114 protein-coding genes and 5 pseudogenes (2 of these 119 running past the window's edge) are annotated in these 112,281 nt (G+C 64.4%); 51 read left to right on the plus strand and 68 right to left on the minus strand.

The genetic code is table 11. The annotated features are described in order from the left end of the window. The 3 genes in view from C3K08_RS14655 to C3K08_RS14665 are tightly spaced (at most 47 nt apart) and all read left to right on the plus strand, a layout consistent with a single transcriptional unit that may run on beyond the window. Window positions 1-623: the 3' end of an MBL fold metallo-hydrolase RNA specificity domain-containing protein gene (locus tag C3K08_RS14655; protein WP_104992213.1), read on the plus strand. Its footprint begins 1,483 nt before the window's first position; 623 of the gene's 2,106 nt are visible here — the last part of the coding sequence; the start codon falls outside the window, past its left edge; it ends in the stop codon at window positions 621-623. A gap of 17 nt (window positions 624-640) precedes the next feature. Further along, a complete protein-coding gene (locus C3K08_RS14660; protein ID WP_104992214.1) occupies window positions 641-1,000 on the plus strand; it encodes a helix-turn-helix domain-containing protein in 360 nt (119 codons plus the stop codon). A gap of 47 nt (window positions 1,001-1,047) precedes the next feature. Then, window positions 1,048-1,821: an IS982 family transposase gene (locus tag C3K08_RS14665; protein ID WP_104992215.1), complete on the plus strand. Its 774-nt coding sequence runs from the start codon at window positions 1,048-1,050 to the stop codon at window positions 1,819-1,821. A gap of 316 nt (window positions 1,822-2,137) precedes the next feature. Here the strand turns inward: C3K08_RS14665 and C3K08_RS14670 are convergent, their stop codons facing one another. Next, entirely contained in the window at window positions 2,138-2,923 is a 786-nt protein-coding gene (locus C3K08_RS14670; protein WP_104992216.1) for an IS630 family transposase, read from the minus strand. After that, window positions 2,863-3,258 (minus strand): annotated as a pseudogene (locus tag C3K08_RS18615) (helix-turn-helix domain-containing protein); the annotation flags it as partial. The gene C3K08_RS14670 and the pseudogene C3K08_RS18615, both read right to left, overlap by 61 nt. Before the next feature lie 8 nt (window positions 3,259-3,266). On the opposite strand from C3K08_RS18615, the gene C3K08_RS14680 reads away from it, so the two are divergent. From C3K08_RS14680 to C3K08_RS14685, 3 genes are all read left to right on the plus strand, one after another. Then, a complete protein-coding gene (locus C3K08_RS14680) occupies window positions 3,267-3,776 on the plus strand; it encodes an IS630 family transposase (RefSeq protein WP_104992218.1) in 510 nt (169 codons plus the stop codon). Then, a complete protein-coding gene (locus tag C3K08_RS18015) occupies window positions 3,773-4,267 on the plus strand; it encodes a hypothetical protein (protein ID WP_158679964.1) in 495 nt (164 codons plus the stop codon). The genes C3K08_RS14680 and C3K08_RS18015 overlap by 4 nt, the downstream gene beginning before the upstream one ends. Window positions 4,268-4,511: 244 nt before the next feature. Further along, complete coding sequence (locus tag C3K08_RS14685; RefSeq protein WP_158679965.1) at window positions 4,512-5,957, plus strand: S8 family serine peptidase; 1,446 nt, start codon at window positions 4,512-4,514, stop codon at window positions 5,955-5,957. A 149-nt stretch (window positions 5,958-6,106) separates the two neighbouring features. Here C3K08_RS14685 and C3K08_RS14690 read toward each other — a convergent pair whose 3' ends face one another. The 3 genes from C3K08_RS14690 to C3K08_RS18940 form a co-directional block, all read right to left on the minus strand. Further along, window positions 6,107-7,198: a transposase gene (locus C3K08_RS14690; RefSeq protein ID WP_102128614.1), complete on the minus strand. Its 1,092-nt coding sequence runs from the start codon at window positions 7,196-7,198 to the stop codon at window positions 6,107-6,109. 278 nt (window positions 7,199-7,476) lie between these two features. Further along, window positions 7,477-7,851 (minus strand): transposase, encoded by a 375-nt coding sequence (locus C3K08_RS18935; protein ID WP_369848620.1) that lies wholly within the window; start codon window positions 7,849-7,851, stop codon window positions 7,477-7,479. Further along, complete coding sequence (locus C3K08_RS18940; RefSeq protein WP_158679968.1) at window positions 7,737-8,048, minus strand: transposase; 312 nt, start codon at window positions 8,046-8,048, stop codon at window positions 7,737-7,739. The genes C3K08_RS18935 and C3K08_RS18940 overlap by 115 nt, the downstream gene beginning before the upstream one ends. Window positions 8,049-8,579: 531 nt before the next feature. On the opposite strand from C3K08_RS18940, the pseudogene C3K08_RS14700 reads away from it, so the two are divergent. Beyond that, a pseudogene (locus C3K08_RS14700) lies at window positions 8,580-8,729 on the plus strand (IS4 family transposase); the annotation flags it as partial. Between the two features lie 126 nt (window positions 8,730-8,855). Beyond that, a complete protein-coding gene (locus C3K08_RS18025) occupies window positions 8,856-9,326 on the plus strand; it encodes a hypothetical protein (RefSeq protein WP_158679970.1) in 471 nt (156 codons plus the stop codon). Here the strand turns inward: C3K08_RS18025 and C3K08_RS18945 are convergent. The 4 genes from C3K08_RS18945 to C3K08_RS14720 all read right to left on the minus strand — a co-directional run bounded on the left by C3K08_RS18945 (window position 9,259) and on the right by C3K08_RS14720 (window position 11,632). Beyond that, complete coding sequence (locus tag C3K08_RS18945; RefSeq protein WP_369848621.1) at window positions 9,259-9,513, minus strand: transposase; 255 nt, start codon at window positions 9,511-9,513, stop codon at window positions 9,259-9,261. The genes C3K08_RS18025 and C3K08_RS18945 overlap by 68 nt on opposite strands. Then, a complete protein-coding gene (locus C3K08_RS18950; protein WP_104992222.1) occupies window positions 9,399-10,007 on the minus strand; it encodes an IS3 family transposase in 609 nt (202 codons plus the stop codon). The genes C3K08_RS18945 and C3K08_RS18950 overlap by 115 nt, the downstream gene beginning before the upstream one ends. Before the next feature lie 77 nt (window positions 10,008-10,084). Further along, a protein-coding gene (locus C3K08_RS14715) for an IS3 family transposase (protein WP_104992223.1) occupies window positions 10,085-11,250 on the minus strand; the annotation gives its coding sequence in 2 pieces (ribosomal slippage) (window positions 10,085-10,980 and window positions 10,980-11,250; 1,167 coding nt in all). 115 nt (window positions 11,251-11,365) lie between these two features. After that, on the minus strand, window positions 11,366-11,632 hold the full coding sequence (locus tag C3K08_RS14720) for a transposase (protein WP_104992224.1): 267 nt from the start codon (window positions 11,630-11,632) through the stop codon (window positions 11,366-11,368). On the opposite strand from C3K08_RS14720, the gene C3K08_RS18955 reads away from it, so the two are divergent. The 3 genes from C3K08_RS18955 (at window position 11,631) to C3K08_RS14735 (ending at window position 14,482) form a co-directional block, all read left to right on the plus strand. After that, window positions 11,631-12,188 carry a transposase gene (locus C3K08_RS18955; protein ID WP_158679972.1) on the plus strand — a complete coding sequence of 186 codons (558 nt, stop codon included), beginning with the start codon at window positions 11,631-11,633 and terminating at the stop codon, window positions 12,186-12,188. The genes C3K08_RS14720 and C3K08_RS18955 overlap by 2 nt on opposite strands. Window positions 12,189-12,303: 115 nt before the next feature. Then, window positions 12,304-13,602, plus strand: coding sequence for an IS701 family transposase (locus tag C3K08_RS14730; protein ID WP_104989851.1), 1,299 nt, complete (start codon window positions 12,304-12,306; stop codon window positions 13,600-13,602). An 82-nt stretch (window positions 13,603-13,684) separates the two neighbouring features. Then, window positions 13,685-14,482 carry an IS5 family transposase gene (locus C3K08_RS14735; RefSeq protein WP_104989958.1) on the plus strand — a complete coding sequence of 266 codons (798 nt, stop codon included), beginning with the start codon at window positions 13,685-13,687 and terminating at the stop codon, window positions 14,480-14,482. Between the two features lie 310 nt (window positions 14,483-14,792). Here the strand turns inward: C3K08_RS14735 and C3K08_RS14745 are convergent, their stop codons facing one another. The 8 genes from C3K08_RS14745 to C3K08_RS14780 all read right to left on the minus strand — a co-directional run bounded on the left by C3K08_RS14745 (window position 14,793) and on the right by C3K08_RS14780 (window position 22,888). Beyond that, window positions 14,793-15,566 (minus strand): hypothetical protein, encoded by a 774-nt coding sequence (locus tag C3K08_RS14745; protein WP_158679974.1) that lies wholly within the window; start codon window positions 15,564-15,566, stop codon window positions 14,793-14,795. A 105-nt stretch (window positions 15,567-15,671) separates the two neighbouring features. Continuing rightward, a complete protein-coding gene (locus C3K08_RS14750) occupies window positions 15,672-16,277 on the minus strand; it encodes a hypothetical protein (RefSeq protein ID WP_104992228.1) in 606 nt (201 codons plus the stop codon). Further along, the gene (locus C3K08_RS14755; RefSeq protein WP_104992229.1) at window positions 16,274-16,774 is read right to left on the minus strand and encodes a hypothetical protein; all 501 of its coding nucleotides are present in this window, start codon (window positions 16,772-16,774) and stop codon (window positions 16,274-16,276) included. Before C3K08_RS14755 ends, C3K08_RS14750 begins: the two co-directional genes overlap by 4 nt. A 3-nt stretch (window positions 16,775-16,777) precedes the next feature. Further along, window positions 16,778-17,806 carry a hypothetical protein gene (locus tag C3K08_RS14760; protein ID WP_158679976.1) on the minus strand — a complete coding sequence of 343 codons (1,029 nt, stop codon included), beginning with the start codon at window positions 17,804-17,806 and terminating at the stop codon, window positions 16,778-16,780. Window positions 17,807-18,741: 935 nt separating this feature from the next. After that, entirely contained in the window at window positions 18,742-19,980 is a 1,239-nt protein-coding gene (locus C3K08_RS14765; protein ID WP_104992231.1) for a permease prefix domain 1-containing protein, read from the minus strand. Beyond that, window positions 19,977-20,297, minus strand: a complete 321-nt coding sequence (locus C3K08_RS14770; protein ID WP_104992232.1) for a PadR family transcriptional regulator — start codon at window positions 20,295-20,297, stop codon at window positions 19,977-19,979. Before C3K08_RS14770 ends, C3K08_RS14765 begins: the two co-directional genes overlap by 4 nt. A gap of 171 nt (window positions 20,298-20,468) precedes the next feature. Further along, window positions 20,469-21,776, minus strand: coding sequence for an SMI1/KNR4 family protein (locus C3K08_RS14775; protein WP_158679978.1), 1,308 nt, complete (start codon window positions 21,774-21,776; stop codon window positions 20,469-20,471). Window positions 21,777-22,045: 269 nt separating this feature from the next. Continuing rightward, the gene (locus tag C3K08_RS14780) at window positions 22,046-22,888 is read right to left on the minus strand and encodes a PQQ-binding-like beta-propeller repeat protein (protein ID WP_158679979.1); all 843 of its coding nucleotides are present in this window, start codon (window positions 22,886-22,888) and stop codon (window positions 22,046-22,048) included. Window positions 22,889-23,032: 144 nt separating this feature from the next. Between C3K08_RS14780 and C3K08_RS14785 the strand changes: the two genes are divergently transcribed. After that, window positions 23,033-23,575, plus strand: coding sequence for a hypothetical protein (locus C3K08_RS14785; RefSeq protein WP_104992235.1), 543 nt, complete (start codon window positions 23,033-23,035; stop codon window positions 23,573-23,575). 98 nt (window positions 23,576-23,673) lie between these two features. Here C3K08_RS14785 and C3K08_RS14790 read toward each other — a convergent pair whose 3' ends face one another. After that, complete coding sequence (locus C3K08_RS14790) at window positions 23,674-25,758, minus strand: PQQ-binding-like beta-propeller repeat protein (protein ID WP_104992236.1); 2,085 nt, start codon at window positions 25,756-25,758, stop codon at window positions 23,674-23,676. A gap of 64 nt (window positions 25,759-25,822) precedes the next feature. After that, window positions 25,823-27,820, minus strand: coding sequence for a WD40 repeat domain-containing protein (locus C3K08_RS14795; RefSeq protein ID WP_104992237.1), 1,998 nt, complete (start codon window positions 27,818-27,820; stop codon window positions 25,823-25,825). A gap of 141 nt (window positions 27,821-27,961) precedes the next feature. Here C3K08_RS14795 and C3K08_RS14800 point away from each other — a divergent pair, with 141 nt between their 5' ends. The 7 genes from C3K08_RS14800 (at window position 27,962) to C3K08_RS14825 (ending at window position 32,855) form a co-directional block, all read left to right on the plus strand. Further along, window positions 27,962-29,974, plus strand: coding sequence for a WD40 repeat domain-containing protein (locus C3K08_RS14800; RefSeq protein ID WP_104992238.1), 2,013 nt, complete (start codon window positions 27,962-27,964; stop codon window positions 29,972-29,974). A gap of 77 nt (window positions 29,975-30,051) precedes the next feature. Continuing rightward, window positions 30,052-30,810: a hypothetical protein gene (locus C3K08_RS14805; protein ID WP_104992239.1), complete on the plus strand. Its 759-nt coding sequence runs from the start codon at window positions 30,052-30,054 to the stop codon at window positions 30,808-30,810. Next, window positions 30,807-31,343 (plus strand): hypothetical protein, encoded by a 537-nt coding sequence (locus C3K08_RS14810; RefSeq protein ID WP_104992240.1) that lies wholly within the window; start codon window positions 30,807-30,809, stop codon window positions 31,341-31,343. The genes C3K08_RS14805 and C3K08_RS14810 overlap by 4 nt, the downstream gene beginning before the upstream one ends. A gap of 85 nt (window positions 31,344-31,428) precedes the next feature. Next, window positions 31,429-31,794 (plus strand): hypothetical protein, encoded by a 366-nt coding sequence (locus tag C3K08_RS14815; protein WP_104992241.1) that lies wholly within the window; start codon window positions 31,429-31,431, stop codon window positions 31,792-31,794. A gap of 21 nt (window positions 31,795-31,815) precedes the next feature. Continuing rightward, window positions 31,816-32,079: a hypothetical protein gene (locus tag C3K08_RS18030; protein ID WP_158679981.1), complete on the plus strand. Its 264-nt coding sequence runs from the start codon at window positions 31,816-31,818 to the stop codon at window positions 32,077-32,079. A gap of 6 nt (window positions 32,080-32,085) precedes the next feature. Beyond that, window positions 32,086-32,304 carry a hypothetical protein gene (locus tag C3K08_RS14820; RefSeq protein ID WP_104992242.1) on the plus strand — a complete coding sequence of 73 codons (219 nt, stop codon included), beginning with the start codon at window positions 32,086-32,088 and terminating at the stop codon, window positions 32,302-32,304. Further along, complete coding sequence (locus tag C3K08_RS14825) at window positions 32,301-32,855, plus strand: hypothetical protein (RefSeq protein WP_104992243.1); 555 nt, start codon at window positions 32,301-32,303, stop codon at window positions 32,853-32,855. Before C3K08_RS14820 ends, C3K08_RS14825 begins: the two co-directional genes overlap by 4 nt. Before the next feature lie 100 nt (window positions 32,856-32,955). Here the strand turns inward: C3K08_RS14825 and C3K08_RS14830 are convergent, their stop codons facing one another. From C3K08_RS14830 to C3K08_RS14835, 3 genes are read right to left on the minus strand one after another with little or no spacing between them, the layout of a single operon-like run. Next, complete coding sequence (locus tag C3K08_RS14830) at window positions 32,956-34,824, minus strand: WD40 repeat domain-containing protein (RefSeq protein ID WP_234009237.1); 1,869 nt, start codon at window positions 34,822-34,824, stop codon at window positions 32,956-32,958. A gap of 23 nt (window positions 34,825-34,847) precedes the next feature. Then, entirely contained in the window at window positions 34,848-34,982 is a 135-nt protein-coding gene (locus tag C3K08_RS18760; protein ID WP_255411734.1) for a hypothetical protein, read from the minus strand. Between the two features lie 50 nt (window positions 34,983-35,032). Continuing rightward, on the minus strand, window positions 35,033-35,512 hold the full coding sequence (locus tag C3K08_RS14835) for a hypothetical protein (RefSeq protein ID WP_104992245.1): 480 nt from the start codon (window positions 35,510-35,512) through the stop codon (window positions 35,033-35,035). Between the two features lie 185 nt (window positions 35,513-35,697). On the opposite strand from C3K08_RS14835, the gene C3K08_RS14840 reads away from it, so the two are divergent. Continuing rightward, window positions 35,698-36,228, plus strand: coding sequence for a hypothetical protein (locus C3K08_RS14840; RefSeq protein WP_104992246.1), 531 nt, complete (start codon window positions 35,698-35,700; stop codon window positions 36,226-36,228). Window positions 36,229-36,472: 244 nt separating this feature from the next. Further along, window positions 36,473-37,069, plus strand: a complete 597-nt coding sequence (locus C3K08_RS14845) for a hypothetical protein (RefSeq protein ID WP_158679983.1) — start codon at window positions 36,473-36,475, stop codon at window positions 37,067-37,069. Between the two features lie 8 nt (window positions 37,070-37,077). Here C3K08_RS14845 and C3K08_RS14850 read toward each other — a convergent pair whose 3' ends face one another. The 3 genes from C3K08_RS14850 to C3K08_RS14860 form a co-directional block, all read right to left on the minus strand. After that, window positions 37,078-38,727: a hypothetical protein gene (locus tag C3K08_RS14850; RefSeq protein ID WP_104992248.1), complete on the minus strand. Its 1,650-nt coding sequence runs from the start codon at window positions 38,725-38,727 to the stop codon at window positions 37,078-37,080. 258 nt (window positions 38,728-38,985) lie between these two features. Next, window positions 38,986-39,273, minus strand: coding sequence for a hypothetical protein (locus C3K08_RS14855; RefSeq protein WP_104992249.1), 288 nt, complete (start codon window positions 39,271-39,273; stop codon window positions 38,986-38,988). A gap of 130 nt (window positions 39,274-39,403) precedes the next feature. After that, window positions 39,404-40,114, minus strand: a complete 711-nt coding sequence (locus C3K08_RS14860) for an IS6 family transposase (RefSeq protein ID WP_104992250.1) — start codon at window positions 40,112-40,114, stop codon at window positions 39,404-39,406. Window positions 40,115-40,153: 39 nt separating this feature from the next. Between C3K08_RS14860 and C3K08_RS14865 the strand changes: the two genes are divergently transcribed. Further along, a complete protein-coding gene (locus C3K08_RS14865) occupies window positions 40,154-40,765 on the plus strand; it encodes a metal-dependent transcriptional regulator (RefSeq protein ID WP_234009262.1) in 612 nt (203 codons plus the stop codon). Beyond that, complete coding sequence (locus tag C3K08_RS14870; protein WP_304529218.1) at window positions 40,762-42,045, plus strand: Nramp family divalent metal transporter; 1,284 nt, start codon at window positions 40,762-40,764, stop codon at window positions 42,043-42,045. The genes C3K08_RS14865 and C3K08_RS14870 overlap by 4 nt, the downstream gene beginning before the upstream one ends. Before the next feature lie 33 nt (window positions 42,046-42,078). On the opposite strand, the gene C3K08_RS14875 is transcribed toward C3K08_RS14870, so the two are convergent. The 5 genes from C3K08_RS14875 to C3K08_RS14895 all read right to left on the minus strand — a co-directional run bounded on the left by C3K08_RS14875 (window position 42,079) and on the right by C3K08_RS14895 (window position 48,397). After that, on the minus strand, window positions 42,079-42,738 hold the full coding sequence (locus C3K08_RS14875; protein WP_104992251.1) for a DsbA family protein: 660 nt from the start codon (window positions 42,736-42,738) through the stop codon (window positions 42,079-42,081). 147 nt (window positions 42,739-42,885) lie between these two features. Then, complete coding sequence (locus tag C3K08_RS14880) at window positions 42,886-43,596, minus strand: tyrosine-type recombinase/integrase (protein WP_104992252.1); 711 nt, start codon at window positions 43,594-43,596, stop codon at window positions 42,886-42,888. Further along, window positions 43,593-46,565, minus strand: a complete 2,973-nt coding sequence (locus C3K08_RS14885; RefSeq protein ID WP_104992253.1) for a Tn3 family transposase — start codon at window positions 46,563-46,565, stop codon at window positions 43,593-43,595. Before C3K08_RS14885 ends, C3K08_RS14880 begins: the two co-directional genes overlap by 4 nt. A 417-nt stretch (window positions 46,566-46,982) precedes the next feature. Next, window positions 46,983-47,669 (minus strand): hypothetical protein, encoded by a 687-nt coding sequence (locus C3K08_RS18035; protein WP_146160796.1) that lies wholly within the window; start codon window positions 47,667-47,669, stop codon window positions 46,983-46,985. Window positions 47,670-47,749: 80 nt separating this feature from the next. Beyond that, complete coding sequence (locus C3K08_RS14895; RefSeq protein ID WP_104992255.1) at window positions 47,750-48,397, minus strand: phosphodiester glycosidase family protein; 648 nt, start codon at window positions 48,395-48,397, stop codon at window positions 47,750-47,752. Window positions 48,398-48,717: 320 nt separating this feature from the next. Between C3K08_RS14895 and C3K08_RS14900 the strand changes: the two genes are divergently transcribed. Beyond that, the gene (locus C3K08_RS14900; RefSeq protein WP_107139585.1) at window positions 48,718-49,311 is read left to right on the plus strand and encodes a hypothetical protein; all 594 of its coding nucleotides are present in this window, start codon (window positions 48,718-48,720) and stop codon (window positions 49,309-49,311) included. 59 nt (window positions 49,312-49,370) lie between these two features. Here the strand turns inward: C3K08_RS14900 and C3K08_RS14905 are convergent, their stop codons facing one another. Further along, the gene (locus tag C3K08_RS14905) at window positions 49,371-49,691 is read right to left on the minus strand and encodes a hypothetical protein (protein ID WP_104992257.1); all 321 of its coding nucleotides are present in this window, start codon (window positions 49,689-49,691) and stop codon (window positions 49,371-49,373) included. Window positions 49,692-49,696: 5 nt separating this feature from the next. Then, window positions 49,697-49,975 (minus strand): response regulator transcription factor, encoded by a 279-nt coding sequence (locus C3K08_RS18765; RefSeq protein ID WP_255411738.1) that lies wholly within the window; start codon window positions 49,973-49,975, stop codon window positions 49,697-49,699. On the opposite strand from C3K08_RS18765, the gene C3K08_RS14915 reads away from it, so the two are divergent. Together C3K08_RS14915 and C3K08_RS18040 are read left to right on the plus strand one after the other, a co-directional pair. After that, window positions 49,915-51,029, plus strand: a protein-coding gene (locus tag C3K08_RS14915) for an IS3 family transposase (protein WP_234009238.1) whose coding sequence is annotated in 2 segments (ribosomal slippage) — window positions 49,915-50,164 and window positions 50,164-51,029 — 1,116 coding nt in all. Because the reading frame shifts where the segments join, the coding sequence is not laid out codon by codon here. The two genes, C3K08_RS18765 and C3K08_RS14915, sit on opposite strands and share 61 nt — an antisense overlap. 599 nt (window positions 51,030-51,628) lie before the next feature. Beyond that, window positions 51,629-52,279: a hypothetical protein gene (locus C3K08_RS18040; protein ID WP_107139491.1), complete on the plus strand. Its 651-nt coding sequence runs from the start codon at window positions 51,629-51,631 to the stop codon at window positions 52,277-52,279. A 49-nt stretch (window positions 52,280-52,328) separates the two neighbouring features. On the opposite strand, the gene C3K08_RS14925 is transcribed toward C3K08_RS18040, so the two are convergent. The 3 genes from C3K08_RS14925 to C3K08_RS14935 form a co-directional block, all read right to left on the minus strand. Next, window positions 52,329-52,670, minus strand: a complete 342-nt coding sequence (locus C3K08_RS14925; RefSeq protein WP_104992395.1) for a disulfide bond formation protein B — start codon at window positions 52,668-52,670, stop codon at window positions 52,329-52,331. A gap of 157 nt (window positions 52,671-52,827) precedes the next feature. Next, complete coding sequence (locus C3K08_RS14930; RefSeq protein WP_227978761.1) at window positions 52,828-53,409, minus strand: M23 family metallopeptidase; 582 nt, start codon at window positions 53,407-53,409, stop codon at window positions 52,828-52,830. Between the two features lie 367 nt (window positions 53,410-53,776). Next, the gene (locus C3K08_RS14935) at window positions 53,777-54,382 is read right to left on the minus strand and encodes an isoprenylcysteine carboxylmethyltransferase family protein (protein WP_104992259.1); all 606 of its coding nucleotides are present in this window, start codon (window positions 54,380-54,382) and stop codon (window positions 53,777-53,779) included. A gap of 119 nt (window positions 54,383-54,501) precedes the next feature. Here C3K08_RS14935 and C3K08_RS14940 point away from each other — a divergent pair, with 119 nt between their 5' ends. Both C3K08_RS14940 and C3K08_RS14945 read left to right on the plus strand, forming a co-directional pair. Further along, window positions 54,502-55,713 (plus strand): hypothetical protein, encoded by a 1,212-nt coding sequence (locus C3K08_RS14940; RefSeq protein ID WP_104992260.1) that lies wholly within the window; start codon window positions 54,502-54,504, stop codon window positions 55,711-55,713. Between the two features lie 9 nt (window positions 55,714-55,722). Continuing rightward, on the plus strand, window positions 55,723-56,349 hold the full coding sequence (locus C3K08_RS14945) for a hypothetical protein (RefSeq protein ID WP_104992261.1): 627 nt from the start codon (window positions 55,723-55,725) through the stop codon (window positions 56,347-56,349). Window positions 56,350-56,856: 507 nt separating this feature from the next. On the opposite strand, the gene C3K08_RS14950 is transcribed toward C3K08_RS14945, so the two are convergent. The 8 genes from C3K08_RS14950 to C3K08_RS14985 all read right to left on the minus strand — a co-directional run bounded on the left by C3K08_RS14950 (window position 56,857) and on the right by C3K08_RS14985 (window position 62,997). Beyond that, window positions 56,857-57,231 (minus strand): helix-turn-helix transcriptional regulator, encoded by a 375-nt coding sequence (locus C3K08_RS14950; protein ID WP_234009239.1) that lies wholly within the window; start codon window positions 57,229-57,231, stop codon window positions 56,857-56,859. A 35-nt stretch (window positions 57,232-57,266) separates the two neighbouring features. Continuing rightward, a complete protein-coding gene (locus tag C3K08_RS14955; RefSeq protein ID WP_104992262.1) occupies window positions 57,267-57,926 on the minus strand; it encodes an SCO family protein in 660 nt (219 codons plus the stop codon). Then, on the minus strand, window positions 57,923-58,813 hold the full coding sequence (locus C3K08_RS14960) for a cation diffusion facilitator family transporter (protein WP_104992263.1): 891 nt from the start codon (window positions 58,811-58,813) through the stop codon (window positions 57,923-57,925). Before C3K08_RS14960 ends, C3K08_RS14955 begins: the two co-directional genes overlap by 4 nt. Next, on the minus strand, window positions 58,806-59,423 hold the full coding sequence (locus C3K08_RS14965; RefSeq protein WP_369848599.1) for a DUF305 domain-containing protein: 618 nt from the start codon (window positions 59,421-59,423) through the stop codon (window positions 58,806-58,808). The genes C3K08_RS14960 and C3K08_RS14965 overlap by 8 nt, the downstream gene beginning before the upstream one ends. Beyond that, window positions 59,393-59,893 (minus strand): DUF3105 domain-containing protein, encoded by a 501-nt coding sequence (locus C3K08_RS14970; RefSeq protein WP_104992265.1) that lies wholly within the window; start codon window positions 59,891-59,893, stop codon window positions 59,393-59,395. The genes C3K08_RS14965 and C3K08_RS14970 overlap by 31 nt, the downstream gene beginning before the upstream one ends. After that, window positions 59,890-60,420: a signal peptidase II gene (locus tag C3K08_RS14975; protein WP_234009241.1), complete on the minus strand. Its 531-nt coding sequence runs from the start codon at window positions 60,418-60,420 to the stop codon at window positions 59,890-59,892. The genes C3K08_RS14970 and C3K08_RS14975 overlap by 4 nt, the downstream gene beginning before the upstream one ends. Window positions 60,421-60,493: 73 nt before the next feature. Continuing rightward, window positions 60,494-60,745, minus strand: coding sequence for a glutaredoxin family protein (locus C3K08_RS14980; protein WP_104992266.1), 252 nt, complete (start codon window positions 60,743-60,745; stop codon window positions 60,494-60,496). A gap of 20 nt (window positions 60,746-60,765) precedes the next feature. Further along, window positions 60,766-62,997: a heavy metal translocating P-type ATPase gene (locus C3K08_RS14985; protein WP_104992267.1), complete on the minus strand. Its 2,232-nt coding sequence runs from the start codon at window positions 62,995-62,997 to the stop codon at window positions 60,766-60,768. A gap of 211 nt (window positions 62,998-63,208) precedes the next feature. Here C3K08_RS14985 and C3K08_RS14990 point away from each other — a divergent pair, with 211 nt between their 5' ends. After that, window positions 63,209-63,976, plus strand: a complete 768-nt coding sequence (locus C3K08_RS14990; protein WP_152872566.1) for a hypothetical protein — start codon at window positions 63,209-63,211, stop codon at window positions 63,974-63,976. A gap of 236 nt (window positions 63,977-64,212) precedes the next feature. Here the strand turns inward: C3K08_RS14990 and C3K08_RS14995 are convergent, their stop codons facing one another. The 10 genes from C3K08_RS14995 to C3K08_RS18050 all read right to left on the minus strand — a co-directional run bounded on the left by C3K08_RS14995 (window position 64,213) and on the right by C3K08_RS18050 (window position 72,898). After that, on the minus strand, window positions 64,213-64,668 hold the full coding sequence (locus tag C3K08_RS14995; RefSeq protein WP_104992269.1) for a copper chaperone PCu(A)C: 456 nt from the start codon (window positions 64,666-64,668) through the stop codon (window positions 64,213-64,215). A 10-nt stretch (window positions 64,669-64,678) separates the two neighbouring features. Then, window positions 64,679-65,095, minus strand: coding sequence for a hypothetical protein (locus C3K08_RS15000; RefSeq protein WP_104992270.1), 417 nt, complete (start codon window positions 65,093-65,095; stop codon window positions 64,679-64,681). A gap of 498 nt (window positions 65,096-65,593) precedes the next feature. Continuing rightward, the gene (locus C3K08_RS15005; RefSeq protein WP_104992271.1) at window positions 65,594-67,090 is read right to left on the minus strand and encodes a site-specific integrase; all 1,497 of its coding nucleotides are present in this window, start codon (window positions 67,088-67,090) and stop codon (window positions 65,594-65,596) included. An 85-nt stretch (window positions 67,091-67,175) separates the two neighbouring features. Further along, the gene (locus C3K08_RS15010) at window positions 67,176-68,240 is read right to left on the minus strand and encodes an IS4 family transposase (protein ID WP_104990697.1); all 1,065 of its coding nucleotides are present in this window, start codon (window positions 68,238-68,240) and stop codon (window positions 67,176-67,178) included. Between the two features lie 170 nt (window positions 68,241-68,410). Then, complete coding sequence (locus C3K08_RS15015; RefSeq protein ID WP_102128614.1) at window positions 68,411-69,502, minus strand: transposase; 1,092 nt, start codon at window positions 69,500-69,502, stop codon at window positions 68,411-68,413. 310 nt (window positions 69,503-69,812) lie between these two features. Then, the gene (xerC, locus tag C3K08_RS15020; protein WP_104992272.1) at window positions 69,813-70,454 is read right to left on the minus strand and encodes a tyrosine recombinase XerC; all 642 of its coding nucleotides are present in this window, start codon (window positions 70,452-70,454) and stop codon (window positions 69,813-69,815) included. A gap of 42 nt (window positions 70,455-70,496) precedes the next feature. Further along, entirely contained in the window at window positions 70,497-71,561 is a 1,065-nt protein-coding gene (locus tag C3K08_RS15025) for an IS4 family transposase (RefSeq protein ID WP_104990697.1), read from the minus strand. Continuing rightward, complete coding sequence (locus C3K08_RS18045; protein WP_158679985.1) at window positions 71,491-72,111, minus strand: hypothetical protein; 621 nt, start codon at window positions 72,109-72,111, stop codon at window positions 71,491-71,493. The genes C3K08_RS15025 and C3K08_RS18045 overlap by 71 nt, the downstream gene beginning before the upstream one ends. Before the next feature lie 42 nt (window positions 72,112-72,153). Beyond that, window positions 72,154-72,435: a helix-turn-helix domain-containing protein gene (locus tag C3K08_RS15030; RefSeq protein ID WP_234009242.1), complete on the minus strand. Its 282-nt coding sequence runs from the start codon at window positions 72,433-72,435 to the stop codon at window positions 72,154-72,156. Between the two features lie 169 nt (window positions 72,436-72,604). Beyond that, a complete protein-coding gene (locus C3K08_RS18050) occupies window positions 72,605-72,898 on the minus strand; it encodes a hypothetical protein (RefSeq protein ID WP_152872562.1) in 294 nt (97 codons plus the stop codon). A gap of 215 nt (window positions 72,899-73,113) precedes the next feature. Here C3K08_RS18050 and C3K08_RS18960 point away from each other — a divergent pair, with 215 nt between their 5' ends. Next, window positions 73,114-73,833 (plus strand): DUF2442 domain-containing protein, encoded by a 720-nt coding sequence (locus C3K08_RS18960; RefSeq protein ID WP_104992275.1) that lies wholly within the window; start codon window positions 73,114-73,116, stop codon window positions 73,831-73,833. Window positions 73,834-73,840: 7 nt separating this feature from the next. On the opposite strand, the gene C3K08_RS18055 is transcribed toward C3K08_RS18960, so the two are convergent. Further along, a complete protein-coding gene (locus C3K08_RS18055; RefSeq protein ID WP_158679987.1) occupies window positions 73,841-74,257 on the minus strand; it encodes a hypothetical protein in 417 nt (138 codons plus the stop codon). Window positions 74,258-74,548: 291 nt separating this feature from the next. Here C3K08_RS18055 and C3K08_RS15045 point away from each other — a divergent pair, with 291 nt between their 5' ends. From C3K08_RS15045 to C3K08_RS15060, 4 genes are all read left to right on the plus strand, one after another. After that, a complete protein-coding gene (locus tag C3K08_RS15045; RefSeq protein ID WP_104992276.1) occupies window positions 74,549-75,970 on the plus strand; it encodes a hypothetical protein in 1,422 nt (473 codons plus the stop codon). Window positions 75,971-76,573: 603 nt separating this feature from the next. Continuing rightward, window positions 76,574-77,944 carry a hypothetical protein gene (locus C3K08_RS15050; RefSeq protein WP_158679989.1) on the plus strand — a complete coding sequence of 457 codons (1,371 nt, stop codon included), beginning with the start codon at window positions 76,574-76,576 and terminating at the stop codon, window positions 77,942-77,944. Window positions 77,945-78,244: 300 nt separating this feature from the next. Then, window positions 78,245-79,225, plus strand: a complete 981-nt coding sequence (locus tag C3K08_RS15055; protein ID WP_158679991.1) for a Fic family protein — start codon at window positions 78,245-78,247, stop codon at window positions 79,223-79,225. 260 nt (window positions 79,226-79,485) lie between these two features. After that, entirely contained in the window at window positions 79,486-80,835 is a 1,350-nt protein-coding gene (locus tag C3K08_RS15060) for a TIR domain-containing protein (protein WP_158679993.1), read from the plus strand. A gap of 2 nt (window positions 80,836-80,837) precedes the next feature. On the opposite strand, the gene C3K08_RS15065 is transcribed toward C3K08_RS15060, so the two are convergent. Then, on the minus strand, window positions 80,838-81,338 hold the full coding sequence (locus tag C3K08_RS15065; RefSeq protein WP_152872678.1) for a hypothetical protein: 501 nt from the start codon (window positions 81,336-81,338) through the stop codon (window positions 80,838-80,840). Window positions 81,339-81,725: 387 nt separating this feature from the next. On the opposite strand from C3K08_RS15065, the gene C3K08_RS15070 reads away from it, so the two are divergent. From C3K08_RS15070 to C3K08_RS18770, 7 genes and pseudogenes are all read left to right on the plus strand, one after another. Then, the gene (locus C3K08_RS15070) at window positions 81,726-82,625 is read left to right on the plus strand and encodes a DUF4238 domain-containing protein (RefSeq protein WP_104992281.1); all 900 of its coding nucleotides are present in this window, start codon (window positions 81,726-81,728) and stop codon (window positions 82,623-82,625) included. 134 nt (window positions 82,626-82,759) lie between these two features. Beyond that, window positions 82,760-84,244: a HEPN domain-containing protein gene (locus C3K08_RS15075; protein ID WP_104992282.1), complete on the plus strand. Its 1,485-nt coding sequence runs from the start codon at window positions 82,760-82,762 to the stop codon at window positions 84,242-84,244. A 174-nt stretch (window positions 84,245-84,418) separates the two neighbouring features. Beyond that, window positions 84,419-85,027, plus strand: a complete 609-nt coding sequence (locus C3K08_RS15080) for a hypothetical protein (RefSeq protein WP_104992283.1) — start codon at window positions 84,419-84,421, stop codon at window positions 85,025-85,027. Window positions 85,028-85,649: 622 nt separating this feature from the next. Then, window positions 85,650-85,868, plus strand: a pseudogene (locus tag C3K08_RS18965) (transposase); the annotation flags it as partial. A gap of 71 nt (window positions 85,869-85,939) precedes the next feature. Further along, window positions 85,940-87,031, plus strand: a complete 1,092-nt coding sequence (locus tag C3K08_RS15090; protein ID WP_104992285.1) for a transposase — start codon at window positions 85,940-85,942, stop codon at window positions 87,029-87,031. A gap of 286 nt (window positions 87,032-87,317) precedes the next feature. Beyond that, a complete protein-coding gene (locus C3K08_RS15095; protein WP_152872661.1) occupies window positions 87,318-91,373 on the plus strand; it encodes a hypothetical protein in 4,056 nt (1,351 codons plus the stop codon). 78 nt (window positions 91,374-91,451) lie between these two features. Continuing rightward, window positions 91,452-91,574 (plus strand): hypothetical protein, encoded by a 123-nt coding sequence (locus C3K08_RS18770; RefSeq protein WP_255411735.1) that lies wholly within the window; start codon window positions 91,452-91,454, stop codon window positions 91,572-91,574. A 61-nt stretch (window positions 91,575-91,635) separates the two neighbouring features. On the opposite strand, the gene C3K08_RS15105 is transcribed toward C3K08_RS18770, so the two are convergent. From C3K08_RS15105 to istA, 3 genes and pseudogenes are all read right to left on the minus strand, one after another. Beyond that, window positions 91,636-94,599 carry a Tn3 family transposase gene (locus C3K08_RS15105; protein ID WP_158679995.1) on the minus strand — a complete coding sequence of 988 codons (2,964 nt, stop codon included), beginning with the start codon at window positions 94,597-94,599 and terminating at the stop codon, window positions 91,636-91,638. A 187-nt stretch (window positions 94,600-94,786) separates the two neighbouring features. Beyond that, entirely contained in the window at window positions 94,787-95,545 is a 759-nt protein-coding gene (gene istB / locus C3K08_RS15110) for an IS21-like element helper ATPase IstB (RefSeq protein WP_104989849.1), read from the minus strand. Between the two features lie 7 nt (window positions 95,546-95,552). Continuing rightward, window positions 95,553-97,117: pseudogene (istA, locus tag C3K08_RS15115) on the minus strand (IS21 family transposase). 227 nt (window positions 97,118-97,344) lie between these two features. On the opposite strand from istA, the gene C3K08_RS15120 reads away from it, so the two are divergent. Next, complete coding sequence (locus tag C3K08_RS15120) at window positions 97,345-98,211, plus strand: tyrosine-type recombinase/integrase (RefSeq protein WP_104992288.1); 867 nt, start codon at window positions 97,345-97,347, stop codon at window positions 98,209-98,211. Here the strand turns inward: C3K08_RS15120 and C3K08_RS15125 are convergent. From C3K08_RS15125 to C3K08_RS15155, 6 genes are all read right to left on the minus strand, one after another. Beyond that, a complete protein-coding gene (locus C3K08_RS15125; RefSeq protein ID WP_104992289.1) occupies window positions 98,203-99,132 on the minus strand; it encodes an SDR family oxidoreductase in 930 nt (309 codons plus the stop codon). The two genes, C3K08_RS15120 and C3K08_RS15125, sit on opposite strands and share 9 nt — an antisense overlap. A 1-nt stretch (window position 99,133) precedes the next feature. After that, window positions 99,134-99,568, minus strand: a complete 435-nt coding sequence (locus C3K08_RS18065) for a DUF6069 family protein (RefSeq protein WP_152872645.1) — start codon at window positions 99,566-99,568, stop codon at window positions 99,134-99,136. Then, complete coding sequence (locus C3K08_RS15135; protein WP_104992291.1) at window positions 99,565-100,488, minus strand: NAD-dependent epimerase/dehydratase family protein; 924 nt, start codon at window positions 100,486-100,488, stop codon at window positions 99,565-99,567. Before C3K08_RS15135 ends, C3K08_RS18065 begins: the two co-directional genes overlap by 4 nt. Window positions 100,489-100,568: 80 nt before the next feature. Next, a complete protein-coding gene (locus C3K08_RS15140) occupies window positions 100,569-101,024 on the minus strand; it encodes a MarR family winged helix-turn-helix transcriptional regulator (RefSeq protein ID WP_158679997.1) in 456 nt (151 codons plus the stop codon). A 701-nt stretch (window positions 101,025-101,725) separates the two neighbouring features. Continuing rightward, window positions 101,726-102,661, minus strand: a complete 936-nt coding sequence (locus tag C3K08_RS15150; RefSeq protein ID WP_104992294.1) for a site-specific integrase — start codon at window positions 102,659-102,661, stop codon at window positions 101,726-101,728. Further along, complete coding sequence (locus C3K08_RS15155) at window positions 102,658-103,446, minus strand: hypothetical protein (protein ID WP_158679999.1); 789 nt, start codon at window positions 103,444-103,446, stop codon at window positions 102,658-102,660. The genes C3K08_RS15150 and C3K08_RS15155 overlap by 4 nt, the downstream gene beginning before the upstream one ends. A gap of 153 nt (window positions 103,447-103,599) precedes the next feature. Between C3K08_RS15155 and C3K08_RS15160 the strand changes: the two genes are divergently transcribed. Beyond that, window positions 103,600-104,109 (plus strand): hypothetical protein, encoded by a 510-nt coding sequence (locus C3K08_RS15160; protein WP_104992296.1) that lies wholly within the window; start codon window positions 103,600-103,602, stop codon window positions 104,107-104,109. Further along, window positions 104,106-104,813: a nucleotidyl transferase AbiEii/AbiGii toxin family protein gene (locus C3K08_RS15165; RefSeq protein WP_104992297.1), complete on the plus strand. Its 708-nt coding sequence runs from the start codon at window positions 104,106-104,108 to the stop codon at window positions 104,811-104,813. Before C3K08_RS15160 ends, C3K08_RS15165 begins: the two co-directional genes overlap by 4 nt. Before the next feature lie 276 nt (window positions 104,814-105,089). Here the strand turns inward: C3K08_RS15165 and C3K08_RS15170 are convergent, their stop codons facing one another. Beyond that, a complete protein-coding gene (locus C3K08_RS15170; protein WP_234009263.1) occupies window positions 105,090-105,302 on the minus strand; it encodes an HNH endonuclease in 213 nt (70 codons plus the stop codon). Here C3K08_RS15170 and C3K08_RS18775 point away from each other — a divergent pair. The 5 genes from C3K08_RS18775 to C3K08_RS15185 all read left to right on the plus strand — a co-directional run bounded on the left by C3K08_RS18775 (window position 105,267) and on the right by C3K08_RS15185 (window position 107,247). After that, complete coding sequence (locus tag C3K08_RS18775; RefSeq protein ID WP_255411740.1) at window positions 105,267-105,389, plus strand: hypothetical protein; 123 nt, start codon at window positions 105,267-105,269, stop codon at window positions 105,387-105,389. The genes C3K08_RS15170 and C3K08_RS18775 overlap by 36 nt on opposite strands. 58 nt (window positions 105,390-105,447) lie before the next feature. Next, window positions 105,448-106,056, plus strand: a complete 609-nt coding sequence (locus C3K08_RS15175) for a ParA family protein (protein WP_104992299.1) — start codon at window positions 105,448-105,450, stop codon at window positions 106,054-106,056. After that, window positions 106,053-106,376 (plus strand): hypothetical protein, encoded by a 324-nt coding sequence (locus C3K08_RS18070; protein ID WP_152872642.1) that lies wholly within the window; start codon window positions 106,053-106,055, stop codon window positions 106,374-106,376. Before C3K08_RS15175 ends, C3K08_RS18070 begins: the two co-directional genes overlap by 4 nt. A gap of 84 nt (window positions 106,377-106,460) precedes the next feature. Next, window positions 106,461-106,922, plus strand: coding sequence for a hypothetical protein (locus tag C3K08_RS15180; protein WP_104992300.1), 462 nt, complete (start codon window positions 106,461-106,463; stop codon window positions 106,920-106,922). A 34-nt stretch (window positions 106,923-106,956) separates the two neighbouring features. Next, complete coding sequence (locus tag C3K08_RS15185; RefSeq protein WP_104992301.1) at window positions 106,957-107,247, plus strand: DUF1345 domain-containing protein; 291 nt, start codon at window positions 106,957-106,959, stop codon at window positions 107,245-107,247. A gap of 1,004 nt (window positions 107,248-108,251) precedes the next feature. On the opposite strand, the gene C3K08_RS15195 is transcribed toward C3K08_RS15185, so the two are convergent. Further along, the gene (locus C3K08_RS15195; RefSeq protein ID WP_104992250.1) at window positions 108,252-108,962 is read right to left on the minus strand and encodes an IS6 family transposase; all 711 of its coding nucleotides are present in this window, start codon (window positions 108,960-108,962) and stop codon (window positions 108,252-108,254) included. Window positions 108,963-108,998: 36 nt separating this feature from the next. On the opposite strand from C3K08_RS15195, the pseudogene C3K08_RS15200 reads away from it, so the two are divergent. Both C3K08_RS15200 and C3K08_RS15205 read left to right on the plus strand, forming a co-directional pair. Further along, a pseudogene (locus C3K08_RS15200) lies at window positions 108,999-109,742 on the plus strand (Tn3 family transposase); the annotation flags it as partial. A 141-nt stretch (window positions 109,743-109,883) separates the two neighbouring features. After that, window positions 109,884-110,297 carry a hypothetical protein gene (locus tag C3K08_RS15205; RefSeq protein WP_104992304.1) on the plus strand — a complete coding sequence of 138 codons (414 nt, stop codon included), beginning with the start codon at window positions 109,884-109,886 and terminating at the stop codon, window positions 110,295-110,297. Between the two features lie 90 nt (window positions 110,298-110,387). Here the strand turns inward: C3K08_RS15205 and C3K08_RS15210 are convergent, their stop codons facing one another. After that, entirely contained in the window at window positions 110,388-111,695 is a 1,308-nt protein-coding gene (locus tag C3K08_RS15210) for a replication initiator protein A (RefSeq protein ID WP_104992305.1), read from the minus strand. 320 nt (window positions 111,696-112,015) lie between these two features. Beyond that, on the minus strand, window positions 112,016-112,281 hold the final stretch of the coding sequence (locus C3K08_RS18620) for a hypothetical protein (RefSeq protein WP_234009243.1). 304 nt of this gene lie beyond the right edge of the window; the window shows 266 of its 570 coding nt (coding positions 305-570); its start codon lies off the right edge, out of view; it ends in the stop codon at window positions 112,016-112,018.

Raw genomic sequence — 112,281 nt, forward strand, 5'->3', positions numbered from 1 at the left:
GTCAGGAGCGGCACCGTCGCCCCCGCTCGCCGCGGGAAAGTGGGTCCGCGCCGTGTCCAGGGCACGCGCGGCGCCGCCTGAGAAAACCAGCGGAACCAAGAGACGCCCGAACATCCTGGACTCCTTGTAGGGGCGGCGCGAAGGGCACCGGGTCGTCCGGGGGCAGCGGGCGCGGCCCGGCGGCGACGGGCAGGGGCGGGGGCGCTCCCTCGGCCTCCTCCTCGTCGGGGAACTCGTGGGCCTCGGGGTCGGGGGTCTCGGCGTCCTCCTGCACCCTGGCCCTACCCGCCGCCCAGCACTCCAGCCTGCCCCATGCCTCGCCGGAAGGCCAGGCCTGTGCCACCCGCAGCAACCTGTCCATCGCGTTCACCGCGCCGGGTGCACTCGCGAGCATCACTCCGGCCACGACCACGTTGTTCACGGCCCCCTTCCACGCCCTGGGCATGCTGCAGCCCACCCAGACGTCCGTTGGCATCGGTACGTTCACTCAGCTCGACGCGTCCGGACGATACGCCCGCATGGGCAGTGGCATTACCTCCCTCAAGGAAGGCATCAGTGCCGGCGCGGCGCCATTGACCTTTCCTGGCAACGGCGCGACGACGGACCTAGTACAGCGTTTTTGAATTTGTCATAGTGAGGTATGAGCCGTCCTCTTCGCTATCCAGTGACTTTGAGTGCTGAGCAAGAACAGACTCTGCACGGCATGACCATGAAGGGCAGTGGCAAGGCGCGGGTCATGACCCGCGCCCGGATTCTGCTGCTGGCCCATCGACAGGTCACGGACTCGGCCATCAAGGACGCCCTCGGTATCAGCGTCCAGATGGTGCAAGCGACCCGAAAACGCTTTGCCCTGGGGGGACTGGACGCGGCGCTGTTCGATGCGCCGCATACGGGGCGACCCGCGAAGTTCGACGGCAAAGACCGGGCGGCCATCACCGCGCTGGCGTGCAGTGAGGCGCCCGAAGGTCACGCACAATGGAGTACGCCGTTTAGGGCTTGAGTCAGGTGGTCTCGGGCAGTGCGGGGACGAGAAAAAATGGAGACGGTATGGGTAGATACCGTCTCCACCACAGTTTAGGTCGGCGAACCGTCATTCGTCAGCTTCACCGCTGGGCCAAACGGCATTTCAGCGACCACAAGCGATTCAAACACCAGAAGCTCAGCGATGCGCTGTTGGTGGCATTGCTGCTCAGCCGTCTCGTCTTCAAGCATCCGTTTCCGTCGATTTGGTGGCAGATGCTGAGGGAAGACCGCAGCGGTCTTCCCTCATACACCCAGGCTTACACCCGTGGCCTCCGTCTCCTGAACCGCCTCGAAGCTGTCGCCAGCCCAGCCAGACGCTGCACAGAGATCATCATCGACTCGATGCCGCTTCCGGTCTGCCGACCCAAACGAGGGAAACGCTGCGCGTTTCCTGGCGCCAGGTGGGGGTTTGGGACGCAGGGCGACGTGTACGGCTACAAGCTCCACGCTTGGGTGACGCCGGAGGGTGAAATCGTCCAGTACCTGCTGAAGCCCGCCAACCTTCACGACACCACGGTGAGCTACGAGCTGAACCGCAGATGGCCGGAGTTCGGCGGGCCAAAGATCATCGGTGATAAGGGCTACTGCTGCCTGGGATACGTGTTCCCACCCAAGAAAAACTCCCGGTACGACACCGGGTGGCGGGAAGACCGCCACCCAAAGTTACGCAAGCGCATTGAAACCGTCTTCTCCCAATTGGTGGAGGCCCAAATCCGCTCCGTTCAGACGAAGACGCTCGCCTCCCTTCGCTTCCGTGTCGTCCTAGCCGTCCTCGCGCACAACCTTGCTCAGCCCTAAACGGCGTGGAGTATTCGCTTGCTGGCAGAGAAGGCTGTAGAGCTGAACTTGGTCGACCACATCGCTCCGTCGACGGTGTTCTACATTCTGAAAAAAACGCGGTCCAGCCGCACCGCAAAAGGCAGTGGTGCATCGCGCACCTGACGGCGAATTTCCTCTGCGAGATGGAACGCGTTCTGGACGTGTACTCTCGGCCCTACGACGACCGTTTTCCCGTGTTGTGCTTCGATGAGCAACCCTGCTTCCTGATCGGTGACGTCATGGCCCCGGTTCCGATGGAACCGGGGCGAGTCGCCAAACAAGACTACTACAGCGTTCATTTAATACGAATGGCTTCGTAGTGCCGTCCTAGCGTCCGGCGGGCGACCTGGGTGGAGAACTGCCAGTTGAGGGTGACGCCCGCGCGTGAACGCGCTGCCACCCAAGCCTCGACTTCCGACCGAAGCCGTTCCAGCACTGGAATACGCCGGTTCAAGCACTGCCGCTGAAGGGCACTGAATTCCAGTTCTGCCATGTTCAGCCACGAGGCATGTTTGGGCGTGTAGACCCACTCGAAGCGGCCCACCAACCGGTGGGCCGCCTGTGGCGACATGAACTTGTAGAAACTGCCGCCGTGATGCGTATTGAGGTGGTCCTGAACCAGGGTGATCTGGACGGCTGCTGGATAGGCCCGTTCCAGGTTCTGCATGAAGGCGGTGTACTCCTCGGCGGTCCGTCGGGCACAGACCTGGACAAACCGTCGGCCTGTTTTCGGCTCGACGGCCAGCAACACAGCCGCGCTCCCAAAGCGCTGGTATTCGTAGTCTTGTTTGGCGACTCGCCCCGGTTCCATCGGAACCGGGGCCATGACGTCACCGATCAGGAAGCAGGGTTGCTCATCGAAGCACAACACGGGAAAACGGTCGTCGTAGGGCCGAGAGTACACGTCCAGAACGCGTTCCATCTCGCAGAGGAAATTCGCCGTCAGGTGCGCGATGCACCACTGCCTTTTGCGGTGCGGCTGGACCGCGTTTTTTTCAGAATGTAGAACACCGTCGACGGAGCGATGTGGTCGACCAAGTTCAGCTCCACAGCCTTCTCTGCCAGCAAGCGAATACTCCATTGTGCGTGACCTTCGGGCGCCTCACTGCACGCCAGCGCGGTGATGGCCGCCCGGTCTTTGCCGTCGAACTTCGCGGGTCGCCCCGTATGCGGCGCATCGAACAGCGCCGCGTCCAGTCCCCCCAGGGCAAAGCGTTTTCGGGTCGCTTGCACCATCTGGACGCTGATACCGAGGGCGTCCTTGATGGCCGAGTCCGTGACCTGTCGATGGGCCAGCAGCAGAATCCGGGCGCGGGTCATGACCCGCGCCTTGCCACTGCCCTTCATGGTCATGCCGTGCAGAGTCTGTTCTTGCTTAGCACTCAAAGTCACTGGATAGCGAAGAGGACGGCTCATACCTCACTATGACAAATTCAAAAACGCTGTACTACGAATACCAGCGCTTTGGGAGCGCGGCTGTGTTGCTGGCCGTCGAGCCGAAAACAGGCCGACGGTTTGTCCAGGTCTGTGCCCGACGGACCGCCGAGGAGTACACCGCCTTCATGCAGAACCTGGAACGGGCCTATCCAGCAGCCGTCCAGATCACCCTGGTTCAGGACCACCTCAATACGCATCACGGCGGCAGTTTCTACAAGTTCATGTCGCCACAGGCGGCCCACCGGTTGGTGGGCCGCTTCGAGTGGGTCTACACGCCCAAACATGCCTCGTGGCTGAACATGGCAGAACTGGAATTCAGTGCCCTTCAGCGGCAGTGCTTGAACCGGCGTATTCCAGTGCTGGAACGGCTTCGGTCGGAAGTCGAGGCTTGGGTGGCAGCGCGTTCACGCGCGGGCGTCACCCTCAACTGGCAGTTCTCCACCCAGGTCGCCCGCCGGACGCTAGGACGGCACTACGAAGCCATTCGTATTAAATGAACGCTGTACTAGGGCGTTACAACGGGGGCGAGTGGCCGGACCCCCTGACAGCCTGCCCCGAGTTTCAGTCTGGGAGTACTGGCCTGCCCCTGATCGTCGCCACCTTCAGCGCCGTGGAGACGACGGCGACTGAGGCTTCCCTGACGGTGGACGGTCAGGCCGTACCTGTTTGTGCGTATGGCAGCACCCAGTACGTCAACACCAAGGATGCGCCGGGCAACTACGTGGGTGGGTACCGGAGTGCCCAGGACATCGGACGCAGTCTGCTCAAGAGCAGCGGGGCCGTATTCGTTATTCCCAAGCAGCCTCTTGAACCTGGCCGCACCTACCAGGCCAGCGTGAAGGTCAACGGCCAGTCCATAGCTTGGAGCTTCAAGACAGCCACCATCCTCACTGCTCAGTCGCTGGGCGGAGTGGGCGAGGTTACAGATCCGGTAGGGCGGAACATCTCCAGGAGGGTTTGGAAACCGTGGAGAGATAAGTCCCACTGAGTGCGCCCGACGGGCAGCGCAGTGAGATTGAGGGCCATACAGATCTGCTTCATCTGACGGGGAACCCATCACTCTCAGCGCGACCAAGACAGCCAAAGGGGAACCGTGACCGAATAAACAAAGTTGTAAGAAATCTGAAAGGGGTGTTAGTGTCTGCGAAGTCCAATCACATCGCCCTGATTCCTCCCAAGTTCTGTGAGCCGGGAAGAGTTACCTATCGCCCCATCCTGGGCAAGGAGTGCTCATGCTGAAGAACCTGAAGAACGTGGCCCTGCTGTCCGTCACTGCTGTCCTCGCCGCGAGCTGCGGCACCCAGGTTGAAGCGCCGACCGCCTCCACTTCAGCGCTCCTGGAAACTCAGAGCTTGCAGAGCGAGGCGAACTACGTGGTGTCCAGTACCCAGGCACTGCCGGCCAACTTCCGTGCTGTTGCTGCCCGCAACGGGGACACCGTGATCGCCGCCAACGAGGCCGCGGGCTTTGCCTCGGTGCGCACCCGTAATCCGGCGGCGTACCGGAAGTATGCCGACATCGTGGTGCGCGACGTGACCCTGCAGTGGATTCCCAATGAGAAGCACCAGGAGATCAGCGCGGAGGATGTCGACGCGAATGCTGCGATCCAGGGGACTGGCACCAATCCCTTCGCCTCTCTGCTGTGGGGCCTTGACGCGGTGAATGCTCCGGAAGCCTGGGCCGCCGGGGTTAAGGGCAAGGGCGTGCGCATCGCCGTGCTGGACAGCGGCATCGACCGGACCCACCCAGACCTGGTGGGCAACCTGAATGCGGGCCTGAGCGAGTCCTTCGTGCCCAATGAGGAATATTTCGTCCGTCCGGGGGTCTTTTTCAACCACGGAACGCACGTGGCGGGCACGATTGCCGCCAGTGACAACAACGTCGGCGTGATCGGCGTGGCTCCGGAGGCAGAGATCGTGGCGGTGAAGGTGCTGTCCGAATACAGCGGCAGCGGCTCTTTCGGTGGGATCATCGCGGGCATCATGTACGCGGCGGACATCGGCTCCGACGTCATCAACATGAGCCTGGGCGCGACCCTGCAGAAGCGCGGCTTCACCGACGACAACGGCACGCCGGACGATCCCAAGGACGACTTCTTCGTTCCAGGAAGTGCGAAGGACGTCGCGGAATTGACGACTGCCCTCAGCCGCGCGACCACCTACGCCCACCGCAAAGGCGTGACCATGATCGCCTCGGAAGGCAACGACGCCATCGACAAGGACCACAGTGCGGACGTGATCAGCGTTCCGGCCGACAGTGCGCACGTCCTGTCCATCTCGGCGACCGCTCCGGAAGGCTGGGCGAAGACCCCCACCGTCAACCTCAACGGACTGTCCTCGTACAGCAACTACGGGGCATCGGCGGTGAACTTTGCCGCTCCTGGGGGCGACTTCGACCTCCCGGGCAACGATGTGTGCACGGTCGGCAGCGTACGTCAGCTCTGCTACGCCTTTGACATGGTCTTCAGCACGGTGGCCGGTGGGCGCTACAGCTGGTCGGCCGGCACCAGCATGGCAGCACCGCACGCCTCCGGCATCGCCGCCCTGATCATCGGCCAGAATGGCGGCCAGATGAACCCTGCTCAGGTTGCCAGCGAGATGGCCAAGCGGGCCCAGGACTTCGGCAAGCAGGGCAACGACCCCGCCTACGGCGGTGGCCTGGTCCACAGCGGGTTCTAAGCGTCAGGTACCTTGAGAAACGCCTCCAGAGGCGCTTCTTTTTGGTGTACTGTGGCTGTCCACGTCTTGTGACAGAGCAAGGGCGCAGCGACAGAGATTTTAAGGATCAATGGCGTCCTTTGATCGTTCGAAGAAGGAGCCAGTCTGACTCAGGAGTTGCACCTCGCATAGCGCAGTGAATAGCCGTGCTGGCGGAGAAATTCCGAGTTTCTGCTGAACGTCAGGAGCAGGCGGTTCAAATGAACGTCTGGCATGACCGTCATCAGTGCCAGAGCAGCACACGCCTCCAGGGTCATCCCGGTCTCTCGGTGCAGGATGGCCAGTGTCCAGGCCAGGAACACCAGCAGGACCCAGCGATCCAGGCCCACAGCAGTTCGCAATGCGAACTGCGCCAGACCAAACTGGTGCTTGCCCTCCTTGAAGAACGATTCCTCACTCCACCGCTTTGCCCCCTCGGCGACCACCTCGTCGCCTTCCATCAGTTCCGAAGAAACCGCGTGAAACACCCGGTCTCCACGGTCGACGCGACCCAGCACCAGCGGGTCATGCGGCCAGTTCTTCAATTCGATGTAGCCTCCATGCGGACAGTCAGCCACCGTGACCTCGCCTGGGTGCATCGTCCGCCGGGTTGACCGAACGCCCACCACAAACTCGAAGCCCAGCTGCCTGACTTCATCCAGGAAGACAGCGGATTCGAATCCGCTGTCTGCTAACACGCGAATCCGGAATCGACGACGGATCGCGTCTGGGACGGTTCGCAGAAGTTCTCGTGCCAGAGTCACTGGGGTCGCTGTCCCCTTGCCCCGGTAGACCCGGTACCCCACGGGAAACTTCACCGCTCCGTATTCGGCGAACAACACGACCAGATGGATGCCGTGAACCTCGTTGTAGACGCGAACGAAGGGCAGCGTGCTGCCCTTTTTTTCGATGCTGGTCAGGTCGACACTCAGCCGCAGGAGTGGGCGGTGTTTTCGTCGGGCCGCGACAAGCAGCGCGTCCCACTGGGCGCGCTGCAAGATGGCCCAACCCTGTGCCGTATCCCAGGGGTACTCGTTCAGGAGGCGGCTCAGCGCACTTTTGCTGACCAACTCAGCGCGGTGCAACGCCGTTTTGGTGGCAGTGTCCAGGAACATCGACAGCGCAGCCTCCAGGCTGCGCTGTTGGTAGGACGTGGTTGGAACGGCCAGGAACTCATCTGCCAGAATGCGGACGCGCTCCCCCAGAATCTGTGACGTAGACACTCCCAGATTTTCTCGGCTGGGAGCGCTTCCCCGTCGTTATGCAGGTGCAACTCCTGAGCCAAAGCGTGTGGGCCTGGCCCTGAGCATGTTGGCCATCGCGCGAGGGGCCTGACGCGGGAAGGGAATGATAGGTTCCTGTCGCTCCGTGCCCGTCCCCGTTCCAACTCTGGCCGGTCCTCTGTCCTGCTAAAACGCCGCCCTGACGCCCTGGCACGACTCAAAACGTAATCCAAGTTACTAAAGCAATCTGCTGTTCCTGTTCGATTCCGTTGGCAAAGTTAGGCACTGACTGAAATGCGTGTCAAGATCGGCACTTTTCCTGAAATACGCGGGATGCCCTGTATCCAAGCGTCAAACCGCACCAGGTTGAGTGCTGCTGCGGTACTTACAGCCTGAAGGCCGACCTTCGCCAGGCCCCAATACCGTGCCCGGCGAAGGTCAAACCGCCGCACGGCCTGCGACATGGTGCCCTCAATTCCAGCTCTCACCTGGTACGCCTTCAGCCACTCTTCCTCCGACTGACGTGCGCGTGCGCTGTTCAGCGCACGAAATCGATCCTCAGCACAAGGTGTAAGGTGCGGCCTCGCTTCAGGGTGTCGGCGTTCGTGCAGCGGTGCCGGACAGGACAGCGACCACAGGTCTGATACCTGAATTTCACCGTGATGAAGGTGGTGCCACGGCGTGGCACCTCGGTCCAGGCTGAATTCAGGTAGCCTTGCGGGCACCTCACGTCCTTCTTGTCCCAGTCGATCTGGAAATCATCGTGTGTGAAGGCTTCTGGGGTTCGTCGTTGCCAGTTGCTGGGACGCCGTGCTGGGACGCCGTGCCGGGCCAATGATCTGCGTTTCACTGTCGTGGTGGAGGGCCAGCCATTCCGCGCTGATATAGCCGCCGTCCATCAGATGTTGCGTGGGGACAAAGCCCTTGGCGTTCATCTGTGCCTCGATGCGGAGAATGGCGAGAACGTCGTTCTCTGGTGCACGGGTCAGGTGAACGTTCGTGATGAATTCAGGCGACGCCAGGTCGCAGGTTTCACTCAGGTGAACTCGGTATCAGACCCAGTTCTTGCTCCTGTTCGCAGCGAAGCGGGTATCACCGTCATACGGGGAAGCGGGCCGTTCACTTGCAGGAGGTTGTTCATGCTTGGTCTTCCACCGGACAGCTTTGCTGTCCAAACGCCGTTTAGGGCCTGGGGCTTGCGGGGCAAAAATAGCGTGCTGAGCGCATAAAAAGGGGAGCGATATGGCTAGATATCGTCCCTGCCACAGTTTAGGCCGCCGTGCGGCCATTCGCCACTTCTACCGCTGGACCCGGCGACCTGACTACTCTTCAAAACGGGTGACGGGCAGCAGAAAGTCGGCTCCTGTACGGTGTTTCTGCGATGAAAACCCCTGGGAGCCGACCCCCCCACGATACCTTGCAGACTGCCCTGCGGTCTGCCTTTCCTCTTGATGCCCGCCGCCTGGTCGTCTTCACGGCCTTGGTCCTGGCGGTCATCCAGGCTCGTACGGTCGTCCTGTACTGCGTACGCTGGCGTAATCCGGCGGGGGTCGCTGGAGTTATCCGGCACCTTCCGCTGGTCTAATCCGGCACCCTGCGCTGGTTGATTCCGGCACCCTCCGGTCGCGGACGAGACTCCCCTGGTCATCCTTGCAGGATGACCAGAAAGCGAGCGTCCATGCGAAAAATCAGGGAAGTCTTGCGGTTGAAACTGGAACTGAAGCTCAGTGACCGCCTCATTGGACAAAGCGTCCAACTCGCCCGCAGCACCGTGCAGGATTACGTCGCACGCGCTCAGCAAGCGGGGCTGAGCTGGCCTCTCCCCCCAGAGCTGGACGATGTCCAGCTCGAAGTGCTGCTCTTTCGTACCCGTGAGCAGGCTGCCGTCAGTGTCACCCACCAGCCCGACTGGGCCGCCATTGACCGGGAACTGCGGCGCAAAGGCGTCACTCGTCAACTGCTGTGGGAAGAGTACCGTCGGCACCATCCGGACGGCTGGCAATACGCAACTGAGGGTGCCCCAATTGCGGTACCAGCCGATTTGCAAAAGTCAGCGTACCTCAGCCCGCCTGTTCGAGGCGGGCGAATTCGTTCGGGGTCCGTCCACCGAGCGAGGTATGCGGCCTGACGGCGTTGTAGTCCTGGCGCCAGGCAGAGAGGATCAGGCGTGCCTGATCCAAGCTTTGGAACCAGTGCAGATTCAGACACTCGTCCCGGACACGGCCGTTGAAACTCTCGATGTAAGCGTTCTCGACGGGCTTCCCCGGCCGGATGAAGGTGTGCGTGATGCCACGCCCATGGGTCCAGAGATCCAGGCCCTTGCCCGCGAACTCTGGGCCATTGTCGGTGGTGATCGACTGCGGTGCCCCCGGAAGCGGACCACCGCTTCCAGAGCGCGGACGACGTCATGCCCGGTGATGGAGGTCCCGACGTGCATCACCAGGCACTCCCGGGTGAAGTCATCCACGACGTTCAGGACCCGAAACCGCTGCCCGGAGGCCAGCTGGTCCGACATGAAGTCGAGGCTCCACCGCTGATTGGGCGCAGAAACCTGCGGTTTCTGCTGTCGCTCTCCTACACTGAGCTTGCGGCGCTCCTTCTTTCGAACGGCCAGCCCTTCAGCCCGGTAGATCCGGTAGACGCGCTTGTGGTTGACGGTCTCGCCCTCTCGACCCAGCATCAGGTGAATCCGCCGGTACCCGAACCGAGGTCGCTCTCGGGCCAGTGTGCGGAGACGCTCGACCAGGCGTTGGTCTTTTTCCCTTTTGGGGCTGTTCCGTCTTTGCGTGGTCCGGGAAAAGCCCAGCACCCGGCAGGCCCGACGTTCGCTGACCGCAAAAGAATCCCGCAGCAGGGTGGGCCTGCCTCGGTTTTGCGTACTTTCGGTTACGCCGCTACGGGTTCCCTGATCCGCTCGAATTCTACCGGGCTTCGGTAGCCCAGGAACGAGTGCCGCCGTTGCCGGTTGTAGAACATCTCCACGTACTCGAACACCTGTGATCGCCCCTCCTGGCGCGTGTGGAACACGTGGTCCAACAACAGCTCTCGCTTCAGGGTCGAGAAAAAGCTCTCCACGACGGCGTTATCGAAACAATCCCCTTTCTTGCCCATGCTCGCTAGGGCGCCCTGGGCCTCCAGGGCGCCTCGGTAAGCGGAACTCGTGTATTGGCTGCCCCTATCGCTATGGTGGATCAGTCCCGGCGGCGGTCGCCGCCGGTCCAAGGCCATCTTGAGTGCCGAGAGCGGCAGGTCCGTGGTGAGCCGTTCCCCCATCGACCAGCCCACCACCAGCCGGGAGTGCAGGTCCAGCACGACGGCCAGATACAACCAGCCCTCTTTTGTGGGCAGGTACGACATGTCGCTGACCCACACCGTGTTCGGTGCGGTGACCTCGAAGTTGCGGCGCACCAGGTCCTCGGCGGGTGGGTGAGCCGGGTCCGCCTGGGTGGTGGCTTTGTACCTTTTGCGGACCTTGCCCCGCAGGCCCGCCTCACGCATGAGGCGGGCCACCCGACGACGCGAGCACGCCGTCCCAGCAGCTCGCAACTCGGCGTGAACCCGGGGGACGCCGTAGCGGCCCTTGCTCCTGATATGGATGCGCTCAATCTCGTCCTTCAGCTCGGCATCCTTGGTTTTCCTCGTGCTGATCGGCCTTCCTCGCCAAGTGAAGTACCCGCTCTTGGTCACGCCGAGCATGCGGCACATCACGTCGAGACGAAACTCGTCCCGGTGCCCTTCGATGAACTCGAAGGCCGTCATTGTTCCCGGGCGAAGAAGGCCACGGCTTTTTTCAGGACATCACGCTCCTGACGTGCAATGTCCAACTCCCGTTGCAACCGCTTGATTTCGGCCTGCTCAGGGGTCAGGACCTGCTTCCCGTGCCCGGGAAAGGCCGCCCCTCCCTGCCCTGCGAACTCACGCATCCAGCGGTGCAGGGCCGAGTCGCTGATCCCCAGGCCCTGCGCGACCTGGAGCACGCTCCGGTCCGGCTCTTTGGCGAGCCGGACGGCCTCCTGCTTGAACTCTTTGCTGTACCTCTTTCGCTCTCCCACACCCCACCTCGCTTGAATTGTCGAGGCGTTTCCTCAGGTACGCAAAACCGCGGTACTTCCAGGGTCACCATCTGCTTTTTGAGGGGCGTCTGCGCCTGGGACGACGTCCCAGGCGTCACCACTTTCGCCCCACCACCTCCTTCAGCATGGCGTTGTCGAGCGACAGATCCGCTACCAACTTCTTCAGGCGCTGGTTTTCTGCTTCCAACTGGCGAAACTTGCGGGTCTCGTCTTTGGTCATCCCACCGTATTTGGCTTTCCAGCGGTAGATGGTCGTCATCGCGACTCCATGGAGTCGCGTCAGATCGCTCAGCGGCGTGCCTGCCTCAAGCTGCCCGAGGATGTCCAGGATCTGTTGTTCGGTGTACCGTTTGCCTTTCATGTGCCTCCAAGTTTGCTGCTCGATTTGCAATCAGACTGGCACCGGAAACAGGGGCAAGGTCACCGAACCCAGTGCCGCCATCCTGGACGCACAATCGGTCCGGTGTAGTCCACAAGCCGGACCAAGAGGGAGAGATGCCGCCAAGCGACTGATCGGACGCAAACGGCATGTGTTGGTTGATGCCTTGGGCCTGCTGCTGTTTGTGCTGGTCACCAGTGCGAACGTCCAGGACCACAACGGCGGACGGTTTGTGCTCAACGCTGCACGGCACCGATTCCCTCGGATCGAACTGGTGTGGGTGGACCGGGGCTATCAGGCAGGTCTGGTGAGGTGGGTCAAAGCCCTCTGTGGTTGGAGAATCGAAGTCGTGCGCCCGGAACCGGGCGCACGCGGCTTTCAAGTCTTACCCAGACGATGGGTGGTGGAGCGTTCTCTAGCCTGGTTGACCCGTTCCCGTCGGTTGAGCAGAGACTTCGAGGGACGACCTCAGACCACAGAGACTTGGTGCTATCTCGCCAATATTCGCCTCATGCTTCGCCGTCTTGATCCCTGCTGACACCCTTTTCAAACAGGCTCTCAGATGTCCGTCCGGCGCTTCGCCTTAGCTGTACTTCGGGAATATTCAGGGAGGGGACACAGGGGCCAGCATCCGAGATGCTGGCCCCTGTGCTATGGCTCGTTCTCTGCCTCGCTGGACCCGACATTTCCCTACCTGGTTTGCGCCCTTTCTGGTGCATTTTCGCCACCGAGCCCAGCGGACCTGGGCGCCTCTGTACGTCCGTGGATTGTGCAGCACGGTCCACCGAAAAAGCATGCAGCCCTTGGCTGCCGTCGTGGCGCCCGGGAAAGAGGACCATCTCCAGCAGTTCATCACCGACAGCCCCTGGCTGACCGAACCCCTGGAAACCCTGCTCGCTCAGCGGGCTCAGCAGATGCTGGGTGGCAAAGACGCCGTGCTGATCATCGACGACACCTGCTTGACAAAGTTCGGCACCAAGTCTGTCGGCGTCGCCCGTCAGTATTCCGGGCAGGTCGGGAAGATCACCCCCTGTCAATGCCTCGTCTCCCTGACGTTGGCCCAGCACGACTTGCCGGTTCCGCTCGCCCTACGGCTCTTCTTGCCACAGGAGTGGACCAACGATCCCGCTCGGCTCAGGGCGGCTGGTGTTCCGTTGGAACACCAGCCGCCACAGACCAAGTGCGAACTGGCGCTGAAAGAGTTGGACCGGGTGCGTCCACACGTCACCTTCGGCATGGTTCTGGCGGATGCGGGGTACGGCGTGAACGCCCGGTTCCGGCAGGCACTTACCGAGCGAGGACTGCTGTGGTCGGTCGGCATCACCCGCACGCAGACGGTCTATCCCAGGGACGTTCGCTTGATCCCCATCCCTCGGATCTTCCGGGGCAGGAAACCGACGCACCCAACCCCATCCGAGGACCGACTGTCGGTAGAAGAAGTGCTGGCGGGTGCTGCATGGCAGCACCTGGTATGGCGACATGGAACCAAAGGCCCGCTCTCCGGACGCTTCGCGGCTGAATACGTTCGCCTGGCAGACGGGGAGGAATACGCTCGCAGTCAACATCTGCCGGGTCAAGCCGCCTGGATCATCGGAGAACAGCGACGAGGTGAGGAGCGCAAATACTACGTCTGCAATCTGCCCCCTGACACGCCGTTGTCGCGGTTGGTGGAAGTCACCAAGCGCCGCTGGGCGTGTGAGCTGAGCCACCGGGAGCTGAAGGACGAAGTCGGGCTGGACCACTTCGAGGGCCGGTCCTGGCAAGGTCTGCATCACCACGCCGTGCTGTGTATGGTGGCCCTGACCTTCCTGCAATGGCTTCGCCTCACCCAGCCCGACGACCTCAGAGGCGACACCATTCCGGCCATTCGAGCGGAGGTGGCAGGGGACTTGCCCCTGCCACCTCCTTGCCGCCGATGTCACACCTGCACCGCCTTATTCAGCGGCCCCTGAATATCCCCGAAGTACAGTTAGAGGCTGCCAAGAACAGGGACGAACTCGAGGGGCGTGGCTCTGAGAACAGCAGAATGGGTGGGTGACGCGGCGAGGCTACCCCAGCGACGTTGACGACGACACCTACTTGTTCCTGCTCCCGTACCTGCTGCTCAGCCGTGCGGATGCAGGTCAACGGAAGTACCCCATCCGGGATGTCCTGAACGCCTTGCTGTGGATGGCCCGCACGGGGGCGCAGTGGAGCTATCTTCCAAACGACTTTCCTCCTGCGGAGACGGTGCGCCAACAGGCGCACCGTTGGTTCGTGGCAGGCTGCTTCGAGAATGCCGCCCACGACCTGCGAATCCTGGCCCGGGTGGAGCAAGGTCGAGATCCCGAGCCGTCCGCGGTGGTCATGGACAGCCGAACCCTCCAAAGCACACCTGAAAGCGGTCACCGTGCGGGCTATGACGGGGCCAAGAAGCGCAAGGGCACCAAGGTTCACCTCGCCGTGGACACCCTGGGACACGTGCTGGCTATCCTCACTTCCCCAGCCAACGAACAGGACAGGGCACAGGTCAAAGACCTGTGCCTAGAGGTGCAGGAAGCCACCGGAGCACAGGTGGAAGTCGCCTTCGTGGATCAAGGGTATACGGGAGTCCAGACCGCGTTAGACGCGACGGATGCGGGCGTCGAGCTGGTCGTCGTGAAGCGTCCAGAAGCGACCAAGGGGTTCATCCTGCTTCCGAAACGCTGGGTGGTTGAACGTTCGTTTGCGTGGCTGGCACGCTTCCGGAGGCTGAGCCGAGATCTGGAACGCCTTCCCTCCACATTGGTTGGGTTCCACTTCCTCGCCGCCTGCATTCTGCTCTGCCACAACCTCACGCCACTTTTTGCTTAGGGTTCTTGGCAGCCTCTAAGAGGACCAGTACGGCCGTATTGACCCGCCCCACGCCTTCGAGCCAGGCGAGCCAGGGAGACGAGCGCCGGGCGGTCCAAGGCCGTCCCCACAGCCGCGACCAGGAGCACGGCAGCCGCGGCAAAACCGACGACCCGCGCTTCCGTCAGGCCGTACTCCATGACCCGCTGGGAAAGGCCATACAGCGCGAGCATCGGAAAGAGGGGCAGCAGGAACAGAGTCCCCGACGCGAGCCTCCGCGCCCCGTCTTGCCCGACTGGGCGCTCCTCTCCATCCTGATACGCCGCCTGGGTCAGCAGCAGCACGGCCAGGTCAGGGCGAGGTAGGTGGACGACGAGGGCAGGCCCTCGAACAGGCGTTCGGCGCTGTGCAGGCCCACAACCGGTAGGGCCAGCACGAAGAGCCCGGTCAGCACCGCGGCGGGAGGCAGCAGCAACAACAGCACCGTCAGCAGGACACGGACTGGGGTCTCCAGCAACTCGGGGCGGGTGCGCAGCCGGGTCACGCTGAAGGCGAAGGCCGCTCCAGCGAGGGGCAGGAAGACCCAGGGCTCTCGCAGGAAGCGGGGCACGGCGCCCAAGCCGATGCCGCCGAAGAGGGCCGACACCAGCGCGATCAGCAGGCCCATCACGCCGGTGAACAGCGTGACCCCGACCAGCAGGGTGGCGGTCATGACTAGGCCGCGGAACAGCAGTGAGTAGGGGAAGCGCCAGGTTCCTGCGAGGGAGGCCACCTGGACGAACAGCAGACCGACCACGCCGATAATGCCCCCCAGAGCCGCCGTTCCCGCGGTGCCCAGGGCCAGGTGCGAGAGCACGGCGAGGGCAGTGAAGGCCGTGACGCCCAGGGTGCCCCAGGTGAGTCGGGCCTCCTGGGTCAGGAAGGCCCCCAGCAAGGAGAAGGCCAGGGGGAGCATCACCACGGGGACCGTCAGAACGGTGGACCAGGGCGCGGGGAACGGGGCCTCCTCAGCCCCCTGCTGAAGCCACCAGAACAGCAGGCCCTGCATGAGGCCCACAAGAAGGGCCAGCCATGGGGCAGGCACCGCGAGAACGGAAGGAGGCACGGCTCAGTCTCCCGGGGAAGAGGTCGACGGGAGCATCCGACCAAAGGGTGACCCTGACCGCAGGGAGGACGACTGGGCCTCAGACTGGGAGAGACAGTTGCTCCCTCACGGCGTTCCCGGGAAGCCCGAGGCGTTGCAGCCGTCCACCCCGACGGTGCCTCCCCGGCGGCGACACACAGGAATCAGGGCTTGACGGCTTACCGCGGCGATCACGATCCGGACCCCGTAGCCGAAGTCCTTGGTCTTCAGGCGCGGTGAGAACTGCGCCAGGGCCACGAACGCGCCTTGCCCGTCCGCCCGTCCCCAGTTCAGGTACTGCTCGCCGTCCCAGAGGTAAACGAAGTGCAGGTCCCCCGGACGCGTGTCCTCAAGGGGCAGGATCAGGGTCAGCACGCTGGGCGTCAGGAGCCGCTGAGCGTAGATGCGGTAATGACCAATCACCCGGAAGGGCACCTCGTTCAGGATGTAGCTCTTTGCGAAGGGGGCGGGCAGAACCGGGCGCAGCTTCTGGAAGAGAAAGCTCACCCGGGGCTCGTAGGCGTACTCCCCCGGTGCGCTCTCGACCCCGATGCGCAAGCCTTTCCCCAGATCGAGATCCCGGCGGGTCTCGACGTGCGTCAGGAAGTCCAACCGCTTGGTGTACAACACCTCGGAGGGGGCGGCGGAGGCCAGGGAGAGGGGGACTCCGGCCCACAGGAGCAGGCGTCTCACGGGACCGTCAGCTCCTGAACTGGGGCCAGCAACCACACGACCCGGCCCGTCTTCAGGGTCACCTTCAGGCCCGCGTGGACCTCATACCTCCCCGCGGGCAGTGGTGTGCCGTCACTCCGGCGCCCATTCCATGCGCCGCGCCACGGGAAGGGCAAGGGTTGGCCATCTTCCGAACACGGATGCCACCCCTGACGCCCCCAGAAGCCGGGCGAGCCTCCCACCACGTCCCCACTGCGGGGGTCGACCACGTTGATCACGGGCTCGCAGCGCCAGGCTCCCTGGGCCAGCCAGGGCGTCAGGTCCGTGGTGAGTTCAAAGCCATATTGCCCTCCCCAAGGTGTCCCCTCCACCTTCAACTGCGCCGGTCCCTGCCCCTGGTCAGGCACGCGGGTGGGGGGCAGGATGCGGAAGCGCACCCGGTCCAGGGGAAGTCTCCGTTCTCGGAGCAACCGCTCCACGCCCACCTGTGCCCGGCGGTCGGGCACGAAGACGAACACGGCCTACCGTCCCCCTTCCTCTCCCAGGCGCGTCCGGAACTCGATGCCAGACGCGCCGTCACGCAGCACGGCCCGCACCTGCGCGGTGCCGGTGGCCGGGTTCCCGGCCACCACCTCGAACGTCTGGTCCGGGGGGCGGATGACCTCCGCGTCGGGGACTCCCACCTCGAACGTCGCGCGGATCAGGTACCGACCCGGCGGCACCAGCGCCCCGGTGGGGAGCTGCAGGTTCCACTCCCGGCGCCCCACCGTCACCGTGCTGCGGGCGGGGACCAGCGTGTGGTACAGCACGGAGAGGCAGGTTTGCGCTCCCGGAACTGGCAGCACGACCTCGCGGGTGGCCGCGTCGCGAATCTCCACCTCCAGGGCACAGGCGCCGTGATCCAGCAGCAGGGGCTCCTCGCTGGGATTGGTGACCTTCAGCTCGATGGGGAGGGTGTCTCCCTGGGACACGCGGGCGGGGACCTCCAGCCGGGCTTGGTGGAGCGCACCGAACGCGGGGCCCTCCGGCAACTTGCCTGCCGGAACCGGTGCGATGACGACAATGCCCGGGGGGAGACCCTGCTCGGCGAGAAAGGCCCGGGCACGCTCCTCCATGCCGGGCAGCAGCAGCTCGACGACCACGCGGTTGCGCGTCTCGTCGATGTCGATGCTCTGCCAACCGTCGATGCCCCGGGCGGCCACCTTCGCTTCCAGCAGTTGCTCGGCGTTGAACTGGCCAGGTACGAAGACGACCGTCTCCGGGGAGAAGCCTCGTCGCCTGAGTTCCTCGCCTTGAACCGCGAACAGCTCGCGCACGGCCGCTTGGCGCTGGGCGGGGTCAGTGGAAGTGACGTAGACGGAGAGCAGGCCATCCCGCACGAAGAAGCCCCCATACGCTGGAGCCTGGCGGGCGATCTCCGCGTTCAGCTCGTCGATATTCAGGCGTGGAGCAGGCTGGGAGCGTGCGGGCGATATGGGAGGGGGCGTGACCTGACCCAGCGCAGAGCCAGTCAATAGAGCTGAGAGCAGCAGAAGGCGGGACCAGGGCATGTCTCAGCTTTCGGGAGTGTGGCTGACCACAGATGAGGCCAGGTCAGCGCCGCAGCGTCTGGCCTTCACGTGGGAGGGGGTTCCTCAGGCACCTCCACCCGGTGCTTGTGGCTGCGCTGTCCGGAAGACGATGTGGCCCTCCTGACCTCCCGTCACGACGCCGAAGCACAGACCCTAGGTGCCGTTTTTGGGACTGGTGAGGGGACGGACCACCACCTATATGTCCCCCAGATGGCCTATGACCCTCACCGCTTGCGCGAAGCCGGGGTTCGCCACGTTCCGCGTGCCTGGCCTCTGTTGCCGCATGGCGTGCGCTGTCCAGCATAGGGAGCGACCCGCTGACACTGCATTTCACCGCGTTCCGCTGCGGCAGAACGTGGGGCGCGCCAGGCGTCCAACATTGACATAGATCACGTGCATAAGGCGGAAGAGCGATGGAGGCGGAGGGCATCACTCACGGTCCTTCCACAGCCGCCAGGCCACCCTCGCCCCAACCACACCGAGAGTGGCCAACACCGCCGCCAGAGGCCCAGCGCGGAGAGCGTAGCCAACTTCACCGGAAGCGGCGACCAAGAGGGCAAGTGCAGCCAGTCCCATTGCCGCACAGATCGACAGCACGGCACAGAACCCCAAGAAGGCTGCCCCCATTTGAGCGGCGTCACCGCAGCCACGCTCCCACGAACCGCCGCCCAGCCCACGTCCGCAAGACCGGTCGGCCACAGGTATTCACGGCCTTATCTTCCATTGTGGAGCAAGCTGTGGGCGAGCGGGAGGCAAGTCGGCGAAGTCTCCTGACCCAGCGCAGAGCCAGTCAACAGGGCCGAGAGCAGCAGGAGTCGGGGCCAGGGCATGCTTCAGCTTTCGGGAGCCTGTCTGACGGCGCATGAGGCCCGGTCCGGGCCAACGCGTCTGGCCTTCACATGGGAGGGGGCCCCTCAGGGCACCTCCACCCGGTGCCTTAACTGGCCCTCAGCTTCCCAGCGCAGCCCCGAGCCCAGATGCAGCAGCGCCACCGCGGCCTTCCTGGAGCCGCTTTGTGCCAGTGCCCGCAGGTTCGAGGTGTAGCGCACTCGTGGCTGCAACGTCCGGAAGACGATCTGGCCGTCCTGCCCCACCGTCACGACATCGAAGCCCAACCCCCGGGTGCTGCGCCCAGGCTGGATCATCGGCCGCACCACCACATACAGGTCCCCCGGCTGGCCCCGGACCCGCACCCGCTGCGCGTGGCCCTGACTCTGGCTCGTCCGGCTCCCCTGACGCGGCAGAAGGCCACCACCCGCAAAGGTCGTCACCCGGTAGCCGAACGCCAGCAGGCCCTCGGCAGCCCGTTCGACCAGCTCCTCCGCGGCGATACCCCGTCCCGGCTGGCCGAGTTCGAGCCGCAGCCGTCCCACCTGAACCACGGGGCCGTCCAGGGGGCGCTCGATGGTCAGGAGGCGATTAGTGCTCGACCGCAGGGCCTCCAGCAGCCCCTCGCCCTCCAGGAAGGTCTGCCCGTCCCGGGTGAACACCTGCTCGCTCTGTTGAGGCAACAGCGACTTGCCAGGGAGGTCACGGTGAAGGCGTTGCATGAACGCGTCGAAGCGCGCATCGCTGATAGGAAGTTCAAAGCGGCCTGTCACCCCCCCGGTGTCCAGCCACGTCACCTCCAAGAGGGTTTCCGTCAGCCGCGCCGGTTCTCCCCCGGCCGCTGCCTCCGGGTTGGGGAAGGAATGGGTCACGGTCTTCAGGGTGGCCCCCTGCTCCTGAAGCTGCGCCCGCAGGCTGTCCAGGCCGACCCAGAAGGAACGGTCGTCCTGCGAGCAGGTCCGCTCTCCTGGAGGCGGGCCCTTGGCCCCGCAACGGGCGATCAGGCCCTGGGTGGTGACCGTGATGGGCTGAGCGAGGGACGGCCACACGGTGAACAGGCCCAGGGCGGGCGCGGCGCTGCTCAGGCCCCCGAACAGGCCCACCCGGGGCCAGAGGTGGATGCGGCGCAGGCCGCTGGCCAGAGGCGCCGGGTCGCCGAACTCACGCAGGGCGAGATGCAGGGCCTCGTCGGAGCCCACCCCGGTGATCTGGTGCTCGGCGGCACGTTCCAGCACGCTGCCCTGGAGTTCCTCGCGGATTCTAAGCCGCTCGGTCTTTGGCAGGCCACGGGTCGCGCGGTCGAGATAGCGGTCGAGGTCGTTCATCCCTTCCCCCAGCGTTCGGTGAGGCCCTGGTGCCAGCGCCCGTAGGCGTCGCGCTTGGCGTCGAGGGCGGCTTGCCCCTCCTCGGTCAGGCGGTAGTAGCGCAGCGGGTGCCCGCCTCGGGCGCTGGGGCGCGCGTCGCTTGTCAGCCAACCCTTCTTTTCCATGCGGTGGAGGGCCGGGTAGAGGGTCCCGGCGTTGAGGTCGAGGTCGCCGCCCGTCAGGGTGCGCAACTCCTTGGCCAGCTCCAGGCCGTAGCGCTCTTCACCTTCGAGCAGGGTCAGCAGGGAGAGCTCCAGGTCGCCATCGTGGGTGGGCATGTCTCATTATAGAGAGACGATATAGAAAAGCAATGTTGAAGGCTGAGTGTCGCGTTGGGACACTCCAGCCCTGTGTTTCCTGCCGAGGTGGTCAGAGCTGGCTGCATCAGCCTGCGAAGGCCTTGGGTCTCCTCGCGTGATCCTCGACCTCCTGCTGGCGGCCCCGGTCCGTCAGGAAGACGACGCGACCCGCGCCGGGCTGGCCCCGAAGCCGGGGAAGAGCTGCTCGGCCCGGCCGCTGCCCAGGTGTCCGGCGGCGTCCGGCACGCGCAGGCTGGTTCCGGCCCGGCGCAGGAGCCCCGATTCCAGCAGGCGGACATACCGGTCGAACAGGCGGGCGAGGTTCTCGGCCAGGACGTACCGGACGGCCACCTGCTCCCCGAAGGTCCGCACCTCCCCGTACCGGGCCAGGTTCACGCCGATCAGGCCCACCTTGGCCTCCCACAGGGGAAGCCAGTCGTGGGGCGTCGAAGGTGGCACGTGCGGGTTGAAGGGCTGCAGGTTGCCCCGACGATCCGCTTCCCCGAAGGTGGTCGGCCCGGCCCGGCCCAGTTCGTCCACGGGGATGCTCCGCGCCCCGAGGAGGTCGCCCCAGTCCCGATGCTGGCGGTACAGAACCCTCACGCCCTCCGGCAAAGCCCGGCCCAGGCGCCGCTCTGCCGCTCGCAGCTCTTCATCCGACGCTCCCGGCGACAGTGTGTCCAGCAGGTCCGGGTGGTGAAGGTGTAGCCAGGCGTCCAGCCGCGCCAGGGCCTGCTCAAGCGGCAGAGGTTCATTTTCCTCGGGCGCCGGGGGCAATGCCCGGGAGGGCGCCGCCCCGAAACCGGGATAGAGGTCCGCGAGGCGGAAGTACCCCTCCCCCCGGGGCCCAGCGGCGTCGTGCAGCTCGCTGGCCCACATCTCACCCTCGTAGCCTGGGAGGGCCTGCACGGTCACCTGGCCCGCCTCCAGCCGGGTAAGGTACTCGCGCAGGAAGGTTTCCAGGTCCGGCGCGAGCACGTACCGGTGGGTCTCGTCGCGGCCGGTGGTGATGACCTGCCCCGGCTGCCCGCACAGGTCCGGGGCCAGGTCCAGCGCCACGGCGTTGCCCCCTCCATCCGACAGGAAGGGCACCACTGACGGCGGGGCGTACTGCTCCCGGATCGCCCCCGTGGGATGAGAGACGACGTAGATGTCGATATTGATGTCGGCCCCGTCGCCCTGCGCGATGTCCTGCCACATCGTGGCGGTGTACTCGACCTCGGCCAGCGGCATGAACGCGAGACCGAGGACCCCACCGACCGACCAGCCCTGCCCGTCGTGCCAGCAGTACAGAGCACGGAAGGCCGTGGGAAGTTGCAGGGCCATGCGGGCTTCGAAGGCGTCCAGATCCGCGTCGGTCACGCCTGGGCGCAGCGTCTTCCACACGGCGGGCAGGTGCGTGGCGTACCACTGGTCGAGCCGGGAGAGCACGTCGGCGAGCGGGGGGAGCGGACTCATGGGCAGCATCATGGCGTGCCCTGGCGGCTCAGGGGGCTGGCGTCCGTGCTCCGACCTAAGCTGTTCCAGCCCCCTCGCTGGGCCACCGGGGGACGGGCCGTCAGCTGGCCGGCACCGGCACGCTCAGCACGCTGCGCTCGGTGACCACCACCAAGCGTCCACCCAGCAGCCAGGTGCCGTCCGCGGCGCGCACCACCTGCTGCGCCTGCACCTCCCACACCGGGCGGGAGGGGGCCGTCTCCGGGTGCAGGGCCGCGAGGAGGGCCCAGTCACCGCGTACGTATTCGGGCAGGCACTGGACATGCCGCGCTCCGCGCAGGGTTCCCTCGGCGCAGACCTGGGCGTCGTGGACGAAGGGACGACTCAGGTTGCGCCCCCTTCAGGGCCGGGAAGGTGTAGCGGACGGTGACGCTGCGTCCACTGCGCACCTCCGTCACGACGATGCCAGACCCCCGGCCGGAACCGAAGACCCGGCCGCCCGCCACCCGCAGCGGCTCTCCTCCCTCGGGGTTGGACCAGACCGTGTGCCCGGTGGTGACCCTGACCCCCTGGCTGTACCCCTCCAGGCCCGTGTGGGCGGCAAAGATAGCCACGCCAGCATCCACGGCGAACGGTCCGATCGGGTCCCCGGCCCCCACCTGCCAGAGGGGCTGTCCCGTCTGGGCGTCCCAGGCCCGCACGTCGTTCGCGGTGGACCCCAGGATGACCCCACCTGCCCGCCTCAGGAAGCGCAGGGGCGTGCTGATGGGGGCGCGGCCGCCCCAGGTCAGGGCGCGGGCCGCCGGGGCACTCCAGACCCACCTCCCGGTCCGGGCGCCGAAGGCGTGAAGCTGCGTGAACCCGTCGTCAGCCACCACCAGGCCGCCTTCCACCGCCAGGACCCCGAAGGACTTCAGGGGCGCGGCCCAGAGCTGGGTTCGCAGGGAGGGGTCGTAGGCCCGGACGTGGCCCCCGGCCATCAGGTAGACCCGCGTGTCATCCGCGACGACGCGGGGCACGGCGGGCGAGGTGACGACCGCATGGACCTGTGTGGGCAGAACCGGATGGGGCCAGGGACCCCCACCTGCACTCGCCCAGCCGAGCAGGGCCAGGCGCAGGCATGCAGGGAACATGGGGAAGGCCACCTTACCTGAGGCTGGTGACGGGAGGCTGAAGTCCTATCCTCAGGTATACGCCCCGCCCTGCTGCTGCTCGCCCTGACGGGCCAGGCCCTGGCCGGGGGCCGTGAAGCCTCACCCCCGCCTGTTCCCTCCCTGGTGTCCACCCCACAGGCACAAGCCGCCTCCCGGGAGGTCCGGGCACTCCTGGCCCGTGGGCAACTGGGCGAGGCCCGCAGGCGTGCGGCGCTGGCGGTGCAGGCGACGGCGGCCCGTCTCCCTCCCTGTGTTCACCCCGGCCCGGCGCAGGGCAGCACCTTCACCGTGCTGTTCTGGCCCGGCGAGGCCCTGCGGCTCCTGACCAGCGTGGGGGGCGGACGGGTCACTCTCTACGAAGTGCAGCCGGAAGGTGTGCGCCGGGTCTGGCAGGCGCAGAGGAGTTTACCAGCCGCGTCCGGCCCGGCGCTGGCCCGGGTGCTGGGCGTGCGGCCCGGCGCCCCCCAGTGCGGCACGCCGCCTGCCCTGAACGGCCCGCTGGAGGCCTACAGCTTCAGTCCCTTCGCGGGGGCGAGGTTCGTGGACGTGGTAAATCCCGACGGAAGGACACAGCGGGTGCGTGCGGTCAATCTGGACCGGCAGGAACCGGATGGCCGCGTTACTTTCTGCGGGCTACCGGACGCGCCGCCACAGGACCCACCCTGAGGGGAGCACCTCACGGCCCGGGCGCCTCCGCTGTGGAGGGTGGGACCTGGATGTCCGAACAGATGGGACCCGTGTCCTGCGGAAAGACGCCGATCACCTCATCTCCCCGGCCGAAGCTCCCAGACCTGTACGCCCTGCGGGTTCAGGGTCACGAGTGCCCGGCGCCCGTCGCTGAATCCCAGCGGCTCGGCCCGGACGGGCAGGCTGGCCAGTGGCTGCCCGCTGCCGCCGTCATGCAGGCTGAGCCCCTGTTCACCGCGGTTCAGGGCGAGCAGCTTGCCATCTGGACTCCACAGCAGGCGGCGCGGCTCCTGCCAGGACGCCGCCCGGTCCCGGTAGGACGCCTGCGGGTACGACCGCAGGGCCTTCCCGGTGCGGGCATCCAGCAGCCACAGCCCATTGCCACCCGACACGGCCACGCGTGTCCCGGCAGGATTGGCGAGGAGCCGCGGCACCGAGATGCCGAGGTTTCCCAGCGACTGCACCTTCGTCCCGGTCCGTGCTCGCCAGATGCCCGCTGGCCACTGGGACGACAGCGGCTTGCCCGGCTCGAACCGCGGGTACTGCATCCCCAGCACCCATGCCTGACCGTTCACCCACTGCACGGTGGGGACGGAGACGGCCAGCACGCCGCCGCGTTCCTGTTCCTGCCCCGAGCGGGAGGGCACGCCCCGGCCCACGCTCGTCCCGGTGTTCACGTCCCGGACCTCGAAGGTGTCCAGGTTGCCCGGCACATGGTTGACCCCAGCCAGGAAGCCTCCGTTGGGGGACCAGCTCAGCTCCTGGGCCGGAAAGTTCGGGAAGGTGCGCTCCCGCCGCCCCGTGCCGACGTCCCACAGGAACGCCGCACTCCCGGCGGCGTACTTCTCGATGATGACGCCGCTCATCGTGAAGAGCCCGCCTGCCAGCCCCTTCCCGTTCGGGCTGAAGGCCAGCGAGCGCCCGCCAATGAACTCGTAGCGTGGGGAGGCGGGCGGCAGAAAGCCGCGCAGGGTCTTCAGGGTGTTCCCCCGCGGATCGGTGAGGCGCACCGTGGCGTCTCCCAGGTTCAGGGCGAAGGTCCGTCCATCCGGGCTGACGGCGGCGGTCTTGACCGTGCCGTAGGTCGCCTCGTCCAGACCGCTCCTGAGATTCCAGCGCTTGACGGTGCTGTCCTCGCTGGAAGTCCAGAGCCTGTCTCCCGAAAGGGCGAGGGATTCCACCTTCTCCGCGTGCCCCACGAGCACCAGCTCCCGTCTCAGATCCGGCAGGCCGAGCTGGACGACGTTCCTTCCGGAGGCGACCAGCACGCCCTTCCCGCCGGGCCGCAGCGTCAGGGCCTGCACGCCGTCGGGCAGGAGGGCTTCCCCCAGCTTCCGGCCGGTCGCCAGGTCCCAGCGCTTCACCGTGCCGTCGTTCGCTCCGGAGATCAGGGTGCCGTCCGGGGCGAAGGTCAGCCCGGTCACCCGCCCGCCGTGCGCGGTCTGGCCCGCACGGCCCGCCTGGGTAGCCTGCGCAGGAGAAGGCTGATCCCTGAGGATGCCGGTCCTTTGACCCGTCGCCGCGTTCCACACCACGATGCCCCCGCCGAAAGAGCCAGAGGCCAGCACCGCACCCGCCGGGTGAACGGCCAGGGACAGGACGCGGCCGTAGAAGCTCTCCTCGCGGGACGGTGCCTCCGCCGCCGCGGTGATGCGGAAGGCGTCCCAGGTCGCCTTCCCTGTACGTGCATCACTGCGGATGAGGTGCCGGTTTCCGACCGTATCGAGGTGGGAGAAGTAGACCGCTGTCCCGTCGGGGCTGAAGACGACCACGGGGCTGCTGGGGACCGCGTCGCTGGAACTGTGGCTCCAGCGGACCCGGCCTGTCGTCACGTCGTAGGCCTGAACGTCTGAACCGATGTTGATGAGGGTCTGTCCGTCGGGACTGAAGGCCAGTGCCCCGTCGTACGTGTTCGTGGTGGCGATCCGGCGAAGTTCCTGGCCGGTCCGGGCGTCGCTCAGGACCAGGGGGGCCCGGCTTCCCCGCACCCGGTCGAGCCGCAGCACCGCGACCGTCCGCCCGTCCGGGCTCGAGGCCAGCGGTCCGGTGCCCAGGCTGGGCGTCTGCACGGTAGTCCGCAAGTGAGGGGTCAGGGGCGTGGTCTGGGCGGGAGCCGCCGTGGACACGGCCAGCAGGAGGGACGCCAGCAGGGATCGGGCCATGCCACAGGCTAAGGGGCGGAGCTGACGCTGGCCTTCACCAGGGGGAGTGCCCTCCCCGCCGCACCTACCGCAGCCGCCACCAGTTCAGCGCATTGCCGTCGCGCACCAGCAGTCCCGTCCCCTCGGGCGTGAAGGCGGCGGTGGGCCAGGGTGTCGGATACCCACAGCCGGTCAAGCGGGCCAGCCCGGTCGTGAGGCCAGCGGGCAACTTCACCTCCCGCCGCGTCTCCAGGTCGGCCACACGCAGGCCGTAGAAGGCCGCGCCGCACCCGTCCCCGGACGCCTCATACAGCAGCACATGACGGCGGTCCTTGGCGTAGTCCAGCAGCCTCAATCCCCGGTACACCTCCCTCGGGTCGCCGGTCCGCAGGGTCAGGCCGGGGTCCGCCTGGCCCGTGCGGGGGTCGAGGCGATAGAGGTACAGGTCGGCCTGTTCGGGTTGCACTTTGCTGCGCCGGGCCACCCCCCGCACCACCGCCCGGCCATCGGGACTGGGCAAGAAATAGGGGCGGTACTCGCTGCGCCACCCCTCCTGCCACAGGACCCGGCCCCTCTTGTCGGTGACGCTCAGCCGCGACTGGGAGCCCCCACCCGGCCGCTGCCGGACCTCCGTCCGCAGTTGGATCGTCCCCACTGGGCGGATATTGGGCTCCTGGCTCAGCAGCCGCCCCGTCCTCGCGTCCCAGGTGCGGCTCTGCCAACCATTGCTGCCTCCATCCTCCAATCGCGCGAACAGCGTCTCCTCGCCGGAGAAGCTCAACTCCGTTCGGTAGACGTTCTCCGGCAGCGCGAAGGTGTGCAGGGTGCGCCCGGCACGGTCGAGGACCGCCACACTTTCGGAGCGGGCCACGGCGATGAACTGGCCGTCTGGACTCACCACCAGCCCGGTCACGCCCTCCAGTCCCGACCCGCCCAGGCGCCGCCCCTGACCCCCCGGACGCACCACCCGCAGTTCGCCCTGCCCGTCGCCGGTGTCCAGCGCCACCAGGGCGCTTCCGCCGGGCAAGGGCACCGACGCCGTGACGGGCGTGCCCAGGGAACGGACGAAGGCCCCGTCCGAGACGCGATGCACCTCGGGCACGCTGCCGTCCCGCACAGTCAGGAACAGGGTGCCGTCGGGCGAGGGCACCGCGTCCCGCAGTTCACCTCTCCCCACGATCCAGCGGGGTCCCTGACCACTCAGGCTCCACAGGCTGACCTGATGCCCGCTGGCACTGTACGTGACGGAGGTGGTCCGGGGCGTCGCGGTCAGCAGCCGCCCCGTATCCACCCAGCGCACCTGGGGCTCGTCGTCGCGCCGTGCCCCGAAGCTGCCAAGCACCTGCCGCGACAGGACCTTGCCGTCCCGAGTGGCTATATCGAGGTACAGGACCGCGTCCCGGTCATAGGCACGCTTCTCCACGCTGCGCAGCGCCGCGACTCGCGTGCCGTCGGGCGAGGGTTCCACGTCCAGCACCTGTCCGGCGGGCAGGGTGATGTCACTCACTGGCCCCTCCCGCCCCGACAGGCGCAGGGTTGCCCGTCCCTTCCGAGGGGGGAGGACCGTCACGCCGTACCCTTCCGCGCAGCCGACCAGTTGCTGTTGCGAGGGGGCGCAGATGTTCCCCAGCACGGCCCGCCCGTCCGCCCGCAGGGTGTAGGCGGTTTGGTAGGGAGTCCCCTTCTTGTAGCCCCGGACCCGGATGAACGGCCCGGTCAGGGCGCCGCCGTCCGCTCGGAAGCCGTCCAGAAGCAGCCTCGGCCCGTAGTCCGCCCTCGCGTCCGGCAGACTGGCCGGAGGGGTCAACACCTGGCGCGACAGGGGCCTTCCGGTCTGTGCGTTCCAGCGGTAGAGGAGCCGCGTCCCGTCCAGGGTGTAGGCGGTGCCGTCCGGTCCCCAGGCCAGCCCGCCCGCGAAGCCCGCCGGGGAATTCAGCGTGTCGAAGGTGCCTGCCGCGTGGCCGTCGAGGCGGGCCGTCCCGCCGGAAGAGAGTTGGAGGGCGGGGGCCGCGCCGGTCAGCACGGCGCAGGTCAGGGCAGCGGCCAGCCGCCAGCGGCGGGGCACCGAACGGGGCTTCGTCATGGGGCCCCAGCCTAGGGGCGGCAGGCTGACGGGCCGTGAGAGCGCGGCGCCGGGACTGGCCCCAGAGGCCGGGTCGGAGGTGGCCTGGCTGAGCAGACCCCGGGCCAGACGACCGTCAGCTCCGCAGCCTACCCTGGTGTCATGAAGTCAAGTCTCCTGGCGGCGCTGCTGACGCTGAGCGGCGGGGCATCCGCGGTCACGCTCCCCATCGAGCGGGTGCTCAGCGGTCACACCGGCTGGACGACAGGCGCGGCCCTCTCGCCGGATGGGCGGCAGCTCGCCCTGATCTCGCGCTCGGCGGTGTACCTGACCCAGGTGGGCAGCGGCAGACAGACGGCCTTGGCGGGTCACCTCGGCGTTGTGACGGGGGCCGCGTACACGCCCGACGGTAAGACGCTCCTGACCAGCGGCAGTGACGGTACCGTTCGGCGCTGGGATGCGGGCAGCGGGAAGCGGCTGTCCACCCTGCAGGCCTGTGGTCTCACGCCAGACGCGGCAAACAGCCATGAGTGGGCGACCTCGCTCGCGGTGCGGTCGGCCACCGATTTCACTGTGAGCTGCGCCGGAACCGTGCAGGTCTGGCGCGGCGGGCAGCGGGTCCGGACCCTGCCGGGAGACCTGGCCGCGTACAGCCGGAACGGCACCCGGCTGGCCGTCTCGAACGGTGGGCGGCCCCTGAAGCTCTATGACGCGCAGACGTTCGAGGAGAAGGCCGAGTTCGCCCTGCCCCGGCTGGCCCGGCCCATCGACGTGTTCACGACGCCCGGTCCGCCAAGTGCGCTGGCCTTTTCCCCGGACGGGACCCGGCTCGCCGTGGCCTTCAGTGACAGCATGCCCAAGGTCGAGAACTTCCAGGCAGCGGTGTACGACACCGCCAGCGGAGCATTGCTGTTCGAGTTGAACGGTTATCCGGACCTCGTGCAGGGGCTGGCCTACAGCCCCGACGGGAAAACGCTGGCGGCGACCGGGCGCAGCAGCGCCAAGCTGTACGACGCGGGCACGGGCCGGGAACTCCGGCGCCTCCAGCCCCCCAACACCCGCATCGGTGTGAACGCAGTGGCCTGGACCCCGGATGGCCGTCAGGTGATCGCCACTAGCACCCGGAAGGGCGCGGAGGTGCTGGACCTCTCCGGCCGGGTGAGCCGCACCTACACCGCTCCGGCCGACATGGTGCCTGCCCTCGCTTGGAACCCGGCGGGCACTGTGCTGGCCACAGGTGGCATGGACGGGCAGATCGTGCTCTGGAAGGGTACGGCTCCCCTGAGCCGCTGGCAGGCCCACCAGGGCGGCGCCACGGGGCTGCTCGGGGTCAACGACCTGACCTTCTCCCCGGACGGCATCCGCCTCGTCTCCGGGGGGCAGGACGGCACCCTGCGCTTCTGGACGCCCGGCGGGAAGCGGCTGACCAGCATCGGCCTGAAGTCCAACACGGTGGGCCTGCCGCAGTTCTCCGGGGACGGCCAGACCCTGCTGTTCGGGGAGGGGACGGCGCTGTACCTGGGGAACACGGCCCGGCTGCTGCGCAAGGCGGAGTGGCCCATCCAGCCCGTCACCCAGGCGCTGTACCAAGCCAGGGGTCAAGCCGGGTTCCTCGACCCGCTGCTGTGGAGGAAACAGACCGGGGAGACGTTCTGGCAGTTCAAAGGCACGGGCGGCAGCACCTTCGCCGCACGGCTCCTGCCTGATCACCGGACGGTGCGCGAGTTGTCCGCAGCCTCGAACGGCACGGCCCTGAGCCAGTACGACGCACTGACGGGCAAGATGATCCGGAAGATCCTCCCAGCCTCGACTTTCGAGAACGCCTACACCGCCTCGTTGGGCGCGGACGGGAGACGCTTCGCCTTCGGGAAGACCGACGGCACCACCGAACTCTGGAGCGTGGACAGCCGGCTGAACGTGCGGCGCCTGGCCTCCTTCCCGGGGGAGGGCCGGGTCTACAAGACGGCGATCAGCCCGGATGGTCGCTTCGTCGCTGCACGGCGCGGCGAGAGTGTGACTGTCTACGACGTGCGCCGGGGGGCCGAGGTCGGGACGTATCAGGGCCTCGCGGCCTCCTCCTCCGCCCTGGCCTTCAATCCAGCGGGCACACGGCTCGCGGTGGGCAGCGGTACGGCGCAGCGCGGCGGGACGGTGACGGTGTTCGAGGTCAGGTGAAGACCACAACGTCACAGCAGCCTTCACCGCACGGTCCGTTGAATCTACGGCCCGGACTCTCACCCACAGGAGTGCTCATGACCCAGCATCGTCCCCGCGCCAGGACCGCGCACTGCCTCTTTCTCGGACTGGCCCTGTGCGTCGCCGCCGGGGCGCAGGACCCGGACCGGGACCTCACCCGGTATCTGGACCTGGGGCCTTCCGCCGCTCGGCCGCTCGCCCTGTTCCTGGGGACTTCGGGCGCGCAGGGCCGCAGGTATGACCTGTCGCGGCTCACGGCCACCCTGGCGCCTGTTACGCCCGCCTCCGGCCAGGCGTCCACCGCGTCGCTCTCGGGACCCGCTGAAGTCCAGCTGGCGCCACAGGCGCCCTATCCCCGCCAGGGCATTCCCCTGACCTTCCGGACGAACGCCCCGGCGGGCGTGTACCGAACAGACCTCCGGCTCCCGGACGGCCTGCATGTCGCCTCCCTGACGCTCGCCCTCAACCCGCAGGTGAAGCGGCCCGATGCGCTGAAGCCGGGCACCCAGTTCCTGCACCTGGGCGGGGACGGCGGGTACACCCGCAGCGGCCAGCCGCTCACCCATGCTGCGCTCCAGGGACGGCTGTTCACCCTCCAGGCTGTGACGGCCAGCGGGGCCACCTTCCAGGTCGAGGGGGTCTCCGGGGAGGTGCAGTGGAGGGGCCAGCCCGGCGACGCTTTCCCCGCCCTCTTTCCCGTGGCCCCCGACCCCACCCTGGACATCTTCCGCAAGACGCTGGTCGGCAGGCCGGTGTGGGCCTACGGCGGGCTGAACGTGAGCTGCCGGATGACGGGACGGCCAACAGCACGGTGACTTTTCAGGCAGACCTGCGGGAGCCCCTGCGCATCAAGCGCATCCTGCGCCTCACGCGGCCGGTCTGGGCGGGCGCGCAGCGCTACCTGGGTCTGGACAACGGTGGAGCGGACCTGATCGCCTTCACGCCCATCGTGGTGCAGGTGGAGCGCCCGGCGGGGGCCAGGGTCGTGAGCGGGAGCAGTTCGGGGCCCGAGGCCAGGAACGCACCGGGACGCCTCTTCGACGACGCCCGCACCTCGCCCTTGTGTCAGACCATGAACCTGGTCCTGGCAGACACCTGGAGCCTGCCGCGCACCTTCAGCGCCGCTCCGCCCAGTGGTCGGGTTCCGCTGGACGCTCCGGCCAGCCCGGAAGGTCTGGACCGCTGGCAGTACGCCTGGCTGTTCGGCTTTCCCAGCGCCACCTACGGCCCGCGCGAGGAACTGCTGAAGCTGCGGACCTGGCAGTACATCAACATTCCCTTCCCGGCGACCGTCTCCTTCGACGAGCGCGGCAAGGTGACGCAGGTGCAGGTTCCGCGCCTGCCCTGAGACGGGGGCAGCGGTCCAGCTTCCATGACCCTCCTTCGGGGACGAACGCCAGAGCCCCATCAGGTTCCGCCCATACCCTCAGGGCATGCTCGCCTCCCTGTGGACCCTCGCTCTGGCCGCCAGCCCGCACACGGCGTCTCCACCGCCCTCCGTGTGCCCCAGCATCCTCATCTCCCCGGTCTCCGTCACCGTTAAGAACGAGCGTGGCCTGGTTCTGGGCACCGCCGCTGCTGGATTTGATCCCTACCGCTTCCCCGGCGACACGCTCAAGGTCACTTTTCAAAAGGGTGAAGACGGGCGCTACACCGTCACGGCGTCCAAGCGCTGGTATCGGCCCACCACGGTGCGGGGCGTCCGGGTGCAAGAGGGAAGCTGCGGCCCGGTGAATCCGCCCCACCTGACGCTGACCCTGAGGCCCCGGCCGGGCGCCCCCTTGATCCGCGACTTCTAGATCCGCTCCACGCGTGGAGACGTGAGCGGCTCCTGGCCTGCCTGGACCGCCTACCGGGTCTTTCTGGATGCCCCGGCGAGCGTCGGCCGCGCCGTAGCCTGGCACTCCAGTCGCCCGGATGTGGCGACCATCGACGGGCTTGGTGTGCTGCGGACCAAGTGCCTCAAGACCCGCCAGACCACGGTGGTCACCGCGACGCTGAAGGCCGACCCCACCCGGAAGGCCACCGCCCGCTACAGCACCGGCTCGGCCCGGATCGACTGCCGGAACGCTGGGGGAAAGTAGGGCGTGATGAAGTGGACCCGGTTGCTGGCTATCCTGGTGACCCTGGGTGCCGTAGGACTGTTCGGGCTGGCCCTGGCGGTTGCGGTCTTCGTGTCGATGGACGAGATCTCGGGTGTACACCTGCCCCAGCTGTACTGGGTGGCGGGGGCGCTGGCGCTGGCCGGGGGGCTGGTGGGCTGGGGCGCGGTCCGGCTGTGGGACCGCAGCGACCGGGAGCAGGAATGAGCGCCGCGGCGCGCTGGGGGCTGCGCGTGGTTCTGGCCCTGGTGCTGATCGCCTTCGGGGCCTGGCTCACGTCCCCCAAGAGTGAACGGATCCGGGTGATGTGCACGCACACGCCGTTCTGCCCGGACCCGCTGGTGTACCTCCAGAACGCCGAGCGGCAACCCTGGCAGCAGGATTACTCGACGTCCCTCAACCTCCGGCCCGGTGAAGCCCGCGACGTCACCCTGGTGTTCGACCTGAATGGCGTTCCCGCCGACACGCCCGTGAAGGTGGTGCAGGTCAGCCGCCGCTGGCTGAACCGCTCTATCGGGGAGCTGTCTGCCCGGCCCCAGGGACCGGGCCAGGAGACCGTCTTTTACCGGGACCCGGAACTCACGGTCCACGCCCGGCGCGCCTTCTTCCAGGGCGGACAACTCACGGTGAAGGTCACGGCCGCGCGTGACGCCCGGCCGGGCCTCTCGGTGCTGAACCGGACCGTGCAGAAGCAGGGAACGCGCTGGGGCAGCACCGGGCAGGCCACCCTCCGCCTGTGGCTTCATCCCCCGCGGTAAAGGGTCAGGGTATGGGTGCCCCCCTGCCAGTGCCCGTTTTCTGAAGGGTCGGCAGGACAACGGAAATCCAGTTCCGTGATGCCCCTAGCGCAAGCCAGCCTCAGTTCCCTTGCCGGATTCGCCAGACCTGCACGCCCCGCTCGTTCAGTGTCACCAAGCTCTGCCCACCCTGAATGAAGCCCAACGCTTCACCCGCCCCCTTCTGCTCGCCCAGCAGCCGGCCCGTCGCCGTGTCATGCAGCCGCAGGTCCGGCCCCGGAAAGGTGAAGGTCGTCCCATCCGGACTGAAGAGAATCGGGCCACCCCGGGAGGGGGCCGGGTTGACGAACTCCGGCCAGACCCGCAGCGACCGCCCGGTCCTTCCGTCCCAGACCTGGAGCCCGTTCCCAGCCAGCGACACCACCCGCTCCCCGTCCGGGCTGAGGCCCATCGCCGGGCCGTTGTTCCAGACCTTGCCCAGAGCGACGCGCACCCCACCCGTGACCAGATCCCGCACCAAGGCCGCAGGGCGCTGGCCTCCATCCTGTTCCAGACTCAGCTTGTAAGCCCGGTTCCCTACCCAGGACACTCCCCGCACCTCTTCTGGCGGGCACTTCGCCCCGGTCGGCTGCCCGTCTGGCCGGTAGGGCTGACAGGGCGCAGCGACAACACCGCCGTCCGCCACGCGGCGTACCCCATAGGCAGGCACCTGACCCTGTCGCAGGTTCACCCCCAGGAGTTGCTGGCCGTTCGGACTGAAGGTAAGGGCGTCGCCCGGCATTCCGGACAGTGTGCGTGCCCCCCTCTCTCCCAGGACATCCCAGAGGTAGACGGTGCTGCCGGCCGGGTACCTCTCCATTGTCATGTGGAACATGGTCGTGATGCCGCCCGTCAGCGTCTGGCCGCCAGGGCTGAAGGCCAGCGAGCGACTCCCGATGGAATCGAACCGCGTCCTCGGCGGCAGGAAGCCGCGCAGAATCCTCAGGGTGTGGCCCCGCGCGTCCGTCAGGCGCACGGTGGTGTCTCCCAGGTTCAGGGCGAAGGTCTGGCCGTCCGGGCTGACGGCCGCCGTCTTGACCGTGCCGTGGGTCGCCTCATCCAGCCCACTCTTGAGATTCCAGCGCTTGGCCGTGCCGTCAGCGCTGGAGGTCCAGAGCGCAGTCCCGGAGAGGCCGAGGGACCAGACCTTCTCCGCGTGCCCCACCAGCACCCGTTCCCGGCGCAGGTCAGGCAGGCTGAGCTGGACCACGGTCCTCCCGGAAGTGACCAGGACCCCCCGTCCACTGGGCAACAGCGCCGATCCCTGCACCCCTTCGGGCAGGGGGGCTTCCGCCAGCTTCTGGCCCGTCTCCACGTTCCAGCGCTTGACGGTACCGTCGTTCGCCCCAGAGATCAGCGTGCCGTCCAGGGCGAAGGTCAGGGCCGTCACCCGACCACCGTGCGCGGTCTTGCCGGCCAGGGCCGCCTGCGTGGCCCGCCGGGAAGAGGGCCGGTCGGTGAGGGCGCCGGTGCGCTTCCCTGTGAGCGCGTCCCAGAGGACGATGCCGCCGCCGAATGAGCCGGAGACCACGAGTGTGCCTGCCGGATGAACGGCCAGGGCCTGAGGGCGGTTGTAGAACGCGCCGCTCCTGTAATACTCCGCGCTGCCAGGGTTCACCCGGTCTGGTTCCCCCCACACGACCTTGCCCGTTCGGGCGTCCAGCAGGCGCAGCGTCCCGCCCGGTGAGGAGAGATACACGCGCTGCCCATCCCGGCTGAACGCGACGGCCAGGCTGCTGGGACCACCCGAGGACCAACGCTCCCGACCCGTGGCGACGTCGTGCGCCCGGACCTCCGCCCCGACGCTTACCAGGGTCCGCCCATCGGGGCTGAACATGACCGCCCCGGCGAAGGTGTTCGGCATGGCTCTGTGCCACTGCTCGCGACCTGTGCGGGCATTACTCAGGACCAATGCCGCTCCTTCCCGCTGCATGCCGTCAGGCCGCAGCACCGCCACAGCCTGGCCATCCGGACTCAGGGCGAGCAGTCCTGTTCCCAGGCTGGTGTCTGCACGGTGGTCCGCAGCCCGAAGGTGACGGGCGCGCCCTGCGCGAGAGCAGGCGTGGATCCGACCAGCAGGAGGGTCGCCAGCAGCAACGAGCGGGGCATACGGCAAGGTACCCGGGGAAGCTGATCAAAGCCCTAGCCCAGCAGAGGGTTCATCTGGCTGATTGCGCCTGAACGCGCACGTCGAGGCTGACCATGCCCTGGGTGTCGGTCCGCGACTCAACCTTGCGAATCCCGATGAAGAACGTAACGTCCTGTCCCGTTGGTGGTGCGTCCGGCGCCGCGGTCAGAGAGAGCTGCGTCTGGTTGCCGGTAAAGGGCTGCTGGCTTCCCGTGGCGGTCAGGGTACCGTCCCGCGAGCGGCCCAACACACCAGCAGGAAGCGCCTCTCCATGCCAGGGAACCAGTTGCAGGGCCTGTCCCTCGGGGATGCTATTGCGGTCTACCCGGACCGTGACGGTGCGAGTCTCGCCGGGCGCCAGGGTGACCGAGCCATCCTGGAGATACCCGAGTGGTTGACGTTCAGCCGGCGTGTTGGTCAGGCATACCGGCAGGTCGCGGCAGGCCTGGCCACAGGCACCCAGCCCCAGAGGCAACCCGGCGCACAGGGCAAGGAGAAGCAGCTTTTGCATGATGATAAGTCTACCCACAGGGCGACGGCTCCACTCGCCTGAATACGGCCTTAAAGATGCACCAGCACGCTCTCCTTGCCGCTCATCTGCGGCCCGTACAACTGCGTGCAGAGCGCTCCAATAAGAGCTGGGTCACCGCCCCAGACCGTCCGGTATGCCAGTATGCCCTGCGCTACCGTGACCCCATGCCCCTGCGCCCCTTTCCTTCACTGCGCCGTGTCCTGACCGTGGTCCTGCTGCTGGCCACGCCAGTGGCCCTCTCGTCCTGCGGCAACTGCGCCGATGCTGGCCTGTGCAAGATTGCCCCTGATGAGACCCAGCCATATGCCGTCGCCCCCAGCCTGGCGGTGGTAGCCCCTGGGCAGACCGTCACCATGCCCATCGAGATTGATCTCCGGGGCATCTCCGAGACCGAGCTACTGGAGTTCGGCAGCGGGGACCCGGCTGCCAAAGCCGTGGGAGACCGGCGGGTGCTGGCCGTCTTCGATGACGGCAAGGTGGTGGTGCGCTGGTCGGGCGTCCCCTTCACCGGGCGCTTGGCCGAAGTGCAGGTCACGGCGACGCCTGACGCGCGGGTTTCGGCGGGACCCGGGTATTACTACTCACTGGGCGACCGGGCCTACATCCGCAAGGTCAATTCCAGAACCATCCGGGTCAGCCCCCTGAGCATGACCGTGGCGGTGCAGCCCCAGGCCGGTCCGCAGACCAGCGACTGAGCCGTCGTGAGGGCCGGCATGGTCCTGGCCCCCCTCGGCACCCTCCTGCCCTGATTGACCGCGACCGCTCAGACAGACAAGCAGTCAAGGGGCCTTGCGATGCGCCCCGGTGCGCTCCGCCGACCCCCTATCTTGCGGACGTGAAGCCTTTGCTCTGCACCCTTACCTCCGGTTCCCCTGCGCGGACCGGCTTGGGCGCACAGGGCGCCGGGCCGTGATGAGGCGGCACTGGCCTGCTCTGGTCGTGACGCTCTGGAGCGTGCTGGGGCTGTTCGCGGCTGTGGCGTTGCTGGGGTACAGCTTTCTGGACACGGCCTTTGCGGGAGACGTGCTGAAGAACAGTGACGTACCGCAGCCTCGGGTCGACCGGGTGCGCTACACCCTGGCGGGATTGACTTACCTCCACGGGTCCCAAGTGGTGTCTGGGCCGCACCGTTCCCTGCCCCTCATCCTGGGCTGGCTGGCCCTGACGGCCCTGCTGATGTGGGGCCTGTGGCGTCGGTGGGCGCTGTTCCCGGCCCGGCGTGCCCTGCGGGTCAGTGTGGCTTCTCTAGCGCTGGTGGTCCTTCTGGGTGGCCCTGCCCTGCTGCTGGCCTCCTGGCAGCACAATCGCCTGTTGCGAGTGCCCACGGTGGGGCAGAAGCAATCCATAAGCAGGACCACGGTCTGGCCGCACATGCTGCATGTGTGGCACTGCGGGCGCTGGGTGGAGGATTCCCTGGGTCCGGCGTGTCAGGACGTGCGGCACTCCACCTGGCCCAATCCCACCCTCTGGGCCGTCATGGGTGTACTCGTCACGGCTGGTGCAGGCCTGTGGCGGCCTACCGCAAGCGGCCCCTGAATCTCCAACTATCTCGGGGGCACTTCCTCGCCCAGCAGCACCCGGGCGACTGCGGCCCGCAGGGCTGGATCTTGCAGCAGGGGCAGGCTCCGGTCGGCATGGCCCCCCTCAACCAGCCCTCTGGCCAGACTGAACGCCCCGAGCGGCTGCTTTCCGGCAGTCAACCGGGAGAGGGCCTGCCGGGCGCCCGCCACGTTCCCCCGCCGGGCACGGATCTCCACCACCGCCAGCCCGGCGTCGTCTGGCAATGGCGTGTGGGTGGCCAACGTGTCCAGGGTCGCCGGGGAGACCCGGGCCAGCGTCGCCAGCACGACCGTTCTCGCCTCATCGGGGACCTTCGCCGAAAGCTCCAGGGCGGCCATCAAGAGGAGGCTGGCCTGCTCGGTCCTTCCCTTCTTTGCACGCGGTTCGGCCCCATTCACCAGGGCGTAGACGGTTGGCAGTGAGGGCCAGGCCTGCGCCCGCCGGATGGCCTCGCCCACATCGCCCCGCTCGGCCAGTCCCTGCACCAGCGCTCCCCGCAGGCGGTCCAGGCCCTCTGGGTCACGCCCGGTCCAGCTCCGGATCAGGGTGTCGGCGGTGGCGGCGTCCCCCAGCGAGGCCAGTGCCCGGACCACCGCCCCGGTGTTTGCCGGAGAATCGCTGGCCTCCAGAAGCCCACGCGCTTCGTCCACCAGCCGCCGGGCCACGTCCAGCCGGCCCTGACCTGCCAGGATGCCCCCGATGTGCGCCAGGCTCTGGACCCGCAGGGAGACAGGCAACGTGCGGGCCAGGCGGGCGGCTTCTGGGGCGTATCCGGCCGTGGTCAGTTCGCGGGCGAGATGCTCACGCATGGTCCAGGGTAGCGGGGCACGGGTCGCCACCTGATACGCCCGCGTACCGTCTCCCAGCTTGACCAGCAGCAGGGCGCTGCGGATACGAACGATGTCCTCGGCCCGGTCAAGTGGAAGCTGCGCCAGCGCCTGACGCGCCACCTGTGGGAAGCCCGCCTGATGGAAGCCTTCCGCGACGGCGAGCCAGGCCCTCTGAGTCTGTGGGTCCGCCAGAGCAGGGATCAGTTGGCTGGCCCGGCTCAGGTCACCCGTCGCCGCGACGGTGGGGAGCACGAGCTGGACCACCCGCGCCCGCTCCGCTGCCGTCAGGCGCTCATACGCGGCCCAGGTCGCATCCGCCACGGCGCGCACCTCGCCTTCCTTCGCCGGGGAGGTCATCGCCACCTGGGTGAGGATGGCGAGGGCCTGCACGCGTTCCACCGGTGTGCCCAGCGTGCCCAGCACCTGGACCGCCGCGCCGCTCCCCCTCGCCTGCAAGAACGGCAGGCCCGAGACGGCCCAGACTCGTACCCGGTCCGGGCTGTCCACCAGGGCCAGGGCCCGGCGGGCGACGTCCACCGCGCCCTGCCGGGCCAGCGCGGGCATGCTCAGCATCACCGCGTCCCGGCGGGCCTGGGACGGCAGCGGGCGCAGCGCGGCCAGCCAAACGTCGTGTTGACCGAGTTCAGCCCGGGCCAGGTGAGGCAACTCGGGCAAGGCGGCACTCGCGGGCCAGGTCAGCACCTGGGAGGCGACGGTACGGCGCTCGGCGGGAGTCAGGTCACGCGCTTGGGCACTGGGGAGCAGCAGGGCACCCAGTAGCAGGGCGGCGGGAAGCAGGCGCATGGGTGCAGAGTGGCGCAGAGGGGCTGACGGGACGTGAGGTGAATCGTCCATGCGTCCGCAGATGCGGTATTCAGCGGCACCCGGCGCCTCGAGTTTGTCTCCACAGGGGCACACCAGCAGCCCCCGAACGGCACACGTCTGGCCACACGGCGGGCGGCCTGGGAGAGTCCAGGGTGAGCGTCTTCTGGTCCTGTGGAGTCAAAGGGCACCGGGCAGGGAGCGAAAGGGAGACGGTCTGTCCTCTGGGGTCCGGCAGCTTCAGGGAATGGTCAGGCCCAGCAGCACGGACAGGGCGCCCAGGAGCAGGGCCAGCACACCGAACCCGAGACTCCAACCCCAGAACTTTCGCCGACGGCGCCGCGCCGATGCGACCCCGAAGCCCAGAGCGAGCAGCCCGCAGAGCGCGGCCAGCGGCACCGTCTGATTCAGGAGCAGGTAGGGGCGGTCGAGGGTGAGGCGCGACCGGTAGGTGTCTGGAACCTGCGCCGGGGCGGCCAGAACGCACGGCCACGTCAGAACGGCGAAGGCCAGGAAGGACCGCCTCACGGCAGCCCCAGCACGGTGAAGCTCGCGCCCGGGGAAGTGCCGACGCCCAGCAGCAGTGCCCGGCTGTCCGGGCGGGGTTCTGGCAAGTTAACCAGGTACGGGGCGACGTTTCTGGCAGGCCGCCTGAAGTTCAGGCGGCCTGCTGCACGGTCTCACCCCAGATCCGCAGCGCGTTCGTCAAATTGCTTCGCCTTGCTGAGGTGGGTATGGTGGTTCGGGTGTGCTGGTGAAGGTTCGAGACGCGGGCGTGCAGGGCGAGGAACTCCTGGGTCCGTTGTCGTCGCTTGAACCCTAGTTGTTGTCGTTCCTGTCGTCGGGTGGGGCGGTGTGACTGCTCGATCAGATTGTTACACCGTAAAGCTGAGGTGACTTGGACGTGCTCCACAAGGTGGAGCACGCGAAGTTCCCGGATGGCCGCACCGTAGCTCCACAGCTTGTCGGTGTGGATGACCTCGGGGGCGTCGTACTCACCAAGCAGCCGGGTAAAGAAGGTGCGGGCCGCCTGCGTGTCCCGGTGCGGCTGAAGTAGGATGTCGAGCACGGCGCCGTACTCGTCCACCGCCCGCCATAGCCAATGGGTGACCCCTCCGACCTTCACGCACACCTCGTCCAAGGACCACCGGGAACCCCGTCGGGGTTCCCGGTGACGCAGTTCTTCGGTGAGCAGAGGGGCGAACTTGATGTTCCATTGGCGCAGGGTTTCGTGACTGACGACCATCCCGCGTTGAAACAGCAATTCTTGCACGTCTCGCTGGCTGAGCGGGAAGCGGTGATACAGCCATAGGGCGTAGCCGATGATGCTCAGAGGAAAACGATGGCGGTAGGGCTTCCGGTCCTGCACAGTTCAGCAGCCTACCCGGTTTAACTTGCCAGAACCCTCCTGGGCAAGGAGGGCAGCGTCGGCACGCAGGCACTCGCTGACGCCCTGCACGTCACGCCGGCCAGCATCACCGGCATGCTCCGCAAACTTACCCAACTGGGGCTGGTCGATCACGCCGCCTACCGGGGGGCCAGCCTCACTCCCGCCGGCGAGAAGGTCGCGCTGGAGGTGGTACGTCATCACCGACTCCTGGAGCTCTACCTGCACCGGGCGCTGGGCTATCCCCTCGACGAAGTCCACGACGAGGCTGAGCGCTTGGAGCACGTCATCAGTGAGAACTTTGAGGCCCGCATCGCGGCCTGGCTGGGACATCCCGACTTCGACCCGCACGGCGATCCCATCCCTGGCCCCGACGGAGAGCTGCCTGTTCTCGACGAGCGACCCCTCAGTGGCGTGCAGCCGGGGGAGCGGGTGTGGGTCACCCGGGTACCGGAAGACTCCACCATTCTCCGTGCCCTGATGGACGTGGGCCTGACACCCGGCGTGGAGGTGCAGGTGCTGCAGCTTGATCCGGCCCTGGGCACCCTGCACCTGGACATTGGAGGCGCGCTCCTCACCCTCGCCCTCCCCGTCGCCGGACGGGTGCGGGTCGCCGAGGGGGTAACGGCATGAGCCGCGCCGCCCCGAGCTTCGACGAGCGGATGAATGCCCGGGCGGTCGCCATTCTGGACCGGCGCTCGAACCGGCGGGGAGTGGCGCGGGTGATGCCCTTCCTGGGGCCGGCCTTCGTCGCGTCGGTCGCGTACATGGATCCTGGAAACTTCGCCACCAACATCCAGGGCGGCGCGCAGTTCGGGTACCTGCTGCTGTGGGTGGTGCTCTCGGCCAGCCTGATGGCGATGCTGATTCAGACCCTCTCGTCCAAACTCGGCATCGTCACCGGGAAAAACCTGCCCGAGCATGTCCGCGACCGCTGGCCCCGTCCACTGGTGTGGTTTTACTGGGTGCAAGCGGAACTCGTGGCAATGGCGACGGACCTCGCAGAGTTCCTGGGTGCCGCGCTGGCCTTTTCCCTGCTGTTCAGCCTGCCCCTGCTGTGGGGCGCGGTGATCACGGGCGTCATTACCTTCACGATTCTGGCCCTGCAACACCGCGGCTTCCGGCCCATCGAGATCGCCATCACCGCCTTCGTCGCCGTGATCGCGCTCGCCTACGTCGTGCAGGTGATTTTCAGCCGTCCCGGGTTGGAAGCCCTAGGCGGATTCGTGCCGCGCTTCTCCGGTCCAGACAGTCTGTACCTGGCGGTGGGAATTATCGGCGCGACGGTGATGCCGCACGTGATCTACCTGCACAGCGCCCTGACCCAGAACCGCATTCCGACCGGAACAGAGGAGCAAAAACGGCGCCTGCTGCGTTACAACCAGTTCGATGTCGTCCTGGCCATGACCATCGCGGCGCTGATCAACATGAGCATGCTGGCCTCGGCCGCCGCCGCCTTCCACTTCTCGGGCAAAGCGGAAGTGGCCGACCTGACGGTGGCGTACCAGACCCTGACGCCCCTGCTGGGCGGGGCAGCAGCTGCCGCGTTCGCGCTCGCGCTTCTCTCCTCAGGGCTGTCCAGCTCGGCGGTGGGCACGATGGCCGGGCAGGTCGTGATGCAGGGCTTCGTGGGCTTCCGAATTCCGTTGCTCCTGAGGCGGCTGATCACCATGCTCCCTGCCTTCGCGGTGATCCTGGCTGGTCTCAACCCCACCGACACGCTGGTGCTCTCACAGGTCGTGCTCTCATTCGGCATTCCCTTTGCCCTGGTGCCGCTGCTGATCTTCACGGCCCGGCGCGACATCATGGGGACTTTGGTCAACACCCGTCTCGTCACCGTCACGGGATGGCTGATCGCCGCACTGATCATCGGCCTCAATGTGTATCTCCTGGCCCAGACCCTCCTGGGTTGAGTGCCCCTCCCCTGAGCAGCCAGGCCGCTTGGCTCAGGGGTTCAACGCCTCCTGAATGGCCTCTTCAAGCGCGGTGACACTCAACTGCGTGAGCGGTTGACCATTCACGAAGAAGGTCGGCGTGCCCGTGACCCCGAGCGCCTCGCCGTCCTGACGGTCGCGTTCGACCAGGTCGCGCACAGCGGTGGACCCGAGTGTGGCTTCGACTGGACCCAGATCGAGGCCCATGTCCTGGGCGTACCCAAGAAACTTGTCCTTTTGGGAGGTCTGCTGCTCGCCCCACTCGGGTTGCTTGTCGAACAGGTACTCGCGCATGCGCCAGCGCTTCTCCTCACCCTGTTGTGCCGCCGCTTCGATGGTGCCGGCCGCGAGCAGAGAATTCGCGTGCAGTGGGAAGTAGCGGGCCACCAGCCGGACCTGACCCTGGTATTTGCTGAGCAGCCGCATCAGGTCGGGTTCGATGGCCCGGCAGGACTCACACTCGGGGTCGAAGAACTCCACGACCGTGACCGGGGCATCGGCAGGGCCAAGGGTGGGGCTATCGGTCCGAACCAGACGTTCGCTGGCCTGGACGGGAGTGAGGCGGCTCTGAGGTGCCTCGCGGTTCGCGGCACCCAGCACCAGCAGTGTGGCGAGGACGGCGAGGCTGCCGAGGGCGAGAAGCAGGAGGACGGTGTTGCGTGGGCTGGTCACTGGGCACCTCGGACTTTCGTGAACAGGAGGCTGAGGGTGATGATGCTGAAGGCGGTCAGGCTCAGCAGCGGGATGGTGACGAACCCCAACCACTCGGGGGTGGTTTAAGGAAGCTGCTACCAAGCGCAAAGTGAAGGCTTTCCCGAGCTACACCGGGAAGCGCCCGATCACCCGGTCGTACTCGCGCTGGGCCTCGCCCAGCGCCAGCCGCGAGTAGATTTCTAACGACTGCCGGGAAGCATGGCCGCTGTACGGCTGAATCAGCGCGTCGTCGAGGCCCTGTTTCTTGAGCCAGGTCAGCAGGAAGTGCCGCAGCTTGTGCGGCGACAGGCTGCGATCAATGTTCGCCAGAGCCGTGTAGCGCTCAAACATTCGCCGCACGCCCCGGTCGCTGTACCGGCGCTTCCACGAGGACTCGAACAGGTAGATTCCTCCCTGTTGTCGTCTCTGGCCGATATGAAGCGCCAGCGTCTCCTTGAAGGGTGCTGGGAACGGCACCACCCGGTCCTTGCTCCCCTTCCCCAGGTTTACCCGGATCTGGCAGGCGTCCAGGTCCACGTCCGCGAGGCGCATCATCACCAGTTCGGACACGCGTACACCGGTGTACAGGAAGGTCTTGATCAGCACGAGGTCAGCGGTGCGGCGCGTGCGCCACACCGCCTCGTAGAACGCCCGCACCTGCTGCTCGGTCGGCACCCACGGCAGGCGGCGCGATGGTCCCGGCACCTCCACTTCCAGTTCGGTCCGCAGGTGACGGAACACCTCCTTGAGGTAGGCGTAGTCTGGCCGCTCAGCCCGCAGCAGTTTCGCCAGTTCACGCGCTTTCTTCTTCGCCCCGGTGCGCCGCGTCTGTGTCATGCGTCCACCTCGACCTCCAGCTTGAGCCTGCGAGTCAGGTCCAGTTTGAACTCCCCGTATGGGTTGATGTGGTGGTGCATCAGGGGCGACAGGGCACGCCAGTCCTCGGCGGTCATCCGCTGCCGCCACGTCTCGCTGCCCAGCACTCGCTGGATCATCAGGGTGTTGACGTACACCAGGCTGTTTTGCAGCAGTTGCAGCGCCAGCATGGAGATTTCCTGCGCTTCGAGGTTGTTGGTGCTGATCTCCCCGCCCTTGCCGAAGAAGATGAAGTTGGTCGTGCCATTCCAAGTTTCAATGACGTTCAGCCCCTCGTGAATCTCCCGGCGCACCTCCTCCCGGTGCAGGTACTCGCAGACGAAGATGGTCCGCAGCACCTTCCCCAGTTCGCACAGGGCTGCGTAGGTCGGGTGCTGGGCGTTGGCCCGGGTGAAGCGTTGCAGGATGGCCTCGGGGTCGGCCAGCCCCAGACGCAGTGCCGTCGCGTACTTGACCATCGGCTCGTACTGCTGCCGGATGAGGTCCCAGCGGATCGACCGCTGTGCCTGCACAGCGGCCAAGTTCGGCACCTGAGCCGCGAACGCCATATTCGGCAGGTACAGCCGCTGATGGGCGATGTCCGCCAGACGGGGCATCAGTTTGAACCCCAGCAGGTGGGTGAAGGCGAAGCCCGGCTCGCTCTGCCCGTGGGTGTCTACATAGTTCTTCTCGACAGACAGCGAGGTGCAGTGGCGCAGGACCCCCTCGATCATGGCCGCCACTTCTGAAGAGGAGCAGGACTTCATGCTGGAGTAGATGCAACTGGCACGTCTCTCGACGTGCCAGTAGATCATCACCCCATCCCCGCCGTACCGGATGGACCGCTGCGTCCGCAGGTTCCCGTCCCAGGCGGCGTATTTCTTGGCATCACTGGCGCAACTGGTGGTCCCCTCGCCCCAGATGTCCGGGCGGCGCGCGGCCAGCGTGGCGTTCACGACTGCGGCGTTCGCCGCCCGCAGCGCGTCACGGTGGATGTAGTGCCGCCGGACGTACTTCAGGTCCGAGTACCCGACCCCGTCCTGCCCGGCGGCCACCCGCTTCAGTCCTGTGTTCGTCCCCAGGCCGTACAGGCACAGCAGCAAGCGCTGCTGGAGCTGGTCACGGGGCATGTTCTCGCGCGTCATGAAGCTCTTGAAGTGCGGGGTAATCCCCGCACGCCGGTCCACCTCGACCAGGACATCGAGCAACTGGGTGTTCCAGAACTGCCGCCCCACCTCACCCTTCACCGTGTCGTAGAAGGGCGGGTCCGGCTGCCGGGTCAGGGGCGTGACCACGAAGCGGCCCCCGTCCCGCGCGACCACCCGCACGCCGGGATTCTTCGGCAGGCCGTCGTGCAGCATCACCAGGGCGTCCTTGAGCTGCTGCTCCAGACCCTGCACGAAGGTATCCACCTCCTGCGGCTGTCTGAGCGCCTGGAAGTAGCTTTCTTTCCTGGCTTCGAAGTCCTGGGGCAGGTCCTTGTCGGGGTCGCGGTACTTGTCGGCCCCGATCACCCAGATTTCGCGGGACCGCAAAGCGTCCCGCAGCGCGGACAGGACGCACAGCTCGTAATTCACGCGGTTGACCCGCATTCCACCATCCGGCCCCCGTTCGAGAATCAGGTCACGGATGTTCCGGTCGATCACGCCACCGACCGGGATGTGTTCCTCGTACGGATAGATTCTCGCGTTGCTGTCCACATATCGCCCCAGCAGGCCCAGGGCGTCAATCACCGGCTGATGCCGGTGATTGTTGGACCGGAACGACAGCTCGGTGAGCAGCCAGGGGATCATCCGGCGGTAGTGGCTGCGGTAGGTGCCGCGCACGATGGTGTGGACCTGCTGCCGGAAGCCTCCCTTCTCCTTGTACTCGCGTAACAGATCACGCAGGGTCTGCTCGTCCACGACGGGGAACAGCACCTCGCGCACTGTGCCGTCGGGATTGCCCAGTGCGGCCTCCAGCAACCGCTCCAGAATGCGGTCCTTGTTGTGGACCCGCCGGAACTCGGCCACGAAGTTCCGCTCCACCCGCCGCTCGGCCTTAACGTTGATGTGGTGGACCATGTCCACCAGATGCGTGACCAGGGCGTCGGTCAGTTCTGTCATGCGGGCGACGCAGAAGGCCGCGAGCAGCGTGAGACGCACGGACGGGGTCTGGGCACGAAAGTGGCTGGGGGACTCATTGGAGGCCCGCTCGCGGTAACGGGTCAGGACGTGGGGGGCCACGTCCGCGAAGAGGGCCTGGGGGAGCTGCAACCGACGGAGCAGGCGGAGCTTCTCGATCTGCTCTTCCACGCTCTCCACGCCGCGTTTCTCCGAGTTGGTCCGCAGGTTTTGCAGGGCTGAACTACGAGGGCCTTGGCCCTCGTGGTCTTCCGGCTGGTCTTCCTCCAGCGCCGTCGGCCTCAGCAGCGCCTCCAGCCCTGCCCGGTGTTCGGTACTCAAGCGGTTGTGGATGGTCTGGCACAGGCGCAGGTCATAGTGCCGTTCCGCCGCGTCCACGAACCGCTGGAGCCGCCCGGGGCTGGGGGGCTCGATCCCGTTTTCGCGGAGCCAGCGCAGAGCAGCTTCGGTCACAGCCCCGGAGCGGGTCTCGTGCGGAACAACGGACTGGCTCAGCCAGTCCGTCAGCGTGCCCGCATCCTCGGTGGTGAACTCGCGGAACCCACAGAACGCCCGGATGTCCTGACGCTGGTAGCTGCTGTTGCGGCTGCGCCAGTTGAAGTCCCGGTACTCGTCGGTCGCCACGCCGACCTGCCGGGCGACGTACTCGACGACGGCTTCGGGCACCTCATGGGTGTTGTAGGGGAAACGGCCCTCGTGCTGGAAGGCCTTGAGCATGACGGCGAAGCCCAAGCGGGTGGGGCCGGTCTTGTTCCGCAGCAGGTCGGTCTCGGTGGGCAGCAGCGTCCAGGTGTCGATGAGTTCGTCGATGGTCCAGCGCTGCTGCATGGAGCCTCCCTGAAAAAGTGCCGGGAATCGGCAGTGACGGTACTTCCACGGGAGGGCCAGCCGCCGTGGGTGCGTGTTGTAGGGCAACCGCAGCGTACACCTCACCTCACAGCGGAGGAAGTACCGATGCCAGAGTGCAATTCGGCACTTAGTGTGCCCGATTTGTTGTTGCAATCGTAGGACCCCGTTTGGGGCTTGGCTGAGCCTGGCTGGGGAGCGTCTGAGGGGGCCGTTTCTAGCTTTCGGGTGACGAGGAATGCTTTTGCTCGATGACGAGACGTTCTTAGACAAGCCGTCCTCCTCAGAATGCAGAGGACGTGGTGGTCAATGTGCCAACCGAGATAAGCGGCAGAACGTCGTCCGTAGCTTCTCAGCCCCAAACGGCGTTTGTCAGGGATTGAGGATGCCCCTTCTAATTTACTTTCCGCCGACAAGTCCGAAGGCGGCTGCGGCGCGCTGCAATTCCATCACGGCCCGTTGCTCGTCCAGATTCACCACATTGACTTTAAGGAAAGTGTCTTGCGTTCGGTACTGCGCTTCGCAGGAGCGATGCACAGCGCGCCGAAGCAGCGGGTAATCCTCCACGACGATGTTCACAGCGTTGCAAGAGCTGAAAATTGTTCCCGTTGCCCAGGAGCGGCGGTTGAAGGACGCACGGTCAAGTTGCCCTTCGTAAGAGGCAAGGGCGGCAGGTGTACCCGACCATCGCCCTACGAGAATCGCAATGGCCGTGCCCTGTTCAGCGCTGGCCGGTGGTCGAGGAGTGGAACGAGTGTACAGCAGCAGGGCGGCTGGGGAGCGGGTGTCGTCCTGGCGGACCGCCCGCTCGACAAGTGCCTGTGTGGTCGTCCAGGTACCCAGCAGTTTGTAGCCGCTTGGTGCTGGGGGCGGGAGCCGCAAGCGCAGCAGGTTGCTTGCGGCCTGGGGCGTGCCCGTAGTGAAGTTCCGGCTCAAGTCCGGGTAGGGGCTGGCAAACATCGCGTACATGAGGCTGTCGAAGCTCAGGGTACGTGCAGCTGCGTCACCGCTTTGTGCGTGAACGGGTAGCGCCACCAAAGAGTTGAGCAGGCTGGCGGTGAGCCAACGGCGGTGAACGGGGGACATGAAAGCAGTGTTTAGCATGGTAATGAGAGTCGCGCCTGTGCCCTTTGAGGGCACAGGCGCAACCGTGGAACCAGAGAGAATCAGGCAATGCTGCTGATGTAGCTGTAGCTGGTCAGCGCGACCGGAATGACGTGTACCGAACGGGCATCACTGCCGAACAGGGTGTTGCGGTCTTCCAGGTACAACTGCGCAGAGCCGCCGCCATCCCCGGCGATCGCGTCCGTGCAACCCAGCGACTTCATGTACCCGGCCAAGTCCGTAAGGTTGATCGAGGCGCGGTAGGCAAGGATATAGTCGCCGCTGCTGTGCAGGCCCAGGCAGATGCGCTGACGGTTGACGGTGGGACCAAGCTGATCCACGCTGTACTTCCCCCAGGTGGCATCAGTGAAATTACCACCTCGCACGATGATTGGTCCAGCGGCCATACTCCAGATCAGGCTGGACGACTGCGAGTAGGCACTGTTCTCGTCGTGAAAAACCACTGCACCGTTGCCGTTAAGGCTGATCACGTCGATGTTTTTCCCAGTTACGCCATGCTTCCTGTCGCCATCGAGTACGAACAGCCCAGTCAGCTCTCCAGTAGAGAGATCGAAGAACATGAAGTTGGACCCGGCGATGGCATTGGCGTCGCCCCTTACGAACGTCGGGACATTGCGACGACCAGCACCGCTGGCGTCACCAGAGAAACGGACTTTGAAGTTGCTGCGGGGGATACGAATGGCTGGCATATCTGCACTCCTGGTGGTTCTGAATTGAAGTGGCCACTTCTGCAATCAGTATGCGGATCCATCCGTTTGAGAGAAAGAACGTTTTCTACCAGTATGCCTATCCGAATATACCAGTACATCTCTGCTTTCCCATCCAAACCAGTCAACAAAAATGCACCACAGATCTTTCCTATGCCGGGTAGAAAAGTTTTACTTTAAAAACTTTTCTACCTGTAGATTTCTTGTAGCAATGAGGTAGATTTCAGAGTTTAAAATAAGACTTGTATACACCATGCTTACTCCAGAAGTGATCACTTCAAATTTGGTTCGGGAGGTACAGCATGGCTCTTCAGGAATTTGTGAAGGTATACACGGCAGAGTCGAACTTCACGGGCATACAGGGATACATTAGCGTCCCAGCAACGCCTACGGGTCTGAGCACGTATGATTTCGTCAACTTCTTTCTTGCTTTGGACGACTATTACGAAGTTGGCCTCAGCTACGCAGATAAGGGCGATGGAAACGGCCCAGTCTGGCGCTACTTCGCCAATCACGCCAAATTTGGTCAGCAGAACCAGATTGTGAGCCCTACCAGTGAGGTCTTCGTCAAGATCGTCAACCGGGGCACGGAAGCGGACGCGACTGTACAGGACGGGCGCATCACGTTCTCTCGCACGGCCGCCGTGGCGTCCCCAACCTACTCCGGCAAGATGCTGATCGGCGGGGAGGACAACAGTGCCACGTCATCCAGCGGCTATACGCCCCGGCACCCGCAAGTGACGTTCCGCAACGTGAAGGTGCAGCGTGGCGGCGTGTGGCTTGACTGGAATGCCACCACGCAAGGCTCCCTGGGTGCCCTGGTCAACCGCACGCCTCAGTATCAGCGGCAAGGCATGGTCATCCAGAACGTACCGCTGATCGCCCAACTGACGTAACCCATGGGAAAGGAGAGGGCCAATGAAGCCCTCTCCTTTCCCGTGGCGCTTCCCGGCTTTTAGCGGAGCGTCACGGCTGCCTTGCCATTCGTCACGGTGCAAGTAAACCGCACGGTCCTGACCTGCCCGCCCTGTTGAAAGCGCGCCGTGCCTACCCAGAAATACGACTGACCGACATGGCCGGAGTTGTTGATGTTCCTGGAATAAGTGACCGGGACTCCCGCGGGCACCGTGCGGAAGCCCTGAAGGTTGCGGATGCACAGTGCCTGCCCGAGTTCCTGGTCTGGCAAGAGACGTGAGGGGAGTGGCACGTCTCTGCCACCAGCGCCCGCAACACTGGCAGCCAGAATGGCAAGGGCACAGATCATCTTACGCAGCATGGTCGTCATTGTATAGGTGGCTTGTTGGCGATGTCCCAGTAATACAGAATCGCTTCGTTACGGCTACTCACGCCCAGCTTCTGAAACACGCGTGTCAGGCCGTTTTGTACGGTCTGATTGGCAATTCCCAACTCACGGGCAATTTCCTTGTTGGCGAGACCTGACCTTGCCCCTGTTTCCGGTGCCAGTCTGATTGCAAATCGAGCAGCAAACTTGGAGGCACATGAAAGGCAAACGGTACACCGAACAACAGATCCTGGACATCCTCGGGCAGCTTGAGGCAGGCACGCCGCTGAGCGATCTGACGCGACTCCATGGAGTCGCGATGACGACCATCTACCGCTGGAAAGCCAAATACGGTGGGATGACCAAAGACGAGACCCGCAAGTTTCGCCAGTTGGAAGCAGAAAACCAGCGCCTGAAGAAGTTGGTAGCGGATCTGTCGCTCGACAACGCCATGCTGAAGGAGGTGGTGGGGCGAAAGTGGTGACGCCTGGGACGTCGTCCCAGGCGCAGACGCCCCTCAAAAAGCAGATGGTGACCCTGCTGCGGGATTCTTTTGCGGTCAGCGAACGTCGGGCCTGCCGGGTGCTGGGCTTTTCCCGGACCACGCAAAGACGGAACAGCCCCAAAAGGGAAAAAGACCAACGCCTGGTCGAGCGTCTCCGCACACTGGCCCGAGAGCGACCTCGGTTCGGGTACCGGCGGATTCACCTGATGCTGGGTCGAGAGGGCGAGACCGTCAACCACAAGCGCGTCTACCGGATCTACCGGGCTGAAGGGCTGGCCGTTCGAAAGAAGGAGCGCCGCAAGCTCAGTGTAGGAGAGCGACAGCAGAAACCTGCGGTTTCTGCGCCCAATCAGCGGTGGAGCCTCGACTTCATGTCGGACCAGCTGGCCTCCGGGCAGCGGTTTCGGGTCCTGAACGTCGTGGATGACTTCACCCGGGAGTGCCTGGTGATGCACGTCGGGACCTCCATCACCGGGCATGACGTCGTCCGCGCTCTGGAAGCGGTGGTCCGCTTCCGGGGGGCACCGCAGTCGATCACCACCGACAATGGCCCAGAGTTCGCGGGCAAGGGCCTGGATCTCTGGACCCATGGGCGTGGCATCACGCACACCTTCATCCGGCCGGGGAAGCCCGTCGAGAACGCTTACATCGAGAGTTTCAACGGCCGTGTCCGGGACGAGTGTCTGAATCTGCACTGGTTCCAAAGCTTGGATCAGGCACGCCTGATCCTCTCTGCCTGGCGCCAGGACTACAACGCCGTCAGGCCGCATACCTCGCTCGGTGGACGGACCCCGAACGAATTCGCCCGCCTCGAACAGGCGGGCTGAGGTACGCTGACTTTTGCAAATCGGCTGGTACCGCAATTGGGGCACCCTCAGACCGCGTGCCACCAGGCGCAGCAAGTCCCCTTCTGCTGGCGTTAAAGGAGAGCGCTGAGCAGGCGTCAAGCGGACCCGCTCCCGGGTTTCTGCACGCCGCAGCAACTCCGCGAGTTCCTCCAGGGTGCGGCTCCGGTACGCCAAGCCCAGCAGGCCCAGGTTCCACAGATCATCGAGGTATTCGGGACAGGCGTTCTGGGTCAGCACGAAGCTGCTGGCGGCCGATTCTGGCGTCACCATCTGAAAGGCAAAGCCGACCGGCCAGTCCAGGACCAGCGAGACGGCCGGAAATTCAGGGAGACGGGCATGGAGCGCATCTTCGAGCAAGCGGGCGATGAGGGGTTGGGTGCTGACGACCTGGAGCTGTGCATTGCGGACCAGCAAGGAGACCTCCCGGCGAATCTGAGAAATACGCGGATAACGTAATTCTGTCAGGAATTGCGGGACTGGTCAGCCGAGTTTTCTACTGCACACAAAGGTGTGGGAGAAGACTACCAGTAGATTTCTACCTTTAAGCAGCTTTCATCCACGGCTATGCTTCCCACAGAATGAGTACCGCTGACGTGATGCTGCTGGGGCTTGAACGGGTCTCTGAAGCTGACTTCTTGCGGCTGCAAGCGTGCGTACGGGAATGGCGCGTATTGTGGGGCCTGACGCTGACCCACTGCTTACGGCTGGAGGACGAACGCGACGCGTTCGTCCTGATCGCTGAGCGGACCTACCGGGAAGCCCTCGATCACCTGGAAGACTGGCTCCGCGCCGCCTTCCCGGACCATGTGATCGTGGGGCATGCCTATGTCCAGGGTATGCATCTGCCGGTCTACACGATGGATCAGGCTGGATTGGAGCTGATGCGCCGGATGCAGTCGCGTACAGCGTGCATTGTTGAGGATGCGCGAGCGGGAAAGACCAGCCCCCTGTTACCGTCCGTCTCCTCGCACCTCGATGGGGTAGCGGCCTGGCGAACCCGCAATCATGTCAGACCCCAGGGTCAGGGTGTGTACCTTCTCTGTGATGCCTGCGGCGAGAGCACAGCCCGGCAGGCGAATGAAGAGGAGGCGTGGGAGGTCGCTGGGACAAAGGGCTGGCGAGTGTATCGAGACTTGGATGTTTGTATCTGTGAGCGCTGTGTCCAGAGTGGCAACGCACGGGCGCTGGAGCGGGTGCTATGCAGATTGGAAGCTCGACAATCTGCCTGACACTGAGGGGGTCGGGAAACTCTTCACTTTGCGCTTCGTAGCAGCTTCCTTAAACCACCCCCCACTCGATCTGCCGCGCGGTGCAGGACACGCCGGCGGCACACTGGGTCAGGCCCTCGGGAATGACGCCGTAGTACAGCAGGTTGTGGTAGATGGCAATCAGCAGGCCCGTCACGCTGAGGGGCAGGGCGTAGGCGCGCACGCGGCGGTCTTGTGTCAGTAGGCTCACGGCGAGCACGAAGACCAGCGGGTACATCATGATCCGCTGATACCAGCACAGCGTGCAGGGCGGCAGATGCATGACCTCACTGAAATACAGACTGCCGGTGGTGGCGATCAGGGCTTGCAGCCATGCCACGTACGGCATGAACTGACGCCAGGTGTGAGTCATCTGCATTCCTGAAACCATGTGCAGGTATCTTACTGGCTTGGACGGCGTGCCCTCAGGCTCTGCGCTGCAGGCGTCTGTCCAGCGGACGCAGGAAGCGGCCTACCGGCGCTGCTGTCGCCGGTGCTTGGGAACAGGGCCGCGTGTGTCGGTGGAGACGTTACTGAAAAGCGAAGGGGCTGACGGCGACTCCGGAACGGTACACGCGGAAATCCACGTGAGCGCCAGTGCTTTTGCCGGTGCTGCCCACACGAGCGATGACCTGTCCGGCGTTGACCCAGTGGCCCACACGGGCAAGATTGAGGCTGTTGTGGCTGTACCGGCTCTTCAAGCCGCCCCCGTGATTGATGACGATGGTCCACCCCCAGCCAGACCGCGCGTCGAATCGGGACTCCGTGACTGTTCCTGACAGCGTCGCCCGGATAGGCGTTCCGGCTGGAGCAGCGAGGTCCAGGCCCGGGTGAGCGGTGCCGAACGACGTGGTGACGCGGCCCTGAACCGGGAGGATGGGTGTCACGCGCAACGAGGCTGTCCGGAGCGTCGCCGTTTTTCCTTGACCAGGGCTTGAAGCGGGGAGGGTCAGCCGCTGGCCAATCCGCAGGGCGTTCGGGCGGACACCGGGATTCGCCTGGACCAGTGCGGAGACAGTGGTGCCGTGACGGACAGCCAACCGGGTGAGGGTGTCGCCGCGCAGTACCGGAATGGTCGCGGCCGATACCCCCCCGGCCAGCGTCAGAAGCATGGTCGCAAGAAAACGCATGACAGGCCGCACCGTATCAAGGCCATCTTTATGTTTGATGAATGAACAACCATGCAGATAAGAAACGCGGTCAGACCACGGGGCTCCGCCGGCGGGCCGGGCGTACGGAGTTGGGCACGGCTTGAGGTCGTGGTTGGTCAGGAGCCGTTGCCGCTGCGCGCTCACGCAAAGGGGTGTTGCGCTCCAACTGGAGGGTATGCCCTGCAGGGCGTCCTTTAGGCTGATCAGGGCACTCCGGGCAGGGATGCAGCGGCAAAAGGGCTGCATGAGGACCCTGGGTGAGGGCACAGCCAGGGGAGAGAACGTTCCGGCGAGGTGGCAGTGAAGCCCGTCTCCATGGCAGGCGTGCTCACAGCCAGCGGCGCACCTGCTGGCGGTACAGACGGTAGGTCTCGCCGTGCACGGTTTCGAGGTGTGCTTCTTCCAACCGGACTTGCACCTGCATCAACAGTTCACCGGCCACCAGTGCGGCGACGGTCACGGCATTGGGTTCAACCAGCAAGAGGCCCAGCAGGGTAAGACGCATGCCCAGGAAAATAGGGTTACGGGACACGCGGAAAAGCCCCCGCTGCACCAGTGCGGCGGGGGTGCCTGGGTCAATGCCGACGCGCCAGGACGGCCCCATGCTGATCTGTGCGGCCGTGATCCAGACCAGGGAGCCCAGCAGGAGCACCCAGCCCAGTGCGCCGGTCCAGGCCTGCTGCAGGAACTGTACCGGTCCAAGCGCGGCCGCGAGGGAGGGCTGGAGCGTCAGGCCCAGGGTCACGAGCAGCAGCGCCAGCAGCACGCTCCGCATGGCGCGGCCTATGTAGCCTGGGGCGGAGTCGTCGCGGGGCAGGACATACGGGTTGATGCCCGTCGCGCGCCAGACGGTCATGGAACGCCACCCGAAGACGATGACGAGATAAGCGACGAAGTACGTCAGCAGGGCCGCATTTGGTCCATGTTCTGTCATCACCATAAGTTTCTCCTATCTATGAGCATATGTTCATATTTGCACAGGAAAAGTAAGACGACAACCCTGTTCCCCATCTGCTGGAACGCCCACGCGACCACTGCCGTAACGTGACGGTGATGGACACTCCAGGAGTTTGGACCCGCGTACGCGCGTTTACACGCGGCGAACGCCACGCTGAGACGCTGTACGCCTACCGCCGGGCTGGCGCGCAGGTCCACTCTCTGCTCGACGCGGGCGAACGGCGACGCTTCGACCTGACCCTCAGTGGCACCAGCCCCTTCGCTCTGCCGCGCCACATGGGCCTCGCCCTTGCCTGTGCCTGGAACGCCTTTACCCTCCAGACCCTCGGCGACAAGATGCTCGAAGCGGACGAACAGGCGGACCCCGGCACCGCCGGATTCGTTCCCCCCGTGACGTTCGGTCAGGTGGAGGGGTACTACACGGAAGTGCAGCGCTGGCTGGCGTACGCCAGTCAGGCGGAACACGACCCCCAATTCGACCTGCCCGCCGACATCCTGCCCGCCCCATTGCCTGCCTGGGCGCCTGTGGAACCCTGCCCCAGGCCTCATCTGGACGCCATGATCGCCGCACTCAAGGCCATGCGGCTGCACGCGGAAGCGGCGATGCACAACCTGGAGCAGGGCACGCCCCCGGCCGACACCGCAAAACTCAACCAGTTGCGGGGTCACTTTGCGCAGGCACTCGCCACGGCCAGCTACGCCGCCAGTATGTACGCGCCCGACGCTTCCCTGGCCCTGCATGAACAAGTGGAGGACCATGCCAAGCGGGCCCTGGAAGAGCTGTACCGCGTCGGTCAGCTCCTGAGTTTCCCCGCGCTGCTCACCGAAGGTGGCCGCCACGCCCGGAAAAGGAGCGGGACCCGGCGCCGCACCCCCCTGCCGGGCGAACCCGGCTTTGACCCGTGGGCCATGACGGACCCCGTGCAGGTCCAACGTCTGCGTCGCAACCCGGACGCCCGGCGCGTCATCGAGGAGATGTGGGCCCTTGATCCTGATCCCGCCGCGAGCGTCGCCCTGTGGGACGACATTCGTTACGCCCTGGACACCGGCGGTGCCGCCGCCGCCCGGAATTCGAACGGAACGCCGTTCGGCCACTACTTCTGCACCCCTTACTGCGCCATCTATGAAGCGAAGCGGCCGCTGGTGATTGGTGACACGCCCGTGCGTCAAGGTCAGCAGTTCACCATCGAATGCGCGGCAGAAGGCGTCCGCATCGGCTACCCCTTTAAGCGGGAAGTGGTCACGGGTAAGTTCAGCGCCTCCACCATCGACTATTGCGATCCAGATCAACCCCCACCCCACGAGTAAAGTACGGTCATGCGGCTCATTTCCCCGGCTCTGCTCCTGGCCGCCTGGCTCCTGGTCGACCCCTGGGGGGCTCAGGCCGCTCCCTTTCAATTCCAGGATCTACCCTGGCAGAGCCACCGCGCCGACGCGCACCGCAGCATGCTGCAACGCGGGTTCCAATTCATTCGGGAAGGGGCGTACGGTGACGGCCTCTACCAAGGGTCGCTGCACGGTGAACCGGCCCGTGTCACCCTGAAATACAACGTCCTTGGGCGCCTCGTGGGCGTGGATGCCCGCGTCCGACCGGCAGAAGCCCACCTCCTGAGTGCGTACGAGACCGTCAAAGCGGCGCTGATCCAGGCGTACGGCCTGCCCGTATACAGCCAGTACGCCTACCGGTCACCGTACCGTGAGGGCGACGGACGGGAACTGGACGCACTGAAAAGAGGTCATGCCCTGATCGACACTGTCTGGTACGACCAGAACGACTTAAAGGACGTGGACCGCACCGGTGCGCAACTGGAAGTGGTGCGCGGTCCCTTTTCCCAGCTGGAAATTCAACTGTTCTACCTGATCGACGCGTGGACGCAGGAGTATCAGCGCCGGGACCAGGGTCATAGCGAGGCTGGTCAGGCCGTGAGGTCAACCGCCGATTGAGTTGTTGCCTCGGTTTCTCTACTGAACGTGCCGGGTCTGTACCAGCACGGGAGAGGCCTCTGCTCTCGGGCTGCCCAAGCCTCAGCGTGGGCAGTCAGAAGGCCGCTGCTGTTCAGCTCAGCCAAGTCCAACGTGATGCTGCCGGCCTCCAGGGATGCGCCTGCCTTGAACGCGGGAACAACAGGCCGTCCCCGGCCAGGCGGAGCGGGCGATCCAGAAGCTCCCTCGGAACACAACGGACCTCGCCCGTTCCGGCTCACATTGATCATCACAGGTGACGGGGGTGGGACTGGACAAGGTTCCCTCCGTGGCTGGCAGCTGGCGCCGATCGAAGGGGTCAGGGGAGCACCTTGAGTGGCTCACCCAGTAAGTGGGCGGGGCCTCGCCCGGTGAGGAAGTGCGGCTGTATATCGGCCACTCGGGACCAGCCCTTTTCAGAGGGTTCTGGAGCGCTCGGGTGCCGAACAATTCCCCCGACCAGCGGCCCCGGCAGCGCGGTCAGTACGATCAACGCAGGTTTGGCTCGCGCACGTGGTCCACGGCGCTGCCGATTAAGCCGTTGATGTGCTGGTCGAGCAGACGGTAGTAGGCGATGCGTCCCTCCTTGCGGAAGGTGACCAGCCGGTGAGCGCGCAGCAAGCGCAACTGATGGCTGGCCGCACTCTCGCTGATGCCGACCACCGCTGCCAGGTCACACACGCACAGTTCCTCTACGTTCAGGGCGCTGAGAATGCGAAAACGAGTCGGATCGGCGATGACCTTCAGCAGCGCAGTGGCGTCCTCGACCCCTCCCGCGTCAGGTAAGGCGGCGCGCACCCGGACGACCGCCTCAGGGTGAACGCAGGGAATCTCGCACACGTCATCTTGAGAAGCGGTTCTCACATCCTGACCATAGCGCAGGGTGGGCACCCGCACCGTTACTGCATCACTTCTCGGATATCCGCCGCTACCCGGTCTACCCGCGTGAGCTGGGTGTAATCCCAGACCACCCGCCGCCGCCCCTCCCGGTCGATCAGGTAGACCCCAGTGGTGTGGTTGATCTGGTAGGTCAGCTCGTTCTCGATGTCGGCCTTCTGGTACCCCACGCCCCAGGCGGCGGCCGCGGCGGCCAGCCCCGGTTCCGGAATGAACACGCCTTTGGCGGACGGGCTGAAGTAGGTCACATACTCCCGCAGCTTGCCGACCGTGTCCCGAGCGGGGTCGAGGGTCACGAGCACCGTGCGGAAGTTGGCCTGGTCCTTTTCCGGAAGGGCCTGACGGACCCGCTCCAGTGAAGCCAGGGTGGTCGGACAGATATTGGGGCAGTGCAGGAAGCCGAAAAACACCGCGACCGCCTGTCCACGCAGGTCACTCAGGGCGAAGGGTCGCCCATCCTCCCCGGTGCCCACCAGGGCCGGTGCGGCCTCCTCCACGTTGAACACTGTGCCGTAGAACGGGAAGGGACTTTTCATGCGGGCGTAGGCCCAGACACCTCCCAGCAGCAGGGTGACCGCCAGCAGGGCCCACAGCATGGACTGCCAGGCGGGACGCCCGGCAGGGGCCTGGAGGGGTGCAGCAGAGGAAGAAGGGTCACTCATGGGTGCAGATGTCCTTTCTCGCCCGCATGGGCGCCGGGCACTTCGAGTTGAACGGTGGCGTGGCCGATGCCGTGCCTGGCCGCGACCGCCTGAACGCTGGCGAGCAGCCCGGGCGGGGCCTGCTTCACTGTCAGGTGTGCCGTCAGGCTGTTCTCGCCGCTGGTGATGCTCCACACGTGCAGGTCATGAACGTCCTCGACGCCTGGCAGGGCCGTGAGTTCGGCGCGCAGGGTGTCCAGGTCCACGCCTTCGGGTACGCCCTCCATCAGGACGTTCACGCTGGCCTTCAGCAGCGTCCAGGTGCGCGGCAACACCCAGAGCCCGATCAGGGCGCCCAGCACCGGGTCCACCCAGGTCAGGCCCGTGAAGCGGATAATCAGCGCTCCGGCGATGACCGCCACCGATCCCAGCAGGTCTCCCATGACTTCCAGGTAGGCGGATTTCATGTTCAGGCTGTTCTGGCTGCCGCCCACCAGGATGCGGGCGCTCACGACGTTGACCAGCAGGCCCAACACCGCCACGATCAGCATGGGCGTGGTCTCCACGTCGACCGGCTCTCTCAGCCGCCCGTAAGCCTCGAACAGGATGTACAGACCGATGGCGAAGAGCACGCCCGCATTCACAGCGGCGGCCAGGATCTCCGTCCGGCGGTACCCGAAGGTGCGTTTGCGGTCGGCCGCCCGCTGCCCGATCCGGATGGCGAACAGAGACAGGGCCAGCGCCATCACGTCGGTCAGCATGTGCCCGGCGTCGGACAGCAGGGCCAGGCTGCCGGAAAGAAAGCCGTAGATGACTTCGACGACGAGGAAGGTCCCGGTCAACGTCAGGGCGATGCCGAGTTGCCGCGCGTTCGCGTTCTCGCCGTGGCTGTGGCCGTGCTCACTCATGGTGCATGCCGTCCATCTCGGGTTGAGGCTGAGCCGACAGCTTCTCAAGCAGGGCGTCGATGGCCTGGATTTCTGAAGTCTGGGCGGCCACGACCCGCTCGGCGAAGGCCCGGACCTCCGGCCGCTTGACCCCCTCCAGGGCTGAGTTCGCCATGGTCACCCCCCCCTGATGATGCCGCCGCATCAGCACCAGGTACCGGGTCTGCGCGGTGCGGACCGGGAGGGTCTCCACGTCCCGCATGTCCTCCGCCGAAGCCAGACCCATATGCGCCGGGTCCATCCCCGCCATGGGAGCCTCTCGGCCCGCCAGGGGCCGTCCCCACGCCATCAGCCACCCGCCCATCTGCCCGATCTGCGCCTGTTGCGTCAGCAGGATGTCCTGGGCGAGCAGCTTTACGGCCGGGTCCGCCGCGCGCTTGAACATCGTGACGCTCAAGTCGACCGCCTGGGCGTGGTGTGCACTCATGTCCCGGGCGAAGGTGACGTCCGGGCTCCCCTCGGACGGTGGGCGGGGCCAGGCAATGGCCAGTCCGCCGCCCAGCAGCGTCAGACCGAGGAGGCCCACCGCCCAGGGGGCCATCAAACGGTGCCGTTGTACGCGCCGCTGCATGAGGCCCCGATTTCCGGCGCTTCACCGCCCTGGGCATACATCTGAATGAAGTCCTGGATACGGGAGTCTCCGGCGTTCTCCACGGCGAGCTGCTTGTTCCAGGCACTGACCACGACCGGAGCCTCCTGCGTCTCGTGCGGGGACAGCAGGGTGTAGGGCCGTCCCTGGACCAGTTCCTTGAGTTGCAGCACCTGACTGGTCGGGAGATCCTGCCGGTACGTCACCCAGACCGCCCCGTGTTCCAGGCTGTGGACCGCGTACTCGTCGTAGAGCGGGCGGTCGTAGACGCCGCAGTTTTGCCAGGAGGGATTATGGGGGCCACCCGCCGGGGGCGTCTGCTCGTAGGCGATGCGGCCTTCCTGGTGGGCACCGCCGGTGTTCTTGAAGGACTGCACGCCCTCGATCTCTCCACCCTTCTGGGTGCAGGCGGCGAGCAGAAAGGGCAGGGTCAGCACGATCAGTCGGTTCATGGGTTCTCCTTGAGGAACGGTCGGGGGGAAGGGTCCGTGCCCGGCAGACGACGCTGCTCCTGCCAGGACTGGAAGAGCAGCCAGGCGACGCCGGTGCAGACGAGGATGTCCGACAGGTTGAAGATGGGAAAGGGACGACCGGTGAGCGGCCGCGCGGCGAGGTCCAGCAAGGGCGAGGTCAGATAGTCGACGACCGCGCCGCGCGCGAGGCCGTCCACGGCGTTTCCGAGTGCCCCCGCCGCGAGCAATCCAAGCGGCCAGGTCCGTGCGGCGGGAACGCGCCTTGAGAGCAGGGTGGCCAGGATGACCACGCCCACGGTCAGGCGCAGGAGGGCCAGAGGAACCGTGAAGCCGCCCAGCAAGCCCCAGGCCATGCCGGGATTGAGGGTGAAGCCCAAGTGCAGCAGGCCGGGGAGCAGGGGGCGGTCCACGCCGGGGGTCAGGTGTTGGGCGGCCCAGGCCTTGAGCAGGCCTTCGAGCGCCAGCAGGGCCGTGATGGCCGTGAGGAGCCACAGACGCGACCTCACTGGAGACCTCGGCGGGGATGATGGACGGCAGACTGTATGCGAATCAGCAGGGGGATCGGGAAGGAGCAGGGACTCAAGGGAACACACGCTCCAGGGCAGCCAGAATCCGGGGGCGCTGCTCGTCGAAAGGGCCATACAGAACCTGCTCGCCAATCACGGTGACGGGGGCAATGCGGACGTCCGCTTTGGCCTGCATCTCGGCGAGCGCTTCCGGGTCGCCCCGCACGTTCTTCTCGGTGTAGGGGGCCCTCTGGTGCGTGAGCAGGCGCTTGATGGCTTCGCAGTCCGCGCAGTTGGGAACGGTGTAGAGGGTGATCTCGGGCATGGGTGGTCCTGGGGAGGGGCTCAGGCGCGGCTGGGGGTGGGTGCGGGCGGCGCGGCGCGGGTGGCCGCGGGGCGGCTGCCCTTCCAGCGCAGCAGCCTCAGGGCGTTGGCGGTGACCAGGGCGGTGGCTCCCGTGTCGGCCAGAATCGCCATCCAGAGGTTGGTATACCCCAGCAGGGTGGTGACGAGGAAAATCGCCTTGAGTCCCAGCGCGAAGGCGATGTTCACCTTGATGTTGTTCATGGTGGCCCGCGAGAGGCCGACCAGGTCCGTCACGCCGGTCACCCGTTCTTGCAGGAGGGCCGCGTCCGCCGTTTCCAGGGCCACGTCCGTGCCGCCCCCCATCGCGATGCCGACGTCCGACTGGGCGAGAGCGGGCGCGTCGTTGATGCCGTCCCCAACCATCGCCACACCGCCCTGCGCTTTCAGGGCGGCGATCACGCGCAGCTTGTCCTCAGGCAGGAGTTCGGCCTGCACGTCCATCCCCAGGTCCCCGGCGATGGCCGCCCCCGTCCGGGCATTGTCGCCGGTGAGCATCACCGTGTTCACGCCCAGGGCCCGGAGTCCCGCGATGGCCTCGCGGGCGTCGGGGCGCGGTTCGTCGCGAATGGCGATGACCCCGAGGGGGCCGGAGTCGTCGAGTAGCACCACGGCGGTGCGGCCCTGCTTCTCGAAGGCTTCGGTGGCGGTGCTCAGCTCAGGGGGCAGCGTGGTGAGCGTAGCGGCGTGCCGGGGGGAACTGACCATCAGTGTCCGGCCCTCGACGGTGGCAGTGACGGCCTTGCCGGGAACGGCCTGCGCGTCCCGGGCCATGGGGACTTCCAGCCTGGAGTGGCGCGCGGCGTCCGTGATGGCCTTGGCCAGCGGGTGGCTGCTGCCCGACTCCACGGCAGCAGCGAGGCGCAGCACTTCGTTCTGGTGGAGCGTTCGGCTCACCACGTCCGTCACACGCGGCTTGCCAGCGGTGAGCGTCCCGGTCTTGTCGAAGGCGACGGTTTTGACCGAACCGATGCTCTCCAGCGCCGCGCCGCCCTTGATCAGCAGGCCGCGCCGCGCGCCCGCGCTGATGCCGCTGGTGATGGCTGCGGGAACGCTGAGCACCAGCGCGCAGGGGCACCCGATCAGCAGCAGGCTGATGCCCTTGTAGAGCCAGTCGTGCCATTCCCCCCCGAACAGCAGCGGGGGAAGGAGGGTCACCAGGGCCGAGACGGCCACCACGCCAGGGGTGTAGAAGCGGCTGAAGCGGTCGATGAAGCGCGCGGTCGGTGCCTTGCTGCCTTCCGCTTCTTCGACCATGTGGATGATGCGGGCGATGGTGTTGTCATGGGCCGCTTTGTCCACCCGCACGGTGAGAACGCCGTCCGTGTTGATGCTTCCCGCGTAGACCGTGTTCCCAGGGCTTTTCACGACGGGCACGCTCTCGCCGGTGACCGGGCTGTCGTCGAGACTGGACGTCCCACTTAGGATCGTGCCGTCCGCGGGCACCCGAGCCCCAGGATTGACCTGCACCTTCTGCCCAACCTGGAGGGCGTCGGCGGGCACCTCGCGGATTCCCGGGCCTTCGACCAGCAGGGCCGTCTTGGGGGCCAGGGCCGCGAGGGCCTGGATGCCTGCCCGTGCCCGTCCGGCGGCAATGCCTTCCAGGAGTTCCCCGACCGCGAAGAAGAACACGACCACGGCCCCCTCGGCCGCTTCACCGATCAGGACGGCACCGATGGCCGCGAGGCTGACCAACGTGTTGATGCTGAAGGGGTCTCCGAAGCGGGCGCTGGCGACGGCCTTCTTGGCGAGTGGCCAGACACCCAGCAGGGTGGCGGCGACGAAGCCCCAGGTGGCGAACTCGGGCAGGGTGAAGCTCAGCAGCCATGCCAGGGCAAGCAGGGCGCCGGAGATGACAACGAGCTTGCCCTGTGCGGTGGCGTACCAGGGCTGACCGGGCTTCGGGGCGTCATGGGTGTGGCCGTGGTCTGCGGCCTCACCCTGGTCGTGTGCTGGGGCCGGCGTTGGTATCCCACCCAGCAGAGAGGGCGTGTACCCCAGAGCCGTGAGGTTGCCCTCCAGGGTGGTCCGGGGCGTCTGCGTCTCGTCGAGCGAGAGGACCAGGGTCTGCTTGCTGAAGCTGGTTTTCACGTCGTCGGCGCCGGGCAGGCGCTCGATCATGCGCTCGACTTTCTGCACGCAGCTCGCGCAGTCCATCCCGTCCACGAAGTATTCGAGGTGGGAACGGGGCACACTCCGGTCCGAGGAGGTCATGCCTCTACTATACCTGAATGATTGCTCACACGTCGAGGTGGAAGGGGGGTGCCGACGGATCCAAGCCCGAGCGGGAGGGACTGTGTACGGCCTTGGCCGCGCGTGACCCCCAGCGCCCCGGCCCGATCCACGAAATCTACGTCAAACTGGAGGGATGAGGGTGACTCGGCGTCTTCCCCCAGCCTCTTACGATGAGGCGTTCGACTTCACCGTGGACTACCTCCGGGCCGGGAAGAAGTCACGTCTTCCGAGCGGGCTCGGGTTCCAGGAGGGACGGCCTTACGACCTGTACGTGTATGACGTCGCCTACGCGTACCTGACCGAGAACACACCTGAGCCTCCAGAAAATCCAGGTGGAATGACGTATGTCAACCATGAGTACGGCGAGAATCTTGCCCCCTTCATCGAGGTGGCCTGGGCTTTGGTCAGCAGTGGGGTTGTTGTTCCAGGCAATACGCGCCTCGAGCAGCGGACGCAGCCCGACGTGTATGGTTTCAGCTTGACGGACTTTGGTCGGGAGTGGCTGGCCAGCAAGGAGTTGGCCATGAATCCCCGCCGGTATGGGGAGTTTGGAAAGCTGCTGGCTGAGTTTGACGTCGTGTATGGCGAGTTCTATGCGGTCCGGAGTCAGGAGGCCTTGAGCTGTTTTCGGCACGGCAACTTCGTGGCCTGCTGCGCCATGGCGGGTGCCTGTGCCGAAACCATCCTGTTCACGGCCTACGCCCGGCAACTCGGGGATGAGGACAAGGCCCTGCGGGAGATGATGTCTGCTGGCGGCCGGGGCCGCGCGGAGACGGCCGTGCTGGGCAGGCTCAAGGAGGGTCAGAAGATGGAGCTGCAAAGCTCTTTGGCACTCATCAAGTACTGGCGGGACCATGCGGCGCACGGCCTCACGGGCCGCACCAATCAGAACGAAGCGTTCGTGGCCCTGGTCACCCTGCTCAATCTGGCGCAGGCGGCGCGTCGCTACCTGCTCTGAAGGCACCCGCCCCACGGGGTCCTGGAGGCGCTCTTGACCATGGGGTGGGCGCTCGGCGGGGCGGATGCGTGAGCCCCGTTCTGGGTCCCTAGCGGGATTCACTGGTGAGGCAATGATGGTACCTCGCGGTGGCCTCTGGAGACAGGGACGAGGTGCGGGTCGCGCGAGGCGTTTGCCCAGAAAGGCTTGAATGGGGTCGTCTGGGCCGCTCCCCCGGCGATAGGGGAGCGGCTGGATCAATAGGGGTTGACGGGGACGTTGAGAGTAATCTCGCCGCCTGGAGCAAAATTCAGGGTGACGTTGACCTGTTCGCCGACCTTCGGGAGACGGCTCAGGCCCACCAGCATCAGGTGATTGCCGCCTGGCTTGAACACCAGGGCCTCACCGGGTGCGAGGATGGGTTCCAGCGTGCCGCCAGTGCCGTGGTGCTGCATGGGCACGATCTCCCGGGCCAGGGGGGTCCGCCCGCCCAGCAGCCGTACCTGCGCCTGTCCCGTGTTTGTCAGGGTGAGGTAGAGGACACCGTCCTCTGCACCGGGCAGGCCTTCGCGAAGCTCAGCCCCCTCGATGCGGACGCCGGCGGAGGTGGTCACCGGCTGGGCCGTAGTGCGATTGGCCTGACTGGAGTCTGCCTCGGGAGCGCAGGCACTTAGGGAGATGAGCAGCAGAGCGGCGGTCAGACGGTGGTTCATGGAAGCTCCTTCAGCGTTGGCCGTTGATGGTGATCTCGGTAACGTCGCCCTGGCGCGCGGCCAGATAGTAGACCTTGCCGTTCGACTTCTCGAGAATGACCTCGTACAGTCCGGGGGTAATCAGCTCGGCATCGAGCTCACGAAATCCCTGGGCTTTGAACTGTTCGGCGAGCGCTTCGGGGTGCCAGCCAGAGGTGACGTATTGCTCGACACGTGTGTCGCCGCGGCGCACTTCCGCGCGGTAGGAGGAGGACGCGGGGCACTGTGGGCGGTAGTCCGTGGGGAGCGCTCCAGCCTCACCGTTCCAAACTTGCCCGCGCCGCTCGATGCAGTACGTCGGGGAGCGCCAGCGCAGCTCGGTGGCCACATAGGTGCCAGCGCCGACGAGGGCGAGGAGACTGAGGATAAGGAAGGCGGGATGAGGCACCTGGCCATGCTAGTCACGGGGGCGAGGGCGCTTGTCCTTATCTCTGAACATGTGTTCAGAGAACGTGACTGGAGCGGTAGTGTGGAATGTGGGAGGTCGACATCCAGCCCCTGATGACCATACACGCCGCATGGCTAATGACTGCCGATCGCTCTCAACCCTCCACAAGGCTTTTGAGTTCTGACTGGGGCCAGCGGCTTTAGGGTCAAACTGAAGGGTGGCTATTTCCGAGAGTGACTGAGGCATAACCGGACCTGATTGCAGGAAAATGTCGTCTAGGGCGTGCAAAGCTGGTCTATAGCTCTTAGTGCAGATAATTAAGGATATCTGCACTACTTAAGAGGGAAAGAGCGTTCCCCAACCTCTACGCTGCTAATCAGTTTTACATATAGGCGATCTGCTAGCGTTAATGATTGCGAACCGATTAATCTGTTATGGAAGCAGGGCATCCATAAAAAGCATTTTATAAATGTACTGTTTATGGAGATGAATGCAAAATTATATTGATTCCCACAAATTATCTAGATGCATATGTAGATCATCACCCTGGTAAGCTATGTAATGCATTGTTGTTTTAACATCTGCATGTCCTAGGGCATATGAAATTGCTAGAATGGGAACGTTTTTTTGATACAGCCGGGTGGCAAAAATGCGACGGCAGTCTTTTAGACCAAGAAACACACCCTCTGCCAGCTTTCCGTCTGAATGCATTTTTTTAAAAAATCGGTGAAGACTATATTGGATTTCGCGCCCCCGAAAAGCCTGTCTTCGTGCGCTGTATTGAAGTTGCAGCAGGAAGGGTTGTGAGAGTTCAAATGATTTCGACACACAGTCATATCGGTCCACCACCGGATAGGTATCGTGATTCGCCTGTACTCTATCAATTATTCTGCATATAAAAGAAAAAGCTTCAGGCGAAAGGTCGATAATCCGTGGTAGAATTGTCTTGCTCGCCGCAATTCTAAGGGATGCAACGCGCATACCCGTTGCACTCCTCCTGTTAATCAGGTCGGTTCGCTTAAGCTTGAATAACTCTACGGGACGCAACCCGGTTCGAATAAGAATCTCGACGGAAGCCCACATCCAGAATGCCTGCTCCTCACGGTTGCGGATCTGGAAGTGGCCCCTGCCTTTAGAGTCTGCGCGTTTTATTGTGTCGCGCAAATGTTCTTGTGCTTGCTTTCTCCTAGTGACATCCTCTGATTGAAGCTTCATGTACGTAACTCCACCCACTTGAAATACCTCGCCCCCTTCGCTTTGTAAGGTATGCGTGAGCAATTCCTGGGCGTGCTCATAGTTCTCCTTCAAAAGCCGCCTTATCTGGGTTAAATGAGGCAGGAGCGACAAGGTGTGCTGCTGCATTTTGTCTAGCGCCACATCCTGAATTAATTTGGCGCGACGGGATTCATTACTCGAAATGGGGCTTTCAGCAGCAAATTCTCTCCATTGACTAGGATTTTCAGCGGCCTTCCTATTAAGGAAGGCGTACAACGCACTGATGGCATGAAAGCTCCGCTTTGGGTTCGTTTGACGACCTGTTCTGGGGTGAATTCTTAAGCTGGCCTTAAGCTGTTGCGCAGTCTGAAACGACAGATTGAAACCACTTTGTTGACGTTCCGTCTCAGGGATTTGCTTCCAGAAACGCCGGATGAGGAAGCGACATTCCCGCATCACCGAATCTGGCGCCAGGGTAAGCTGCCGTTCTGCAAAGTAGGCCTCAAACACCGACAGGATTTTTGGTTCATCCAAGCCTTCCTCAATGAGCATGGTCCGAATTGCGAGCGGCTTCAGGTGAGCGTTCCAGGAGTACGCCAGGGGTGTGTCCTCCACCACCTCAAGGTCGACCAACAACTGGTACAGGCTGAGCAAGCCGATGTTGCTGAACATTCCCTGAAGCCGTGCCTGATCGAAGGCAAGCAGGTCGGCTGTCGTGAGGGTTCGCAAACGTTTACCCGTGTGCATGAGCAATAGAGCCAAGCAGTTCTGGCTGTCCACAGCCCTCCAGCCCGCATAGACGCGAGCTCTCGCTGCCTGTGCCACCAGATCGAAAGCCTCAGCATCCGTAGTGGCCGCTAGCTGACTACCCTTCAAAACGCGGCATGAGAGTCGTCAGGGTACGCCAGGACGACGGGGACGGGTGCAGCAGCAGGTCTTGGAGATGGTCGAGGCCAAGCCGGAACACGGACACCGCACGGTGTCCGTGTTTCTTGATCTGTACGTCCTTCTTGTTTGCCAGCAGCTCCCCAGTCACGCAGGCCCAGATGAACGCCACGCTGACCACCGTCAATAGGGTGGACACCCGCTCCGCGCGGGTCAGGCCCGTGTCCTCCAAGTTGAAGCCCCTGGTTTTCAAGGCAGAGTGCAGATTCTCTGCCTGCCAGCGCCCTGCGTATCGTCGAAGATTTGGCCCCACGTGACCCCGGTACGCGAGGTAAAGCGTTTCTCCAGCCGCATTCTTCGTCGCGGCGACGCGAAGCGATACCCCGTAGATCAGGGTCTGGCGCCGCCAGACCCTGACTTCACCGACCTGGAGCTTCTTGAAGACGGCCCACACGGGCAGACGGTGTTGGCCGATGGTGGCGCGTGCCGGGAGTCGAATACAGGGCGCGATGCCATGTTGATCGAGGAAGCGGAACCAGTGCTGCCCAATAAACTCGCGGTCGGCCAGGAGGCACCGGACCGGCCGATCTGGGCAGAGGGTCAGGAAGCGCGCCACGAGTGATTCCCTGGTTCGGGAATCACTCGCCCCACCATGTGGGAGCAGCGTCCACATCAGGGGCAGACTGAACCCATTCCAGACTGCAGAGAGCAGCAGGATGTTCACGTCCTGCTGGCCGAATCTCCAGTTCGTCCGGTCTAAGATCAGGTCCAAGGGACCCTCTGGCAGGAAGGAAAGGGCGAAGCGGGGAAAGAGACCCTCCGGAAAGGAAAACTGGACGAAGCGACACAGCCGCTGGTAGCGGGCCGTGAGCGTGCCTGGCAACGTGACGTGGGTTTTGAGGCTGTACAGGACCACCGTACGAGCCTGGATGACCGCCAGGACCAAGGCCGTGAAGACGACCAGGCGGCGGGCATCAAGAGGAAAGGCAGACCGCAGGGCAGTCTGCAAGGTATCGTGGGGGGGTCGGCTCCCAGGGGTTTTCATCGCAGAAACACCGTACAGGAGCCGACTTTCTGCTGCCCGTCACCCGTTTTGAAGAGTAGTCAGGGCCGCTAGACATCTGGCCATGCCGTTGCTTTTGAAGGTGTCCAGCCATGGGTAAGAAGGGCGAATGACTCTCAAGCAGGTCAGAGTTGGCAGCGCCAGACGCATACTCAGGAGTTGCACCTCGCATAGCGCAGTGAATAGCCGTGCTGGCGGAGAAATTCCGAGTTTCTGCTGAACGTCAGGAGCAGGCGGTTCAAATGAACGTCTGGCATGACCGTCATCAGTGCCAGAGCAGCACACGCCTCCAGGGTCATCCCGGTCTCTCGGTGCAGGATGGCCAGTGTCCAGGCCAGGAACACCAGCAGGACCCAGCGATCCAGGCCCACAGCAGTTCGCAATGCGAACTGCGCCAGACCAAACTGGTGCTTGCCCTCCTTGAAGAACGATTCCTCACTCCACCGCTTTGCCCCCTCGGCGACCACCTCGTCGCCTTCCATCAGTTCCGAAGAAACCGCGTGAAACACCCGGTCTCCACGGTCGACGCGACCCAGCACCAGCGGGTCATGCGGCCAGTTCTTCAATTCGATGTAGCCTCCATGCGGACAGTCAGCCACCGTGACCTCGCCTGGGTGCATCGTCCGCCGGGTTGACCGAACGCCCACCACAAACTCGAAGCCCAGCTGCCTGACTTCATCCAGGAAGACAGCGGATTCGAATCCGCTGTCTGCTAACACGCGAATCCGGAATCGACGACGGATCGCGTCTGGGACGGTTCGCAGAAGTTCTCGTGCCAGAGTCACTGGGGTCGCTGTCCCCTTGCCCCGGTAGACCCGGTACCCCACGGGAAACTTCACCGCTCCGTATTCGGCGAACAACACGACCAGATGGATGCCGTGAACCTCGTTGTAGACGCGAACGAAGGGCAGCGTGCTGCCCTTTTTTTCGATGCTGGTCAGGTCGACACTCAGCCGCAGGAGTGGGCGGTGTTTTCGTCGGGCCGCGACAAGCAGCGCGTCCCACTGGGCGCGCTGCAAGATGGCCCAACCCTGTGCCGTATCCCAGGGGTACTCGTTCAGGAGGCGGCTCAGCGCACTTTTGCTGACCAACTCAGCGCGGTGCAACGCCGTTTTGGTGGCAGTGTCCAGGAACATCGACAGCGCAGCCTCCAGGCTGCGCTGTTGGTAGGACGTGGTTGGAACGGCCAGGAACTCATCTGCCAGAATGCGGACGCGCTCCCCCAGAATCTGTGACGTAGACACTCCCAGATTTTCTCGGCTGGGAGCGCTTCCCCGTCGTTATGCAGGTGCAACTCCTGAGGCATAGCCTCGTGCTGAAATTTCGTTTCCGCGGATGCTCCCTGACCCTCGCTGAGCATTTGCGCTTCCGCTTGCTCCCAACGTTCCTGCCAAGTGACCCCATCAAACGTCATCAACCAGTCCAGCAGATAACCCACTCCAAGACGGTGCTTTTTCATGGAGAATGGCGTGTAGCCCCGCAAGCGCCCCACCTCGGTCGCCAGACGCCGCAGTTCATCCGGCGTGGCGTCCGGGGCCACATTCATCAATTCAGTCATTGCGTTCCACTGCCAAACACTCTGTTAAAGGCCTCGGCGTCGTATCCCTCGGCCACATCTACATCATCTAACTCTGCAAAAGAGTCGATTCGGGCGCTGATCCTCGCGGCGTCATAGATGCCATCAACCCCCAGATAGCGTTGCGTGGAGAGCAAGTCCCGGTGCCGCAGGTGCCGCTTCACCGCCAACAGGGGCAGATCGGCACTACTAGCCAGTGCTGTGGCGCTGGTCGCCCTGAAATCGTGGGCCGTGACGTTGCTGCCGAATTCCGTGTTCAGGCGTCGCAAGACAGCCCGCAGAGCGGTATAGGTCATAGGGCGCACCTTTCCCCGCTCCATCAGCCAGAGGGGATCGCCCGGCGCGGCAGGGCCTGGTCTTTCCGCCAGATAGTCCCTGAGCAGAACCAGTAAGCGACTGGATACGGCCACCGCTGTCTTAAAGGCTTGCCCTTTCGTCGTCAGCATGACCTTACGCGCTTCCCATTGAATGTCGCCGACCGTCATGGCGAGCACTTCCATGGCGCGACCTGCCGTGCAAAACAGCGCCTCAATCAATGCCCGGTCCCGGGCTGAACTGGGAACATCCCGAAAGCGCTGCAGCAGATCGGCGGGCAGGGCGTGGGCTGTGCGCTGCGGCACGCGTTGACGAAACGCCCGGACTTGGTGGTAGTGGTAAGCTGACTACCCTTCAAAACGCGGCATGAGAGTCGTCAGGGTACGCCAGGACGACGGGGACGGGTGCAGCAGCAGGTCTTGGAGATGGTCGAGGCCAAGCCGGAACACGGACACCGCACGGTGTCCGTGTTTCTTGATCTGTACGTCCTTCTTGTTTGCCAGCAGCTCCCCAGTCACGCAGGCCCAGATGAACGCCACGCTGACCACCGTCAATAGGGTGGACACCCGCTCCGCGCGGGTCAGGCCCGTGTCCTCCAAGTTGAAGCCCCTGGTTTTCAAGGCAGAGTGCAGATTCTCTGCCTGCCAGCGCCCTGCGTATCGTCGAAGATTTGGCCCCACGTGACCCCGGTACGCGAGGTAAAGCGTTTCTCCAGCCGCATTCTTCGTCGCGGCGACGCGAAGCGATACCCCGTAGATCAGGGTCTGGCGCCGCCAGACCCTGACTTCACCGACCTGGAGCTTCTTGAAGACGGCCCACACGGGCAGACGGTGTTGGCCGATGGTGGCGCGTGCCGGGAGTCGAATACAGGGCGCGATGCCATGTTGATCGAGGAAGCGGAACCAGTGCTGCCCAATAAACTCGCGGTCGGCCAGGAGGCACCGGACCGGCCGATCTGGGCAGAGGGTCAGGAAGCGCGCCACGAGTGATTCCCTGGTTCGGGAATCACTCGCCCCACCATGTGGGAGCAGCGTCCACATCAGGGGCAGACTGAACCCATTCCAGACTGCAGAGAGCAGCAGGATGTTCACGTCCTGCTGGCCGAATCTCCAGTTCGTCCGGTCTAAGATCAGGTCCAAGGGACCCTCTGGCAGGAAGGAAAGGGCGAAGCGGGGAAAGAGACCCTCCGGAAAGGAAAACTGGACGAAGCGACACAGCCGCTGGTAGCGGGCCGTGAGCGTGCCTGGCAACGTGACGTGGGTTTTGAGGCTGTACAGGACCACCGTACGAGCCTGGATGACCGCCAGGACCAAGGCCGTGAAGACGACCAGGCGGCGGGCATCAAGAGGAAAGGCAGACCGCAGGGCAGTCTGCAAGGTATCGTGGGGGGGTCGGCTCCCAGGGGTTTTCATCGCAGAAACACCGTACAGGAGCCGACTTTCTGCTGCCCGTCACCCGTTTTGAAGAGTAGTCAGAGTGGTAAGACTTGGGGTCGGAGGCGATCACCCCAGGTTTTATCCGGCCCAGCGGATGCTGGGGAGGGCCCAGAGCCGCGCTCTCCAGGACGTCGTAGAACAGGCCCACCACCGTGAGCCGCTGCTTGATCGTGGCTGGAGCATACCCCGGGCGCAGCGTACTCTTGCCGGTGACGGCGTTGATGCTGCCCGGCCGGGGCGCCGCCGCAGAGCGGCGAGCCCGTTGGGGGTTAGCCTTGGTTCTCAATTCCAGGAGGTAGTCCACCACGTCCTGGCGGCTTACCTCGTTCACTTTTCTGCGCCGCCCATGCAGGAATTGGAGCCAGTCCAGGAGGGCAAAGGCGTAGCTGCGTTGGGTGGTCAACAGCCCGAGACGGGCGCAGGTGTCCCGCAGGAACAGATCCGCTTCGTGGACAGGATGGCCCGCCTCATCAATGATCTGAAAGTAGGGTACGGATTCGGGCATGGTAAGGACGGACAGCGGCATATAAGGTTTGGCACTTTAGGTCCCTGCTCCCCCGAATGCAATTTAAGACGGCTCACGCAGCGCCTGATCCGGCGGTAGCGGGAACGCGGGGAACAGCTCCCCGGGCGCTACTCCAAGCTGGCTGGCCAAGCGCACGTAGCTGATCGCGCCTGCATTCAACTGGCCCTTCTCGATCTTCCACAGGTGTGTGCGGTGCAGGCCCGCGCGGTCGGCCAGCTCGTCCAGCCCTAGCTCATGAGCCTGCCGCAAGGCGCGGATATGAGCCCCCAGTCGTTCTAGGTACTGCACCTCTTGGATCGAGAGGGCAGAGGAGCGGCGTTTCACAGACATCCCGTCAGGCTTCCCGCTCCCTTCACTTCTTCGCTACTTCAAATCAGATGTCATCTGATTTGATACATTCCGCCCGATGTCCCATGGTCCCTCGTTCCTGCCTCCTCCTCCCTGGCGCCTCCAGCGGGTCGTCCCCGAAGCGCACTGCCGGTGGTGGCTGCTCCTAGACGGGGACTACGCCCTTCTCGTTGAAACGCTCTGGCAAGACGAACAGCCGCGCCTCCACTTGGATACGCCGCCCTTCAAGCCCGGTGATCTTTGCGACGACCCCCTTACACAGATCTACTTGGGCCACCTGCGTGTCGTTCTCAGCACCAATGCAGCCGCCTTTTACCGCCCGATGAAAGCGTGCCTGCCCACGCTGCCTGATCTCCCCGCCACCCCAGACCAGATACTCCGGACCTACGGCATTGACAGCACCGTTCTTGCCGCCCTCCAAGCGCGATATGCCGTTCACCTACCGCTCCTCCATAGGCGCCTGCTTGACCTCGCACTGGCCCTCCGGCAGGCCCTGGGCCTCTGCGGAAGCGGCCTCATCCAACTGCTGCACTGGCAGTGGCACAGTCCCTCCCGGCGCACGGCGACAATCTGGCCCACACCCCTTGCTGCCATCTTGGACGGCGCGCTCGCACAGGTGGAAGCGACCCTCTACCCCCACGCAGCGGGTGGCGGATGGACGTGGACGCTCGCTCCCGAGGAGCAAAGGTGAGGTGCAGCATCCCGGTAGAGGCCGCGACACAAACCTCCGCTTTGGGCGGGATCACCGAGGTCTTAGTGGAACCCGGCGTCCACCAGCTCTGGGTGACCCTCGGCCATGAACAGACCTATCGTCTGGACCTCCAACCTCTGTTGGACATCGAGACGCACCGCACCCTACGGCTGACGACCCTGTTCGCTCGGGTGCAGGTCGGCCCGGGGGGCCAGCACCTCATCTGGCCCGGAGGAGTCCAACTGGACCTCCCCTCCCTCCTGGAAAAGCCCGGCGCACAGCTCCCAGCGAGAACCCTAGCTGTTGTTCCAGCCCGACACCGCTACCGGCCCCTGCTGCCCTATCTGCTGCACCAACAGCCAGCCACCTACCTACGCCCCACTCCCATCGAGCCGGTGACGGTCCAGCGGCTTCTCCGCTTACGTACCAGCGAGCTCGATCAAGTGCTTCGGGGTGTCCCCGTCCCTGCAGAGCCACTGCTCAACCGCCTCTACGACCTTGGCGTCTTCCTCACCAGCCATTTCGCTGAGGACCATCTCTACGCCCTGATGCGCCGGCCCTGGCGGTACGGCGAGCAACAGTGCCCCCGGCAACCCCTCCTCCACACCATGCTCGGCTGCCTCCAGAACGGACGCCCCGATCTCATTGAGCGTCCCTGCATGCTCATTGCAACAGGAGAGTAACTATCCCCTATTCCGCCTTGCACACTGCGATAGCGCGGCTCACCATGTCCCTATTGCGCCGCACCTGCTGTAACCCCGTTTCCAAGCGCTCACCAGCAATCAGCACGCCAGCCACCACTCCAGCGAACAGATAGCTGTAGGGCTTTAATCCATCAAATATCGCTGTCAAAGCGCTCCAACTCCCCAGCATCACGGCTAGGGTTCCAAGTACTCCAGCCGTCTTCAGGCCGCCGATCAGGAAAATCATTCCCGTTTCTACTGCGGCAATGCGCTGGCTCAGCATAGTGTCAACTTCCGTCAGGGCGGAGAGGGGAAATACCTGCAATTGCTGGAGAACAGGTACCTCAGCTCCCCCCCGACTCCGCAGGGCTGCAACCATGTCGAGGCCAGGTGCCCGCACGTCACGCCAGCTGGCGCGCAACATAACGACAAGGACAACCAGGAGAAGTCCCATACCCAGTCACGAGGCGACGTCCCAATTCATACTCGCCCCCGTCCAGAGCAGCACAGCGGAGAGAATCAGATCATGCCGAGGATCACCTACGACCCCTCCCGAGAAGATTGGGCCGGCACCGAATGCTCTTGCTGGGTGTAGGTCAGGAGGTTGTCATGAATACTGGTGACGTCATGGTCCAGAGGCACAGGAATACGGTATAGGCTCACGCTCCGACACTGTTGCTCAAATCCGATCTTCCCCCTTCCCTAAAATGGTCCCATGCCCCGGCAGAAACTTCCTCCCGCCACGGAGATGGCCCGTTTCGTGGCGGAGCTGTCCCGCCGCTTCGGGGATGAGGCTCAGCTCCCGGACCCCCTACCGACGCGCGGACCCGCCTTCGAGCAACTCAAGGCTCTGTACCAAGGCTGGGCAGCCGTACACTGGGTCGAGCAGCATGGTGAGCAAGTAGACCCCGAGACCGTGGCGTCCCTGCTCAAGACCAGTCGCGTCCGGGCGGGGAACAGCACGGACAAGCAACTTTGGCGCGAACGCATCCTCTATGTTGTGCCCCTCCGGGAGCATTACCGCCTCCCCTCGAAGGTCTGGCAGTGGGTGCTGCGCGCCGGGGTGGCCGCCGGACACTTCCCAACTGTAGTGGCCCCGGATGCCGTCACTCTCCCCGCTGCTGAGAGCCAGCCCTACCTGATCACCATGGGCAACAAGCCCGCCGTCATGATCGACCGGGCGACCCGTGGGCCTGACGGCTGGGACGACATGACCCTCCAGTATCACGAAGCCTTCGAGAACGGCCTCGTCTTGAATTACTTCGAGGAGAACGCGGGAAAAGACGCCCTGCGCCAGCAGCTCATGACCCTCGACCCCCGCACCTCGGACGTCTGGCGGCTGCTTACCGCCAAGGCCCTCGAGCACGAGCAAGATGACTTGTTCACCCCCATCACCATCAAGCCGGGGGAACTGGCCAAGGCCCTGGGTCTCAAGCCGCATCCGAATGGCAGTGTCCGTCCCAAAGATCTGCTGCGGTGTACCGATAGCCTCTTCCATCTGGAGCGCCTGTGGCTGACCCTGCCCGACGCCGGGCCTGACGACGACGAGGGTACCCGGCAGCGGGTCCTGGCGGTGATGGCCCGCGGCCGCTCCCGCAAAGTCGAAGGCCAGTCCATCCCCAGCTCGTGGACCATTGTGCTGGGCACTTGGGCCAAGTACTTCCCACGCAGCTTCGCGCCGATCTTCCGAGGCCTGGTAGAACTGCCTGCCAACTCCGCCACCAACCTCTGGGCCAAGCAGATCGGGACCGAACTCTCCTACTGGCTGCGGGAGACGGCAGGCGACAGGGCAACGGTTCGCTACATTCCCGTACAACTCCTACTCCAGCGCGCGAGCCTGATGCAGGAAGTCCTGGATCTGCGGGAACACAAGAACCAGAACCGTGCCTTCGAACGCTTCGAAGCGGCTCTTGAGCTCCTCGGCACCCTGGGCCTGCATGAGCGCTGGTCCTACGAAGTCCGCAGCGCTGCAGCAATGGATCAGGCGCAGGGCAAGCCAGAATTTTTCGAGACCTGGCTGGCAAGCTTCGTCGAACTGCAGGTGCCCGAAGCTTTTCTACGCTCCATCGCTGAACTGACCCAGCGGGAAAGTGGAACGCTGAAATCCCGACACCTGACTGCCGTACGGGGCCGGTAAAAATTCCTTCTCAGGGCGGCCCCAGTCGTTTTACCGACACCTGATTGCCGAAGCAGGCCGATAGATCCGGTACAGAAAAGCTTTTTCGCTTGCGCACGATATTCGGGCGTTTCACCGACACCTGACTGCCGAACAGGAGGTGTTATTTCGACACCTACCTGCCGACATTCGGTGGTTTCCACGACACCTGACTGCCGTGCCCCGTCGTTTTCACCGACACCTGACTGCCGAAGATGCGACGTTATTGCGACACCTGACTGCCGAAGCCAGGCAAGGCTGAAACTTGAAATTACTCGTGCCAGCCGCATAAGGGGCGATCAAGGAGGGCAGCGTCAAGCCCAGTACAGAGCCTTGCGTGATTGTCCGGAAGCCCGAAAAGCGGACAGTACAGTGGTTCCGGCACTCCTCTATTCCGCGTGAGCATGACTGGAGCTGCCCCATCCCTGGAGGCCGACCTGCCTGAGGACGACCCACGAGAGTCCACAGTCCAACACTGAAAAATCCCGCTGGCGGCGGGATAGCTCAGTCCTACTCTGTAGATGACCAGCACCTGAAACAGCGGTCAGTCTACGGGGCGTCCCCTGCTGTTGCAAGTGGAGCGACATGACTGCCCGAACCACCCCTGTCAAGACTTTCCCTCAACCCCGAGCGTTTACCCCTGAAGAAGTCCTATTGCGGCAGCAAGCGCAGCAGCGACTTCTCCAGCAGCGGATAAACGTAAACGCTCAGGTATCAAGTCAGAAGAAAAACCGCTCCTTCGAGGCCGCTTTCCGCGCAAACGTACACCCCCGATTGTTACCGGAACACCAACCACAGCCCAAATCGAGCCAGCCCATCGGCCAATTCAGGAACTCACCTCGCCTCGCCTCTGAAACCGTCCTCCCCGCGTGTCTTGACGCCGCGCTGGACCGAATCAAACGTCCTCGTCCGGGCACCCCTGCCGCACGGGCGGCCGAAGCCGTAGAACGGGCGCGTCCTATCGTCGAGGCCTACATCAGGCGCCGTGACGCCCGGCATAACGCCCTGATGGTGCTCAGGGCCCTGACACAGGCGGCCTACACCCTGATTGAGCGCCGTGGCCAGAGCCAAGAGCACACCACCACCTACACCTTTTTCACGGTGCTGGACTTGCTCCCCATCGTCACCCGGTTGTCGAGCGATCAGTGTGAACGGGCCACCCGAAAACTGCAGGACATCGGTCTCATCCACAAGAGTTCCGGTGCCATCCCCATGGGGGGCCAAGAGCGAACTGCGGAGAGAGGCGGACCCAGACTGTACCGCGGCGGCACCTGGACCACCACGACGTTCCTGAACGCCGAGACTGGGGAACGCACCGAGGTGCGGGCCTGTGCGGGAACCTGGATCGCAGTCCTCTTGCGGCCAGCCCCAGGGATGAGGGCCCGGGTGATTGCCCACGAGCTTCCGGCCTGCCCACGCGACCTCACGGCCGACCGAAAGAAGGGACGTACAGCCTGGCAGTTCCAACAGGAGGCGCGTCAAGAAGTGCGGGAGTCAATACTCCTGACAGGAGATAAGTTTGAAATCTCACCCCTATTGATGTGGTCGTTACCTGAAAAAGAGACTTCAAATTCCCTGGGTACTTCTGATTCCCGCACTTCGCTGTTTGCCGAGGCCTGCACCCCGCAGGAGCTGATCTGGAGCCTGAGCCGGATCGTCAGCATCCATCCCCACTACCGCCGAGAGGCCGTTCAGGAAGGCGCGACACACCTGACACGGCTCCTACACGATGCTGGCTGGGAGCGGCACTATTACCGCATCCTATGGCGGGCGACCGAAGCGGAATTCCGGAATATCCCTGCTTATGCCCAACTTGGACATGCTCTCGAACGAACTCTGATTGCGACGCAAGAACTTCAGCTCATCCGGCCAGGAGCGTGGTTGAGTCGGCAACTCGCCGACTGTGGCTGGATGGACGCGGTGTATCACCAAAAGTCCAGGCGGGCCATAGCTTGACTTTGATCGAGGGCCGATCAAGAACAACTCGTAGGACATGGATCAGGAGTGCACGTAAAGCATGTGGGAGACGATGCTGGAGAATCGGTGAGTACATGCGTCGACTCCAGCGTTGAGTGGCTCCTTGTCACAGGAAGGCAGAATAGCTACCTGCTGTTACAACGCTCAAGTCGATAAACACGCTATTTTTCGGGTTGTTGTAGTATTTTCTGTGACAGTGTAGGGGGAGAGCCGACGGGTCTTTATGTCTATTTCCTGCCCCACAACCACTCTTCGACTATGCCGACCAATCCTCTTCCTGTGACACGCCCCACCTCGCGCGCCGACATCGATCTTGAGGGCCGCCGCCGCTTGCTGCGCGACCTCGGCGGCCTCCCCGAGACGGGTGTGCAGAACCGGGAGTGGCTGTACATGCTCCAGGAGGAGACTCGCCAGTCGCTTTCCATCGAGGGCTACTTCGCCACCGAACAGGAGCTCCGGGCCGTCCTTGCCGGACGCAAGACCTTTCCAGAAATCCTCAACTACTACCGCGCCGCCCAGGGCCTGTACGACCTCGCCCAGCAGCAGGCCCGTGAAGGAGAACTCGGCTTCACGGTCGCCATCGTGCGTCACGCCCACAGCGCACTCTTTCGTGAACTCACCGGGCGCCGGGGCGAATTTCGCTTGGGGGCCATCCGCATCCAGGGAGCCAAAGTGACCCCTCCTGCACATGACGTGGAAGCTTACGTCCGTGCCTTCGTACGGCTCGTCCCTGACCTCCTCACGCGCTTTCCCCCGATTCCGGCCCTCGCCCGCCTGCATGCCCTGTTCGAGAGCATCCACCCCTTCACGGACGGCAATGGCCGTGCTGGGCGCATCCTGATGAATTACCTGGCGGTCACGCAAGGCCTGCCCCCCGTCATCATCAAAGGCGAGGCCCAGGAGGAGCGTGATCGCTACTATGCCGCTCTCGAAGCGGCTGACCTCGGTTTTCACGCGGGCTTTCCACCTCCCGAGGAGCAGGCCCTGAGCGGCGCCCTACGGGAAGGCGACTTCGCACCATTGGAGGCCCTGCTGCGGGAGGGGGTACAACCCCAGCTCGACCGTCTCATCATTGCGGCGGTGGAGACAGGCCAGGAATTGCGCGAGCTGCGTGACCTTGCCCCGATGTTCGGAGTCCAGGAAGCGACGTTGCGGCAATGGGTGACACGCGGGCGCCTTATCGCCGTCAAACGCGGCAGACGCTTGGTCAGCCACCCGAAGTTGTTTCTGGGTGAGCGCGCGGCAGAAGGGGAAGGCTGACGATGAGCAAAGTCCAGCCCGCTTTACTACCCCAGGATCTCGCCTTACAGGTCCCTCGCGCCGAGGCACAGAGGCAGTTGCGTGAGCTGATCACACGGGGTGAAGCGCTGACCCGGCGACGCACGCCTGCTGACCTCAGGGTTGATACGGACGCCGCTCGTGAACTCACAAGCACGCTTCGCCAGTGGGGCCGGGAGGGCACGGAAGTCATGGACGCCTGTCTGGGACCAGAGGCGGCTCAGGTTCTCCGCGCCCTCCCCATGCGTTACACCACCCTCGATCTGGCGAAAGAAGCAGTCCGGCGTCGTCTCGCGCTGCTCAAGGAGGCGCTCGATCGGGTAGGACAACTGCGAAAAACAGCGCGAAAGGCACCGGATAGCCCCTCCCAGCCAGCAACTGAGAAAAAGCGCTCTAAACGTCCGGCCGCGTCTACCGAGCGTCCTTTCCACTTCTGCCTGTCCTTTGCCGGTGAGGATCGCAAATACGCCCAGGCGCTTCACCGGCTGTTGACCAAACGCGGGATGCGAGTCTTCTACGACAACGCTGAGAAACACGACCTGTGGGGCCGAAACCTTTACGAGCACCTCGCCGACATCTACGAACACCGGGCGCATTTTTGCGTGATGTTCGCGTCGCGTCACTACGTCGAGAAAGCCTGGACCGGCCTTGAGCGTGAATTCGCCCAGGCCCGCGCCTTCAAGCAGCCGGACTACATCCTGCCTGTGCGCATCGACGACACACCTGTGCCCGGTCTCGCCCCGACCAAGGGCTACCTCGACGTGCGCGAGAACACCCTGCCGGAGATTGCGAACACTGCGGTTCGTCTCCTCGCCGAACGTCGTCCCGGCCTGGTGCCTCCGCCCCCCGTGAGCCAGTATCCTCGCCGCCGACCTTCCCCGAACACCGGCAAGAAAACAGGTCGCTTGCCCCGCACGGCTCCGGCCTTCGCGCTGCTGGGTAATCACATCTACGAGGCTGCCCGGTACCGCGAAACCGACGATGTCATCACCCTGCACCTGCGCCCACGGAGCGGTGAGGAGGAGGCACGGCTGCGGACCCTGCGTGACCCACGAGGCCCCGCTTGGGGGAGTACCCTGGCCTTCGCATACCGCCTGGATGGAGCGAATGTGAGCGTGCAGGACGTGACCCATGAAGGAGAGGGCGACCGTGCAGTTGCGGTGGTCACACTGCGGCCCGAGCGCTCGCCCCGGCAGCGGATCTTCATCGGGCAAGACGACCGGGCGCTGGCAGAACGCGCTGCACGCTTCATCGTATTCGCTGAGGAGCCCCAGTCCCGAGAGTCTTGGACGTTGCCCCTTTACGGCCGGGACAGGGACGTACAATTTCGTGCCGGGTTGCTGCTGACCCTTTGGCGCACTTGGGCGGGTACGAAGGGAACCTTCTTGGCAGCAGCGAGGCTGCTGCTCGTCTACCACCTCAAGACCTTAGGGGTCGTGGAACACATCACGACCCTTGAGGTCGGTCCCTCGAAAGGGGATCGCCTTCCCATCACGCTTCGCGGGTACCGTCAGGCCCCATATGGAGAAGGCCGTACAGAAGTGAACGTTGAGGGCGAGATCACGCTTTCTCGGGCGGAGCGCCAGACATAGACTCACCGCCAGACAAAAGACAGGTAAAGCGCGAAAAGTGAGATGCTGCCGTGCAGGCCAACCACAGTTACGCTCCACAGGGCACGAATCCAAGTGCCGAGGGTCAGAGGCGGCGCATTAAAAGAAAAAGGGGGCGAGACACCGTCGCGAGCCTGGGCGAACAAGAGGCGGTGGCGTTGCTCCTGTCCCAAGTAGTACGCGTCGAGTGCCCAGAAGATAAGGGTTGGCAGGAGGGCTAGACGGGCGAGCTGGTCGTCTTGCTCACGGCCCGCGAACCCGAGGAGGGCGCTGGCGAGCGTCACAGTCCATCCCTTAAGCAGAAAGGAGTGCGAGGCGAGGCGAGTGATGACCCCCTGGATCATCTCCAGATATTTGCGCACGTCATCTGTCATAGCGTTCTGCTCATGGGGCACCGGGGCCGCCGTTTCTTTGCTGCTGACGAAGGTCGGTTCCATTGCAGAATGCTCATCTCCAAAAGATACGCCGTGAATCAGGTGCGCCACATATGTTCCCTGAGACGATTGTCCGCCTACTCGCCGTAGATTCAGACACTCTGCACGTTACTTTACTGTGCCTCAGGTGCTCAGCTACGTTCCATAATTGAGAGCTGGCCCGAATCATTTGCGTCCCCCTCGTGTGCGCCAGGGCGTGCAGCGCCAGAGGAGCGTCATCAGCCCACACATTCCCTCTTTCCCAAAGCGTTGGGCTTTTTCTGTAGAGAGATGGAAGGGCGGAGGCCGAAGTCACGCCCCAGCGCACCCGATTGTCATCCTTTCCACTGCGTCTCAGGTACCTTAAGTGCAACAAGAGTAGCGCCAGGACGCGAGGAAGTGCCTGAGGAAGAAATCGGCAGAAGCGTTTTCGATTAAGTGGCTATTGGTAGTGAATCCATGAACAGGACGATCCGACAGCATTTTGTTCCTCGTGCCTACCTCAGACGATTCTCTTCATCTTCGTCTGGGACGGGTATAGAGCGTACTCACGCTTTAATCAAGCGGAACACTAAGATTGTAGAAATTCCTATTCAGAATATTGCTAGTCGCGAGCTGTTTTATGACTTCGGGCCTGGGGATCAGGAGCAAGTACTGGAACAGCATTTTTCGCAGAATATTGAAGGCGATTTGGCAGACCTGTTAAGAGAATCTGTAGACCATTTCAAAGCAGCTCAAACACTTGTGGCAAGTCACAAGCGTCGTCTTGCTGCTCACCTGGCCTTGCAGTACCTTCGTACCCATGAGTTTCGCCGTGTGTTGGCGGAAAACCTTGGTGGCGTCGCCGAGATGCTCACGCGGCAATTCCGTAGCCTACACAATGACCTTCCTGATGAATTCAAGGTTGAGGCGAATGTGGACGCTCGGGCACATCTCGACCTCGGCATGAATGACGCCAACATCGGGACCATCGCGCACATCCTGACTCAGCATGCCTGGCAGGTGGTCCGTGCTCCGGCAGGCCGCACCTTCCTGACCAGCGATGCCCCGGTGATGCTCATTGGGGAACCTCTGGCGCCCTGGATGGGTGTGGGCTTTGCGACGTATGGTGCCCGGGTGCTGTTTCCTCTGGATGCCGAGTATCTGGTAGTCACCACCGACATAGTTAGCTTCCGTGAGAACGGCCACCTGGGCGAGAACGTCGTTGTCGAAGCTACCGAAGGGATGATGGACCAGTACAACTTCATCATCTTGGGGATGGCCGCGGAGCAGGCTGTTGCTAGGACTCGTCTGGAATTGGAGCGGGCGGAAGCTCTTCTGCGCGCCGAGGCTCAATACCTCGGGCAATCCCAACCCTAAAGGAACTGCTTGGCCTGTGCGCCTTGAGCTGGTCAGTCGCGCACCTGCCAGAGGTCCGAGCGATCAGCAGGTCAACGGCCACGTCCTCAGGTGGGAAGCCTGACTTTTGTTGCGGCGCGCCCTAGCCTGGGGACGTGGCATCACACACCACCTACCACGGGCTGTGGCAAGCGCCCGACAACACCCTCGACAGCTACGGTTACTTCGAGATTCGAGACGATGGGTTGCGCCTCAACATGATCGGCATTCGAGAGCACGCTTTCGAAGTCAGTTCCCATGATGTCGGTAAGGAACGAGGGCGGCTCCGGGTCATCCTTCCGTTCTCCGACCACCCCAATATTCCGACGCTATCGGCGAAGACTGCCGAGGGCAAGACGGTTTCACTTTTCGACCTCGCTTTTCGTCACTCTCGCGGCGAGTGGCTCGGCCGCCAGCGTGACACCGCCTACTACGAATACGAGCCGCAGCTAGCGTTAATTGGGGAACGTCGGGTAGACGACCTATCAGCCGAGCGCTTCACGGCCCTGTCCCTAGACCTGCACAGCTTCTCTGGGTGGCCCCCCGGCTCACCCTTCGAGTACGAGTTCAGGGACGACCAGCCGACCCGCCACTACTTCGTCCTCGAATATCAGGTGCCCGTCACGAGTGTCCGTGTGGAAGAGCTGCACCTGACCCTGGAGTTCCGAACGTACTTCTCCTCCGCTCCCACAGGTGGACGCCACATCTTCGATGCACATGGGCGAGTTACCCTCGTCCCGGACGAACCAGCCAGCATCCACGCGCTCCTCGAACTCGTCGGCCGGGTCCACATCCTTCTCGATTTGCTTGTCGGTCAACGGCTCAAAATTAAACGCCTCGGGCTCATGACTTCCAACATCCAGACCGTGTTGGAGGACGGGACAGAAGTGCACGAGGCTTTCGAACTGGTGACGAGCCAAGGGCGCCTTGACGACAGCGTCGACGAGCGCGTCACGCCCGTCTTCCCCTACGAGGACCTAGGAGAGCGGGCTCCCGTCGTCTTCAGCACCTGGCTGGGGGCTGAACGCAAGCTGCGCCGCGCTGTGAACGCGTTCGTTGTGGTCGCGTTCGCCCATGATCTCGTGCTTGACTCGCAATACACCGACCTGGCGGGCATCGTCGAATCGCTCGCCCGCGAGGGGGGGAAGCAGTATTACGTCGAGAAGAGCATGTTCAGGGACGTTGCCCGAGAGCTTCGAGCGGCGATTCCCGAGGACTTGCCCGAGACCTTGCGCAGCATCCTCGCCGCACGAATCGACACGGCCAACGAGCATTCGCTGCAAAGCAAGGCCACGGCTCTCATCGAGGCGTGCTGGCCGATCTTCGCTGACAGGATCACATTGACGCCATTCGACCTGGCTGCGGCGCTGGCGAACAACCGCCACGCCCTGGTTCACAACGACGAAGGGAAGAAGAAGCTGCTCGCTCGTGACGGCTTGAGTTTGTACTGGTTGACGCAGGCCATCAAATGGTTGGCCTACGGTGCCATCGCGCTGCGCCTCGGCATGGACCGCGATACGGTCCTGGCCCGACTCCGGGAGCGAATTGAGGAGACGAGGCTGAAACTCGACTACGAACACTTCAAGAAAGGGGAAGGGTAAGACCAACGTTGTTATCGAGAGCGACGGCACGATTTGCTGTCCGGGCCGTCCCGAGCCTGGCTGCCGCTAATCCGGGGCGACGTGCGGGTGGAAGGTTGGGTGTCCAGTAGGCAGACACTGACTTACCCGAGAGTTTGTCGATAAAGGACAAAGCTCCAAACGGCAGACTGAGGCGTGACGTTCACCCTGCCCGCAGCCCGTAACCAGTTGTTCTCTCAGGTCATCGCTGACCAGCAGCGCATCTGGGTGGTGACGCCGATGCTCTGGCTGATGAGCTACCAGGTGCAGAGTGGGGGATACACGACGCGAGGAGATCCTGTCTTCGATTGGATGCCGACCACGCAGATGGTCGCTCTGGCTGGGAAGCGGCGGCCCTCACCCCCAGTTCTCACTCCCTACGAACTGGCTGTTCCACCCATCGTGCTGGAGATGCCGAGCCCGAGCGGGGCGCTGCCATTCCTGTTAGACGGCATTCACCGAGTGGACCAACTCCACGCGTTGGGCATTCCCGACATACAGGTCATGTCCCTCACGCCCCAGGTGGCAGCACAATTCGAAGTCCCCGTGAGAGACGTGCCCCAGGTGATGGATGACCTTCGCCACCAGCGGTCCTCGGCCCCGCTCAACGCTTTGTACGCTCAATTAGGCCATATCAAGCAGGCGGCGCTCGCTCTGCGAGCTGCTGCCGCACAGGCTGGACGCTCGGTCTCGGCCTTTCCCCTGCCCCGCACACTGTTGCATCAGGAAAAGCTCTCCGGACCGGCCTGCCCCGAGGTGTACTGACGGCAGGACGAAGGGCAGCCTTCACCCCTGCGTGTACGGTCGCCGTGATCAATGTTGAAAAGGTTGCCCTTCACGCGGTGGGGAATACATTCAAGGGTCATGGCCGTGCTTGACTGGGTAGATGACGCGCCCCGTTCTGCACGTGCATGTAGTGCACGCGCCTGCCCTTTCGGGTGCCTGTGGCACGGTGCTGAAGCACGTCTGTGCCCAGGCTGAGCGAGGCAGGGCCATCCCCATCTCGCCGGGCGCCCGTGTAGCATTGGACACGGCGGTGGGGGGCATGCGCGACCACCTGGAAGCTGTGTTGACCGCATATCCCATCTCAACTGCCATGTCGAATGGAGCACCCTGGATGTGTTGGTATTTCAGAGCGCTCCATAGTCCTAGGATGCGGAGCGGGCTCAGGGAGTGATGGGTTTTTATAACGACGGCATCGGGGGAACACTGACGTTCAGTCCGCATATTGACCTCTACGTGCTGCCGGGCCATGAAGCTTGCCTCGCCACACTATCTGGATGAGGTCGGGTTCTCGCTCAAAGGCGTGCGGAGGCGGACGTGGTCGACCAGGGCGTGACGCCCCTGGTCACGCTCCCGGCGAACTGGGAGAAGCTCTCGACCATTTGGGGCCATCACCTCGGACGGGCGATTCTTCCGGCAGACGAAGTCCGGAGCGATTCGCAGTGGAGACGTGAGCCGATTCTTCCAGCATCTGCTGCGTCAGATCCAGGGAGAGATTGTAGTGGTGCTGGACAACGCGGGCATTGACCGGTCCAAAGCCACTCAGGCGTTCGTTGCGCACCACGAACGCCTGTCCTTGGTCTTCCTTCCGCCGTACGCCCCGGAGTTAAGTTCTACTCAGGAGTTGCACCTGCATAACGACGGGGAAGCGCTCCCAGCCGAGAAAATCTGGGAGTGTCTACGTCACAGATTCTGGGGGAGCGCGTCCGCATTCTGGCAGATGAGTTCCTGGCCGTTCCAACCACGTCCTACCAACAGCGCAGCCTCCAGGCTGCGCTGTCGATGTTCCTGGACACTGCCACCAAAACGGCGTTGCACCGCGCTGAGTTGGTCAGCAAAAGTGCGCTGAGCCGCCTCCTGAACGAGTACCCCTGGGATACGGCACAGGGTTGGGCCATCTTGCAGCGCGCCCAGTGGGACGCGCTGCTTGTCGCGGCCCGACGAAAACACCGCCCACTCCTGCGGCTGAGTGTCGACCTGACCAGCATCGAAAAAAAGGGCAGCACGCTGCCCTTCGTTCGCGTCTATAACGAGGTTCACGGCATCCATCTGGTCGTGTTGTTCGCCGAATACGGAGCGGTGAAGTTTCCCGTGGGGTACCGGGTCTACCGGGGCAAGGGGACAGCGACCCCAGTGACTCTGGCACGAGAACTTCTGCGAACCGTCCCAGACGCGATCCGTCGTCGATTCCGGATTCGCGTGTTAGCAGACAGCGGATTCGAATCCGCTGTCTTCCTGGATGAAGTCAGGCAGCTGGGCTTCGAGTTTGTGGTGGGCGTTCGGTCAACCCGGCGGACGATGCACCCAGGCGAGGTCACGGTGGCTGACTGTCCGCATGGAGGCTACATCGAATTGAAGAACTGGCCGCATGACCCGCTGGTGCTGGGTCGCGTCGACCGTGGAGACCGGGTGTTTCACGCGGTTTCTTCGGAACTGATGGAAGGCGACGAGGTGGTCGCCGAGGGGGCGAAGCGGTGGAGTGAGGAATCGTTCTTCAAGGAGGGCAAGCACCAGTTTGGTCTGGCGCAGTTCGCATTGCGAACTGCTGTGGGCCTGGATCGCTGGGTCCTGCTGGTGTTCCTGGCCTGGACACTGGCCATCCTGCACCGAGAGACCGGGATGACCCTGGAGGCGTGTGCTGCTCTGGCACTGATGACGGTCATGCCAGACGTTCATTTGAACCGCCTGCTCCTGACGTTCAGCAGAAACTCGGAATTTCTCCGCCAGCACGGCTATTCACTGCGCTATGCGAGGTGCAACTCCTGAGTTCTATTGAGCTGGTGTGGGCATACGTAAAGCGCAATGTTCTGGGAAACTTCTGTGCTTGCTCCGTCTCGGCACTGAGGGAGAAGCTCCGGGGGGCGTGGCAGCGTATTCGTTACATCCGGCTACCACATCAGCTTATAGATGCAAATCTACGCCGCGATCGATAAGTGCATGTCGCTAGAATAGATGCCGACTGATGCCCCAGTTCCAGCCTGCCCGCCCGCAAGACGCCTGGTTCGTCTTTCGGGGGTTCGCATACCAAGTGGATACCACGCTAGTGCGCTGGGTGACTCTGCCGCCAGGAAGCGAACTTGTGCTGGAGTGTGGGGAGGACATCGACCACATTGCTCAGGCGGTTGTCGGCGAACAAAGGCTGCTTGAGCAGGTGAAACGCCTAGACGACAACGTCACCCTGCGAAACGGGGATGTCCTAACAGCCATCGCCAATTACATACATCACCGGTCCGCCAACCCGGGCCACTTGCTCCTCTTCCGCTTCACTTCAACGGCGGACATTGGTATTGAGCGTCCGGCGCTCTCCCCTGAGCGGAGGCCAGGTCTCGAGTTGTGGCGTGCGGGGCAACAGGAGGCCGCAGCCCAGGAGCGCCAGACCCTGCGCGCCTTTTTCACACGGGTGAACCAACCGGCAAAGGTTTCCGAAGCAGCCTGGAAGGTGTTTAAGGCCTTCTGGTCTGAGGCGAGTGATCAAGAGATTCGTGAGATGCTTGCGAGATTTGAATGGAGTTGTGGCGCCCCTGAATCTCCGGCCCTCCAGGACCTCGTGCAGGTGACGCTTTACAGTAGTGGCAGGGTCCGTTCATTGGCAGAGGCCGCCAGGCAGTACGCCAAGTTGTTCGTGCATGTGCTCCGGCTCTTGTCTGAAAGAGGCGACAAGCGCCTGCACTCCCAAGATCTATCCGCCGTCCTAGAAAGCGAGACATGGACGGAGGAAGATGAGCGGCTGTTCGAGCGTGTGCGGTCTATTGAGACCGCAGTTCACGAATTACGGGAACTCGCTGCGCGACAAGCCCTGGCTATGACCAAATTACAGGCGCAGATTGGAGTCATTGCCATTGAAGCGGGCGTGAACGTCTCGGCAACATATGTAGCCTATACGCTGCCCGACCTCAGTCCACCTCCGACACTGCCTCGTCGGTCCCTGCGTCAAGGCTCGGTGGAATACGTCTTGCGCGCGGTGGGGGACGCTCCTTGGTTCGCTCTCCATGGCGTCATCGGAGTCGGCAAAACTGAACTCGCGCTGCTGGTTGCCGCCGCCCTAGGACAGGTCAGTGCATGGATTGACTTCCGTGGTTTGAATGAGACGGCCACGACCATGCGTTTTGACGCCGTTACGGCCTCGTTGGCTGGTACGGTACCGGGGTCAGACGCCATCAAACAGGCCATGTGCAGCCTCGGCCGGGGAACGGTCCTGGTTCTGGACGATCTCCCCAGAATTCGCTCAAATGACCTAGGTCGGCGGTTGCGTCTGCTCATGCAGCAGGCCTCCGAACAAGGAGTGCGGCTGGTATCAACCAGCCATCATCCCTTACCCGCCACTCTGACCGAAGGACCGGCGGGTGCCGTCAACGTGGCCGCGCCACTGCTGGACGAGAGGGAGGTGCAGGAGGTGCTGCTGACTCACGGTATGTCCGGGGAGTCGCAGGTGGCTCGATTTATCCACGCGCTCACCGAGGGGCATGCAGCCCTTGTGACAGCCGCCGCACGCCTGCTGGCCCAGCACGGGTGGAATCTGACCAATGAGGCCCTGGAGGCCCTGCTGCGGCGGTCCTACGGTCAGGAAGTGCAGCAGGAGACAGTTGAACGGCTGCTGGAGACGGTCGCTGACAGCAGTGGGCGCGAACTGCTGTACCGCCTGACCCTTGCGCCCACCACCTTCCAATTCCGGCACGCCCAAGTCGTAGCAAACGTCCAGCCTGAAATCAGCCATCCTCGGGAAAAGTTGACTTCACTCCTGGGGTTATGGGTGCAGCAGCGCGCGCAAGGCGCCTATGCCCTGTCACCACTCCTCACACACCTTGGGGCTGACCTGACTGCTGATGTCCAGCGTGGGACACATCTGGCGCTCGCCAACGACACCCTCGCGCAGCAGACATTGGATCAATACGACGTATCCCGCGTTCTCGTACACCTGCTGGGTGCCGAGGAGCCGAACCGCGCCGGTGCCCTGTGGTTCTGGGCGGTCATGCAACTCAAGGCCCAGGGTGTGCTCGCCGAGGCTACCCTCATCACCCGCCTCTGGATGGGGCTCACTCTCCCAGCAGGAATGAGTGTTGCTCTTCGCTTTGCCATTCGCGCGCTGCAACTCCAGGTGTTCGGCAGCCAGACAGAAGACGCCTCTTTTCTGCTTGAGGAACTGCGGTCCCTGGTGGGCCAAGCCCAGTCATCGGATGCGTGGGCCTTGCTTTCCGCGTTCGCTGACCGTGAGTCCACTCTGGCTCGGCTTGATTTTCGCCTCGCGTGCGCCGTCCTTACCAAGATCACCGGCGTGACCTCCCTGGAGGGAATGCACGGCGAGCCTGTCGCGTTGCCCGAGCCGGGATTCCTGAACAATTTGATCGTGCTGCTGACACCGCGCCTGCACACCCTGGACAACGCCCTAGCCTGGTTGGAAGTTGCTGAGCACACCCATAACCAGGGCGTGTACCCGTTAGATACATCGCTGGGCTGGGAAGCGTTACGCCAAGTCGCCGAACGGCGCTTCATGGAGGAGTTCGAGCGCCCCGCAGAGCAGCAGGACTGGCGGCGTGCCCTGGACGACATCAGAACCTTTTCAGCGGCGGCCCGGGAGAGCAGTCTCCCCGTAATTTGGGCCTGGTCCGTCGAAGCGCAGGTCATCGTGCAGGGCGAACATCTTCACGACCTGAATGCCGCTCTGCAAACTGTCGAGGAGGCTCTGCGTCTCTCACGGTCTCCAGAGGACCGCGTCATCCTGTATGAGGCCGCAGGTCGGCAGTTCTTCTACCAGAGACAGTACGAGGGCGCGAAGCCGTGGTTGGCTCATGCGGTTGCGGAACCGGCAGTGCAGTGCGGCGACGTCCGGGTGCGGGCGGCCATGATGCTCAGCGCCTGTGAGGGAAGGGCCGATCCACATGAGGCGTGCCGGATAGCGACGGCCGCGGTAGGGTTCGCGCGGGGCCGGGAGGATGTGGACACCACGCTGTTTGCACGGGCATGTGGTGACGCCGCCGTTGCCGCCTGGGCAGTGGACCGGCACGTAGATGCCTATTCGGCCTGTCGCGAGGCCCTTCTGACACTGAGGCGTGAGTCAGATGAATTGCAGGGCTGGCGAGAAACGTACGTGAAGCTGCTGCATCTGGTGTCGAGGTGCGTCCTGGACCTACGGGAGAACGAGACCAGAGTCAAGCGCAGTATTGAGGCGGGCCACGGCGAGGCGTACCGCCACATCTTCGGTGCCATCCACCCGCATATCGCCGCCCGCTACAACCCGGTCAACGGCGCCCACGAAGACGCAGTTATGGCTGACTTCGCTGACCTGCTCGGTTTGGCCGATGAGGCGGCGTGGTGGGCACAGCGGGGTCTTGCGCGGCCCAACATCACGCTGGCGAGCCTGGCCTCGCTGTCCAGTCACGCCGTGGCGGGATCACTGCGGGAACAGAAGTACGGCGAGGCGCTCGACGCGGCCCTGCGTGGGGCGGCTGCCATGGTCGGCGGCATGTACGCACCACAAGGTCCCCTCGAAGTCACGGAGGCGGACCTTCACCAACTGCTCGGGTCGAGACCAGGCGCGCGGAGGGAGGAAGTGGAGAACATAGCCATTGTGTCTGGCGTGATTCCAATTGCGTTCCAGGTTGCCGACTGGATCATTCGACGTCCCGAGCAGGGCGTTGTCATGGCCAGAGAGTGTGCCGAGTTGTGCCGCCAAACTCAGGTCAATGCTGTGTTTCCGCAGATCTGGGAAGAGTTTGCCGATGCCTTCGCTATGATGGGCTCCGATCTTGTACCGAGATCTATCGTCATTGAGCGGGCTAACCGAGCCACCCATGCAGAACAGAACTCAGTTGCGACAATATGGCAACTGCTAGCAACCTTACGAAGAGACTTCTCTATACGGGAGGCCGCCCGGCTCCACCGCAGCCACGCCACTTTCCTAAAAAGAAGCTTGCGTGGTGCCAAACATGATTTATATCATACTACTGCTTCTTTCTTTATTACCTATTGGTGTGAAAGGATTGGGAGCGAAGATTTTTCACATTATATAAATTCCAACATTCAAAATGAACTGATGACTGCAAGTGAACAACTTGATAACAAACTTGAACTCTTGCTTCAGATTCTAGAAGCTATTGAAAAAGGTAACTAGTCGAATACATAATAACGCATAGCATAACTTTGATTCCAGTGCAAGAAGATGGTGATGCCGCACCGCCTTCCTGCCAGCGTGGCGACGATTCTGCTGGATGCAGGGGTGCTGCTGGATCAGGCGCAGAAGTTCCTGCGCCACAAACGCAGTGCCATCACTCAGATGTACGCCGATACCATGCAGGTCGGGTGCTCTGTGTAGGGCTCAAGACCCGATTTCGACATTTTGGTCCGCTAAGCGCCAGGGCTATCCAGCACGGGGTCTAGCTCCTCAACTCCCGGTAGGCCCCAGGCGGGGGCACCAACTCCTGGCGCCACAGATAATCGCCCGTCAGGCCGATGTGCTCCCACCCCAGCGGCGACACATGCGCCAGCAGTTCATCCGGCACGTCCTGTCCCTCAGTCCGCAGCGCCTCCACCGCCCGCCCCAGGTACACCGCGTTCCACGCGCTGATCGCCGCCACAACGAGGTTCAATCCGCTGGCCCGATGACTCTGCGCCTCGAACGTCCGGTCCCGCATCTCGCCACCTCGGTGGAACGCCACCGCCCGCTTCAAGGCGTGGAGCAACTCGCCCTTGTTCAACCCAGCCAGCACCCGGCGACGCAACTCCGGGTCCCGCAACCACTCCAACGTGAACAACGTTCTCTGGACTCGCCCCAGTTCGCGGAGGGCCAGCGCGAGGCCGTTTTGTCTCGGGTAGGACGCCAGCTTGGACAGGATCAACGAGGCGGTCACCGTGCCCGCTTTAATGGAGGTCGCCAGCCGTCGCAATTCGTCCCAGTGCTCGCGGATCAGCCGCAGGTTGAGCCGCTGGGCTACCAGCGGCTCCAGCAGACCGTAGGCCGAGGCGACCTCGGGCGTGTACAGCCGGGTCTCGCCCAGGTCCCGAATCCTGGGGGCGAAGCGAAAGCCCAGCAGGTGGCAGAGAGCAAAGACCTGCTCGGTGTAGCCCGCCGTATCGGTGTAGTGCTCCCTGATCTTCAACTCGGACAGGTGGTAGAGCAACCCGTCGAGCACATGCAGGGCGTCCCGCACGTTCGTCGTGATGACCTTGGTGTGGAAAGGGGCGTACTGGTCGCTGACGTGCGTGTAGAACAAGACGCCCGGTTCCCGCCCGTACTTCGCGTTCAGGTGCCCGAACGCCTTCCCGTGTCCCCCCGTGGGAAAGCGCTGTCCATCGGAACTGCTTGTCGTGCCGTCTCCCCACAGCGCCGCCAGGGGGAGCTTGGACTGGAAGTTGACGATCTGAGCGAGCCCCGCTGCATACGACTCCGGACGGATAAACCAGTCCGACAGGTACATCAGACGACGGACCGTCACACTCGGGTCGGGCGAGGCCTCCGCCATCTTGGTCAGTCCCAGGTTGAGGCCATCGGCCAGCAGGGCGGTCAGGAGGTGGTCGTGGCGCTCGACGCCCTTCCCGTTCCGGAGGTCGAGAAAGGCGCCCGTGAAGCGGCACCAGGCATTGACCTCCAACAGCAGGTCGGTGACTTTCACCCGGGGCAGCCGGGCGGCCAGGGTGCGCTGGAGCGGCCCCGCCTCGTCGGGCACCGTCTTGACCACTTTGCCCACCCGGAGCTTCCCGCTCAGCAGACTGACCGACGAAAGGGCGCCCTTGGAAAGCAGGTCCTCAACCTCACGCAATTGCCCGGCGAGCTTTGGTTCGGTGACCGCCCAGAACGCTTCGAAGGTCTCCGGCAGGTCGAGGGCGAGGTCTGGGAGACGACTTTGCCATACGTCCTGGGGCAGGAGGTAGGCGTCGAGGTCCCTGTACTTGCGACTGCCCTCCACCCATACGTCCCCCGACCGCAGGGCCAGGCGCAGCTCGTCCAGCACGCATAGCTCGTACGCCCGCCGGTCTACCTCCCCATCCTGGAAGACGTGGGCGGTCCACTTCTGCCGCACGAAACTGAGCGGAACATGCTCGGGCAGGGTCCGCTTCCCTGAGGCGTACATTTCGCGCAGGAGATTCAGAGCCTCAACCAGGGGTGCCGCCGTACCCTGGGCGTGGAAGGTGAAGGCGGAGAGCAGCCGGGGCGCGTAGGCCCGAACCTTCGGATACGCCTTCATCACGTGGTGCAGGGGATCGAGCTGTTCGGTGGATATCTTGTCTTGCCCGTCACGAACTGTCTTCACCAGCCTCTCCCACGACACGACCGCCTCGACGGCTCGGTACGGGTCGGTCTGCTCCTCCCGGGCGGCAATTAGGGCGGCACAGACGGACTTGTACGTGCCGAGTTGCTCGATGACGGACGGTCCCTGCTGCCCGAACGCCTCCGCCGCGTTCCGCTCCCCCTCCCGGAGCAGCGACACCATCAGGCGGTCGTGCAGGTCGAACACCCCGTCGGTCAGGGTCTCCGACAGGTCGAAGAGGCGCGCCATCAGGGTGGCCTGCCGTCTTTGAGGCTCGTAGGCAGCGAGGTGGGAGGCACTCACCCGTCTGGCTTCCTCAGCCAGGTGCGCCAGGCGACTCTGCGGTAGAAACGCCCGCAGGTTGCTCTGCACTGGGAACGTTCGCACGAAGGCCAGCTTGTCGAGCAGGGTCAGCACGTGCTTGGGCTTGGGGACACTGACGGGACGGCCCAGCCAGACCAGCCGTGAGAAGGCTTCGTCGCCCTGCGGGGTCAGCAGCGCATCCACCCGCCCGGGAAGTTCACCCTTCAGTGGCAGGTTCAGCAGGCCGTAGGTGTACTGGTCGGCTTGGATGCGCGCCGCGTTCACCAACCGCTCCAGCACCGACAGCCGTGGGGTCAGGATGTGGCGTCGGCGCAACTCGTCGATGAGCGTCCCCACCAGGGGGAAGGCCTGTTCGGTGACGACGGCGCTGGGCACGAGCCAGTCGCGCAACTCCCGGTTTAGGCGCCCCGACAACTCGACGTACCCTAGCCGCTGGCACAACTCGGCGAAGTGCTCCTTGCGCGTGGAGTCCCGCCGGGCGTAGTCGTCGTGACAGGCGGGATCGACGCGCAGTTGCTCGGCGAGGAAGGCCAGCACCTCTGCGGGTAGGGCCTCACCTTTGCGGAGCCCGCGTCCCAGGTGGCGCAGCACGGTGAGCTGTACGGCGTAGCCAAGTTTGTTGAAGTCGCGTCGCCGCTCTCTCACCAGCCGGAGGTCCTCCTCACTCAGCAGGTAATACCGGGCGAGGGTGCGCTCGTCGAGGGCGGGGAAGCGGGTGAACTGCTCGCGTTGTGCGGGGGTCAGGAGGAGGGGTGTCCGAGGGGTCAAGCTGAGCCCCAGGCGTTCAGGCAGAGGTTCCCTTTTCCGGGTGTAATTGTCCCTATCACCGGATTTTCCTCCAGGAAGTGCGAAGAATTGCGTATGCTGGCCAATCCGGCACCCGCTGCTGGAGTTATCCGGCCTCCAGGAATGGAGTTATCCGGCACCCTCCCAGCCAACGGACGAGCTGTCCCCATTATGAAAGGCTGACCGTCTCCGGGGTCAACTTCCTGCTCTTCTTTCTGAGGCTTTCTCCCCGAAGTTCGATCCGGTAGGCGTGATGCAGGACGCGATCCAAGATCGCGTCCGCCAGCGTGGGATCTCCCAGATTCGCGTGCCAGGCCGGGGTCGGGAACTGACTGGTAATGATCGTCGAAGCCCGTTCATAGCGGTCATCCAGAATCTCCAGCAAAATCCTTCGACCTTCCGCTGTGGGCACATCCAGCCCCCAGTCATCCAGAATCAGGACGTTCACCCTGGCGATGCTCGCCAGGAGCTTCAGATACCGTCCATCCCCTTTCGCCAGGGTCAGTTCCTGCAACAGTCGCCCGGTTTGCGCATACAACGCCGTGAAGCCCTGACGGCAAGCCTGGTGCGCCAGGGCACACCCGATGAACGTCTTCCCGACGCCCGTGGGGCCGGTGATGATGACCCCCCTTTTTTCGGCGAGCCACTGACCCTGGGCCAGTGAACGCAGCAACCGGGCATCCAGCCCCCTCGGGTGTTTCACATCCACCTCTTCCAGGCTCGCATTGACCTTCAAACGCGCCGCCGTCAGGCGGCGCTGCAAGCCCCGGGTATCCCGGCAGGCCCGCTCACGGTCGACCAGCAAGGTGAGTCGTTCCTCGAAGCTCAGCTCGCGGAGACCAGGTTGTTCCTGTTGTTCTTGCAAAGCGAGCGCCATGCCATCGAGCTTCAGGGCGCGCAACTGTTGAATCACCGGATGGGGCAACATGTCAACCTCAATTCAGGGTGCGCTCGGCACCCGGTTCGTCGATCTCTGCGAAGTACCCAGGACCACGCAGATTGCTGTGGTCGGCTACAGGGAGTGCGGTGGGGGCATCGGGGAGTGGCGCTTCGTCCAGACGGTGCTTCAGGATGGATTTCACGCTCTGCAAGCTGTGCGCTTGCAGAGCCAACGCCCGCCGACAGGCCGCTTCCAGCCGCTCCCCGTACTCGCGGTGCAGGCGAAGCAGACCCGTCACGACGCGCTTTCTCTGTTCAGGATGTTGATCTCCGTCGAAGATGGCGCGCACCAGGGTCGTCGTGGCCTCCCCAATCTGCTGAGCCTGACCCAGGAGTTGGTCCGGACCCACCTCGCGGTAGTACCGGTGGTGGGCGGGCATGTGGTCCGGCACCGTGGTCTGTTGCCGGGCCGACGTCAGCGCGTCGGGGACCCGGTGATGAACCGCGATCCGTACGCCTGAACGGTAGATCTCGATCAACCGCGCGGTGAGTCGCAGATCCACCCGGGTCTTGACGTGGTGATGGGGCACGCTGTACGCGTGCCCCTGGACGACGACGTGGTAGTCCAGACCGACCGTGGCGTGCTTCCACTCGGCCACCTCGAAGGGCTGGGCGGGCAAGGGGCGCAGCAGGGGTTGATCCAGGGTTTCGAACTCACTGCGGCGACTGCCTGGCCTCTTCTGAAAGGGTTGCCCATTGAGGGTGTTCAGCAGTTCCCAGACCGCTTCGTTCGCCTCGGACAGGCTGAAGAACACCCGGTCGCGCAGCGGGGCGAGAATGCGGCGTTCCACGATCTGCACGTGCACTTCCACCAGGGCCTTGTCTTTGGGTTTGCGGACCCGGGCAGGGATGACGGCGACGTCGTAGTGCTGTGCGAATTCCTGATAGGTGCGGTTCAGCTCGGGTTCGTAGCGGCTGGCGTGGGTCACGCCAGCCTTGAGGTTGTCCGGGACGATGATCTCGGGCACTCCACCGAAGAAGTCCAGCGCCCGGACATGCGACGCGATCCAATCGTGAATGCCCTGGGTTCGGGTCACTTCGGCGTAGGTGTAGTCGCTGGCACCCAGGGTGGCCACGAACACCTGGCCAGCCTGGACGACCCCATTCCTCGGGTCGGTCAAGGGCAACGTCAGTCCGGCGTAGTCGACGAAGAGCTTCTCACCTGCCCGGTGGGTCTGGCGCATGGTCAGGCCCGTTGTGGCCTTCCACTTCCGGTAATTCTCGTTGAAGGTTGCGTATTGCCAGCCGTCCGGATGGTGCCGACGGTACTCTTCCCACAGCAGTTGACGAGTGACGCCTTTGCGCCGCAGTTCCCGGTCAATGGCGGCCCAGTCGGGCTGGTGGGTGACACTGACGGCAGCCTGCTCACGGGTACGAAAGAGCAGCACTTCGAGCTGGACATCGTCCAGCTCTGGGGGAGAGGCCAGCTCAGCCCCGCTTGCTGAGCGCGTGCGACGTAATCCTGCACGGTGCTGCGGGCGAGTTGGACGCTTTGTCCAATGAGGCGGTCACTGAGCTTCAGTTCCAGTTTCAACCGCAAGACTTCCCTGATTTTTCGCATGGACGCTCGCTTTCTGGTCATCCTGCAAGGATGACCAGGGGAGTCTCGTCCGCGACCGGAGGGTGCCGGAATCAACCAGCGCAGGGTGCCGGATTAGACCAGCGGAAGGTGCCGGATAACTCCAGCGACCCCCGCCGGATTACGCCAGCGTACGCAAAGAATCGAGAGTGGAAGCCCTACGATGAAGGTTAGGCATGGCCCGCTTATCACCGGATGGAGTGTGCGCGATGACGAGTCCTCCCCTGAACGAGTTGGTGCCCAGCTTCATCCACGACCTCTCCGGGCAGCGGTCGGCGCACACGCTTCGCGCCTACGCCGCTGACCTAAGGCACCTGACCTCCTGGCTTGACACCGCCGTCCTCGATGAGGCCGCCCTGGCCCGGTACTTCGCCGCTCACGCCCACTGGAAGCCTGCGACGGTTGGCCGCAAGCACGTCGCGTTCCGCCACTTCTGCACCTGGGGCGAACGGCGCGGGCACTTCACTCGCAACGTCGCCCACGAACTGGAGCGGGTGCGGCTTCCCGAGCCCCATCCCCGAGGGCTGCGGCGGGCCGAAGTGGAACGGATTCTCGCGGTGATTCCCGCCGGGCAGCCACGGGACCGGTTGCTGTTCCGCCTGCTGTTCGAGACGGGGCTGCGCATCGGGGAGGTGCTGGGCCTGCACCTGGAGGACCTTGACCTGACGAAAGGGGATGAGCACCTGACGGTCCTGGGGAAGGGAGGGCGCAAGCGGACGATCCTGCTCGACGACCCCAGACTCGTGGCCGCCCTGCGCCAGTACCTCCGGGGGCTTCCTTACACCCACGGGCACCTCTTTCAGGCCCTCAAGAACGGCAAGGGTGGGGCGATGGGCTATTCCTCCATCCAGGAGCGGTGGCAGGCGTACACCGAACGGGCCGAGGTGAAGTGCAGCTTGCATCAGTTGCGCCACAGCCACGCCACGGAACTGGTGAATGGCGGGGTCAGCCTCGAGACGATCCGCAAACGGCTCGGGCACCGTCACATCCAGACGACGCTGCGCTACGCCGAGGTCAGCGACCAGACCGCGGACGCCGAGATGCGTGCCTGGCGCAGGAAGCGGGGGTCAAGGTAAACTGGATAAGCGGACGGTCTGGATCGGGCGAAGACCGACCTCGCTCAGCCATTGTGTCAGCGCCTCTTCCAGCGAGGGCACCGGCCCAAACAACTCAAGTTGGCGCGACGTGTCCGCCACAAACCGACCCGTGGCGATAAATTCAAACATCGGGACGTAGTCGCGTAGGCCCGGCTTGAACACATTCATCGTGGAGAGCAACAGGTGCGCGACGCCCAGAGGGAGTCTTCGTACCTTCACCTCACGTTCCAGCAGCCGCGACAGAACGCGGGCCGTCTCGGCGAACGAGGCGGGACGATCCGTGCCCAGGTCGATACGCTGCCCCACCGCGCGCGGCTCGTCCACCGCCAGCGCGAGGACGCGGGCCACGTCGTCAGTGAGCACGGCGGTCTGCGGTGTCTCCGGATTGCCCACGGCCGTCAGAAGGCCCCGCCGAATCTGCGCTGGATTCAAGCCCGTGTCAATAAACCCTCCCGGTCGCAACGCCACGAAGGGGAGGCCACTCGCTTCCAGTGCCTGCTCAATCAGGTACTTCTGGTAAAAGTGCGGCACCCCCCTGGCCTGATCGGCAGCGAGGACACTGGTGAACACGAAACGGCCCAGCCGGGCATGGCTGGCCGCCTCAATCAGGTGCCGGTTGCCCTGGTCGTCCACGCTCCGCAAGGTGTCGCCGCGCCGCCGCCGGACATACCCGGCGGCCGTGGTCACGAGGGCGTCCACGCCGTCGAGTGCGGGACCGAGGGAGGCGGGCTGGGTCAGATCACCACGCACCACCTCCACACCCTGCTGAGTGAGCTTCGTGGCATCCGAGCCCTGGCGAACGAGTGCCCGCACGCGCTTGTCCCGTCCGAGCAGTTCCCGCACCACCTTGCCGCCGAGGTTCCCCGTGGCACCCACGACCAGAACAGAACCCGTCGTCACGTCAGGCCTCCTTCGCCCGGCCTGGCAGAAGGGTGAGGCACAGAACGGCGACGATGACGTGCATTGCGTCGAGCGTGAGGAGCATGGGGATGGGGATGTTCGGAATGGAGAACGGTGTGACGAACGACGCGAGCAGGATGACGCCGCCGAGCACGCGGAAGTTCCGGATGGGGTGACGGGTCAGGCGCGCGAGCAGCGCGAGGGTGAGCGTCGCCCCGATCACGCCGAGCACCGAGGCCAGCATCACGGGTGGAAAGGACATGGGCCGGCCGGCCGCGGGAATGATCACGTCGGGTGGGAAGACACCTCTTGCAGCCGTCGCGGCATATAAAGTCCCGTTGAGGAGGACCGCGAGCATGGCCGTCAGGGCCGCGCGCGTGAGGAGCTGTCGCGCATGAATACGCGTTTGTGGGGAGGCCGAGTGCAGCGAGGTCATGCGGGGTTCCCCTGTTGGGCGTACGAACCGTGCCGCAGGTCGTCGAGCACGGAGGGGCGGCGGGGCGTCCAGCCAAAGGCACGGGCTTTTCGGGCGGAAACACGCATGTTGCGGGCGAACAGGCCTCCCCCGCCGTAGGCGAGGCCACGCGCCATCTCCTCGGGCATGGGCTGAATGACACCGCCGAAGCCCGCCGCTTCGCTCACCGCCCGCAACACGTCCCCCTGCGTCACCCAGGGCTCGGCCACGGCGTTGAGCACCATCCCCGCCTCGCCGCGTTCCAGCAGGCGGACGTACAAGTCGGCGACGTCGTCCACATGCACGAACGAGAGGGCATTCTCGCCGTCCCCCGTGAACATCACGCCGCCGAATTGGCGGGCCATGCTCAGTTGCAGGGTGAGGGGACCGCCGCCACGACCGTACACGATGGCCGGTCGCACCGCCATGCCGCGCACGCCCGCGGCCGTCAGGACGCGCCGCTCGTTCTCGGCGAGAGCGGCCGTCATGGGACTCTCCGGAAGCGGTGTGTCCTCGTCCACGATGCTGTCTCCTGTGTCGCCGTAAGCGCCTGTGCCGCCGGTGAGCATCAGGGTCTTGCCGCTGCCGGAGAGCGCCCTTAGGAAGGCCCCCATGGCCCGGGTGGCCTGTTGGCCCATCTGCTGCATCTGGGCAGCGAAGTCGCCTCCTGGATCGAAGCGGCTCTGGGCGAGGTGGATCACCGCGTCGGCGCGTGTGGCGCCCTCGATCAGGCGGCCTGCATCGGCGAGGTCGCCGGACAGCGGTTCAACGCCCCTCGCGTGCAAGTGGGCCGCCGCCTGATCTGAACGCGCGAGGCCGAGCACCTCGTGGCCATGCTCGAGCAGCCGTTCGGCGACGACGCTGCCGATGTAGCCAGTGGCGCCAGTCAGAAAGACCTTCATGCTGTCCTCCTTTTGTGCGGGCGGTCAGAGCCCGTCTCTCTTGTTTAGGACTAAACAAGCTTTGCAAAAACAGATCGTGGTCAGCTCACGTCGCGGTCGAGCTTTTCGAGCAGGAACAACAGGTGCTGGACCTCCTCTGTGGACAGGGCGGCGAAACGCTCACGGATAAATCGGTCGTGGTCGGGAAGGAGTAGGGCCACCATCTCCTGGCCCCGGTCGGTGAGGCGTAGCAAGTTCGCGCCTCCTTGCGGCACGCGCAGGATCAGCCCGTCGGCTTCAAGCTTGCTGAGGAGTTGAGACACGTTGCCACGGGTCACGTCGAGGCGCTCTACCAGGTCCTGCTGCGGTTGATCGGGACGGGACGCAATGCGGCGCAACACGTCGAACTGCACCGGGGTCAGTCCACGTTCCCGCAGCCGCTCGGCGCCCAGCCGGCTGACCTTCTGGGCGACGCGAACCAGGCGAGACCACGCGAGCAGCGCCAACGCATGTTCTTGCCCACGTTCGTCCTCGCCCTTGTGTTTAGGACTAAACACAAGGGCAGTGTAAGTCCCGCTGGGGGGAACGTCAAGCGTCAGCCAGAAATCTCCTGGCTTTGAGCCATACTCCATCCCAAGGACCGCGTGATGGTGGGGCTGCTGGATGATCTCACGCCCGCGTTCGTCGACCTCGGGACGGGAGACCTGTTCCTGTCGCCGGGGGACGCCAAGGCGTTGCAGCGCGAACTTATGACGTCGTTCGTGCGGGACAAGGGCTGGGTGGAAGTCGGCGGCACGTCATTCGCGTCGCGCTTGCCCCGGTCGCGTCGACCGACTGAAGCGGGACGACGTGCTGGACGCTTTGAGAGGCGTGCCCAGTGCAGTGAAAGTCAGGGTGTGGCCTGTGCCAGCGGGTAAACACGAACAAAGGCCGACGCTGGCGCGGTGCTGAATGGCGTTTCCGCTTAGCGTACAAAAATGTTGAAATCGGGTCTTGACCCCTGTGTAAGGATCTCGCCCCAGTGAGGCCAGCTCCGTAAGGGGCATGGTTATGCAAACTCTGTAGAAACGGCGGTGGGTGCCTGCTCCCTGATATGAAGCACCAGACTTTCCCATGGGCAGGGCACAGGTACGGACGTTTCAGGCTGGGATTGATCCACTTGGCCTAAGTCTTGATGCTGTGCCCGAGGTGCTGGGCGGCGACGTGGAGAGAGGGCCCCGCGCGTACCATCCGCATCCCGGCGTAGTGCCACAGTATGTCAACTTCCCCTCATGTGCTCTTTGAGTCGATCATCCGCCCACTTGCCGTAGGTGCGGGCGGTCTGCACGTCACTGTGTCCCAGGTGCTCGGCCACATCCTGGAGCTGGAAGCCCGCCCGCACCAGCCGCGTTCCCGCGGTGTGCCGCAGCGCATGTAGGCCCAGGTAGGGAATGCCTTCCCGCTGGCAGAGGGTTCGCAGCCTCCCCCGTGCCGCCTCCGGGGTTCGCCCAATCACCGCCACCTCGTCGTGTTGCGGCCCCAGCTCTCGCAGGTCCGCCATCAATGAGGACGACAGCAGGACGCGCCGGGTCTTCCCGCCCTTGCCGTTCCGCACGGTGAGGGACCCGCCGTCAAGGTCCAGGTCGCCCCACTTCAGGGACGTGATCTCCGAAGCGCGGAGCCCGGCGACGCCCCCGAGTCTCAGCAGTACCCGCATCTCAATCGGTGCCACAGCGAGGAGCCTGCCCACATCCCCTTCCGGGTAGGGCTGTCTTTTATCCCAGGGCCGCCGTTTGTCCTTACGTGGTTTGACGTCGGTGAAGGGGTGGTCTGTGGTGGCCTTTGCCCAGCGCAGGGCCGCATAGAGCGCCCGTGCCCCGGCGAGCAACACGCCGACGGAAGCGGGCGACTTCCCGCTGGCCTCCAGCCCACGTACCCACAGGTCCGCGTGCTCGGGGTCCGGGTGCAGCACCTTCACCGCATGACTTTGGGTGTAGTCCAGCCAGACTCGGGCGCCGAGCCGGTACTTGCGCAGCGTCTCTTGGCTCACATGGCCGTGGGTACGGACGTGATGGGCTTCCAACAGGTCGAGCAGTGTCCCCACGTCCTGCTCCGCGACCGCCGCGACTGCCCGTCGCCGCCGCTCCTCGGGAGCGAGCGACACCCAGGCCCGGGACGGCGCAAGCGGTCCGTGCCGGTAGAGGTCGAGCGTCATCTCCCCTGCTCCATCTTCTCGTCCTCCGCGTGGTCCTTCTTCAGGGTGGCCACCCGTTCGAGCAGGTCTGCTGTCCTGTTCAGGCTGTTCACGCTCGCCCCGGCGAAGAGCAGGGCGAGGGCCAAGCCTAGCAGCCCCAGGCCCGCCACCAGGACATGGTCGGCCGTAACCTGAGCTCCCAGGAGCGGCAGCTGGACGGCGTTGTCTTGCAGGTACTTTCCGGCACTGAAGACGCCGAAAATCAGGAACAGCGCGCCGAGTGCCCCACCCGCCCGGTTCGGGCCCAGGAAGAAGGCGATGCGGGACCCCACACGCCCATCGGCGGCGCGGGCGGAGGCCGCGACATGGAGGAGCGCGGCCCTGGAATAGAGGAACAGTTGCTCCACGAGTTGGCGCTCGTGCTTTGACGCGGCTTGGAACCTCTGCAGCGTGTCCACCCGGCGACGTTTCCATTCCCGGTAGCTGGACACGGCGCCTGCCGAGAGGCTTACGGCGACGAGCAGCAGGGTGGCGACGGCGAGGATCAGAGCCAGCCATGCGGGCCAGAACGGCACTTGGACCAGCAGAAGTCCGGCGATAGCTCCCAGCCAGGTAAGCAGGCCGACTTTCTCCATTGGGCTGTCTTGCAGCCGAGGGTTGGTCCCGGGATTCTGTTTGGCGTCCTCCAAGAGAACCCGGTGAATGTCATCGATCTGGTCTAGCAGTTCTCTCCTCGGATCGAGGTGAGTCAGGGGTAGGTCGGGGGAGCGCTCGTAGGCGTCCGGTTCAGGGATAGAAGTCGTCATGTGGTTGGTGTCTACTCTACACGAATAACTTTCCGGTAAGACCCCTTACCAGAAGGGTAAAGCAGATTGAGGCTAAATCCCCTCTGGCTTCCCTCTCCAAATCAACTGGCGACAACTCATTCGCTGTTCGCAAATTGCGAATAAGATCAAAGGGTGTTGAAACCTCAGGACCTCCTCGTCCTCCTCAAACTCCTGCACTCCGGTTGGACATCCCACGGACAGATGGCGCAAAGCCTCGGCATGAGCGCCTCGGAAGTCCACGCAGGACTCAAGCGACTGAAACAGTCCCGTCTGGTCAAGGGTGAGACCACCCCCATCCGCTCCGCTGTGCGTGAAGTGCTTCAGTACGGGGTGCCCTACTTTCTCCCCGCCGAACGCGGCGAACTGACCCGGGGCCTGCCCACCGCCCACGCCGCCCCTCCCCTCAAAGGGCTCATCGTGCAAGGAAACGATCCTCCCCCAGTCTGGCCAGACCCCGAAGGTCCGGTGCGGGGCCAGGCGTTCAAGCCCCTTTACCGGTCCGTACCGTTCGCCGTCCGACAGGACCCCGCCCTGTACGAGTGGCTCGTCCTAATTGACGCCCTGCGCGGGGGAAGTACCCGCGAGCGGCACCTGGCGGCCAAGATGCTTGAAGACCGACTCCAGACAGCGGTCGTCTCGTGAGCAACGCAGAGAACCTGCGGCGTTTGGCCGAAACGGTCCGGCAGCTCGGACCCCTTGCCGAACAGATGGTCTTCGTCGGGGGAAGCACGACCGCCCTGTTCATGACCGACGCCGCCGCGGCCGACGTCCGCGAAACCGTCGATATCGACGCCATCGTCGAGACGACCAGACTCGGCTACGCTCGCCTCACCGAGGCCCTGAACCAACAGGGGTTCACAGAGGACACCAGCGAGGGCGCCCCCATCTGCCGCTTTCGGAGCGGCGATCTCGTCCTGGACGTGATGCCGACCGACGAACAGGTCTTGGGGTTCAGCAACCCCTGGTACCTCCCAGCCATCCGGCATGCCGAGTGGGTGAGTCTGCCGGGCGAAGGGCGCATTCGGGTCATCACCGCGCCCTACTTCCTGGCTACCAAGCTGGTGGCCTTTGCGGGGCGCGGCCAGGGTGACTATGGGATGAGTCATGACATCAGCGACATTGTGGCCGTGCTCGACGGCCGGCCCGAACTGGTCGCTGACATCGCTGGGAGTGACCTTGCGGTCAAATCCTTCCTGGCTCAGTCTGCCCAAGACCTGCTCACTCAACCTGCTTTCCTTGAAACCCTCTCCTACCATTTGCTGCCGGACGCCGCCAGTCAGGCTCGCGAGACACTTATCCTTCGACGTCTCAGTGAGATCGCCGGGCTGATGGACGACGAGGCGTAACGGAGCCTGATGGGGTGCGGCGCGACTCCTCACTGGGATCAATCGTATCTAGCCGAAAAGGTGAAATCCAGAAGTCTTGAAAACAAGCCTTCCTGAAAACTTCCTTTCAGGTATTCAGGCCTGGACTCTTGGCTGTAGCTCTCGCGGTCCAGTGCAATGTCATATCGCAGTCGCAATCAGCCCGAATACCCGCTAACCCGTTTTCAGGTATTCGGGCTGATTACTGTCGGTTCTACCTTTCTGAACACTTCCTGCTGCACCCGCTAAATCAGACTTTCAGGTAAACACACTATCGGGAAAACAGGTTTTCAGGTTTTCCGGTATTGCGTCAGATAGGAGAAGCGGTTGGCCTCGGCGCCAGCGGCGAATCAACCACTCCACCCAGGAATGTTCACCCACGCGAAGGACCGCTAGGTTCTCTGGGCGTGCGTCCTGCTTGTCACCATTGATGTGGTGGACGACCTCGCCTGGTTCCAGCGCTCGGCCCAACTGCTTGGCCGCAACTACGCGGTGCAGATACTCCATCCGTTTCGTCTTCCGGTTGTACACCTGTGGGTACGTCATATCGACTCCTGAAAACAAGAATACCTGAAAACGGGTATACCAGAAAGCCCGATTTCGCTAATGTGGGGTCATGTTCAGAATCGCCATTGCGAATGACAAGGGCGGAGTCGGGAAGACCACGACCGCCGTCATGCTGGCCACCTTGCTGGCTGACAAGGGGCCGACCCTTCTGATTGACGCTGACGAAAAGACAGCGAGTGCCACGGAGTGGGCGGCCGCTGGCCCAGGTCTGGCCTGCACCGTGATTCCTGTGGAGGATCTAGACGCCACGGACCTCAGCCCTTACACCTATCTGGTGTTCGACACGAAAGCTGGGGAAGATGCTGGGGATCTGTTGGAACTCTCGCAAGCGGTCGACCTGTTGATCGTTCCCACCAAGCCGGATGCTTTGAGCCTCCGAGCCCTCCCCAAAACCCTGGCGCCGCTGATCGAGCGTGGCATCAAGAATTACCGGGTGCTGATAACGGACGTGCCACCATCCCCCAGCACCGATGGGCATGAGGCGCGTGCCGCCTTGATGGACCTCGGTGTGCCCGTGTTCAGCCGGGACATTCGCCGGGCCAGCGCCTTTAACAAGGCCGCGCTCGCGGGCACCCGTGTTCGTGACGTAAAAGGCGACCAGCGAGCGAAACTCGCGCATATGGACTACGAACTGGTTCTCCGGGAGGTCCTGGCATGAGCAAGTTCGGTGGTGCCCTCAAAAAATTGCAGGCGGTTCAGACGCAGTCCACGGAAGCTGAGGAAAGCACCCCAATTCTCCCGGATACAGGAAAACCTGAAAACACGAAAACCAGTAAGTCCACATCCACGAAAACCCGAACGCCTGAAATCTTGGAAACGGGTCAGCCGGAACGGCAAGGGCCAGAGCGGGAGAAGTACAGCACCTACCTGGATACCGAGCTGGTCACTGCCCTCAAGTTGTACGCCGTGCGACACCGGATGAAGCACCATCACGTTGTGGAAGCCGCACTTCGCGCCTACCTACAAGGCAAGGAGTAAAGGGTGGGGGAGAGCAGTTCAAGAGCATGCGCGTTTTCTCTGCGATCCTGATCCCTTCAAACTTTCGTTGTGTAAGCTTCTTCTATGGCGTATGTCAAATTAAGTGACCAACTTCAGAAGCTCTCCGATCCTCAGCGCAGTGACGCTTTCGTCAAGCAGTTCCGCGAAGCTGTGCGCACGGGTCAATTTGATGCCGCCGAGTTGCCCGAACGGTTCGATCTGCCCAAACAGTTCCGTCGGCGGGGCAGTGACGAGACCTACCAACGTCAGATCAAGGACATGATCTTCGAGAGCAGCCCTGAGTTCGACGAGTGGTTCAGCAGCACGGATCAGGAGTTGGCGAGCACAGGCCGCCGGACCACGAAGCCCAAGCCGACCGCCGAGAACATTGAAGCGGGCGTGATTGACTTCAAGGCCCTGGCCGAAGAGACCCGCCGCAAGATGCAGGCCAGCTACGAGAAGGGACAGACCCTCGGCCAGTCCCGCGCCAAGACCGCCACCAAGAGCACGAAGAGCACCCGGGCGAAGCGCACGACCAAGAAGTAAAGTTCCTCCCCGGATTGGTCCCCATTGCTTGTGGATGGGGGCCGCTGCTTTGCTCCGGAACAGCCCGAGAAGGTCGAGCAAGTTCTGGTGCAGCATCTCTCACAGATGCAGCGGCGAGGCCGACAGCAGCATAAACAACCCCAGGGCCAGCGCCCCCTCCGCCCTCGACTTCGCCTTCGTGATCGGCATGATCTTTCGGGTGTCGGACATGGCCGTCCCCAGCCCGGTCATCCGCCGGTTGGCCCTGTGGCACGGCATCACCGCCTTCCGGTTGAACGTCGCGATCCTGGCGCTAACCCTGAATGTGCTCGGCAGCCAGATCTGACGTCCGCCCGACGCGCCCTGCGGGCGGGCGGCGCCGCATGACCCGCCGAGCGGAGAACAGCCCATCCCGGGTCCGTCAGCGAGGCCTGACGGAGAACCGACCCTAGGACCACGCCCGCTGCTGCGCCCCGACGCCCTCACCCGCCCTGCTCCCGATGAGCTGGGCCCGGGGACCGGGGAGGACGAGGCGGAGGTGATCCCCCGGGCGGTGGCTACTGCCCACACCAGCGTCATCGCCGTGGAAGGGATGGCCGGTCGCGGTCAATGCGGCGGGAACGTAGCGGCCCCGCCGCATTGATCGTAGTCGGGGACACGACCCACCTGGTGGGCCGCCTGAACCTGCGGGAGTCCAACCCGCTGGACCGGCTGACTTTGTCAACGGAGTTCTAGTCTGAGATGACCCCAAACGTCCGTCGCACCATGGCCTATGGTGGGCTACCGACTCCTCAGGCAAAACGGGAGTTGGTTGAGCGGTTGTTCAGGCTCGCAGGGTTTCGGGACCGACTGACGGGCCTCTGGCCTGATTTGACTCCCGCAGCAGACCTCCCGGCGCACGCCTCAGCAAGTGGCGAAGCGGCGAGGAAAATGGCGTCCGGGACCACCCACAGGATCCTGCGTGAACCTGGAAGAAAAGGGATTGAACCAAGCGCACTGGCCGCAGTGATTCCGGCCATACCGACCTGCTCGTAGCCGGTCGTTCGTTCACTGGACGCAGGAGACGAGCACGCCAACACCGCAGGGGGCCGTAGGACTGGACACCGCCCTGATCAGAGTCCAGCAGCACTCAATCAGGGTTTCCTCTGGCCTGGCTGTCCTCTGCGGTCCACCCCTAGGGGCGATTTTATGTAAGCCCTTGACCTGGATTTAGGCATGCCTAAATAATAGGCCATGACAGAACGAACTCTCTCCCACGCGATGGAGGACTACCTCAAGCAGCTATACCTCCTGGGGGTTCTGGCAAGTTAACCAGGTACGGGGCGACGTTTCTGGCAGGCCGCCTGAAGTTCAGGCGGCCTGCTGCACGGTCTCACCCCAGATCCGCAGCGCGTTCGTCAAATTGCTTCGCCTTGCTGAGGTGGGTATGGTGGTTCGGGTGTGCTGGTGAAGGTTCGAGACGCGGGCGTGCAGGGCGAGGAACTCCTGGGTCCGTTGTCGTCGCTTGAACCCTAGTTGTTGTCGTTCCTGTCGTCGGGTGGGGCGGTGTGACTGCTCGATCAGATTGTTACACCGTAAAGCTGAGGTGACTTGGACGTGCTCCACAAGGTGGAGCACGCGAAGTTCCCGGATGGCCGCACCGTAGCTCCACAGCTTGTCGGTGTGGATGACCTCGGGGGCGTCGTACTCACCAAGCAGCCGGGTAAAGAAGGTGCGGGCCGCCTGCGTGTCCCGGTGCGGCTGAAGTAGGATGTCGAGCACGGCGCCGTACTCGTCCACCGCCCGCCATAGCCAATGGGTGACCCCTCCGACCTTCACGCACACCTCGTCCAAGGACCACCGGGAACCCCGTCGGGGTTCCCGGTGACGCAGTTCTTCGGTGAGCAGAGGGGCGAACTTGATGTTCCATTGGCGCAGGGTTTCGTGACTGACGACCATCCCGCGTTGAAACAGCAATTCTTGCACGTCTCGCTGGCTGAGCGGGAAGCGGTGATACAGCCATAGGGCGTAGCCGATGATGCTCAGAGGAAAACGATGGCGGTAGGGCTTCCGGTCCTGCACAGTTCAGCAGCCTACCCGGTTTAACTTGCCAGAACCTTGCTGTACCACCTGTCGGAGCTGAAGATCAAGGAGCATTACACCGACACGGCAGGCTACACCGAGCAGGTCTTTGCGCTGTGTCACCTCCTGGGCTTCCGCTTCGCTCCCAGGATTCGAGACCTGGGGGAAACTCGGCTGTATACGCCTGAAGTGGCCTCGGCTTACGGGCTGCTGGAGCCACTGGTGGCCCAGCGGCTCAACCTGCGTCTGATCCGCGAGCACTGGGACGAGTTGCGGCGGCTCACGACCTCGATCAAGGCGGGCACGGTGACGGCCTCGTTAATGCTCTCCAAGCTCGCCTCGTACCCGCGCCAGAATGGCCTGGCGCTGGCCCTGCGCGAGCTGGGCCGCGTCCAGAGGACGCTATTTACGTTGGAGTGGCTGCGTGACCCGGAGCTGCGCCGCCGGGTGTTGGCAGGACTGAACAAGGGGGAGGCACTGCACGCCCTCAAACGGGCGGTGGCCTTCCATCGCAGTGGGGAGATTCGGGATCAGTCGTTTGAGGCCCAGAGCAACCGCGCCAGCGGCCTCAATCTCGTGACGACCGCAATCGCTGTCTGGAACACGGTGTACCTGGGGCGCGCCGTCGAGGCCCTGCGTGCCGAGGGCGTGGACGTGTCCGATGAACTGCTGGCTCACGTGTCGCCGCTGTCGTGGGAGCACATCGGGCTGACCGGGGACTATGTGTGGCACCCCGAAGGGGTGCCCGTAGAGGGAACCTACCGAGCGTTACTCGCGTAACGCTCGTTCTGGAGGGACTTTTCCTTAGCGTACTAAAATTTTTGGATCTTGTCCTATCCCCTTTACTGGGGGCACGTCAGCCCGCATCATGAACCCTACAGGCCCGCACGCTCCCGTTTCTCCTTCCCTGGTGCCCTCCTTATGACGATCTCGACTGCTCGCGTTCCTCTCCCCGACCATAACCAGCAGACCTTCGAGACCTGCATCGCGCTCGCGCTTCAACTGGTCGCGAGTATCGAACTCGCCCCCGCCGTCGGGGATCAGGCGCCCACCTCAGAACACCTGCTGAATTTCGCGCGGCAGCTCGACCGTCACGCGGACGACATTGCCCTGCTTTCCGGGCAGCCACACGCGAACATCCCAGGCCAGGGCTGGGCGCGGTATCAGGACTTGCGGGGGGCGGGCGCCCCACCCCTGCAAGCGGCCTACCACGCGCTGCACACGGCGGCGTACCTGGGGTTGGATGGGGGGCAAGCCACGGCCGTCATGCTGTCTGTGGTCGCGTGCGGGGTGCGGGAACTGGCGATGGCCGGGCGTGAGCGGACGTACCACTGAGAGGAGCGCGGGTCGGTTCGCGGACGCCTGGTGCACGGTGTAGCGCCTGTGCGCCTTTGCCGGGTGGTCCGAACACACGCTGGCGCCTGTTCAGAGGGGTTCGTGTAGCACGGCCGTGGTCAACGCCAGCGCTTGTGCGGTCGGCTGTGACGTCAGCGCCTGGCGCAGTGTGGTGACGCCTTCAGGAGACAACTCCGCCAGGGCCTGCAACGCGGCGGCTGACGCTTCGCGCTTCAGCTTGACCCGGAGCAGCGACCGCACCAGCTCCCGGGGGTCTGATGGCACGTCGTGTCCAGGGACGGCAGCATCCGGCCGGGGCTTGGCCTGGCGCTTGCGCTTTACGACGGGCGGGGCGTCCGGCAAGGCGTACCCGTACTTCTCCGGGTTTTTCACTGCGTCCACCACCGCCGCAGCCAGAGACCGAGGTTTCCAGCCGCCCTGCATGCGGAACTCCACCGCGTGCAGGGCGGGACGCACGCGTTCCGGATAATCCGCCGAGAGGGTTGCGGCCACGCCAGGTACCACGCCACGGGCTTTGAGTTCCGCCACCAGTTCCGGGTGCGCCGCCGCACGGAAGCGGTACGTGAGGAACCGCCGCGTGCCCCGGCCCTCGTCCTCGACGGCGTCCAGATACCCTTCCGCGATCAGGCGCTCGTGCGAGGCGTCCAGGGACCGCAGGGCCGCGTCTGTTCGTCCCCGGATGCCGCAGGCTTCCAGCCAGTCACGCAGGTTCACGCGCAGTTCCTGCGTGAGGTGCTCACCCCGGATGCGGTGAGCGGCCAGACAGCGGTACAGGGCGCGGCTGGGTGTACTCCCGAGCCGCGCCATCAGGTCCCCATCGAGAATCTGGTACAGGCCGTCGCGGATCAGGGCCGCGAAGGTGGCCGTGAACACGACATCGACGTGCGAGTCGGCACTCACGCGCACGCCGGGGACCGGGGCCATGCCCTCGTCGTTGTCCAGCCACAGGTCCGAGATCAGGCCGGTGGAGGCCGTCCGGTTGTCCTCTGGACGGTACTTGCCCAGGGAGCGGGTGGTGAGTTCCCAGCGTACGGACGCGATCCGCAGCAGCCCCTCGCGCAGCCGAACGTAATCCTTGGCAGAACGTGACAGGCCGGTCATCGTGAGCAGCACCGCTGGAGGCACCCGCACGCGGTTGTTCTCCGGACAGCCCGCCCGGAAGAACAGGGTTTGCAACGCCAGCAGGATGTCACCGTCCAACCCATAGGGTCTCCCCCGGTGCGCGTGTCCCTCCACCCGGTAATGCACCCCATTTGCCTCGAATTCGGACACCCACTCGTGTTCTTTGGGTGCGGCCTGGGACGCACTCACGATGCCCGCCCGCGCGAGGTCGAGTTCGTTGATCCGCGCGTTGTCCACGCCCTTGATTGTAGTCATGGTCAACCCCTTCTTTTTGATCCTGATGATCTCTCAAGGCGAGGAGTTTTTCTCGATTTCATCGGCATCTGATGCCCGGAGTCCCACACTTCTCCCGCACCGGAACCACACTTCTCCCGCAAAAGACCCACACTTTTCCCGCCCAAAATCCAGAGTTTGCCCGCACAGGCAACGCAGTTGACCCGCGGCCACAGGAGGCTTCAACGCGGCCTACGCGGGGAAAATGTGGCAACAGTGCGGGAAGACAGTGGTGGAGTCGCGGGTAAAGTGTGGAACTCGCCCGGGGGAAAGCTGTGAGTGGCACGGGGAAAGTGTGGGACTCACGCGCTGAGCTGACGACTCACCTGCCCGGTCACATGCCACGCCACGTTGGACACGCTCAGGCCACCCGGCAGCATCACGAACGGCACGCCCCGGCTCCGGGCTTCCTGTCGGATCAGGTTGTGCGCGTGCGGAATCCAGCGCACCGCGAGAATCACCAGCGCCGTGTCCGGACGAATGCGGACGCCCGCCGCGAGCCCGTTGTGATACGCGTCGGTCGCCACCCAGTCCAGCCCCGCCAGCCCGAGGGCGTCAGTGAGCGCGG

The organism is Deinococcus sp. NW-56, from assembly GCF_002953415.1.
In the GTDB taxonomy this organism is placed as follows: domain Bacteria; phylum Deinococcota; class Deinococci; order Deinococcales; family Deinococcaceae; genus Deinococcus.

What these genes read in the sequence shown, in the direction of transcription:
- C3K08_RS14995 (WP_104992269.1), bottom strand. Translation starts at nt 64,668, where the DNA reads ATGAACCACCGTCTGACCGCCGCTCTGCTGCTCATCTCCCTAAGTGCC.
- C3K08_RS14895 (WP_104992255.1), bottom strand. Translation starts at nt 48,397, where the DNA reads ATGCCAGCCATTCGTATCCCCCGCAGCAACTTCAAAGTCCGTTTCTCT.
- C3K08_RS14680 (WP_104992218.1), top strand. Translation starts at nt 3,267, where the DNA reads ATGACAAATTCAAAAACGCTGTACTACGAATACCAGCGCTTTGGGAGC.
- C3K08_RS14790 (WP_104992236.1), bottom strand. Translation starts at nt 25,758, where the DNA reads ATGGCCCGATCCCTGCTGGCGTCCCTCCTGCTGGCCGTGTCCACGGCG.
- C3K08_RS14805 (WP_104992239.1), top strand. Translation starts at nt 30,052, where the DNA reads ATGACCCAGCATCGTCCCCGCGCCAGGACCGCGCACTGCCTCTTTCTC.
- C3K08_RS14900 (WP_107139585.1), top strand. Translation starts at nt 48,718, where the DNA reads ATGGCTCTTCAGGAATTTGTGAAGGTATACACGGCAGAGTCGAACTTC.
- C3K08_RS14940 (WP_104992260.1), top strand. Translation starts at nt 54,502, where the DNA reads ATGGACACTCCAGGAGTTTGGACCCGCGTACGCGCGTTTACACGCGGC.
- C3K08_RS14925 (WP_104992395.1), bottom strand. Translation starts at nt 52,670, where the DNA reads ATGACTCACACCTGGCGTCAGTTCATGCCGTACGTGGCATGGCTGCAA.
- C3K08_RS18955 (WP_158679972.1), top strand. Translation starts at nt 11,631, where the DNA reads ATGTGCCTCCAAGTTTGCTGCTCGATTTGCAATCAGACTGGCACCGGA.
- C3K08_RS14760 (WP_158679976.1), bottom strand. Translation starts at nt 17,806, where the DNA reads ATGCCCTGGTCCCGCCTTCTGCTGCTCTCAGCTCTATTGACTGGCTCT.
- C3K08_RS15045 (WP_104992276.1), top strand. Translation starts at nt 74,549, where the DNA reads ATGCCCCGGCAGAAACTTCCTCCCGCCACGGAGATGGCCCGTTTCGTG.
- C3K08_RS14980 (WP_104992266.1), bottom strand. Translation starts at nt 60,745, where the DNA reads ATGCCCGAGATCACCCTCTACACCGTTCCCAACTGCGCGGACTGCGAA.
- C3K08_RS14835 (WP_104992245.1), bottom strand. Translation starts at nt 35,512, where the DNA reads ATGCAAAAGCTGCTTCTCCTTGCCCTGTGCGCCGGGTTGCCTCTGGGG.
- C3K08_RS14825 (WP_104992243.1), top strand. Translation starts at nt 32,301, where the DNA reads ATGAGCGCCGCGGCGCGCTGGGGGCTGCGCGTGGTTCTGGCCCTGGTG.
- C3K08_RS14765 (WP_104992231.1), bottom strand. Translation starts at nt 19,980, where the DNA reads ATGAACGACCTCGACCGCTATCTCGACCGCGCGACCCGTGGCCTGCCA.
- C3K08_RS18960 (WP_104992275.1), top strand. Translation starts at nt 73,114, where the DNA reads ATGGACGTGGACGCTCGCTCCCGAGGAGCAAAGGTGAGGTGCAGCATC.
- C3K08_RS18035 (WP_146160796.1), bottom strand. Translation starts at nt 47,669, where the DNA reads ATGTCCCCCGTTCACCGCCGTTGGCTCACCGCCAGCCTGCTCAACTCT.
- C3K08_RS18015 (WP_158679964.1), top strand. Translation starts at nt 3,773, where the DNA reads ATGAACGCTGTACTAGGGCGTTACAACGGGGGCGAGTGGCCGGACCCC.
- C3K08_RS14800 (WP_104992238.1), top strand. Translation starts at nt 27,962, where the DNA reads ATGAAGTCAAGTCTCCTGGCGGCGCTGCTGACGCTGAGCGGCGGGGCA.
- istB (WP_104989849.1), bottom strand. Translation starts at nt 95,545, where the DNA reads ATGTTGCCCCATCCGGTGATTCAACAGTTGCGCGCCCTGAAGCTCGAT.
- C3K08_RS14870 (WP_304529218.1), top strand. Translation starts at nt 40,762, where the DNA reads ATGAGCCGCGCCGCCCCGAGCTTCGACGAGCGGATGAATGCCCGGGCG.
- C3K08_RS14885 (WP_104992253.1), bottom strand. Translation starts at nt 46,565, where the DNA reads ATGCAGCAGCGCTGGACCATCGACGAACTCATCGACACCTGGACGCTG.
- C3K08_RS14685 (WP_158679965.1), top strand. Translation starts at nt 4,512, where the DNA reads ATGCTGAAGAACCTGAAGAACGTGGCCCTGCTGTCCGTCACTGCTGTC.
- C3K08_RS14985 (WP_104992267.1), bottom strand. Translation starts at nt 62,997, where the DNA reads ATGACCTCCTCGGACCGGAGTGTGCCCCGTTCCCACCTCGAATACTTC.
- C3K08_RS14795 (WP_104992237.1), bottom strand. Translation starts at nt 27,820, where the DNA reads ATGACGAAGCCCCGTTCGGTGCCCCGCCGCTGGCGGCTGGCCGCTGCC.
- C3K08_RS14820 (WP_104992242.1), top strand. Translation starts at nt 32,086, where the DNA reads ATGAAGTGGACCCGGTTGCTGGCTATCCTGGTGACCCTGGGTGCCGTA.
- C3K08_RS18065 (WP_152872645.1), bottom strand. Translation starts at nt 99,568, where the DNA reads ATGACCTCGCTGCACTCGGCCTCCCCACAAACGCGTATTCATGCGCGA.
- C3K08_RS14905 (WP_104992257.1), bottom strand. Translation starts at nt 49,691, where the DNA reads ATGCTGCGTAAGATGATCTGTGCCCTTGCCATTCTGGCTGCCAGTGTT.
- C3K08_RS15150 (WP_104992294.1), bottom strand. Translation starts at nt 102,661, where the DNA reads ATGACGCTCGACCTCTACCGGCACGGACCGCTTGCGCCGTCCCGGGCC.
- C3K08_RS15180 (WP_104992300.1), top strand. Translation starts at nt 106,461, where the DNA reads ATGGCGTATGTCAAATTAAGTGACCAACTTCAGAAGCTCTCCGATCCT.
- C3K08_RS14880 (WP_104992252.1), bottom strand. Translation starts at nt 43,596, where the DNA reads ATGACACAGACGCGGCGCACCGGGGCGAAGAAGAAAGCGCGTGAACTG.
- C3K08_RS18045 (WP_158679985.1), bottom strand. Translation starts at nt 72,111, where the DNA reads ATGCCGCTGTCCGTCCTTACCATGCCCGAATCCGTACCCTACTTTCAG.
- C3K08_RS14770 (WP_104992232.1), bottom strand. Translation starts at nt 20,297, where the DNA reads ATGCCCACCCACGATGGCGACCTGGAGCTCTCCCTGCTGACCCTGCTC.
- C3K08_RS18070 (WP_152872642.1), top strand. Translation starts at nt 106,053, where the DNA reads ATGAGCAAGTTCGGTGGTGCCCTCAAAAAATTGCAGGCGGTTCAGACG.
- C3K08_RS15010 (WP_104990697.1), bottom strand. Translation starts at nt 68,240, where the DNA reads ATGAAAACCCCTGGGAGCCGACCCCCCCACGATACCTTGCAGACTGCC.
- C3K08_RS14780 (WP_158679979.1), bottom strand. Translation starts at nt 22,888, where the DNA reads ATGTTCCCTGCATGCCTGCGCCTGGCCCTGCTCGGCTGGGCGAGTGCA.
- C3K08_RS18760 (WP_255411734.1), bottom strand. Translation starts at nt 34,982, where the DNA reads ATGCCCCGCTCGTTGCTGCTGGCGACCCTCCTGCTGGTCGGATCCACG.
- C3K08_RS15175 (WP_104992299.1), top strand. Translation starts at nt 105,448, where the DNA reads ATGTTCAGAATCGCCATTGCGAATGACAAGGGCGGAGTCGGGAAGACC.
- C3K08_RS14720 (WP_104992224.1), bottom strand. Translation starts at nt 11,632, where the DNA reads ATGAAAGGCAAACGGTACACCGAACAACAGATCCTGGACATCCTCGGG.
- C3K08_RS18025 (WP_158679970.1), top strand. Translation starts at nt 8,856, where the DNA reads ATGACCAGAAAGCGAGCGTCCATGCGAAAAATCAGGGAAGTCTTGCGG.
- C3K08_RS15070 (WP_104992281.1), top strand. Translation starts at nt 81,726, where the DNA reads ATGAACAGGACGATCCGACAGCATTTTGTTCCTCGTGCCTACCTCAGA.
- C3K08_RS18055 (WP_158679987.1), bottom strand. Translation starts at nt 74,257, where the DNA reads ATGTTGCGCGCCAGCTGGCGTGACGTGCGGGCACCTGGCCTCGACATG.
- C3K08_RS15185 (WP_104992301.1), top strand. Translation starts at nt 106,957, where the DNA reads ATGGGGGCCGCTGCTTTGCTCCGGAACAGCCCGAGAAGGTCGAGCAAG.
- C3K08_RS14730 (WP_104989851.1), top strand. Translation starts at nt 12,304, where the DNA reads ATGGCTCGTTCTCTGCCTCGCTGGACCCGACATTTCCCTACCTGGTTT.
- C3K08_RS14955 (WP_104992262.1), bottom strand. Translation starts at nt 57,926, where the DNA reads ATGAGTGACCCTTCTTCCTCTGCTGCACCCCTCCAGGCCCCTGCCGGG.
- C3K08_RS15025 (WP_104990697.1), bottom strand. Translation starts at nt 71,561, where the DNA reads ATGAAAACCCCTGGGAGCCGACCCCCCCACGATACCTTGCAGACTGCC.
- C3K08_RS14665 (WP_104992215.1), top strand. Translation starts at nt 1,048, where the DNA reads ATGGGTAGATACCGTCTCCACCACAGTTTAGGTCGGCGAACCGTCATT.
- C3K08_RS14670 (WP_104992216.1), bottom strand. Translation starts at nt 2,923, where the DNA reads ATGGAGTATTCGCTTGCTGGCAGAGAAGGCTGTGGAGCTGAACTTGGT.
- C3K08_RS15205 (WP_104992304.1), top strand. Translation starts at nt 109,884, where the DNA reads ATGACGATCTCGACTGCTCGCGTTCCTCTCCCCGACCATAACCAGCAG.
- C3K08_RS14970 (WP_104992265.1), bottom strand. Translation starts at nt 59,893, where the DNA reads ATGAACCGACTGATCGTGCTGACCCTGCCCTTTCTGCTCGCCGCCTGC.
- C3K08_RS14945 (WP_104992261.1), top strand. Translation starts at nt 55,723, where the DNA reads ATGCGGCTCATTTCCCCGGCTCTGCTCCTGGCCGCCTGGCTCCTGGTC.
- C3K08_RS15135 (WP_104992291.1), bottom strand. Translation starts at nt 100,488, where the DNA reads ATGAAGGTCTTTCTGACTGGCGCCACTGGCTACATCGGCAGCGTCGTC.
- C3K08_RS15155 (WP_158679999.1), bottom strand. Translation starts at nt 103,446, where the DNA reads ATGACGACTTCTATCCCTGAACCGGACGCCTACGAGCGCTCCCCCGAC.
- C3K08_RS14775 (WP_158679978.1), bottom strand. Translation starts at nt 21,776, where the DNA reads ATGAGTCCGCTCCCCCCGCTCGCCGACGTGCTCTCCCGGCTCGACCAG.
- C3K08_RS15210 (WP_104992305.1), bottom strand. Translation starts at nt 111,695, where the DNA reads ATGACTACAATCAAGGGCGTGGACAACGCGCGGATCAACGAACTCGAC.
- C3K08_RS15120 (WP_104992288.1), top strand. Translation starts at nt 97,345, where the DNA reads ATGACGAGTCCTCCCCTGAACGAGTTGGTGCCCAGCTTCATCCACGAC.
- C3K08_RS14960 (WP_104992263.1), bottom strand. Translation starts at nt 58,813, where the DNA reads ATGAGTGAGCACGGCCACAGCCACGGCGAGAACGCGAACGCGCGGCAA.
- C3K08_RS14935 (WP_104992259.1), bottom strand. Translation starts at nt 54,382, where the DNA reads ATGACAGAACATGGACCAAATGCGGCCCTGCTGACGTACTTCGTCGCT.
- C3K08_RS15060 (WP_158679993.1), top strand. Translation starts at nt 79,486, where the DNA reads ATGCGTTACACCACCCTCGATCTGGCGAAAGAAGCAGTCCGGCGTCGT.
- C3K08_RS18040 (WP_107139491.1), top strand. Translation starts at nt 51,629, where the DNA reads ATGAGTACCGCTGACGTGATGCTGCTGGGGCTTGAACGGGTCTCTGAA.
- C3K08_RS14660 (WP_104992214.1), top strand. Translation starts at nt 641, where the DNA reads ATGAGCCGTCCTCTTCGCTATCCAGTGACTTTGAGTGCTGAGCAAGAA.
- C3K08_RS14840 (WP_104992246.1), top strand. Translation starts at nt 35,698, where the DNA reads ATGCCCCTGCGCCCCTTTCCTTCACTGCGCCGTGTCCTGACCGTGGTC.
- C3K08_RS14815 (WP_104992241.1), top strand. Translation starts at nt 31,429, where the DNA reads ATGCTCGCCTCCCTGTGGACCCTCGCTCTGGCCGCCAGCCCGCACACG.
- C3K08_RS14930 (WP_227978761.1), bottom strand. Translation starts at nt 53,409, where the DNA reads ATGCTTCTGACGCTGGCCGGGGGGGTATCGGCCGCGACCATTCCGGTA.
- C3K08_RS14965 (WP_369848599.1), bottom strand. Translation starts at nt 59,423, where the DNA reads ATGCAGCGGCGCGTACAACGGCACCGTTTGATGGCCCCCTGGGCGGTG.
- C3K08_RS15050 (WP_158679989.1), top strand. Translation starts at nt 76,574, where the DNA reads ATGACTGCCCGAACCACCCCTGTCAAGACTTTCCCTCAACCCCGAGCG.
- C3K08_RS14850 (WP_104992248.1), bottom strand. Translation starts at nt 38,727, where the DNA reads ATGCGCCTGCTTCCCGCCGCCCTGCTACTGGGTGCCCTGCTGCTCCCC.